Below are 112,997 nucleotides of genomic sequence, written 5' to 3' on the forward strand. Positions count from 1 at the left end.
ACAGGCCGGACGTGGCCACGGTGGCCGCCTCCGCACCGAACACGGTGGCGGGCAACGCTCGTACGGCACCGCGCTGTACCCGCCCCGTACCGCCCGTTGCTGCTGCTCCGGCGTCGGCGGTCGTCACGGTGATATCGAGCGGAATGCTCTGACCGCCGCCCCCGGGGTCAGAGGCGGGATCGGCCGAAGGTGCTGTAGTCGTCGTGCTGTTGTCAGACACTGTGGGTGCTCCTCATCTGGGGTGCGCAGGGCGCCTCCGGCCCGCTTTCTCAGGGCCTGGCCGGAGGCGCGGCACACCCCGGGCAGGGATGTCAGCAGTTGACGCGCAGGTACTTCAGTCGCACGGTTCGACCAGCGGGACGGGGCGAGAGGCCCAGGGCTGGCCGCAGGAACGGCAGTTCTCGGCGTCCGGGGGGTTCTCGGTGGGGCAGTGCTGGCAGTCCCAGTCCATGGCGTCCTTCCAGGTCAAGGGCGGGGTGTGAGGGTGTGGGCGGGGTGTGAGGCGGCGGCTTCCTGCCACCGGCGACTCTCGCCCGGGTCGCTGGTCCGTATCCGCACCCGGAAGTCACAGCCGTCGACACGGCACCGGTGCGTGGTCGCGGTGGCCGCCTCGAACAGGTGGTGCACCGCCGCGGTGACCGTGGCAAAGAGCGCCAGGACGCAGGCGGCGATGTCCATGGCGGGGACCTTGCAGGCGTGGAGGCGGACCGCGTAGGAGACGGCGACACCCGCACCGACGGTCGCGGCAGCGGGAAAGAGGAGGCGGTGGAGCTTCAACGTGCGTTCCTCTCAGAGCTGGTTGGGCTCCAGGGCGAAGAACATCGTGTTGGCTCCGGCCAGGTCCGGGTTGGCCGACGTGATGTGGTTCTTGATGGCCGTGAAGACGTCGCAGCGGGTCGCTCCGGTCGGCGGGGTCCACGTGCCGTAGAGGCTGGAGGTCAGACGGCCCGGCAGCTCCAGGGTCATGATCCAGTGGTGGGACCCCTGCATCTGCGCGGGAACCGCCGGGATGCTGCTCTGCTCGGTCTGGGTGGTCACAGCGGAACTCCTTGAACGGTTGCGGGTGGTCAGACGGCGCGCTGTTCTTCGGGGTTGGCGCAGGTGGCGCCTTGTGCCTGGTGGATGGCGGTTGTCACAGCCCTAGGAGGCGGTAGGGGAAGGGCTCGTGCTCCATGCGGACGCCGAAGTTCTTGATCCAGTACCAGTGGAAGGCGAACGATTCGATGCCCAGCTCCATCAGGGCTACGGCGCGGTGGTGACCGTCGCCGACGTACACGTCCGGGTACCGGTCGGAGACACCGAGGATGATCGGCTTCTGGAGTCCTCGTTCCGAGATCGACCGCTTGAGCTCGTCGACCTTCTTCCGGTCCTTGTCGTGCCGTTCGAAGTGCCGAACGGCGTCGGCCCACTTGCGGTACTCGATCGGGTGGATCTGCTTGTCGTTGAGGAACGAGGTTTTCATCTGTCCGCAGTACGTCATCGGCTGTCGGTTCCTTCCGGGTAGGCGCAGGTCACGCACATCCCGAGCGAGATCGGGATGCAGTAACCGGCGTCGGTAAGGCAGTTGGGGCAGGTGCGGCGGGCCGTCATGGCCCGATCGAGGGCGGCCCGCCGGCCGGGTGTCATTGGCCGGACGGGCTTCGCTCCGGTGAGCGGGTAGAGGTAGGCGACCTGCACCCCGCCCCGGCGGCAGTTGCGGCGCATGATCTGCGCCGCAACCGGCTGGCCTCCGGGGCGTAGGCCCTGGGCGCGGAGCTGGCGGCGGGTGGCCAGGCCGTCCGGCGCCAGGCGCCACGGGTACGTCGGTATCCCGTACCGGGCGCCGGTGGGGTCGTAGCACTTGCCGAAGGTCGGCGACATCAGCGGAGGTGGTGGTAGGCGGCCCGGCACTGTGAGGCGTGTGCATTGGCCCTGCCACGGTGCAGAGCCAGGACATCGCAGCCCGATGTGAAGCCGCAGCCGTGACAGGCCCAGCGGGAATTTTCGCCATAAACGCGGCCGGTGACGTCGACCGCGGCACCGACTAGGTTGTGCATCCGGATGAGCAAGTCCGCTGGTTCAAGCGGGGTGGTGTTCGGCGAGAGCTTCACGAGGTTGCTCCTTCGAGAATCCGGGGCGCCGGGGTGGGGTTGTCGCGCAGCTCCTGGTAGCGGGAGGAGACCCAGCCGGTAGACCAGCCGGTCAGCTCTGCCGCGGTACGCACGGGGAGGCCCGCTTCGAAGGCGGCGCGGGCAGTGGCGCGGGCCCGCTCCTCCGGCTGCTTCTCCGTGGCCGGCCCGGCGGCCAGCAGTGCGGCGCGGTCACGCTCAGCCCGCTCGGTGCGCTCCTGCCGTTCACGGCGCTCACGCTCGATGCGCTGCCGGCGTTCGTGTTCACGGCGTTCGGCAGCTTCGCGTTCACGGCGTTCATGCTCGCGCTGCTGCTGTTCACGCTCCTGTTCACGGCGTTCACGCTCAGCCCGCTCCTGACGCTCCCGGGCCTCCGCGTGCTCCCGTTCCTCCCGCCGTGCGCGCTCTTCCCGCTCGGCCTGTTCGCGGGCGAGACAGGCCTCATGTTCACGCTGTTCACGGGCCACCTGGGCTTCGTGGTCGCGCTGTTCACGGGCCCGCCGGTCGGCTGCTTCCACGCGTTCGGCAGCGGCCTTCCGTGCCGCTTCGCGGTCGTCCCGCTGCCGGGCCTCCAGGGCCGTCACGGCGGCGGCGATGGCCCGCCGGTAGGCCAGGCCGGTCTCCGCGGTCACGATCAGCAGCAACGGCGCCACCCCGTGCACGGCCACGCCCACCATGTCCTTGAGCAGCGCGGAGTCGCCCACGTTCAGGGCCAGCGTCATACCGCCGGTCATCCACCTCAGGACGATGGGCCACCGGCCACCACGCCCGCCCAGGCGGGCGAGGGCGGAGTCGAGGCGGACCACGATCACTACGGCGGCATCCACGACGAGCGGCAGGATCGGCGCTGTCCAGTCCCACGCGTCCGGGGTGTGGGCCGCCATGAGCGGGGTGACGGTGAGGACCGAGTAGAGCATGGCCCCGAAGACGATCAGCCACATGCCCACCGACAGAGCACGCTCGGCTGAACGGATCTGACCATCGTTCACCGACCCGCCTCCTGCCGTGAACGCGCCCCGTCGCCGCCGGGCATTTGAGCGAAGCCGATCAGGTGTACCCGGGCGCCTCCGTAGTCGGTCTCTGCCGTCAGGACGCGGGTGCGGCCGCCGCTGTGCTCGTGATAGCTCACCGACGAAGGGAGGATTTGGAGGGCGTCGCGCCATGCCTCGAACCCGGCAAAATCGCCGTGGAAGGACAGCTCCAGCCGGTCCGGGAAGATCGTGGACACCCCCAGGGCGGGGGCGGGAAGGTGCGCGAACTCCGCGCTGAACAGCCGCAGGACGAGCAGCGGAGCGCTCAGCGCCGACAGGGCCGGGGCGCTCATGCCGCATCTCCGGGGAGGCTTGCCGCGGCCTGGTTCGTCAGATCCTGGCGGGCGGCCGTGGCCCGGTTGCGGGCCCGGGGGTAGTCGGCGGGCACCGGCCGCGAGTCGGTGTCGAGGAACTGATGACGCTGTTCCGCGAGTTGCCCGGCCCGGTACTGGCGCGGGTGCAGACGACGGTAGAGACGGTGCCGTAGTGCGGTCATCGGGATCCTCCTGACCGGGGGTTGGTACCGGGGCGGCCGGTACGCCGGCCGTTGGTGGTCGTCATCACGGGGATCGGTCCGTCGGCGACGTGCCAGCCGCCACCGCCCCGCTTCGCGGCGTACATCGCCTCATCCGCCCGCCGAAGCGCCGGGCCCAGGACCGGCTCAGGGAGCCCGGCCACGGCGAACGCGCCGATGGACGCCCCCACGTCCAGCTCAGCGCCCCGGAAGGGGACGGGGGAGGTCAGGGCGTCGTGGAGGGCGTCCAGCTCGAATGGCAGGTCCGACGGTGCCGGGCAGGTGATGGTGGCGGCGAACTCGTCGCCACCCAACCGGCCCGCGCACCCGCCGCGCGTCTCCGACCAGACCGCGAGCCGCTTGGCGGCAGAGGCCAGGACCTCGTCACCGGCAGCATGACCGTGCGCGTCGTTCACCTGCTTGAACCCGTCCAGGTCCACCAGGACCACCACCCCGCCCGGGGCGCGTAACCGGCGGCGGGCGGTGGTGGTGAAGGCGTCGCGGCCGGGCAGGCCAGTCAGCGGGTCACGCCGGGCCCTCTCGACCCGGCGGCGGAGAAGCAGAGTGTGGAGCGACCAGCCTGCCGCGAGCGGCCCGGCCGCTGCGGACGCGGTGAGCAGGGCGTTCATCACGCCGCCGCCTTACCCGACGCCCGGCCCCGGCCCGAGCGCGGCCGGTCGAAGGTCGTGACGTTGAGCAGCGCGGGGGCGTGGGTGCCCAGGACGTCCACGGCGAGCTGGGTGACGGCGTCGAAGAGACCCGGGTCGTCGGCGAGGATGTCCCGCGCCGCATCCAGCCGCGCGGCCCGCTCCTCCGGGCTCTCGTCCGGCTCACCGAGCCAGAGTTCAAGCGGCGTGCCGAGGGCTAACTCGATGAACTCGGCAGCAGTGGCGGCCCGCTGGCCACCGACATAGGTCTTCATGGCGGATCTCCTGATCCTTCGGGGACGGGGCAGGGACCCCGGGCGGCCAAACGTCTTTGGCGAGAGGCAGCCGCCCCGGGTGAAGCCGCTCTTCCGGCTCCCCTCAACCCCGCCCGTACAGCGTGAAAGCGGCTGGACGGACGGAGGAGGCAACCGGCCGCAGCGCTAGGCGCTGCGGAGGGCTGATCAAGTGCAGTGTCTCCTTCCGGGAGCGCGCTCCCGTTGGTAGGCAGAGACGTGACCTTTCGGTCTGTGCCATCCGGTTGCCAAGGGATCCGGTGCCCTCAGCCCGGCTACCCGGGCCTCTTTGCCGTGCGTTACATGCAATGCATGTATTACATGTCTCTCACGGTGGCAGATCAGTTCGGCCCCCGTCAACCCTTGGGTTCTCGATGCCGAAACTGCCGCTCCCGATCAGCGACATGACCAGCTTGGCAACTAGCGGCTGGACGTTGGACTCCGCGCATGTACGACTTACTCCCGACTCGCTAGAGTCGAACTCGTCCTAGGACGTCCCAGACGGGAGAGTCGTATGGCGAACGAGAGGCTCCGCGGCGCGATCGTCGAGAGCGGCCTCAAGCTGGAGCAGGTAGCGGAACGTCTCGGCGTGTCCCCGAAGACCGTTGAGCGCTGGATCTCCGAACCAAACCGGAAGCCCTACAGGCGCTTTCAGTACGCAGCGTCCTCGATGCTTCGGCGGGAGGTCTCCTATCTCTGGCCAGACGAACGGACCTCAGAAGAGGTCACCGCGTCCAGCGACTCGGAGGTGATGAAGCTCTACCCACATCGTTCCGTCGTCCCACAGGACACGTGGACGAAGCTGTACGCCGCCGCTACCGAGCACTTCGACGTGTTGGTGTACTCGGGCTTCTGGCTGACGGAGGACCCCTGCTTTCACAGGCTCGTACGAGAGAAGTCGTCCGCCGGGGTACCTGTGCGCTTCTTACTTGGCGACCCCAATAGTCCAGCCGTCGCTGTCCGTGGCGACGACGAAGGTATCGGACCATCCATGGCCGCCAAGATCCGCAATGCGCTGATGAACTACGCACCGCTCTTCCGGCTCCCAAGCGTGGAGTTCAGGCTCCATGCCACGACGCTCTACAACTCGATCTACCGCGCCGACAGCGAGCTGCTGGCGAACGGCCACGTCTACGGCGTTGGGGCATACATGGCGCCCGTTCTGCACCTCCAGCGCGTGCCTGGGGGCGAACTGTTCGACACGTACGTGGAGAGCCTGGAGCGTGTATGGGAGAGCGGTCGACGGATCACATCACCCACTGACTACGAAGGCGCCGCAACATGAGCCGTACCGACTACTTCCGCGATCCGGACGCTCCCCCGGCCAACTCGGTTGTACCGTCCGTCACCGCGGTTGTCCGGGATGAGCGAGGCAATATCCTTCTCATCCACAAGACCGACAACGACCTTTGGGCCTTGCCCGGTGGAGGGCACGACGTAGGAGAAAGCATCGCGGACACGGTCGTTCGGGAGGTAGAGGAGGAGACCGGTGTCGCGGTAGTCGTGGAGGACATCGTGGGTCTCTACACCGACCCACAGCACGTCATGGCGTACGACGACGGCGAAGTGCGCCAGCAGTTCTCTATCTGCTTCCGTGCCCGGCCGACCGGTGGCACCCTACGCACCAGCTCCGAGTCGAAAGAGGTCCGCTGGGTCTCCCCAACGGACCTCGAAAAGCTGGACATCCATCCGTCGATGCGGCTGCGAATCACCCATGGGCTCGACGATTCACGCGCCGCTCCCTACATCGGCTGACCAGCCGCTTCCGCCGCACTGAGCCGACTCTCGACGCGCTGCACGGCTGCATGGATCTCCGGTGCGGCCCGCTGAATGAAGCGCCCCACGATCGTCTCTGGTCCATACCGGTCGACGATCTCAGCGACTCGGGCGTCTGACGTCGTCGGCTCACCGTCGGGAGTGGTCGTCATGTCGGAGAACAACAGGGCGTCGACGAGCGCCGGCCGCTCCAGCGCGAACTCACTCTCCAGCTCCTCGCGGAGTCCCCGCTCCTCAGCCTCCAGTAGGGCGCAGGAGTGGTGCGCGACGAGGCGAACCACGCGCTCGTCCATGCCCTCCTGGTCCCGTAGGAACCGAGCGCCGTCGAGGGGGTGGAAACCCGTAGAGGCAATCCGCGGCGAGTAGCCGACATCGTGAAGCACAGCCGCAGCCTCCATCAAGTAAGCGTCTTCCCCCAGGATCTCCCGGAGCGAGCGGGCCCGCCCGGCCACCCCCAAGGAATGCGACCAGCGTCGCGGCAGTGGCTCGGCCAGCAGCGATTCGGCAAGGCTGTAGGCCCGGTTGGTGAGGTCCATGGCACCCAAGGCTACGAGGCCCCCTTCTCAGCGGGGAGGGCGCGAACCTTCCGTCGACGGTTCGGGCCCATTTCGATGAGCCCCCGTCCTTCCATCTGTGCGATGGCAGAACGAACCGCCGTACGCGATACGCCGAAGTGAGCGCACAGCTCACTCTCGGACGGGAAGGTGTCACCCACCCCCACGCCTTCAGTGCCCAGGAGATCCGTCACCTGGTCGACAAGCGGGCGCCGGTCACCTGTGCCGGCCACGAACCATCCCGCCCCCTGTACAGACTCGATGACCCCGTCAGACTTCAACGCCTTGAGCGCCCGCCCGATCGTGCTGCGCCCCACACCGAAGGTGCCCATCAGCTCCGCCTCGGACGGGAGCGCCTCGCTGATCTGCCCCTTCTCGATCTTCTGGCGTAGAGTCTCCGAGATCTGCAAGTAGGTGCCTCGCGGACTGGCCTGCGGCACGTGGCCTCCCATTTCTTCACCCTCCCCGGCGTCCGCCCGGCGGCGCCCTCCTCGCCCCAGCTTCGCACGTCGCGCCAGGGCAGTGACGCCCGTGCGCACGGCGGGCCGCACACACCCATGACCAGGCCCTGCGGTCAGAAATTCCCTACCCCATCAAGGCTCGCTGCGCTCGCTCGGCCGACGGCCAACGGCGCTTGTCGATCATCGCCAACCCGGCCGCCGCACACTCCGCCCAAGCGCATCAACGGCCGCTCCCGGCCCGCATGCCACCGCCACCACGATCCGGCCTCAGGAGGGAAAGACGCAACAGCGGTCGGACCTCAACGCCCCGCTTCCGGGGCCACCACGCACCCTTTCCACCCGGTTGCCTAACACTGTTAGGTCGGATCAAACCGAGGGCCGCGCCAAGCGCGGCGGCGCCGGCCGGTCGCCGCCGCGCCGCCTCCATGTCTTCGCCACCGGCGCACGTCGCCGCCCGCCCGTCGCCGCACGCAGCGGCCACATTCCAACACGGGCACGGGGACGAACGGTGATCCCCAACGATGCAGGTAAAAGACGCTTTGTGTCACCGAAAGAGGCCGGATCGCGGTGACGGTGACACGCGGACCGACACTGCCAAATGCGCGGGCGTACGTACGGCCCGCTGATCCCGCACCAGGCCACCGGCCGGCGGACGCGGCCATGAGTGGGGGGAGAACCCCGTCGTGGCTGGGGCGGTCGGCTCCACGACTTTAGCCAGCCACTTTGGTGCGAGCCTCGAAGATCATGGCCCCAACGTCGTGCTTTAACGGGCAGGTCCACAGACTGCCCGACTCGCCGGAAGCTTACGGGGCCATGATCACTCGCGCCAAAGCAGCTCCCGGCCAAAGTCGCTCCACCGACCGCTCTCACCATAGGCCGAGAGCCAGCAGGACGTTCTCAACGTCCGTGGCACACCAGTGCCCGCCCTGCTCCGTCACCCGCATGACACCCCGAAGAAGCGAAATGGCCTGCATCGTGAGTGACTGGCTGCGGAGCAAAGGAAAAGGAGGCACCTGTGGACGCACGGGCAAGCGTCGATGGCATCTTCCCCGAACGGTTCTGGACGTACCTGACCTCAGAGGTCATGCCGAAGGCACGCGACATCGTGCACCCCTTCGAATCGGCCCACACGAAGGAAATTTCGGTCGAAATCACGACGCCCACTACTGATGCCGCAACCCTTGGGCGCCTACTTGATTACATTGACTTCCAATTTCGATGGGCACTGTCGATTGAGCCGCTACTGGGTGAGGACGCTGCTTACGCGAGGGCAATCGGATTTCCATTTCGCATTTGCCCCGCCAACTTCAAAGACGGGATGTTTCAGGTCGTAAGCATCGAGGTCGGCTCCCTCAGGGCGAAACTGATGGCGACCTCGGAGGCCACAACAGTGCTCATGGGCGCGCTGGCGAGCGTCGCGGTGACCTTCACAGCTGTCACGGGGATGTCCCCGTACGAGTTCTTTGTCGAGCGCCCTAGCCAGTCCACTAGCGTGCAGGCGCCGGCTCCGCCTGAACCAGGAAAAGATCAGGTGGACCCATTCTGCTTTAGTCCTGCACCGTTTGAAATCACGGTCGACATTAATTTGTCAGACGGTGAAAGCGTGAGGGTTATTGCAAAGGTCCCCGCAGGCAATCCAGTGAATTCTGACAGCATCTATGCCGAGTCAATGCGAACGGCTGCTATTGCGCGTGCGGACTGAATTGCCCGAACCATTAGCGCACTCACGTCCTCGCAGGTGCCATCACCGCCAACGCCGCGCGGCAGTAGGGGACGATCCCCGGACCACCCAGCATGCATCAACAACTGCACTGCCCGTAGTTCGCATCAAGGCACAGAGCGCCACAGGGAAGCCAGAGCCGCCAGCCCCTGACACACCGCTTGAGGCCCCGGCGTACTCGTTGTTAACCAGAGCCTCGACCTACTCTTCCAGAAAGCTCAAGGAGTGCATGGTCAAATAGACCTCACCGTCGACATACTCTGGATCAATATCAGATTCTTCTTCGCTTCCCTCGATGAGCTGCGTCTCTTCCGGGAGCCAATCCTCCAACATAATTGCCGCGTTCGGCCACCTGTGCTGCCAGAGGTCGCCGTGTCGCAGTATGTACTGAAGCCCGTGATCGATCAGATCCGGGTCCGCATCGTCAGGGTCGCGAGAGTATCGATCCAGCAGGTCATCAAACATCTCATCAGCCTGCCGACACAGGTCTACCCGAATCTTGTCTTCCACGTATTCAGCTAGGTCCATGGCGTGGCTAGCCGCCGCGAAGAGACCGCAGTCACCACGATCCCTATTAAACAACGACGTGAGACCTTCCAGCCGCACCGACTCGTGAAGATTCTTAATTCTCCGATTGGCAGATCCATAGGTGGTTCGAATCAGCGCAATTACGTCGCCAATTGAAGCCCGGTAGACGAAACCCGGCGAGTTCAGCCTACGCACTGCCCAATCCTCAACCTTCGGGACGTGCATTGAACCAGCAAGAGCCAGGCAAACCGCAACTCTCCCAGCTCTAGAGTGCGTGGACGTCCCATCACGTTCCAATGTGGCCAACGCGGCTTTCTCGATCTCTACCTGAAATGGCGCAAGATTCAACCGAGCCGGCAGTCCCGAATCCACTGGCGCATCATGATAGGACCAAAGCAGAGCCATCTGATCAAAAGAGTACGGATTCTTCAACACCCTAACGACCAGGTCATGCTCTTCAGAGAACTTCATCAACATGAAGTCATTTACGGAAGGGTTACTAAATTCAACGTAACCTTTAGAGTAATCTCCAAATAGGCGAACAAGCGTGCCATCCAGAACTCGCAAACTGGACTTAAATTGCGACAAGCCTCGGTTCGAGAACGCTAGATAAGCATCCCCTAGGGTTGAAAAGGTTGCCTTCCCGCCCATGGTGAAGAGGACGTAGAGGACGTCTCGATCACTGTCCTTCAACTGGTGGTCAAAAATATGCCTCCACAACCCCATGGGGTCGTTTAGGGCTGCTTCAACTTGAGCGCCAGGTTCGCCCCGATCAGGGTCGAACGGCAAAGACAGGAGGTCAGCGATGGCCCTGGGGTTAAAGCTTCTATGCCTAATAATTGGGCGATACACATCCGGCCGCGAGAACTCCCCCTTTGTAGACGTCGGCCACTCCGACCAGTAGACATGATTGTAGAGTATCTGCGCCTTTTCTTCCCGTCCTAAAACATCTAGATCGACGGTGAACGTGAGGGGGTCGAGATCCCCTCGATCCATGCGCTCATACCTTTGCCGTGCCTGCTGAAGGACATATTCGCGCGTCGTGCAGATAAATCTCTTCGTAGAATCTTTACGGATTCGACGAATCAACGAGAGAAGCCTACTGTCTTCATTCTTATGCAACTTGTCATCTAGCGAGGTTTGGCCAAGGAAGTCGTCGTAAATAAATATCTGCGGCTCTCCGTCATGCCAGACCCGGTAGACATCCTCTACGTTTTCGGATACCTCGACAACCTCAAATCCGCGATCTGCATAGTGCGCACACATTACCTGCGCCAATGTCGTCTTGCCAGCCCCCGGCGGTCCCGATACCAAAACCACGTGATTCTTCTCCACGAGGTTCATCGCTTTTCGCAAATTAGCGCTCGGTACATACGTGCGCAGTGTGTCCTTGATGTCATCAGCGAGATGCAGCGACCTTTGGATCACATTCTTTGAGATCATGGCCTCAAGGATCGTGGCATCGTTGAGCCACAGCCTCATGTTCTTGCGAACCACTTCGGGGTTGTTTTGCAAGAACGACGTGATCTCGGAGATTCCATAGATATCTCCGGTGCTTTGAATGTAGGGCCGGAACCCGTCGAGAATCTTCTCTTTGGCGGACGGCGTCATCTCGACCGAAGTGGCCAGGATGTAGCGCATCGGCGTTGGCCGGATTCGATCCAACTTAGGGAGCTCACTATCCAACAAATGCCCAATAAGTTTGGCGCGCCCACTCTTCATCCAGTGCTTACATTGAATGACAATCTTCTGGTTGGGTCCAAAGTAACGTAGATCGATTCCACCGTCTGGTCCGCTTGAAAAAATCTCAAGCCTCACACCTAGTAGGCGCTCAAAAATGTCTTTGCATAGACTCTCGAAGTCCAGGTCAGACAGCTTTCGCAGATCGAGCAAGTCCACGCCTCACCACCCCCAAGGTGTCCCACGCCGTGCAGGAAGATCGTAGTCTTCGGCAACTGCTCCGAGCCGAAGAACAGACACAACCGGCCCACCGGGGTCAAGCAGGTTATCTGCGCCACTGAAGGCCGTCAGTGATGTTGCCCCATGGGCGGCGAGGCATACCGTCGCCCGTCAGGGATCCGACGGACACAACTCAGCTTGCACGGTTCGTGAGAGCAGGCGCTGCTCCGGCAGGGCGTCGTGGACCATGCGTGGACAGGCCCGGCTCAGCCGGTCGCACACGTGGTCCTGACCAGCAGCGTTGCTTAGGACCGAAGCGCCCTCCGGAGCCGTGTGCGCTCGTACGCCGCCGCTTTTCCCGTCGTGAGCCTTACCGCCAGCCGCTGGCGGCGGAAGGCTGGACACCCGCGCCCGTCATCCGGGCGTGGCGCGGTGCTTCGGAGGGGAGGCGGATGGCAGTGGCTGGGGCGCAGCAGAAGTGTGGAGCCCGGACCAAGTCGACCGGCAGGCCGTGCAAGAACGCGGTCATGAAGGGGACTTCGCGCTGTCGTAAGCACCAGGGGGAATGGTCGCCGCAGGGCGTCCTCGACCGCCGGCAGCGCGAGTTGGACGACGCCAAGAGGAAGCTCGCCAAGGCGCGTCGGAAGTAAGGAACGCCGCGGCTTCCCGGGGAGCCAAACCGGGAGCCAAAGCCAGCGACAGCAGAGGGCCGTCCGTGGACAACCACGGACGGCCGTATCAGGTATCCCAAGGCCGAGGCGCTCATCCTTGCTGCTGCGACGACGCCTCGCTTTACACAGCACGTCTAAGAGCGGGCATGATCCGGCCCGGACAAAGCCTGCACAAGGGGGGAAATCAGCCGGCGGGACCCGGCAGATCCACCAACCGCGCCAGTGTCTCCCGGTGCCGGCCGGGCGTGCCCAGCGCGATCTGGTCGCTCTTGGCGCGCTTGAGGTACAGGTGCGCCGGGTGTTCCCAGGTCATGCCGATGCCGCCGTGCAGCTGTACGCACTCCTGGGCCGCGCGCACCGCGACCTCGCCGCAGTGGGCCTGGGCGACGGCGACCGCCACGGCCGTGTCCGGTGAGCCGGTCGCGAGCGCGTCGGCGGCGTTGCGGGCCGTCGCGCGGGCCGAGACGATGTCCAGCCACAGGGCCGCGAGCCGGTGCTTGAGGGCCTGGAACGAGCCGACGGGACGGCCGAACTGGTGCCGTCCGCCGGTGTAGCGCACCGTTTCCGCCAGGCACCACTCGGCGAGTCCGAGCTGCTCGGAGGCGAGCAGTCCGGCGCCGGTGAGCAGCGCGTCGGCGACGGCGGTACGGGCGCGGGCCGGCTCGGCGAGCAGCGTCGCGGTAGCCCCGGTGAGGGTGACCCGAGCGAGCGGCCGGGTGAGGTCCAGCGGGGTGACGGGGGTGACGGTCACGCCCGGTGCCGTGGCGTCCACGGCGTAGAGCCCGCTGTCGGCGGGGACGAGGAGCACATCGGCGCCGGCCGCTCCGGCCACGGAGGTGATCTCACCGCTGAGCCCTGCCCCGCCGCGTACGGTCCCGTGCGGCGCCCCGCCCGGGGCGGTCGGCAGCGGGACGGCGAGCGCCCCGACCCGGGTGCCGTCGGCGAGTGCGGCGAGCGGACCGGCCACCTCGGGGCGTGCGGTGTCACATCCGAGCAGCGTCCGTACGGCCAGTACGGCGCTGGTGAGGTAGGGCACGGCGGCGACGGACCGGCCCAGTTCCTCCAGCACGACGGCGGCCTCCCGGGCCGTGGCGCCCTGCCCGCCGAGCCGCTCGGGCACCAGCAGCCCGGCGGTTCCCATGCCGGTGGCCAGCGACCGCCAGAGGTCGGGGTCGTAGGGGCGGCCCGTCTCGGCTTCCGCGAGCGCGGCGGTGGGGCCGCCGCGGTCGGTGAGCAAGGACCGTACGGCCGCTCGCAGGTCGTCCTCGGTCTCGGAGTAGAGCAGGTCGGGCGGCGCGGGAGTGGTCATCGGGGCAGGTCCTTCCACGCGGCGTCCTTGTCGGTGCGGGGCTCGGGCGGCAGGCCGAGGACACGCTCGGCGATGATGTTGAGCAGGACTTCCGAGGTGCCGCCCTCGATGGAGTTCCCCTTGGCGCGCAGATAGCGGTATCCCGCGTCACGGCCCGTGAAGTCGACGAGTTCGGGCCTGGTCAGGGTCCAGTCGTCGTAGCCGAGTCCCTCCTCGGCCAGCAGTTCCACTTCCAGCCCGCTGATCTCCTGGTTGAGGCGGGCGAAGGCCAGCTTCATGCCCGAGCCCTCGGGTCCCGGCTGGCCGAGGGCGAGTTGCCGGCCGAGGCGCTCGGCGGTCAGCCGGGCGGCCTCGGCGTCCACCCACAGCTTCAGCAGCCGCTGGTGGAGGTCGTGGGTGCGCAGTTCGGGCTGGCGGCGCCACGTGTCGGCGACGAGGCCGATCATGCCGCTCTCGCGGGGCACCCGGGCGCCCCCGATGGCCACCCGCTCGTTCATGAGGGTGGTCCGGGCGACCTGCCACCCTTCGCCGACCCCGCCGAGGCGGTGGGTGTCGGGGATCCGCACCCCGGTCAGGAACACCTCGTTGAACTCGGCCTCGCCGGTGATCTGGCGCAGCGGCCGCACGTCCACGCCGGGGTCGGTCATGTCGCAGACGAAGTAGGTGATGCCACGGTGTTTGGGCAGGTCCGGATCGGTCCGGGCGAGGAGGATGCCCCAGCGGGCGAGGTGCGCCTGGGACGTCCACACCTTCTGGCCGTCGACGATCCAGCCGTCCCCCTCGCCGTCCCGGGTGGCGCGGGTCGCGAGGGCGGCGAGGTCGGATCCGGCGCCGGGTTCGCTGAACAGCTGGCACCACACCTCCTCGCCGGTCCACAACGGGCGGAGGAACCGCCGGCGTTGTGCGTCGGTGCCGTGGCGCAGGAGGGTGGGCGCGGCCATGCCGAGGCCGATGCCGATCCGGCGGGGGGCGTTGTCGGGCGCTCCCCCGGCCTCCAGGGCCTGGTCCACGACCTGCTGGAGGGCGCGCGGTGCGCCGAGCCCGCCGAGGCCTTCGGGGAAGTGGATCCAGGCGAGCCCGGCGTCGAAGCGGGCGCGGAGGAAGTCGAGGCGGTCGGTGGTGGCGGGGTCGTGCGTGGTGAGCAGGTCCGCGACCCGGCGGCGCAGCGCGTCGGCGTCGAGGGCGGTCGCGTCCGTCCCTCCGCTCCGCGCGGCGGCCGCTCCGTCCTTCGGTGACGTCGTCGGGCCGCTCATCGGACGGCCTCCGGGACGACGACGACCCGGCCGGTGGTCGTGCCGTCGGCGACGCGCTGGACGGCGTCGGCGGCCGCGTCGAGGGGGACCCGTTCGCTGACGAGCGGCTTGATCGCGCCCCGCGCGGCGAGTGTGCCCAGCTCCTCGTGGCAGGAGCGGACGGCGTCGGGGGCCTTGGCGTTGTACAGGCCCCAGTGCAGGCCGAGGATCGTGTAGTTCTTGACCAGGGCGTGGCTCAGCGCCGGGGTGGGGATCGTGCCGCTCGCGAAGCCGACGACCACGATGCGTCCCTCGAAGGCGACGCACTTGGTGGACTGGGCGAAGGCGCCGCCGCCGACCGGGTCGTAGACGACGTCCGCTCCCCGCCCGCCGGTGGCCTCCTTGACGGCCGCGACCACGTCGTCCGCCCGGCGGTCGAGGACGAGGTCGCAGCCGAGTTCGCGGGCGACGCGTGCCTTCTCCGGTCCGCCGGTGACGCCGATGACGGTGGCTCCGGCGGCCTTGCCGAGCTGGACGGCCGCGCTGCCGACGCCGCCCGCCGCCGCGTGCACGAGGAGGGTCTCGCCGCTGCGGAGCCGGGCGCGGCGGTGCAGGCCGAACCAGCCGGTCTGGTAGCCGATGTGCAGGGCGGCGGCCTCGGCGTCGTCCAGCGCCTCGGGGGCGGGCAGTACGCCTCGTGCCGACACGACCGTCCTTTCCGCGAACCCGCCGTCCGGCAGGGTGGGTTGGGCGAGGACGCGGGCCCCGATCTCGCCCTCGGCGCCGTCACCGAGGGCGAGGATCTCGGCGCACACCTCGACTCCGGGGGTGAAGGGCAGCGGGGGCCGGACCTGGTACTGCCCCCGGCACAGCAGCGCGTCGGGGAAGTTGACGTTCGCCGCCCGGATCCGCACGAGCAGCTCACCGGGGCCGGGCGAGGGTTCCGGCACGTCGCCGAGGCGCATCACCTCGCGCGGTTCGCCGTTCTCGTGCACTCGCCATGCCTTCACCGGGACCTCCACGAGGGGTAGGGGGCAGCGTCACGCCGCTCGCATACTAAGCGGTCGCTAAGGATTGGAACAGGGTGCCGTCACCCGCCCCGGCGGGCCGGGGAGTCGGGGGCGTCCGGCGAACGGGTGGGGTGCGGCAGTGGCGGCGCGGTGGACTCCCGGGCGGCGAGCCGTGGCGCCACGTCCCGCACCCGTCGGGCCGGGCCCCCGTCGAGCAGTGCGATCAGCTGCTCGGCCGCTCGTCTCCCGAAGCCCGCCGTGTCCCGGGCCAGCGCGGTCAGCGGGGGGTGGGTGTTGCGGCAGAGCACCGAGTCGTCCCAGGCGACGATGGAGAGTCGGCGCGGTACGGACACTCCGCGCTCGGCGGCCACGGCGAGGCCGGCGACGGCCATCACGTCGTTGTCGTAGACGATCGCGGTGGGCGGGTGCGGGGCCGCCAGGACGCGCCGGGTGGCGGCGGCGCCCTGGGCGTCGGAGTAGTCGGTCGTCACCGACACGACGTCCGGCAGGGCACGGCGGTCCGCCTCGGCGCGCAGGGAGTCGATCCGGCGCCGGGTGTGGGCGAGTTCGGGCAGCCCGGCGATGTGCACGATGCGGCGGTGCCCCAGGTCGCACAGGTGGCCGACGATGGAAGTCATCCCTCCGGCGTCGTCGGCCCAGAGGTTGGAGATCGCACCGTGCGGGCCTTCACCTGCGCCGTCCAGGGCGCCGATGACCACGGCGGGCAGGCCGAGTTCGTCGAGGAGCGCCGGGCGGGGGTCGTCGTCGCGGGGGTCGACGACGAGCAGACCGTCCACCCGGCGCTCGGCCCACCAGCGGCGGTAGACCGCGCACTCGGCGTCGAGGTCCTCGACGACCTGGAAGAGCAGGCCGAGCCGGCGCACCGCGAGCGCTTCCTGCACCCCGGAGACGAGTTGGAGGAAGAACGACTCGACGCCGAGCGTGCGCGCGGGCCTCGCCAGGACGAGCCCGACCGTGGCCGCCCCCTCCCCCGACAGCGCGCGGGCGGCGGTGCTGGGCTGCCAGCCGAGCTCCTCGGCGACGCGCCGGACCCGGTCGCGGGTGGCCGCGGAGACACCGGGCCGGTCGTTGAGCGCGAAGGACACCGCGCTCTCCGAGACGCCCGCGCGGCGCGCGATGTCCTTCATCGTCGGGCGGCGGGCGGGTGTACGGCGCATGGTTCTCCCTCTGCCCCGCCCGCACCGGCGGGGCCGTTACCTAAAGCGCTTGAGCGGCACCACACTAAAGCGCATTAGGTCGCGGCGTAAGTATTGACGCAACTCCCTTGCCGGGTGCAGGTTTTGATCTGCCTCCTCCCGGACTCAAGGCCCCTTGCGGCCCGATCGAAGGAGCTCATCCGGCCATGCCCATGTCCCGTAGAGCAGCCGTCACCACCGCGCCTCTCCTCGCCGCCGCCCTGGCTCTCACCGCCTGCGGATCGGGTACGGACACCGACGGCGGGTCCCGCGCCGACGGAAAGATCGCAGGTGACATCACCTTTCAGACGTGGAACTTGCGGGCGAATTTCAAGGACTACTTCAACGGCCTGGTCCGGGAGTTCGAGAAGCAGAATCCGGACGTCAAGGTCAAATGGCTCGACCAGCCCGCGGAGAACTACGCGGAAAAGCTCAGCGCCGACGCCGGAGCCGGCACCCTGCCCGACGTCGTCAACGTCTCGCCGGACCTGTCCTATCCGCTGGCCAAGGCCGGGTTGCTGATGAACCTGGACAAGGAGAAGGCCACCGCGAAGTTCAAGGGTGAATACACCCCGGAGGCATGGCAGGGCAACACCCTGCCCGGGCTGGGGGGTTCGTACGCCTTTCCCTGGTACCTCAACACCGGCCCGCTCTTCTACAACAAGGCCCTGTTCCGGCAGGCCGGGCTCGACCCCGAGAAGCCGCCGAAGAGCTACGAGGAGCTGTTCACCGCCGCCGGGACGATGGCTCGGCGGTCCGGCGGGAAGACCGCGACGCTGGCGGGGACCCCGTCCATCGAGGACTTCGGTCGCTACGGCGTCAGGCTGATGAACGACGACGCCACCCGGTTCACCTACAACGAGCCCAAGGGTGTGGAGCTGCTGACCAAGTACAAGCAGCTCTACGAACACGGCGCACTCGACGCGCAGGCACTCACCAACACCCCGGAGAAGTCCGGCCAGAAGTTCCTGGAACAGAAGGTCGCCATGAATCCGGGCGGCGCCCACGACCTGGAGACCTTCAAGAAGAACGCCCCGAGCCTGTACAAGAACCTCGGGATCACCGACGCGCCCAACAACACCGGCAAGCCGAACATGTACGTCATGGGCCTGGCCGTCAACAACCGGAGCGACCACAAGGCGGCGGCGATCGCCTTCGCCCATTTCGTCACCGACCGGAAGAACCAGGAGGCGTTCGCCCACAAGGTCGCCATCTTCCCCAGCACCAAGGACTCGCTGCGGGATCCGTACTGGACCGAGGACGACGGGACCGACGAGGGCCGCGTCCGGGTCGCATCGGCGAAACTGCTGAAGGGCGCGGTCAATTACACGCCCGTCGTGATGAGCGACGAGATGAAGGTCGTCCTCAAGAACGAAGTGGCCAAGGCCCTCCAGGGCAAGAAGTCACCCCAGCAGGCACTCGACGCCGCCGCGGCACGGAGCGACAAGCTCCTCGAGCAGAGCTGACGGGCTCGTGGACCGGCACCTCAGGCGATCGACCCCCTCCCCGCGCACCCACCGGGCGGTCAGCCCCTGGCTCTTCCTGCTGCCGGGCCTCGGGGTCGTCGCAGCGTTCAATCTGTACCCCTTCCTCACCACCGTCCACAAGGCGTTCACCGACGCCCGCACCCTCACCCCCGGCACCTGGGTCGGGCTGCGGAACTTCCAGGACATGCTGGACGACGAACAGTTCTGGGTGGCCCTGCGCAACAGCGGTCTGTACGTGCTGCTCGTCGTGCCCTTCACGGTGCTGCTGCCGCTGCTGCTCGCCCTGCTGGTCCACAAACAGCTCCCCGGCGTCACCTTCTTCCGGTCCGCCTTCTACACCCCGGTCGTCGCCTCCGTCGTCGTGGTGTCCCTGATCTGGGGCTGGATGCTGGACGACCGCGGCCTGCTCAACGGCATCCTGCGCTTCCTCGGCGCGGGTCCGGTCGCCTTCCTCGGCGACGAATGGCTGCTGCTGTTCAGCGCCATGGCCCTGACGGTGTGGCGGGGCCTCGGCTACTACATGATCATTTACCTGGCCGCGCTCGCGAACGTCCCCCGTGAGCTGCACGAGGCCGCCGCCGTCGACGGAGCGGGGGCGCTGCGCCGCTTCGTCAGCGTCACGGTCCCGGCCGTGCGCTCCACGATGGTGCTGGTCGGCGCCCTGTCGTCGGTGTCCGCCTTCAAGGTGTTCGCCGAGGTCTATCTGCTGGCCGGGCCCACCGGCGGGCCGGCCGGGCAGGACACCACGCTCGTCATGCTCGTCCAGCGGACGGGCACGGGCCTGAACGGGCGCGTCGGCTACGCCTCCGCCCTCTCGCTCGTCGTCTTCACCATCGCGCTGCTGCTGATGCTGCTGGTGCTGCGCGCCGACCGCAAGGAGGACCGGTGACGACCCGGACGAGCGCCTGGGAGAAGGCGCTGCGCTATCTGCTGATGCTCGGCGTCCTGGCGGTGACCGTCGGCCCGTTCCTCTGGCAGCTGTCGACCTCGCTCAAGAGCACCACCGAGGACATCTACGCCTACCCGCCGGGCTTTCTGCCCGAGCGGCCGACCCTGGACAACTACGCCGGCGTCGCGGACATCATCCCGGTCTGGCGCTACGCCCTGAACTCGCTCCAGGTCGCGGTGGCCAACGTCCTCACCAATCTCGTCGGCGCCTCGCTCGCCGGGTACGCGCTGGCCCGGCTGCGTTTCCGCGGCCGTGGGCTCGCGGGGCTCGCCTTCGTGGCGGCGCTGCTGGTGCCCCTGGAGTCCATCGTCATCGCGCAGTTCACGATGATGCGCGACCTCCAGCTCAACAACACGCTGATCGCCGTCGTGCTGCCCGGTGCAGTCGGTGCGCTCAATGTGCTGCTGATGCGCAACGCCTTCGCCAACCTTCCGTACGAGATCGAGGAGGCGGCCGTCATCGACGGAGCGAACGTCTGGCAGCGGTTCGTCCGGGTCGCGCTGCCGTCGGTCCGCGGCACCCTCGCCGTCGTCGCGATCTTCGCCTTCATGGGGGCGTGGGACGACTTCCTGTGGCCCCTGATCGTCCTCTCCGACTCGGACAACTTCACGCTGACCGTCGGCCTGAACTTCCTGCACGGCACGTTCCAGCAGAATCCGCGGCTGGTCGCCGCCGGCACCGTCATCGCGGTCGCCCCGCTCCTCGTGATGTTCGCCTGTCTCCAGCGGTACTTCTTCCGCGGGGTCGGCGAAGGCGCCGTCAAGGGCTGACCCCCGCCTCCCGCAGCTTCCCGCCGGCTCCCGCCGTCTTTTCACCGCCTTCTCACCGCCTTCCCGCCCGAAGGGACATCCGTATGCGCTTCGGCGTCAACTACACGCCCACCCGCGGCTGGTTCCACCACTGGCTCGACTTCGACCTCGACGACATCCGGGCCGACCTGGACCAGATCGCCGCCCTCGGCCTGGACCACATCCGGGTCTTCCCGCTCTGGCCGGTCTTCCAGCCCAACCGCACCCTGATCCGGCCGAAGGCGGTCGAGCAGCTGATCCGGCTCGTGGACGCGGCGGGCGAGCGCGGGCTCGACGTCAACGTCGACGGGTTGCAGGGCCATCTCTCCAGCTTCGACTTCCTGCCCGCCTGGACCACGACCTGGCACCGCCGGAACCTGTTCACCGACCCGGACGTGGTCGAGGCGCAGGCGGAGTACCTGCGCGTGCTCGCCGCCGCACTCGCCGACCGCCCCCACTTCCTGGGGATGACGGTCGGCAACGAGATCAACCAGTTCTCCGGTGACCCGCACCCGGACCCCGACCGGGTCGACCCGGTCCAGGCGGGCCACTGGCTGCGGCGGATGCTCGACGCCTGCGAGAAGGGCGCGCCCGGCCGGCCACATCTGCACGCCTCGTACGACGCCGCCTGGTACGACGGCGCGCACCCCTTCACGCCCGCCCACTCGGCCCGGCTCGGCGCGATGACCGCCGTGCACTCCTGGGTCTTCGACGGCACCGCCCAGCGCCACGGCCACGCCGGGACGGCCACCGAGCAGCACGCCGCGTATCTCATCGAGCTGTCCAAGGCCTGGGCGGTGGACCCCGCCCGGCCGGTCTGGCTCCAGGAGGTCGGCGCGCCCGCACCGCACATCCCGCCCGGCCACGCGGCCGCGTTCACCGAGGCGACCGTCCGCAACGCGCTGGACTGCCCGGACGTATGGGGCGTCACCTGGTGGTGCTCCCACGATGTGGACCGCGCGCTGGCGGACTTCCCCGAGCTGGAATACGGCCTCGGACTGTTCACCAACGACCGCCGGATCAAACCCGCCGGTGAGGTGATCGCCAGGATCATCCGCACCTGGCTCGAGAGCGGCCGCCCCGCGGAGCCGCGCCGGACCGCCCTGGTCGTGGACGCGGGTGCGGAGGAGGAAGCGCCCTACCGCTCGGTGTGTTCGCCGGGGGGCGCGTATTTCGAGGCGTGGATGCGGCTTGCCTCCCGCGGGGTGCGGGCGGCTTCGGTGCTCTCGCAGCGGGCGGGGGATGCGGAGTACCTGGCCGGTCGGGGGGTCACGGAGGTGCTCACGGTGGATCAGGTGCGGTAGCCGGTCGCCGTCCGGTGGATTTCTTCCCCGGCCCCGCCCCTTCCCGTAACCGGGGCTCCGCCCCGGACCCCGGTCCTCAAACGCCGGACGGGCTGGTTGTTGCCCGGACGGGCTGGTTGTGGCCGTCCCCCGCCCCTGACAGGAGCAGTCATGAGACTCACGCGTCGTGGCCTTCTCACCGCAGGCGTCGCCGCCTTGGCCGTACCCGCCGTACCCGCCGTACCCGCCGCTCGGGCCGCGCCCGCCGCGGACCTCCAGCCGTACGCCTCGTACTGGTATCCCGACAGCCTGCCGACGGGCTCTCCCGCCCCCGGGGTCACCTGGCGCAGCCTCCGTTCCTGGGCGCCCGAGAGCGACGTCGACCTGCCCTTCAACAGGGCCACCGTGCCCCTCGCCGCCCGCTTCGCTTCCCCGCCCGTCAACGCGACCGCGCGCACGGGGCAGGCCCGCGTCTGTGCCCTCGCGGCCTTCGCGCACACCGCCGGGAATCCGTCGCAGGGCTCCCCCACCGCCGACTACTACGCCCTCACCCACTGGGCCTACCTGGACGAGCTGGTCTTCTGGGGCGGTTCCTCGGGCGAGGGGCTGATCCTCGCGCCGAACGCGCCGGTCGTGGACGCCGCGCATCGCAACGGCGTGCCCGTCCTCGGAACGGTGTTCCTGCCTCCGGCCGCGTACGGCGGGCAGCTGCGCTGGACGCGGGAGCTGGTGTGCAGAGGCGCGGACGGCGGGTTCCCGCTGGCCGACCAGCTGATCCGGGTGGCCCGCGCGTACGGATTCGACGGCTGGTTCGTCAACGCCGAGACCGGCGGCGGCGACGCCGCCCTGGGCGCGGACATGCGGGACTTCCTGGCCCATCTACGGGCCCACGGCAAGGGCCTGCGCGTCACCTGGTACGACGCGCTGGCCGTCTCGGGGGACGTCTCCTGGCAGAACGAGCTGAACGACCACAACTCCCCCTTCTTCCGCGCCGCCGACTCGATGTTCCTCAACTTCAACTGGAGCCGGGCCGGCCTCGCGTCGTCCGGCGCGCTCGCCGAGCGCCTGGGGCGCGGGCGGTACGAGCTGTGGGCGGGCATCGACGTGGAGGCGAACGGCTGGGACACCCGGGTCGACTGGGACGCGATCGTCCCCGCCGACCGGCCGCACGCCACCTCGTACGGCTTCTACCGGCCCGAGTGGACGTGGACCAGCCTGCCCGCCGGCGGGCGCACGCCCGCCGCCTTCCACGCGCGGGACGACCGGTTCTGGTCCGGGCCGGCCGTGGATCCGTCCGCCCCGGCCGCCGGGCCGTGGCGGGCTCCGGCCGCCTCCGTCGCGGACCGTTCGACCCTGACCGCGCTGCCGTTCGCGACGACCTTCAACACCGGGCACGGCCTGGGCTGGTACGAGCACGGAAAGGTCCTGTCCGAATCGCCCTGGAACCATCTGGGTCTCCAGGACCGGCTGCCCGGGCGGCGCTGGGTGATCCGTACGACCGGTGCCCGGCCGGTGGTGGGCTTCGACTTCGCCGACGCCTGGCGCGGCGGCACCAGCCTGCTCGTGGAGGGCCCGCTCGCCGCGCCGACGACCGTCGAGCTGTTCACCGCGCGGCTGCCACTGCCCCGGACGGCGGTGGTGGAGCTGGCGCACCGCACCGACCCCGGGTCGGCGGGTGTCCGCGTGGAACTCCTGGTCTCCCCGGAGCCCGGCCGCTTCGTCCCCGTACCGGCGTGCACGCTGCCCGCGGGCGGGCGCGGCTGGACCACGGCCCGGCTGCGCGTCGGGGCGCTGCTGCCCGGCCGCACCGGCCGGACGATCCACGCGCTGGGCATCCGGCTCACCGCGCCCGACGGCGGGGTGGTCCGCTGGCGGCTGGGGCACCTCGCGGTGCGCGACACCGCGGCGCCCGGCCCGGCCGCACCCGCCCGCCCGGCGACGGTGACCCTCGCCGCGGCGCGGCCGAACGGCGACGGTACGGCCGCGCTGCGGCTCCTGTGGAGCCCGGGCGCGCGCCGGGCACGGCCCGTGCGCCATTACGAGCTGCATCAGGTGCTGCCGGGCGGTGGCCGTCGCTTCCTCGGCGGCACCTGTGGGCATGCCTACTACGTTCCGGCGCTGCGTCGTACGGGCGGCGAGGCGGTCACCCGCGTCGACGTGCGCGCCGTGGACGAGCTGTACGTCTCCTCGGCACCCGCACGCGTTTCCTTCCGCTGGTCCATCCCGTCTTCGTGAGGACACCGACGCCCATGCACAACGACCGCACCGTCACCGAAGCCCGTCTCAAGCGGGTGCTGGACGAGCGCATCCGGCCCGCCGTGTACCCCGAGTCGGTGCCGCTGACCGTCTCCGTATGGAACGCGCCCGGCGAGCCCGTGCCCGTGGCCGAGGGCCTCGCCGCCGCGCGCGAGCCGATCGAGGTGGGCGCGCAGTGGGGCCCGCCGTGGGGCACCAGCTGGTTCACGGTCACCGGGGCCGTGCCCGAGGAGTGGGCGGGCCGGACCGTCGAGGCACTGCTGGACCTCGGCTTCGACGAGAACATGCCGGGCTTCCAGTGCGAGGGGCTCGTCTACCGGCCGGACGGCTCGCCCGTGAAGGGCCTCAACCCCCGCAACCAGTGGGTGCGGATCGGCGAGTCGGTCGCGGGCGGCGAGGAGGTGCTGCTGCACATCGAGGCCTCGTCCAACCCCGTGATCATGGACTACCGGCCGTTCGTGCCGACCGAGCTGGGGGACCGGGAGACGGCGGACGACGCGCCGCGCTACCGGCTGGCCCGGATGGATCTGGCGGTCCTCGACCGGGTGGTGTGGGAGCTGGTCCAGGACCTGGAGGTGCTGGGTGAGCTGATGGCCGAGCTGTCGGTGGACTCGCCGCGCCGCTGGGAGATCCTGCGGGCGGTCGAGCGGGCGCTGGACGCCGTCGATCTCCAGGACGTGGGCGGGAGCGCGGAGCGGGCCCGCGAGCAGCTCACGGGCGTACTGTCCGCGCCCGCGCACGCCTCCGCGCACCGGATCAGCGCGGTCGGGCACGCGCACATCGACTCGGCGTGGCTGTGGCCGCTGCGCGAGACCGTGCGGAAGGTCGCCCGTACCACCGCCAACATGACCGCTCTGCTGGAGGACGAGCCGGACTTCGTCTACGCCATGTCGCAGGCGCAGCAGTTCGCGTGGATCAAGGAGCACCGGCCGGAGGTGTACGCGCGCGTGAAGAAGGCCGTCGCGGAGGGCCGGTTCGTTCCGGTGGGCGGCATGTGGGTGGAGTCCGATACGAACATGCCGGGATCGGAGGCGCTGGCACGGCAGTTCGTGCACGGCAAGCGCTTCTTCCTGGAGGAGTTCGGGATCGAGTCGGAGGAGGTGTGGCTGCCGGACACCTTCGGCTACTCGGCGGCGCTGCCGCAGCTGGTGAGGCTGGCGGGTGCGAAGTGGTTCCTGACGCAGAAGATCTCGTGGAGCCAAACCAACAAGTTCCCCCATCACACGTTCTGGTGGGAGGGGCTGGACGGCACCCGGGTGTTCACGCACTTCCCGCCGATCGACACCTACAACTCGCGGCTGTCGGGGCAGGAGGTGGCGCACGCGGTCCGCAACTTCCAGGAGAAGGGCGGTGCGACCCGCTCCCTCGCGCCGACCGGCTGGGGCGACGGCGGCGGGGGGACGACGCGCGAGATGGTGGCGCGGGCGAAGCGGCTGGCGGATCTGGAGGGTTCGGCGAGGGTCGCCTTCGAGCGGCCGTCGGCGTTCTTCGAGAAGGCCCACGCGGAGTACGGGCACGCGCCGGTGTGGGTGGGCGAGCTGTATCTGGAGCTGCACCGGGCGACGCTCACCAGTCAGGCGAAGACCAAGCAGGGCAACCGCCGCTCGGAGCACCTGCTGCGCGAGGCGGAGCTGTGGGCCGCGACGGCGGCCGTACGGGCCGGGTTCCGCTATCCGTACGAGGCGCTGGACCGGCTGTGGAAGACGGTGCTGCTGCACCAGTTCCACGACATCCTGCCGGGCACCTCGATCGCGTGGGTGCACCGGGAGGCGGCGGCGACCTACGCGGCGGTCGCGGCGGAGCTGGAGTCGATCGTCGGGGACGCGCTGGCCGCGCTCGCGGGTGACGCCTCGGCCGGGGGGACCGTGGTCTTCAACGCGGCCCCGCACGGGCGGGGCGGCACGGCGGCCCACGGCGGCGCCCTGGTCGACTCCCCCGCCCCCGACCCGACGGCGGTCCGGGCGCGCGAGGGCGGCGGCTTCACGCTCGACAACGGCCTGTTGCGGGTCGAGGTCGACGGGCGCGGGCTCGTGGTCTCCGTGTACGACCCGGAGGCGGACCGGGAGACGATCGCTCCGGGCACGGCGGCCAATCTGCTGCAACTGCACCCGGACTTCCCGAACATGTGGGACGCGTGGGACGTGGACCACTTCTACCGGAACACCGTCACGGATCTGACGGCCGTCGAAGCGCTGGAGCCGACGGACGAGGGGGCGGTGCGGGTCGTCCGGGCCTTCGGGGCCTCCCGCGTCGAGCAGCTGCTCTCGCTCCCGGCGGGGGTGCGGCGGCTGGACGTCGAGACGGAGGTCGACTGGCACGAGACGGAGAAGTTCCTCAAGGCCGCCTTCCCCCTCGACCTGCACGCCGACCGCACGGCGGCCGAGACCCAGTTCGGCCATCTCTACCGTCCCACGCACACCAACACCAGCTGGGACGCGGCCAAGTTCGAGGCGTGCGCGCACCGGTTCGTGCATCTGGAGGAGCCGGGGTGGGGGGTGGCGGTGGTCAACGACTCGACGTACGGCTACGACGTCACGCGCGCCGTGCGCGATGCCGACACCGGAACCACGACCACGGTCCGGCTCTCACTGCTGCGGGCGCCGCGCTTCCCCGACCCGCGCACCGACCAGGGCACGCACCGGTTCCGGTACGCGCTGGTGCCGGGTGCGTCGTTGGGGGACGCGGTGCGTGAGGGGTACCGGATCAATCTGCCGGAGCGAAGGGTGCCCGGGGCCACCGGGGTACGCCCCTTGGCGCACGTCGACAACGACGCGGTCGTCATCTCCGCGATCAAGCTCGCGGACGACGGCAGCGGGGACGTGGTGGTGCGGTTGTACGAGTCGCTCGGCGGACGGGCCCGCGCGCGGCTGGAGGCGGGCTTCCCGCTGGGCTCGGCCTCCGTGTGCGATCTGCTGGAGCGGGCGCTCACCGCGGCGGCCACGGACGGTGACGCCGTGCCGCTGTCGCTGCGGCCGTTCGAGATCGTCACGCTGCGGCTGGCGCGGCGCTGAGCTTCCAGGGTGGGAGCCCCGGTCCCGCCCCTTCACCGTCTCTTGTCCTCGATCGCCGGACGGGCTGAGCTGGGCCCGTCCGGCCGTTGAGGACACAGCGAGGACGCTTCAGGCCCCGATGGCCTTCATCAGCATCGGGAACGACGCCACCAGCTCACGCTCCCAATAGGGCCAGGTGTGCCCGCCGGTCGACGCGCACACCGTGGCCGGGACGCCGAGCTGCGCGAGCTTGGCGCGCAGCTGCTGGTTCATGCCGAAGACGGCGCGCTCGATCTGGTCGTCCGTGCCGTGCGCGGCCGGGTTCGTGCAGCGCGCGGCGGACGGCCGCGGGTCGCCCCACTTCCAGCCCACGCCCTTCTCGGCGCCGTTGCCGTAGGAGAGGTAGAGCGGGGTGCCGGCGAGCTCGGCGGCATGCTCCAGTGGGCTGTTGCGCTTCCACAGCCACTGCTGGCGCAGGTCGGCCGGGTCGTCGGTGTCGAAGGGGTAGCCGGGCTCGCCCCACACGCGCCGCCAGTCGGTCAGACACGCGATGCCGCCGGCCTTCACCGCGTCGGGGCCGTTGAAACCGCCGTCGGGTGATCGGTAGAGAGGGTTGACGGCGCCGCTGTACGAGGCGGCCGCGCTGAACAGGCCGGGGTGCGCGGCCGTGAACTTCAGCGCCCCCTGGCCGCCCATGGACAGGCCAGCGACGGCCCGCCGCGTGCCGGCGCGGTAGTCCCGCTCCAGCAGCGGCCGGACCTGGTCGAGCAGATACGTCTCCCAGGCCGGGGCACCCCACTTGCCGCCGTTGTACCAATTGCTGTAGCCGCTGCACCCGCTGGTCTCCGGCATGACGACGATCGCGTCCCGGTCGGCGGTGAGCTCCTCGACGTGCGTGTTGGCGGTCCAGTCCAGGTGGTTGCCCGTGCCGCCGTGCAGCAGCCACAAGGTGGGCCAGGTCCGCGACGCGTCCTTGGACCAGTGCTCGGGCAGCAGCAGGCGCACCCATTTGATCAGCGCCTCGGTGTCGGGCGAGGAGACCGCCAGATCGAGCGTCCGGTCGTCGACCCGTACCTCTTTGACCACCCGGGCCGGATGGTCCGCCGCGCGGGCCTCCGCGGGCTCCGCCCGGGCCGTCTGCGCCACCACCACCGGCAGCAGCAGTGCGAGCGCCGCCAGCGCCCGTGCGGCCCGCGCCCCGAATCCCCCGTGCCCAGCCCTGTGCACCATGCGATCGCCCCTCACATGCCGCTCACGTCAGTGATGCGCGTCATATTACGGTGAGGGGGTGACAACGTACGTGGCTCTCCTGCGCGGCATCAACGTGGGCACCAAACAGCGCGTCCCCATGCAGACCTTGCGCGATCTGCTCTCCGGTCTGGGCTGCGGGTCGGTGCGCACCCACCTCAACAGCGGCAACGCGGTGTTCACCCATCCGGGCTCCGACCCGGACGCGCTGGCCGCCGGGCTCGAGGAGGCCCTCGCGCGCGAGCTGGGCCTGTCCGTACGCTGCTTCGTGCGCGAGGGAGTGGACCTGCGTCGCGTCGTTGACGCCAATCCGTTCGCCGACCGCGCGGTCGATCCGGCGCGGTTCCTGGTGGTCTTCCTCTCCGGCCTCTCCGGCACCGCCCGCCCGGAGGCGTTCGCGGACCTCGATCCGGGGGCGTACGCGCCCGACGAGTTCGTCCTCGGGGAACGCGAGGTGTATCTGCTCTGCCCGGACGGCATCCGCGACTCCAAGCTGGCGAAGCTGTTGACGGGCCGGCGCCTGGGCGAGGACGGCACCGCCCGCAACTGGAACACCGTCACCCGGCTCGCGGACATGGCGGACGCGGTGGAGGGCTGATCGGGCCGGCCTGCCGCACCGAGGGAAGCCGTACCGCGCCCGCGGTACGGGCGCCGGGGGTTGTACGCCGCACGGAGGGGAGGCCACTCGTCCTGCCGGCGACACAGGTGGACGACGGCTCCGCTTAGCATTCGGGCATGAAGCTGCGTTTCCCCCGGCGCCCTCGGTCCGGACGCGATCGGCTGCTGGCCGCCACGGCCGCCGGCGCCGTACTCGTCGGTGCCGGTACCTGGACCGTGGCATCGGCCACCGGGTCGGGCGCCGCCGTGCACCGCGAGGACCGGTTCCTGACGATGCCCGACGCCCCGGGGGCCGAGCGCTCGGGGCCGGTCCGCATCGACACCTCGTACTTCACCTCCGGTGACACGGACACCCGCAGGCCGGCCGTGCTGCTCGCGCACGGCTTCGGGGGCAGCAAGGCCGATCTGCGCGAGAGGGCGGAGGAATTGGCGCGCGACGGCTACGCGGTGCTGACCTGGTCCGCGCGCGGCTTCGGCCGGTCCACGGGCCGTATCGGCCTCAACGACCCGGGGCGTGAGGTCGCCGATGTGAGCCGGCTGATCGACTGGCTGGCGCGGCGGCCGGAGGTGCGGCTCGACAAGGCGGGCGACCCCAGGGTCGGCATCGCGGGCGCCTCCTACGGCGGCGGCGCCGCCCTCCTGGCGGCCGGGCACGACAAGCGCGTCGACGCCATCGCCCCGCAGATCACCTACTGGAACCTCGCCGACTCGCTCTTCCCGAACGACGTCTTCAAGAAGCTCTGGTCCGGGATCTTCTTCACCACCGGCACCACGTCGGCCGGCGCCGCGCCGAACGCCCCCGCGCCGGCCGTCGGTGACGGCCCGGCCCGCGGGGCGGTGGCCACCGCCCGGGTCTCCGGCTGCGGCCGGTTCGAGAAGGCCCTGTGCGAGATGTACGAGCGGGTGGCCGTCGACGGGAAGCCGGACGCGCGGGCGCGGGAGCTGCTGGAGAGCCGCAGCCCCTCCGCCGTCGCCGACCGGATCAAGGTGCCCACCCTCCTCGTCCAGGGGCAGACCGACTCGCTCTTCCCCCTCGACCAGTCCGACGCGGCGGCCAAGGCCATCGCCCGCAACGGCGCACCCGTCTCCGTCGACTGGATCGCGGGCGGCCACGACGGCGGGGCGGACGAGAGCGACCGGATCGCGCGGCGCACGCGCGCGTGGTTCGACCGCTACCTCAAGGGCGACGAGAGCACGGGCAGGGGGCCCGCGTTCCGCGTCAGCAGGACCGGCGGAATCGACACCACCGACGGCAAGGCGCAGTTGCGCGGTGCGAGCGGCGAGCGCTACCCGGGGCTGCGCGGCGACCCGCGCACGATCCCGCTGACAGGGCGCGCGCAGTCGTTCGGCAACCCGGCGGGGGCGGCACCGCCCGCGATCTCCGCGGTGCCGGGCATCGGTTCGCTGACCCAGCTGTCGGGCCTCGGCGTCGGCGTCTCCCTCGACTTCCCCGGCCAGCACGCGCGCTTCGACTCGGCCCGGCTCGCCGAGGGCGTCCGCGTCACCGGCTCCCCGACCGTGAAGGCGAGGATCTCCTCGGACACCGGCGAGGCCGTCCTCTTCGCCAAGGTCTACGACGTCGGGCCGAACGGGCAGCAGGTGCTGCCCGGACAGCTCGTCACGCCCGTCCGCGTCACCGACGCCAAGGGGGGCCGCACCGTCGAACTCAAACTGCCCGCCATCGACCACACCTTCGAGTCCGGGCACCGGATGCGGCTCGTCCTCGCCGCCACCGACCTGGGCTACGCCTCCCCGGCCCGGCCCGCCGCGTACACCGTCGCACTCGCGGGCGGGGCCTTGAGCGTGCCGACCGCGCCCGGCGTACGGACCGGCTCCTCCGCCCTCCCCTGGTGGACGTGGGGACTGCCGCTCGGCGGCGCGGCCGTCGCGGCGGCCCTGCTGCTGACCGGTCGCCGCCGCACCGCACCGCCCGCGCCCGACCCGGCGCTCGCCGAGGTGCCGTTGCAGATCACCGGCCTGAGCAAGCGGTACGCCAAGCCCGCGGACCGGTACGCCGTACGGGACCTGTCCTTCCGCGTCGAGCGCGGTCAGGTGCTGGGGCTCCTCGGCCCGAACGGTGCGGGCAAGACCACCACGCTGCGCATGCTCATGGGCCTCATCCGCCCCGACGACGGCGAGGTCCGCGTCTTCGGGCACGCGATCCGGCCGGGTGCGCCGGTGCTGTCGCGGGTCGGGGCGTTCGTGGAGGGCGCGGGGTTCCTGCCGCACCTGTCCGGCCGGGCCAACCTCGATCTGTACTGGCAGGCGACGGGCCGCCCGGCCGAGGACGCGCACCTGGAGGAGGCCTTGGAGATCGCCGGCCTCGGCTCCGCGCTGGAGCGGGCGGTACGGACGTACTCCCAGGGCATGCGCCAACGTCTCGCGATCGCGCAGGCCATGCTCGGGCTGCCGGACCTGCTGATCCTGGACGAGCCGACCAACGGGCTCGACCCGCCGCAGATCCGGGAGATGCGCGAGGTGATGATCCGGTACGCGGCCGCCGGCCGTACCGTCATCGTCTCCAGCCATCTCCTGGCCGAGGTCGAACAGAGCTGTACGCACCTGGTCGTGATGGACCGCGGGCAGCTCGTGAGCGCGGGTCCGGTCGCGGAGATCGTCGGCTCGGGCGACACGCTGCTGATCGGCGTCGAGGGCGAGCTGCCCGACGTCACCGCGGAGAAGGTGGCGGCCCTGCCCGGTGTGGCCTCGGCCGTGCGGAGTGACGAAGGGCTGCTGGTGCGGCTCGACGGCATCGGCGCGCCGGAGCTGCTGGTGGAGCTGGTGCGGTTGGAGATCCCGGTGGCGCGCGTCGGCCCGCACCGCCGCCTGGAGGACGCGTTCTTGACCCTGATCGGAGGTTCGGCATGAGCACCGCGGTGACCACGGTCCCGGAGTCCGCGCCCGGATACCGGGCGCGGCACACCCTGCCGTTCCGGGTGGAGGCGATGCGGCAACTGCGACGGCGGCGCACGCTCGTGGTGGGGGCGGTGCTGGCGGTGCTGCCGTTCGTCCTGATCGCGGCCTTCGCCATCGGCGGGGAGCCGAGCGGGCGCGACGGGCGGGTGACGCTGATCGATACCGCCACGGCTTCCGGCGCGAACTTCGCGGCGACCTGTCTGTTCGTCTCGGCGGGCTTTCTGCTGGTGGTGCCGGTGGCGCTGTTCTGCGGTGACACGGTGGCCTCCGAGGCGAGCTGGTCCTCGCTGCGTTATCTGCTCGCGGCGCCGGTGCCGCGCGCCCGGCTGCTGCTGAGCAAGCTGGCCGTGGCGCTGGCGTTCAGCGCGGCCGCGATGGTGCTGCTGCCGGTGGTGGCCTTGGCCGCGGGCACGGCGGCGTACGGCTGGGACGGTCTGCAGATCCCCACCGGCGGTGCGCTCCCCGCCGGGACGGCCGTCGGCCGGCTCGCGATCGTGGTGGCGTACGTCTTCGTCGGGCAGTTGGTCACGGCGGCGCTGGCGTTCTGGTTGTCGACGGTCACGGACGCGCCGCTGGGCGCGGTGGGCGGCGCGGTCGGGCTGACCATCGTCGGCAATGTGCTGGACGCGGTGACCGCCCTCGGGCACTGGCGGGACTTCCTGCCGGCGCACTGGCAGTACGCGTGGGCGGACGCGCTGCAACCGCAGCTGGAGTGGGGCGGAATGATCAAGGGGACGGCGGTGTCGGTGGCGTACGCGCTGGTGCTCTTCGCTCTCGCGTTCCGGCACTTCCGGGCGAAGGACGTCGTGTCCTGAAGGCCCCCGGCCCGCTGTCGTCCTCAATCGCCGGACGGGGCCCCGTACACCGGTGCCGGCTCCCGTAGCCCCGGCAGCAGGTCCCGTACCGCCCCGCCCGCCTCGGCCGGTGTCCAGCGGTGCCCCTTGTCGGCCGTGGGGCCGGGGTGCCAGCCCTCCATCACGGTGATGCGGCCGCCCTCCACTTCGAAGACCTCGCCGCTGACGCCGGCGGAGTCCGCCGAGGCGAGCCACACCACCAGCGGGGAGACGTTCTCGGGGGCCATGGCGTCGAATCCGGTCGTCGGCACGGCCATGGCGTCGGGAAACGTCCGCTCGGTCATGCGGGTGCGGGCGGCGGGGGCGACGGCGTTGACCTGGACGCCGTAGCGGGCCAGTTCGGCGGCGGCGACGAGGGTCAGGGCCACGATTCCGGCCTTCGCGGCGGCGTAGTTCCCCTGCCCGACGCTGCCCAGCAGCCCCGCCCCTGAGGTGGTGTTGACGACGCGTGCCCGGCGGGCGCGGCCCGCCTTGGACTCGGCGCGCCAGTACCCGGCCGCGTGCTTGAGCGGGAGGAAGTGGCCCTTGAGGTGGACGCGCAGGACCGCGTCCCAGTCGTCCTCGTCGAGGTTGACGAGCATCCGGTCGCGCAGGAACCCGGCGTTGTTGACGAGCGTGTCGAGCCGGCCGTAGGCGTCGAGGGCCGTGGCGACGAGGGCGGCGGCGCCCTCGGTGGTGGCGATGTCGCCGCTGTGCGCGACGGCTTCGCCGCCGAGGGCGCGGATCTCGTCGGCGACCCGCCGGGCCGGGTCCGCCGAGCCGCCCTCCCCGCCGGGCCCGACGCCGAGGTCGTTGACGACGACCCGCGCGCCTTCGGCGGCGAGCGCGAGGGCGTGCGCCCGGCCGAGACCGCGGCCGGCGCCGGTGACGGCGGCGACGCGGCCCGCGCAGATTCCGGTCATCTCAGGACTCCTCGAAGGACGGGGCCGATGGGTTGGCACGCGCCGCGGCCAGGAACGCCGGCCGTTCGCCGCCGCCGTGGACGACCAGGCTCGCGCCGGTGATGTAGGACGCGCGGTCGGAGGCGAGGAAGACCACGGCGTCGCCGATCTCGTCGGGTTCGGCGAGGCGGCCCGCCGGGACCGTGCGGGCGACGGCGGCGACGCCCGCCGCGTCGCCGTAGTGCAGGTGGGCCGACTCCGTGCGCACCATGCCGAGCACGAGGGTGTTGACGCGTACGGCCGGTGCCCATTCCACCGCCATCGTGCGGGCGAGGTGTTCCAGCCCGGCCTTGGCGGCGCCGTAGGCCGCCGTGCCCGGTGACGGGCGGGTGCCGCTCACGCTCCCGATCATCAGGACGCAGCCGCCGGCCGGTTGCCGGCGCATCACCCGGTGGGCGGCGAGCGAGACGGTCAGCGGCGCGGTGAGGTTGAGTTCGAGGACGCGCGCGTGGCGCTCGGCGTCGGCGTCGTCGAGCATCCGGAAGGGTGCGCCACCGGCGTTGTTGACCAGCAGGTCCAGGCGGCCGTAGGCCGTCGCCAGCTCGTCGAACAGGGCCTGCACGGCGGCCGGCCGACGCACGTCCACCGGCCTGAAGGAGGCGGTCCGCCCGTCGGCGATGACCGGCTCGTCCGGGGGGCGGCGGGCGCAGACCACGACCCGTGCCCCGGCGCGCAGCAGCGCCCGCGCGATGCCCGCGCCGACACCGCGCGTACCGCCGGTGACGACCGCGACGCGTCCGTCCAGACCGAGCTCCGCACTCATGCCGTACCACCTCCCGCGCCGGACGATCCGCTGCTACCTTCGCCCCTAACAAACGTTTGGTGGAAAGGTAGCTGATCCACTGATGGGTGTCTCCACCTCCCGCCCCGAAGCGGGCATCGCCGTCGTCACCGTGGACTTCCCGCCCGTCAACGCCGTTCCCGTGCGGGGGTGGTACGAACTGGCGGAGGCCGTGCGCGCGGCGGGCGCCGACCCCGCCGTCCGCTGCGCGGTCCTGGCCGCCGCCGGGCGCGGCTTCAACGCGGGGGTCGATCTCAAGGAGATCCAGCGCGGTCCGGGTCACCGGGCCCTGATCGGCGCCAACCAGGGCTGCGCCGCCGCGTTCGCCGCCGTGTACGACTGCGAGGTGCCGGTCGTCGCCGCCGTGCGGGGCTTCTGCCTCGGCGGCGGGATCGGGCTCGTCGGCAACGCCGACGCCGTCGTCGCCGCCGAGGACGCCACCTTCGGCCTGCCCGAGCTGGACCGGGGCGCGCTCGGCGCCGCCACCCACCTCGCCCGGCTCGTGCCCCAGCATCTGCTGCGCACCCTGTACTACACCTCGCGCACCGTCACCGCGTGGGAGCTGCACCGGCACGGCTCCGTGTGGCGGGTCGTGCCGCCCGACGAACTCCTTCCGGCCGCCCTGGAGCTGGCGCGAGAGATCGCGGCCAAGGACGGCTCGCTGATCCGGCTCGCCAAGGCCGCCCTCAACGGCATCGACCCGGTCGACGTCCGCCGCGGCTACCGCTTCGAGCAGGGCTTCACCTTCGAGGCCGCGCTCAGCGGCGTGGCCGACCGGCACCGCGAGGCCTTCGTCTCCCGGACATCCCGGCCGTCCGGGCCATCCGGGCCGTCCGGGCCGTCCCGGAAATCCGCGACGGACCACGAGGAGGAGCCGTGACGGGCGGGAAACTGATGACCGCCGACGAGGCCGTCGGCCGGCTGGAGAGCGGCATGACCGTCGGCATCGGCGGCTGGGGCTCGCGGCGCAAGCCGATGGCGCTCGTACGGGCGCTGCTGCGTTCGGATCTGACGGACCTCACCGTGGTCTCCTACGGCGGCCCCGACGTGGGCCTGCTGGCGGCGGCGGGGCGGATCGCCAAGCTCGTGACCGCCTTCGTCACCCTCGACTCCGTCCCCCTCGAACCGCACTTCCGGGCCGCCCGGCAGCGCGGCCGCCTGGAGCTGACGGAGCTGGACGAGGCGATGCTGATGTGGGGGCTGACCGCCGCCGCGCACCGGCTGCCCTTCCTGCCCGTCCGGGCCGGTCTCGGCTCCGACGTCATGACGGTCAACCCCCACCTGCGGACGGTCACCTCGCCGTACGCGGACGGGGAGGAGCTCGTCGCCGTACCCGCGCTGACCCTGGACGCGGCCCTCGTCCACCTCAACCGGGCGGACGCGCGGGGCAACGCGCAGTACCTGGGCCCTGATCCGTACTTCGACGATCTCTTCTGCGAGGCCGCCCGTGAGGCGTACGTCTCGTGTGAACGGGTCGTGGACAGCGCCGAGTTCGCATCCGCGGGCGGCCCGCAGACCCTGCTGATCGCGCGGACGTGCGTCACCGGGGTCGTGGAGGCGCCGGGCGGTGCGCACTTCACCTCCTGTGCCCCGGACTACGACCGCGACGAGGCGTTCCAGGCCGCGTACGCCAAGGCCGCGGCCGACCCCGCGGCGTGGCGCGAGTTCGCGAGCCGCTTCCTGTCCGGGGACGAGGACGACTACCGGGCCGCCGTCGCGGCCTTCGCCGGGGAGGGCGCGTGAGCGAGGACGCGGCGAAGGGCGTGACCCGTGCCGAGTACTGCGTGGTCGCCTGCGCGGAGGCGTGGCGCGACGCCGGGGAGGTCCTGGTCGCCCCGATGGGGCTCGTCCCGACGGCCGGCGCGCGGCTCGCGAAGCTCACCTTCTCCCCCGACCTGCTGCTGACCGACGGCGAGGCGATGCTGATGGGTGACGTGCCCGCGCTGGGGGCGGCGTCGAAGGTGAGCGAGGGGTGGCTGCCCTACCGCCGGCACCTGGCGCTGGTCACCGGCGGCAGACGGCACGTGATGATGGGCGCGAGCCAACTGGACCGCCACGGCAACCAGAACATCTCCTGCATCGGCGACTGGAAGCGGCCGGGCCGTCAGCTCCTCGGAGTGCGCGGCGCTCCCGTCAACACCCTCAACAACCCCACCAGTTACTGGATCCCCCGGCACTCCCCGCGGGTGCTGGTCGCGCGGGTCGACATGGTGTGCGGCGTCGGCTACGACCGGGTGGCCGCCGCCGGGCCCTCCGCGACCCGCTTCCACCACGTCCGCCGCGTGGTCACCGATCTGGCCGTGCTCGACTTCGAGACCCCGGACCGCACGATGCGCGTGCGGTCCCTGCACCCGGGGGTCACCCCCGCCGAGCTGCGGGAGGCGACCGGCTTCCCCCTCGCCGTCCCCGACGACGTGCCGCACACCCGCGAGCCGACCCCCCGTGAACTGCGGCTGATCCGCGAGGTCGTCGACCCGGCCGGGCTGCGCGAGCGGGAGGTACCCCGATGAGGACCGCGCTCACCGAGCTGACCGGTGTCCGCCACCCGCTCGTGCAGACCGGCATGGGCTGGGTCGCGGGCCCGCGCCTCGTCGCGGCGACGGCGAACGCGGGGGCGCTCGGCATCCTGGGCTCCGCGACCATGACGCCCGACCGGCTCAGGGCGGCGGTCCGCGAGGTGCGCCTGCGCACGGACCGCCCGTTCGGGGTCAATCTGCGCGCGGACGCGGGGGACGCGGAGGAACGGGTGCGGATCATCGTCGACGAGGGCGTGAAGGTCGCCTCCTTCGCGCTCGCCCCCTCACGCGATCTGATCGCCCGCCTCAAGGACGCCGGGGTCGTCGTCATGCCGTCCGTGGGCGCGCGGCGGCACGCGGAGAAGGTCGCGGCGTGGGGCGCGGACGCAGTCGTCGTGCAAGGCGGTGAGGGCGGCGGTCACACCGGGGGCGTCGCGACCACGGTCCTGCTGCCCCAGGTGGTCGACGCGGTGGACATCCCGGTCGTCGCGGCGGGCGGCTTCCACGACGGCCGGGGCTTGGTCGCCGCCCTCGCCTTCGGGGCGGCGGGCGTGGCGATGGGGACCCGGTTCCTGCTCACGGCCGACAGCACGGTCCCGGCGGCGGTGAAGGCCGCCTACCTCGCCGCGTCCGTCGGGGACGCCATCGTCACCACGAAGGTCGACGGCCTCCCCCACCGCATGCTGCGCACGCCCTTCGTCGACGCCCTGGAGCGCTCGGGCCGGGCCAGGGCCCTGCTGCGGGCGGTGCGGCACGCCGCCTCCTTCCGCGCGGTCTCCGGGCTGACCTGGCGCCGGATGGTGCGCGACGGGCTGGCGATGCGGCACGGCAGGGACCTCACGTGGAGCCAGGTGCTGCTGGCCGCGAACACCCCGATGCTGCTCAAGGCCGCCATGGTGGACGGCCGGACGGACCTCGGGGTGATGGCCTCGGGGCAGGTCGCGGGCCTCGTCGAGGACCTGCCGTCCTGCGCGGAGCTGGTGGACCGCGTGATGCGGGAGGCCCACGAGACGCTCGCGGGCCTCCCGCCGGTCACAACCGCTCGATGATCGTCACGTTCGCCTGACCGCCGCCCTCGCACATCACCTGGAGGCCGTAGCGCCCGCCCGTGCGCTCCAGTTCGTGCAGCAGGGTGGTCATCAGCTTGACGCCGGTGGCGCCCAGGGGGTGACCGAGGGCGATCGCGCCGCCGTTGACGTTGACCCGGTCCGGGTCGGCGCCCGTCTCGTGCTGCCAGGCCAGGACCACGGGGGCGAACGCCTCGTTGATCTCGACCAGGTCGAGGTCGGCCATCGCCAGACCGGTCTTCTTGAGGGCGTGCGCCGTGGCGGGGATGGGTGCGGACAGCATGCGGATGGGGTCCTCGCCCCGGACCGAGAGATGGTGGATCCGGGCACGCGGGGTCAGCCCGTGGTCGCGCACGGCGCGTTCGCTCGCGAGGAGCATGGCCGCCGCACCGTCCGAGACCTGCGAGGAGAGGGCCGCGGTCAGCCGCCCGCCGGGCATCACGGGCGCGAGGGCCGCCATCTTCTCCCGCGTGGTGTCGCGGCGCGGGCCCTCGTCGGTGCGCACCTCGCCGTACGCGACGAGTTCGCGGTCGAAGCGGCCCTCGTCGATGGCCCGCAGCGCCCGCCGGTGCGAGCGGAGGGCGAACTCCTCCATGGCCGGGCGGGTGATGCCCCACCGCTCGGCGATCAGCTCGGCGCCGTGGAATTGGCTGACGGGCCGGTCCCCGTAGCGCTCCCGCCAGCCGCGCGACCCGGCGAACGGTCCCTCGGTCAGTCCCAGGGGCTCGGTGGCCCGGCGGGTGGCGTAGCCGATGGGTATCTGCGACATGTTCTGGGTGCCGCCCGCGACGACCAGGTCCTGGGTGCCGGAGAGCACGGCCTGGGCGGCGAAGTGGACGGCCTGCTGGGAGGAGCCGCACTGCCGGTCGACGGTGACGCCGGGCACCTCCTCCGGGAGCCCGGCGGCCAGCCAGCTGGTCCGGGCGATGTCACCGGCCTGCGGCCCGACCGCGTCGAGACAGCCGAAGACGACGTCCTCGACGGCGCCCGGGTCCACGCCCGTACGCTCCATCAGCGCCGTGAGCACGTGCGCTCCGAGGTCGGCGGGGTGGACGGACGCGAGGGCGCCGTTCCGTTTGCCGACGGGGGTGCGTACCGCTCCGACGATGTACGCCTCGGCCATGGCTGCTCCTTCGACAGATGATGTCCGTGCGGGCCCTATGCGGCGGCCGGGTCCCTCCCGGCGATGCCGTCCAGCACCATCGACAGGTACTGGCGGGCGATCTCCTCCGGGCTGTGCGCCCCGCCCGGCCGGTACCAGGACGCGGCGACCCACACGGTGTCGCGCACGAAGCGGTAGACGAGCCGGATGTCGAGGTCGGCGCGGAAGGACCCGTCGGCCACGCCGCGCTCGAGCGTGCCCAGCCAGGCCTTCTCGAACTTCCGCTGGGAGTCCACGAGATAGCCGAAGCGGGGCTGGGCGACCAGGTGCCGGGACTCCTTCTGGTAGATGGCGACGGCGGCGCGGTGCCGGTCGATCTCCCGGAAGGACTCCGTGACGAGGGCCTCGATGGTCTCCCGGGGGCCGAGACCGGCGCCCAGCACGGCGTCGTAGCCGGTCCACAGCTCGTCCAGGAAGCCGGAGAGGATCTCGTCGAGCATCGACTCCTTGGAGTCGAAGTGGTAGTAGAGGCTGCCCGCGAGCAGTCCCGCCTCGTCGGCGATCCGGCGGACGGTGGTGGCGTTGTAGCCCTGCGCTGCGAATACCTCGGCGGCGGTCGCGAGGAGCTCGCGGCGCCGCTCGGGGGCGGGGTTCGCGGTGGTCTTCTTGCTGTTCGTCGGCACTCTCTCATTGTCGGTCACGCACGCTGGCTGCTGACGGAGACCGTCTCGCCGGTCATGTACGAGGAGTAGCCGCTGGCGAGGAAGACGATCACGTTGGCGATCTCCCAGGGCTCGGCGTAGCGCCCGAACGCCTCGCGCCCGGTCAGCTCGGTGAGCAGCTCGGGCGTGGTGACCTTCGCCAGGTGCGGGTGCATGGCCAGGCTCGGGGAGACGGCGTTGACGCGCACCCCGTAGGCCGCGGCTTCCACGGCGGCGCAACGGGTGAGGGCCATGACGCCGGCCTTGGCGGCGGCGTAGTGGGCCTGGCCGCGCTGGGCCCGCCAGCCGACGACGGAGGCGTTGTTGACGACGACCCCGCCGCCGGTGCCGCGGCGCAGCCGGCGCAGGGCGGCGCGGGTGCAGCGGAAGGTGCCCGTCAAGGTGGTGTCGACGACCTTGTCCCACTGCTCGTCGGTCATGTCCACCAGATCGGCGGTGCCGCCGAGGCCGGCGTTGTTGACGACGACGTCGAGGCCGCCGTGCCGCTCCTCGGCGAGGTCGAACAGGGCGGCGACCTGCGTCTCGTCGGTGACGTCGCAGGTCAGCCCGGCGACGGACCGGGCGCCGAACTCGTCGGCGAGCGTCGCGACGCACCCCCGCAGACGCCGCGCGTGGACGTCGCCGAGCACGACGCGGGCACCCTCCTCGAGGAAGCGGCGGGCGGTGGCGCCGCCGATCCCGGCGCCGGCTGCGGCGGTGATGACGGCGGTGCGGCCGGCCAGCAGATCGTGACCGGGGGGACAGGGCGGCGGGCCCGCGGGGCGAGCGCTGGGTGCCACGGGCTCCTCGACGCTGCTCATGGCCGTACGTTAACCTACCAAACACTTGTTAGGGAAGGAGTGGCGGATGGCCCCCGACCATGACCCCGATCACGGCTCGGACCACGACGCGGAGCACGACCCGGACCACGACGGGGCATCGCGGGATCCGGTGGTGCGCTACGAGCGGCGGGGCCCGGTCGCGACCGTCACCATGAACCGGCCGGAGTACCGCAACGCCCAGAATTCCGCGATGACCTACGCCCTGGACGACGCGTTCCGCGCCGCCGCCGACGACGACGAGGTCAAGGTCGTCGTCCTCGCCGGGGCGGGTGGGCACTTCTCCGCGGGCCACGACATCGGCTCCCCGGGGCGCGACGCCGATGTCCCCTTCGCCCGCCGGGCGGGGCTGTGGTGGGACCACTGCGACAAGGCGGGCGCGGAGCGCCGCTTCGCCCGCGAGTCCGAGGTCTACCTGGGCATGTGCCGCCGCTGGCGCGAGCTGCCGAAGCCGATGATCGCGTCCGTCCAAGGGGCCTGTGTGGCGGGCGGGTTGATGCTGGCGTGGGTGTGCGATCTGATCGTGGCGAGCGAGGACGCCTTCTTCGCCGATCCGGTCGTCCGGATGGGCATTCCCGGCGTCGAGTACTTCGCCCATCCGTGGGTGATGCCGCCCCGGGTGGCGAAGGAGTTCCTCTTCACCGGCGACCGGATGAGCGCGCGGCGGGCGCACGAGGTCGGGATGGTCAACCGCGTGGTGGCCCGCGATCGACTCGCCTCACATACGGAAGAGTTGGCCGACCGGGTGGCACAGATGCCGCGCATGGGTCTCGCCCTCGCCAAACGGGCCGTCAACCAGGCCGAGGACCTCCAGGGGCTGCACAGCGGCCTGGACTCGGTGTTCGGCCTCCATCACCTCGCGCACGCGCACAACGCGGAGACCGCCGCCGATCCGCTCGGCGGGATGGACGTCGCCGCGATGAAGGCGCGGGCGGCGGGGCGAGGGGGGACGCACCGCTGATGGACCTCGACTTCACGGCCGCCGAGGACGCCTTCCGCCACGAGGCCCGCACCTGGCTGGCGGCCCACGTGCCGCGTACGCCCCTGCGCTCGCTGGAGACCGCGGAGGGGTTCGCCGAGCACCGGGCGTGGGAGCGGACGCTGTCCGCCGACCGCTGGTCGGTGGTGTCCTGGCCGTCCGCGTACGGCGGCCGGGACCGCTCGCTGCTGGAGTGGCTGGTCTTCGAGGAGGAGTACTACGCGGCCGGCGCGCCCGCCCGGGTCGCCCAGAACGGCATCCACCTCCTCGCCCCCACCCTCTTCGAGCACGGCAGTGCCGAGCAGTGTGCCCGCGTCCTGCCCGCCATGGCGAGCGGTGCGACGATCTGGGCGCAGGCCTGGTCCGAGCCGGAGGCGGGTTCCGACCTCGCCTCCTTGCGGTCCGTCGGGGTGCGCACGGCGGGTGGCTGGCTGCTCAGGGGGCAGAAGACCTGGTCCTCGCGGGCCGCCTTCGCCGACCGCGCGTTCGGACTGTTCCGTACCCACCCCGACGCGGACCGGCCGCACCGGGGGCTCACGTATGTGATGTTCCCGCTCGACGCGGACGGGGTGACCGTACGTCCCGTACGGCGCCTCGACGGCAAGCCCGCCTTCGCGGAGCTCTTCCTCGACGACGTCTTCGTCCCCGACGCGGACGTCGTCGGCGAGCCCGGGCGGGGCTGGTCCGTCGCCATGAGCACGGCGGGCAACGAACGCGGGCCGACCCTGCGCAGCCCCGGCCGCTTCACCTCCGCCGCGCGCCGGCTCGTCGGACTGTGGCACGCCCACGCCGACCGGGACGACACGGGCCTGCGGGACCGGGTCGCCGACGCCGTGATCCGGGCCCGCGCCTACCAGCTGTCCGCCTACGAGGACGCCACGCGCCTGGCCGAAGGCGGTGCGCCGGGCGCGAAGTCCAGCCTCACCAAGGTGTTCTGGTCCGAACTGGACCTCGCCCTCCACGAGACGGCCCTCGACGTGCTCGGCCCGTACGGCGAACTCGCCGACGGCGCGGGGGACGCCCCCGCGCGGGGCGCCTGGGCGGAGGGCTACACGTTCTCCCTGGCCGGGCCGATCTACGCGGGCACCAACGAGATCCAGCGGGACATCATCGCCGAGCGGCTGCTCGGGCTGCCGAGGGGGACGCGCCGCGCATGAGGTTCCTGTTGGACACCGAGCAGACCGCCTTCGGCCACACGCTCGACCGGATGCTGTCCGCCGCCGACACCCCGGCGGTCGTACGGGCCTGGGCGGCCGGAAACCACGGACCGGGGCTCGCGGTGTGGGAGCGGCTCGCGGACGCCGGGGTCTTCGCCGTCGCCGTGCCCCGGGCGTACGGCGGCATGGGGCCACTGCCCGTCGAACTGTGCGTCGCCTTCGTCGCGTTGGGGCGGCACGCCGTGCCCGGACCACTGGTCGAGACGGTCACCGCCGTGGCCCTCCTGTCCCGGCTCGCCGAGCGCGGCGAGCCGGCGCCCGCCGAGGAGTGGCTGCCCCGCCTCGGTGCCGGGAAGGCTCGGGTGACGGTGGCCCTGGCGGACGGCGGCCCGTACGCGCTGGACGCGGACGCCGCCGACGCGACCTTCGTGGTGACGGGCGGCCACCACGCGCTGCGGCTCGCCACCGGCCACGGTCCGGTGCAGCCCTCGCTCGACCCGGCGCGGCGGCTGTCGCGCCCGCTCACCGGCGGAGAGCCGCTCGCGGGCGGCCCCGCCGTGCGGGACGCGGCCTCGTACGCCACCGGCTGGGCCGCGTTCACGACCGCCGCGCAGGCGCTCGGGGTCGGGCTGGCGCTGCTGGAGCGCACGGTCGCGTACGCCAGGACGCGCACCCAGTTCGGGGCGGCCATCGGCTCGTTCCAGGCGGTCAAGCACCGGCTGGCGGACGCGCTGCTCGGGCTGGAGTTCGCCCGGCCGCTGCTCCACGGCGCCGCCGTGGCCCTCGCGTCCGGGGCGCCGGGCGCCGGGGCGGAGATCGCCGCGGCCAAGGTCGCCGCCTGCGACGCGGCGTACGCGGCCGCCCGTACGGCCCTCCAGGTGCACGGCGCGATCGGCTACACCGCCGAGTGCGACGTGTCCCTGTGGCTCGGCAAGGCCCGGGCGTTGCGGTCGGCGTGGGGCACCCCGGCGGCCTGCCGGGCCCGCGCGCTGGAACTGTTCGACCAGTAGACGGGTCAGTGGGGAGGGGCGTCGGCCGGACGGCTTCCGGTCCGGGTGCGCGGGCGCGTGCGGACGGGTCGGCCCGGCGTGTGAACCGCGCGCGTCGTGGCCTCCTTCGGCGCGTCGTCCGGGAGGCGGCAGAATCACTCTCCAGTGCACCGACCGGAGAGGATCGACACCGTGGGCCATGACGCCGGGGACGCCGGGAGCTCCAGGGACGACGGGGGCGCCGAGGACATCGTCGCGCGCGTGCTGCGCCAGTGGCAGCAGGTCCACCCCGGGCTCGACACCGCGCCGATGGCCGTGATCGGCAGGCTGAACCGCTGTGCCGCACTGCTCCAGCAGGCCACCGACGCCCCGCTGGCGAGCGAGGGGCTGACGCGTGGGGAGTTCGACATCCTCGGCACGCTGCGGCGCACCGGCCGGGAGCTGACGCCGGGGCAGATCGCCCGGGAGACCTTCGCCTCGGGGGCCGCGGTCACCAAGCGGCTGCGGGTGCTCGAAGGGCGCGGGCTCGTCGCCCGCCGCCCCGACGAACGGGACCGGCGGGTCGCCCATCTGTCGCTCACCGCGCCCGGCGGCGCGCTCATCGACCGGCTGGTCCCGCATCAGGTCGCCTACGAGGGCGCCCTGCTGGCCGGGCTCGGCGAGGAGCGCCAGGGCCGGCTCGCGGACATCCTCGCCGAGCTCCTCGTCCTTCTCGAAGGGCGGATCGGCGGGCTCCAGCCCTGAGCCGCGCACCGTCGCGGCGGCGAGAGGTCAGCACAGGAGGAGCGACATGATCAGCCGGTCCTCGCGGGGGCCGAAGTAGTCGTCCCGCCGCCCGGCCTCGGTGAAGCCGAAGGAGCCGTAGAGCCGTATCGCGGCGTGGTTGGCCGGCTCGACGCTCAGCCGCACCTCGCCGACGCCGTGGTCGGTGAGTCTGGCGAGTCCCGCCCGCAGCAGCCGTCGGCCGTGCCCGTGGCCGCGCTCGGCCGGGTCCACGCCGAGGCCGAGTATCCAGGCGTCCTTGCCGCCGGGTACGACACCGGCCAGCACATAGCCGAGGAGCCGGGGACCGCCGGGCTCGGGCCGCTGTCCGGGGCGCTCCTGAGCGGTGCCTTCCAGGACGAGTAAGTGCTCGCGGTGCACGTCGAAGAGCTGACGCATGACGAAGAACGGATAGGCGGCGCCCTGGAATACCGCGCGGTCCAGCCGCAGCAGTTGCGGAAGGTCACCTTCCGAAACTTCCCGGACTTCGTGGGCGGCCTGGGCTTCCCGAGCCTCTCGAATTTCTCGACATTCCCGGACTCCGGGGGCATAACGTTCGCCGGTGCCGGGCGCCGCGGTGCGGCACGACCTCCGGCCGCGGTCGTCGGACAGGGGATTCATCGCGCTCCCTTCGTGGGCCGATGCCACGACTATTGATCCTTTCGGGTGAAGAGCGAGATCCCCCGTCATTCGATCACAGGTCCGGGCCCATCACGCTCAATGGCGTAAGCCCCACCCCTACCCAACCCCGGCTGCCGGTGTACCCGGCGGTGCGGGTTCTGTCCAGTACGCGCCCGCTCCCATCGGGGTGTCACCGCACCCCCCAAGCGCTACCATCGACAGATGGATCTCACGTCCGCGGGATACACCCAGGGGCTCAATCGAGAAGCCCCCTGGGACTCATTCGACTCCCGGGCTTACCACCAGCACAACTACGCCTTCCTCCGGAAGGAAGACCAAGAGATCATCGAGGCCGTTCGCGACTACTTCTGCGAGCATTTCCGGAAGCATCCCGACCGCCCCGATTCCGGTATCGACGTCGGGGCCGGCACCAATCTCTATCCCGCGTTGTCCCTCTTGCCGTGGTGTTCGAATATTACGTTGTATGAGCACTCCGTGGAGAATGTGCTCTGGCTGGAGCGGGAGGTCGCCGCGTTCTCCGCCAACTGGGGCGCCTTCTGGGACGTGTTCACCGAGCGCCCGGAGTACCGGGCCGTCAGCGACCCCCGGGGGGCCGTCGCGTCGGCGGCCGCCGTCGGCAAGGGGGACCTGTTCGACCTGCCCCGCGCGCGGTGGGGCATCGGCACGATGTTCTTCGTGGCCGAGTCGATGTCCACCGCCTACCGCGAGTTCGAGGGAGCGGTGGCCGCCTTCGCCCGGGCGCTCACCCCGCGCGCGCCCTTCGCCGCCGCGTTCATGGAGAACTCACAGGGGTACCAGGTCGGCGATCTCCTCTTCCCGGCGTGCGGCGTCGACGCGGAGGACGTCCGCGGTGCCCTCGCGCCGTTCGCCGAAGATCTGCGGATCAGCCGGGTGCGACTGCCCGAAGATCCCATTCGCTCGGGTTACACGGGAATGATTCTGGCGTGCGGAAGGCGCGTATAGAACCGGCAGGTCAACATCCGGTTCCACCACGACGGGGCAGCGGGGAAAAGGGGCAGGGGTACGGGGGATGCGCATACAACCACGCCAGCACATGCTGGAGATCTGGCGGGCCGTGGCCCGCCAGTCGTTCACCCAAGGCGTGTGGCGCCCGGGCGATACCGAAGGCGAATCGAGCAGCGTGGAGGATGCCGAGCGGCTGCTCTGTCTCATGTATCCGGCGACGGAATTACCCGCGTTCAGACTGGACGCGCCGGACGAAACGGCGGCGGACGTCCTGGCCGCTCTCCAGCGGGTCGGCAACAACATCGACATTCCGCAGAAGCTGATCGGCGCCATAACGGATTTCACGCGGACGCACACGGACGAGGCGTCGGTTCCGAGTTTCGCCGGCGGCCGGTATTTCTCCGCCGTCGATCCCACCGCCGAACTCACCCCTGAGCAGCGTGCCCTCGGAGTCGTCGATTCCTATTCCATGTCGATCACTCTGTCGCTGGCGACGCTGGGCTTCCTGAAGGTCCTGACCCGGAAGGTGCACCGCAAGGACGTCCAGGAAATGGCCGAAAAGCTGGAGGCCGCCACCCGCACCCGGCTCTCGGCCGCCATGGTGAGCCTGCTGCGCAGCTTCACGGTGAACCTCTTCGACGCCGACTCCCCGCAGGGCCGCGCGGTGTGCGCGCTGGTGAACCAGGACGGGCTGTCCAACCGCCTGGTCGTGCACCAGCTCCAGCAGCGGCTCAAGCCGCTGCGCGCCTCCATCCGGGAGTACATCACCCTGGGACTCAACGTGGTGGGCGATCTGGACAACGACAACCTCCTCCTGGAGTGCGGCTGGTCGTGGGGACTCGTGCAGGACGCGCCGCCGGTCGACACCACCGAGCCGGTCGGGGCGCAGCCCAAGGGGCTGGCGCACCAGGTGCCGTATCTGTATTTCACGGTCGTGGCCCTCGACGGCATCGCCGACCTGTTCTCCGAGCGCACCCTCACCCTCGGGCTGCTCAACGACGAGCAGCAGCGGCTGGCGGAGGCGTTGCGGCTGCGCTGGGAGATCACCCAGCAGTACTGGTCGATGGTGGCCCGGTTCGGTGAGGAGCGCTGGCCGCTGGAGGACATCCCCTGGCGGGCGACGGCGCGGGTGCAGGAATCGGAGTACTTCAGTCTCTCGGTCGCCGCCATCCTCGTGCAGGACCTGGTGCGCCGGCGGGCCACGGACGACGACCTGACCCGCACCGTCGCCGTGATGGAGGAGCTCGCGGTCCGCGCCAAGATCACCCGGCGGATGACCGACGGCGATCCGGCCATCGCCCTGCATCACCCCGGGGTACGGCTGCCGCTGCTGGGCAGCGAGAGCATCGGGCCGCCCATGCAGTGGACCATGACGGATTTCTCGGCCCAGTTGCTCAAGCGCACCATCCAACTGTGCGCCCTGTCACGGAACATAGAGTCCCACGACCGGCTGCTGCGGCTCGCCGAGCAGATTCTGGACCACCTCTGGAAGCGCCGTATCCCGTCGGGCCCGGGCGCCAATCTCTGGGACAACATCCGCGCGGTCTATCCGCAGTCGTCACAAGCCGGCACCCCGCTGTCGTGGAGCATGACCGAGCGCACGGTGGAGTGCATGGTGGCGGCCGCGGGGCTGTACGAACAGCCGCCGATCCGCAGCCGCACGCTCAACGACATCGCCACGGCGCTGCTCAGCGAGGCGTCCCATCTCTTCGGCAAGGAGATGATGGAACCCGCGCCCGCCCTGGAGGAGTCCGTGCGCAACGACCTCGGCGACCAATTGACGGTCGCCGAGGGGAAGCTCCGGCGCGCCCGTCAGATCGTCGACGACCGGCCCGGCACCGCCTGCACGCTGGCGCTGCAGGTCCTCGGCCAGCTGGACGAGATCGCGCTCGGCCGGCGCGCGGCTTCGAGGGGGGTGTAGGGGGGTGCTGGTCTTCGCCGCCTCGGACAAGGGCGGCACCGGGCGCTCGGTGACGAGCGCGAACATCGCCTATCGCCGTGCGCTCGGCGGTGACGACGTGTGCTACCTCGACTTCGACTTCGGCTCGCCCACGGCCGCCGCCGTCTTCGACGTGCCGGGGTCGCTGCGGGGCGTCGAGACGGGCGGTCTGCACTCCTATCTGCAAGGGACGACGGTCGAGCCGCACCGGGTGGACGTGTGGGCCGAGTCCGAGCACGACGTGCTGCGCTCACGCCCCACCGGCGCCGGCCAGCTGGTGCTGGTCCCGGGCGACCGCAGCGGTGGCGAGTTCACCACGAACCCGGCCACCGTGCGCCGTTGCGCGGAGCTCTTCCTGCGGCTGGAGGAGGAATTCGACATCATCCTGGTCGACCTCAGCGCGGGCCGCTCCTACGCCGTCGACATGGTGCTGGAGGCGACCGCGCGGGAGGAGTTCGACGCGCTGCGGGTGCGCTGGCTGGTCTTCCACCGGTGGACGCGACAGCACATCATCGCCGCCCACGGCCTGGTGTTCGGCGAGCGCGGGGTGGTGGCCGGAGGCGTCGCGCGGGGGCACGAGGCGGACCGGCTGCGCAGCGCCATCCGGTTCGTGCGGGCGGCCGTGCCCGACCCGGAGTCGGCGCTGTTCGCCCATGTGCCGCCGCCCCAGGCGGCGTGGCTGCGCAGGTGCGACCAGGATCTCAAGGAGCTGGCGGCCCAGTTGGACATCGGGGTGACGAAGGTCCTGGGCAGTGTGCCGCTGGAGCCGGTGCTCCAGTGGCGTGAGCAGCTGATCACCGACGAGGACGCGCTCACCAGCCGGGTGGCGAACGTCCGCACGCGGGACGCGCTGAAGCGGCTGGCGGAGGCGCTGTCCGGCGAGAAGGCATGGGAGCCGCTGTGATGGAGACGACCTTCCGGGAGGAGAGCGCGGATCCGCGTACCCAGTCCGTACCGCTGTCCCATCTGTCCTTGGAGCTGGGCCATCTCTACATGGAGGACTTCGCGGCGGGGGCCGGGCGGCTGCGGGAGCAGTTCACGCGGGTGAAGCCGTGGGCGGACGCGGCGCGGCTGTCCGTGGCGGGTGCGGCCGGGGCCCGGCGTCCCCGGGTGAGTACGTGCTTTCTGGTCGACGACTACTTCACCCGTTTCTCCTCGCCCGCCGAGCTGGTGCCGATGCTGCTGGCGGAGGCGGAGGCGTGCGGTCTGACCATCGACTATCTGGCGCGTGAGTCGGGGTGTGCGACGGCCGACGGCGTGGAGCCGGCGTCGCTGGTGGAGGGCAGGCTGGTCGAGTCGCCGCCGGTGGGGAGCAACGGCTCCCGCCCCGCGGTGCGGGAGATCGGCTGGCTGTGCAACGGCGAACGGAGCCCGGCCGCCGGCGGCGGGGAGGCGATGAGCGGCGCCACGGCCTGGGCCGCGCCGGCCGAGACCGGGGCCCGTCGGCATTCGGTGTTCATGGACGTGGAGTTGTGGGACGACGGGGACCGGGGCCGTACGTGGTCGTGCCCGTTCCTGGCCGCCGTCTGGCAGCTGTTACGGCTGGGGTTGTTACGACGCGAGGGACGGCCGGTGTTACAGGCCGTCCCTTGGGGCGGTGAGCGCGGTGCCTTCCCCCGCAGTTGGGACGATCTGCCGCCGCTGGTCCAGCTCAACCCCTCGGCGGCCCCCTTCGCCGCCTACGGCACGTTCTCCGTGCTTCCCTCGCGGTTCCTGCCGGTGGAGCACGCGGTACGGCTCGTCCTCGGCCAAGTGGCCCTGGAAGAAGCGGTACTGCGCCAGACCGCCGAGCGGGCGGACCGCGAGGGCTTCGCCGTTCCCCCCGCCGTCACCGACCGCGCCGCCTACGCCTTCTACGCCGAGCCATGACGGGCGGCGCGGGAGAAGGGCCCCAGGCGTTCGTCTGCGGCGAGGTGCGCACGTGCCTGCTGCAGACGTCGGCGTCGCTGCCGCGCGCCGAGGCCGTGCGGCTGCTCCAGCTCCGGTCCGACGAGGCGGTGCGCTTCTCGGAGCGGCCGAACATGTACGCCGTCTCCCCCGAGGTGCTCACCGGCGTCGACTGCGCGCTGCCCGCCGCCACGGGCAGCCGGGTACGGGCGGTCGGCACGGTACGGGCGCGGGCGGTGCTCACCGAGGGCCGGGTGCTCCAGGCGACGGCCCGGCTGTCCTCGCCCGTCTCGGGCGCCGACCGGCGGTTGCCGTGGGGGCACTATCTCGTGCGCCCCGGTGTCGTCCAGCCGCTCGGGCGGCTTTCGGTGCCCGATGTGGCGGCGGGCTTCCTCGGTGCCCGGCCGGCCGGGCCGGACCGGCACGCGGCCGCCACGGTCGATCTGGGGGCGATCGCCGAGCGGCTGCTCGCGCGCGTCCTCGGGCAGCCGCTGCTGGACCGGCGCGCACCCTTCAAGTCCCGCCGCACCAGGCTGCGGTGGTTCGCGGTCCACGCGGCCGACGGGCAGGGCCCGCCGGCCGCGGAGTTCACCGTCGCCGCCGACGGGCTACGGACGCTGTGGATCTCCGCAGCGGGTCTCGACGCGGCGGAGATCGCCGGTTTCTGCGAGGAACTGGCCCTGCACGACTGGCTGCTGACGACGTTGATACGAATGGTCGACCGCAGTCGGCTGGGGTCGACCGCGGGGCCCGAAGCGGTGCTCGCCCTGCGACCCGCCGTGGACCATCTCCTGCACCTGTGGATGCCCGGTGCCCGTACGGGAGCCCGGCTGGCCCCGCTGTGGGACGGCCTGGAACGGCACCCGGGCTTCACCCGCCAGTGGCAGACGCTGGTCCAGCGCATCCGCGATCAACTGGCCTTGCAGGCCATCCCGTTCAGGTGCGAGGCGTGAGGAGCACCTGAACGGCCCACTCACCGACAAGAACACCCGACGGGGGAAGACATGGAACGTACGACGAGAATCCCGCCGTTCCTTCAGAAGGCCGCGATCACCGTGATCCTCGGGTGCGCCGCGTATCTGACGACCACGGTCACCGGGCAGCCGGAGATATGGCGGCTGACCATCTCGATATTCATCGGCGGCGCGTCCCTGATCGTGCAGTTCATGACGGACTTCGACCGCCGTCTGGGGGTGGTCGAGTCCTCGCTGACGTCGCACAGCGAGGACATGAAGAAGCTCGTGGACGGCGGCTTCTCCCGGATCAACGAGGCGACCCGGCTGTTCGGCCTGGTGGAGGGGTCGGCGCTGCGCACCGACGCGGTCACCCAGCTGGTGCGCAACGCCACGGAGATCGGCGTGGGCGGCCCCGACATCATCTACGGCTTCGCGCAGGCCGAGATCAGCCGGCTGGCCCAGCTGATGAAGGACCTGCACGGCGGCCAGGCCGCCTACGACGGCGAGGACCACGACTGGCTGCTGACGCTGACCGGGAGCGCGGCGGTCAGCATCGACGCCACGAGCACCGCGATGGACACCGACTTCTGGCCCACCGAGCTGGGGCGTCGCTATCTGCGGGCGCAGCGCGAGGCGATCAAGCGCGGGGTGCGGGTGCGCAGGCTGTTCATCGTGGCCCACCCCGAGCTGCTCCAGGACGAGCGGATCAAGGCCGTCTGCCGCAGCCACGAGGACCTCGGGGTCGAGGTGCGGGTCGCGGCGATGTGCACGCTGCCGCCGGCGGCCATGCTGGACCCGGTCTTCGACTTCATCGTCTTCGACGGGGGTGTGAGTTACGAGGTCAGCCCGGCGCTGGGCAGTGAGCACACGCCGCGCCCCGTCGTCGCCAAGACGACTCTGGACGTGCGCGAGGGCCTGGTGAGGGACCGGGTCCACCGCTTCAACGACCTCTGGGAGGCGGGCCAGTGACGTGGGCCCCGCCGCACGGCTCGTACCGCGCGTGAGCTGACCCCCCTTCCGGCTCTCGCCACACCATACCCCTGGGGGGTGTCCGGGAAAGCGGCTTCGGCCGCTTGCTTCCGCATACACCCCAGGGGTATACATGGGCTCAATGGATACCCCCCAGGGGTATCTCCGGCCCTCCCCAGTGGAGCAGTGATGACCACGACGACCACCGACACCGCCCGGCACTCCCGGGTCGAACTCGCCATCGGCGGCATGACCTGCGCCTCGTGCGCCGCCCGTGTCGAGAAGAAGCTCAACCGCATGGACGGAGTGACCGCCACGGTCAACTACGCCACCGAGAAGGCGCAGATCACCCATCGCGAGGACATCGCGGTGGCCGAGCTGATCGCCACGGTGGAGGCCACGGGCTACACCGCCGCGCCGCCCGCGCCCGTACGGGCCGCCGGGGCGGGCGGCGGGCACGGCGAGGCCGGCGCGGGCGAGGGGGCCGAGGGTGACGAGGAACTGCGGCCGCTGCGGCAGCGGCTGGTGACGGCCGTGCTGCTGGCCGTGCCGGTGGTCCTGCTCGCGATGGTGCCGGCCTGGCAGTTCACGTACTGGCAGTGGCTGTCCCTGACGCTGACCGCGCCCGTCGTCACGTACGCGGCGTGGCCCTTCCACCGGGCCGCCTGGACCAACGCCCGGCACGGCGCGGCCACCATGGACACCCTGATCTCGGTCGGTACCTCGGCGGCGTTCGCGTGGTCGGTGTGGGCGCTGTTCTTCGGCAGCGCCGGCATGCCCGGCATGACCCACGGCTTCGAGCTGACCATCGCGCGCGGCGACGGCGCGGGGAACCTCTATCTGGAGGCGGCCGCGGGGGTCACCGCGTTCGTCCTGGCGGGGCGCTACTTCGAGGCCCGGTCCAAGCGCCGGGCCGGCGCCGCGCTCAAGGCGCTGCTGGAGCTGGGCGCCAAGGAGGTGACCGTCCTGCGGGACGGGCGCGAGGAGTCGATCCGCACCGAGGACCTGGTGGTCGGCGACCGGTTCGTGGTCCGGCCCGGTGAGAAGATCGCCACGGACGGCACGGTCGTCGAGGGCGGTTCCGCCGTGGACGCCTCGATGCTGACCGGCGAGTCGGTGCCGGTCGAGGTCGGGGTGGGCGACACCGTGACGGGTGCGACGCTCAACGCGGGCGGCCGGCTCGTCGTGGCGGCCACCCGGGTCGGCGCCGACACCCAACTGGCCCGGATGGCCCGGCTGGTGGAGGACGCCCAGAACGGCAAGGCGGCGGCCCAGCGGCTGGCCGACCGGATCTCCGCGGTCTTCGTGCCCGTCGTCATCGCCCTGGCGCTCGGCACGCTCGGCTTCTGGCTGATCAGCGGCGCGGGCTTGACGGCCGCGTTCACCGCCGCGGTGGCCGTACTGATCATCGCCTGCCCGTGCGCGCTGGGCCTGGCCACGCCGACGGCCCTCATGGTGGGCACGGGCCGGGGTGCGCAGCTGGGCATCCTCATCAAGGGGCCCGAGGTGCTGGAGACCACGCGGAAGGTCGACACGATCGTCCTGGACAAGACCGGCACGGTCACCACCGGCCGGATGGCGCTGCGCCACGTCCACACGGCCCAGGGCACGTCGGAGGCCGAGGCACTGCGGCTGGCGGGGGCGTTGGAGCACGCGTCCGAGCACCCGATCGCGCGGGCCGTCGCGGCGGGCGCCGCGACGAGGACGGGCACGCTGCCCGTGCCGGAGGACTTCGTGAACCTGCCGGGGCGGGGCGTGCAGGGTGTCGTCGAGGGCCACGCCGTGCTCGTCGGCCGGGAGAAGCTGCTGGCCGAGTGGGCCATCGCGCTGCCGGCGGGGCTGGAGCGGGCGAAGACCGCCGCCGAGGCGGCGGGGCGCACGGCCGTCGTGGTGGCCTGGGACGGCGAGGCGCGGGCCGTGCTGGAGGTCGCGGACGCGGTGAAGGAGACCAGCGCCGAGGCCGTCGACCGGCTGCGGGCACTGGGGTTGACCCCGATCCTGCTCACCGGCGACAACCGGGCCGTGGCCGAGGCGGTCGCCGCCGAGGTCGGCATCGACGAGGTGATCGCCGAGGTCCTGCCGCAGGACAAGGTCGACGTCGTCAAGCGGCTCCAGGGCGAGGGTCGGGTCGTCGCGATGGTCGGCGACGGCGTCAACGACGCGGCCGCGCTGGCCCAGGCGGATCTGGGCCTGGCGATGGGCACCGGCACCGACGCGGCCATCGAGGCGGGCGATCTCACGCTCGTCCGGGGTGATCTGCGGGTCGCGGCGGACGCGATCCGGCTGGCGCGCCGGACGCTGGGGACCATCAGGTCCAACCTCTTCTGGGCCTTCGCCTACAACGTGGCCGCGCTGCCGCTGGCGGCCTCGGGGCTGCTCAACCCCATGATCGCGGGCGCCGCGATGGCCTTCTCGTCGGTCTTCGTCGTGGGCAACAGCCTGCGCCTGCGCCGGTTCCGCGCCATGGGCGGGTAGGGCTCATGGCGCGGAACCGAGCGGAGTGCGCGCGAAATCCGCCGTCAGGGACGCGGGGACACGGACGGGCCGGTCCGGCCGGCCTGGGGGAAGAGGGAGGCGCAGACCTGGTCGGTGACGGCCTTCCCGCCGCCGACCAGGCTCACCTTCACCTCGTCGGCGGGCAGCTTGCCCGGCACCCCGTTGTGGGCCGCGGTGCACACCAGCTGGTTGCGCGCGGTCCGGGTGAGCCGGGAGACGTCCGTCGCCAGCCGGATGACGACGCGGTCGGTGCTGGTGACGACGTCCACGCCGCCGACCTTCGGCAGCTCGGAGTAGTAGCCGCGCAGCCGCTCGGGCTCGTTGGGCCCCTTCAGCAGCAGCGGTACCGCGTCCTCGGCGCTCACCGCGTCACCGGCCGGGCGGCTCACCGGCACCACGCCCCCCGGGTAGGCGAAGTAGAGCACGGCCTGCGTCGCCGGAACGCCCGGCCGCTTGGCGCCGGTGGCCGGATAGCCCACGTCGATGACCTCGGTCGGTTCGATACCGCAGCCGGCCAGCGTGGTGAGCAGACCGAGCAGGGTCACGACGGCCGCCGCGCTTCGGATCCTCATGCTTGCCCCTCCTCGAATTCCCCGCACTCCCCGCGCCGCAGCGGGAGGTCCACGGTGAACACCGCGCCCCCTGCACGGCCGTTGGCGGCTCGTACGGTCCCGTCGTGCAGACGGACGTTCTCCAGGGTGATGGCGAGCCCGAGCCCGCTGCCCTCGGAGCGGGCCCGAGCGGAGTCCGCCTTGAAGAACCGCTCGAAGACGTGCGGCAGCACCTCGGGATCGATGCCCTCGCCCCGGTCCGCGATCTCGATCAGCAGGCGCTGTCCTTCGGCCCCGGCCCCTTCCGTCGCCCGGACCGCGACACTCACCGGTTCGCCGCCGTGCTTCAGGGCGTTGCCGACGAGGTTGGCGACCACGACGTCGATGCGGCGCGGATCCAGCCGGGCCCGTACCCCCTCGGGCAGGTCGGCGGCGACCTTGTCCTGCCAGCCGCGGGCCTGGAGGGTCTTGCGCACGGTCTCGGAGACGTCGACCTCGTCCAGGTGCAGGGCGGCGGCACCCGCGTCGAAGCGGGAGATCTCCATGAGGTCCTCGACCATGCGGGCGAGTTTGCCGGTCTCCTCACTGATGAGCCGGACGGCGTAGGCGGTGTCGGGGTCGAGCGTGGCGGCGTCCTCGTCCAGGACGTCGACGACGGCGGTCATCGCGGCCAGCGGGGTGCGCAGCTCGTGCGAGACGTCGGCCGCGAAGCGCCGGGAGTTGGCCTCCATGCGGCGCAGCTCGGCGACGTTCTCCTCCAGCGCCGCCGCCATGTCGTTGAACGTCCGGGAGAGGTCGGCGAGCTCGTCGCGGCCCGTCACCTTGAGCCGGGTGTCCAGCTCGCCGGCGGTGATCTGCTGGGTGGCGCGCCGCAGCTCCCGTACGGGCCGCAGCACCCCGCGCGCGGCGATCAGGGCGGGGACCACGGCCAGTGCGATGGCGGGCATCGCCCCGTTCTGGGCCGCCTGGACCAGCGCCTGCACATTGAGCTCGTCCTCGCGCAGCGGCAGTTTCGCGTACACCTCGAGGCCCGAGATCTCCCCGCCGTCACCGCTGTAGGTGACGGGCAGTCCGATCGCGAGCCACGGCTTGCCGTCGAGCTCGATGCGCTGGAACGCCGCGATGCCCTTGTGGACCTTGCCCTGCACGCCGGCCGGGATGCCCCGGCTCCCGTTCGGGCCGGTGGGTGGGACGAGCGGTCCGTCCTTGTAGCGGGTGTGGACCATCCAGCGCTGGGCCACCCCGGCGCGGTTGAGGCCCTCGGAGAGCCTCACGAGGTCGTCGTTCCCCGGCGGGAAGGTCACTTCGGGCACCTGCGAGTTGACCTGCGCGCGCAGGGTCTCCACGGCCGTGTCCTGGGTGCGCTTGAGGATCTTGGTGCGGGCCTCGCGGAACGTGAGCCCCGCCGTGGTGAGCGCGCTCAACGCGGCCACCAGCAGGAACGCCACCACGAGGCGCGCCCGTAGCCCCCGGGCGAAGGTGCCCAGCGCCGGGCGTCGTCCGATCCGGAGGCCCCGGAGCCGCGCGTGCCACGGGGCCGGGGGCTTCTCGGGGGTCGCCGGGGTCACAGGGGCCCGAACCGGTACCCGAAGCCCCGCACGGTCTGGATGTACTTCGGTGACCGCGAGGAGTCCTCGACCTTGGTGCGCAGCCGCATCACACAGGCGTCCACCAGCCGGGCGTCACCGTGGTAGCTGTGCTCCCAGACGTGCTCCAGGAGCTGCTGACGGCTGAAGACCCGGCCGGGGGTGGCGGAGAGGTACAGCAGCAGCTTCATCTCGGAGGGGGCGAGGGCCAGGTCCTGGCCGTTCTTGGAGACGAGCAGGCCCGCGCGGTCGACGGTCAGGTCGCCGTGGGTCTCGGCCGGCTGGGTGACGGCCGGGTCCGGGCCGCCGTCGCTCGGGGCGGCCCGGCGCAGCACGGCCCGGATGCGCGCTTCGAGGACCTCGCCCCGGGCGGGCTTGACGATGTAGTCGTCCGCGCCGGCCTCCAGGCCGAGGACGACGTCTATGTCGTCGCCGCGCGCGGTGAGCATGATGATCGGGATCTGCTGGGTGGCGCGGATGCGGCGGCACACCTCGAAGCCGCTCTTGTCGGGCAGCATCAGATCGAGCAGGACCAGGTCGGGGCGGAAGGACTCCAGGGCGACGAGACCGGCCTCGCCGGTCGGTGCGGCCTCGACCTCGTGGCCGCGGCGGCGCAGGGTGAGAGTGACCCCTTCCCGTACGGCCCGGTCGTCCTCGATCAGAAGCACGCGTGACATGCGGACAGTATCGTTCCCATCAGCACATTCGTGCGCCGCGCGGGCCTGTGAACGGCACAACTGTCACCGACTGCTCATATTCCCCGCACCCGGCGTGGGCGCCGCGGCGAGGACCGGCCACAGCCCGGGCTCCTCGAAGTCCAGCGCCCACAGTGCGGTCCCGGTGACCCCGTACCGGGCCAGTACGGGCAGGTGGGCGGCGATGCCACGGGCGTCCTGGTACCAGACCTCGCGCTGTCGGCCGCCCTCGGTGTAGGTGAAGTGCGGTGTCCGGGAGACGGGGTCGAGGGCGTAGGGGGCGCCGACGCGGCGGCGCAGTGCCTCGGCCTCGCGCGAGGTGCGGTGGGTGGCGCGGGCGGGGTCCGCCACCTTGTGGTCCCAGCCGTAGGCCGGGATCCCCATCTCGATCTTCCGGGCCGGGACCCGCGCGGTGGCGTACCGCAGGACGTCCGCGTACCAGGCGGGGCTGGAGAGCGGTCCGGGGGCGTCGAGGGCGTTGTGCAGGTTGTAGCCCATGATCCGCAGCCGGTCGAGGGTGCGGCCCAGATGCGCGTAGTCGTGGACGGGGCCGTCGTCGCGGGTGGCGGAGCGGGGGAAGACGGCGGCCACGCACTCCTTGCGCAGGGCGTGCAGACGGTCGCACAGCTCGGTGGTCAGGGTGTTGAAGCCGGTGCGGACGCGCTCGACGAGGGCCGGGTCGGCGGCGGGCTCGTTCATCCGCTCGTAGTCGAGGTCGAGGCCGTCGTAGGGGTGGGCGGTGGCGAGGCGGACCAGGGTGTCGACGTGGGTGGCGCGGGTCTTCGGGTCGCCCATCAGGCGCGCCATCGCGGCCGCGTCGAGGCTTTCGGTGACGGTCGGCACGACCTTGATCCCGGCCCGGTGCAGCCCGTCGATCACGGCCCGGTCACCGGCGCCCGGGTGTGCCGTGACGCGGTCGGCGGCGGTGGTCTCGTACCAGAAGGGGCTGACCGTGTGGAGCTGGTCGGCGTGGGCGAGGGCGTCCCGGTAGGCGCCGGGCTCCCAGTAGGGCAGCCAGGCCGACACGGTGCGCTTGGCGGGTACCCGCGGCTCGGCGGCCGTGGCGGCGGGCAGGAGCGAGCCGGCGAGGGCGAGGGCCGTGGCCAGGACGGCCACACGTCTGCTGATCACGGTCTCAGCCTCGTACGGGGTGGCTTGCGCCGCACCCGGGCACCTGCTGCGGGCCGCCTGCGGCGGCGGGCGCCCTGCGGGCGCGTCCTCGAACGCCGGACAGGCCCTAGCCCCCGATATGCCGCAGCAGCAGGCCTCGGAAGTCACGGTCAGTGCTTTCGTAGCGGCCGCGCAGCCGGTCGCCGGGCCAGTCCTCGGGGAGCAGGGCGGCGGGGAGCACCGGGTCGGCGAGGAGGTGGCGCAGGACCGCCGCCGAGACCATGAAGCGGCTCGCGAGGTTCTCGGTGCGCTCCTCCCGCAGCGCCTCCTCCAGCACGTGGGCCCGCGCCGCCCAGCCGTCGAGGTCCCACAGGGTCGCGGCGAGCGTGGCCGGATCGCCCTCGGGGACGCCGGTGAGCCGGGTGCACTGCTCGTCGACGACGTCGGGGCGGGCGCGCACGAGGTTGGCCGGGCGCAGCCAGCAGCCCTCGCGCAGCTCGGCCAGGCGCAGGGCGGCCATGGCCTGGCGGAGGGCGGCGCGGTCGCTGGCGGAGCGGCGCTCGGTGGTGACGACGGCGATCTCCCAGCCGCCGTCCCAGGGGCGGGTGCGCGGGGCCCGGCTGTCGTCCTGCCGGGCCTGGCGGGCGAGGAGGCGGTCGGTGAGCCGGTAGGTGCCGTCGCGTTGTTCCAGGTCACCGGCGGCGACCATCCGGGTGAGGGCGGTGCGGACGGTGCCTTCGGCGGTGCCGAAGAGTTCGCCGACGCGGACGAGGGCGCGGGCGGGCAGCGCGGGCGGGTGGTGGCCGAGGAGGGTGGAGAGCACGATCGAGCGGGCGGTCAGCGGCGGCAGGGTGAGGGATCCGGTGTCGTCCATGATTGCCGAAACCCTATCCATTACAGTCCTGGATCACGCATCATGAAAATGTAATACCGGGCCGTACGCACTCTCGGAGGTCGCTGTGAGCGCCACGCACGAAGTCCTCAACCAGGCTCCGCCCCTGACCGGCTTCAGCACGGCCGACGATCCGGCGTTGCTGGAGGCGCTGCGCCGCGACGGCGGCGGCTGGGGCGAGGCGGAGGTGCGCGAGCTGGGCGCACGGGCCGGGTCCCAGGAGACGCAGGAGCAGTCGCGGCTGGCCGAGGCGAACCCGCCGGTGCTGCGCACCCACGACCGCTTCGGCCACCGCGTCGACGAGGTGGAGTTCCACCCCGCCTGGCATCAGTTGATGGCGGCGGCGGTGGAGAGCGGCCAGCACGCCGCGCCCTGGGCGGAGGCCCGGCCCGGGGCGCATCTGGTGCGCGCCGCGAAGTTCTACGTCTGGGCGCAGGCCGAGCCGGGTCACGGCTGCCCGATCTCCATGACGTACGCGGCGGTCCCCGCGCTGCGCGCCCAGCCCGAGCTGGCCGCCCTCTACGAGCCGTTGCTCGCGTCGCGCGCTTACGACTACGGGCTGCGGCCCCCGTTGGGCAAGCGGGGCCTGATCGCCGGCATGTCGATGACGGAGAAGCAGGGCGGCTCGGACGTGCGGGCCAATACGACGACGGCCGTGCCGGCGGGCGACGGCTCGTATGTGATCACCGGGCACAAGTGGTTCACGTCGGCGCCCATGAGCGATGTGTTCCTGGTGCTGGCACAGACGCAAGAGGGCCTCACCTGCTTCCTCATGCCGCGCGTGCTGCCGGACGGCACCCGCAACGCGATGCGGCTCCAGCGGCTGAAGGACAAGCTGGGCAACCGCTCCAACGCCTCGGCGGAGATCGAGTACGAGCGGGCCGTGGCCTGGCCGGTGGGCGAACCGGGCCGCGGGGTGCGGACGATCGTCGAGATGGTCAACATGACCCGCCTCGACTGCGTCATCGGCTCGGCGGCCGGCATGCGCGCGGGTCTGCGGCAGGCCCTGCACCACACGGCGCACCGGCGGGCGTTCGGGGCCGAGCTGATCGACCAGCCACTGATGCGCAACGTCCTGGCGGACCTCGCCGTCGAGTCCGAGGCGGCGACGCTGCTGGCGATGCGGCTCGCGGCGGCGCTGGACGCCTCCGAGGCGGGCGACGCCTCCGAGGTGGCCCTGCGACGGCTCGCCCTGGCGGCGGGCAAGTACTGGGTCTGCAAGCGCGGCAGCGCGCACGCCGCCGAGGCGCTCGAGTGCCTCGGCGGCAACGGCTACGTCGAGGAGTCCGGCATGCCGCGGCTGTACCGGGAGGCGCCGCTGCTCTCCATCTGGGAGGGCTCGGGCAATGTGGCGGCCCTGGACGTGCTGCGCGCCCTGGCGAAGGAACCGGCGGGGCTGGACGCCTACTTCGCGGAGGTCGACGCGGCGGCCGGGGCGGACGCCCGCCTGGACGCGGCGGCGGCGCGGCTGCGCGAGCTGCTCGGTGCGCTGTCGGACCCGCACCGGGCCCAACTGCTCGCCCGTCGGGTGGCGGAGCAGCTCACGCTGGTCCTCCAGGGCAGCCTGCTCGTACGGCACAGCACCCCGGCCGTCGCGGACGCCTTCTGCGCGTCCCGGCTGGGCGGGGAGTGGGGGCACGCGTTCGGCACCCTGCCGACGGGCACGGACCTGGGTCCGATCATCGACCGCGCGGTGGCGAAGGACTCCCTGTGACGGACGGCTGGGACCGGGCGGCCGCGCCGGCCGTCCGTACCGAGCGCCGCGGGGCCGTGACCACCGTCGTCCTGTCCCGGCCCGCGGTCCGCAACGCCGTGGACGGGCCGACGGCCCGGGAACTCGGCTACGCCTTCCGGGCGTTCGAGGCCGACGACGGCGCGCGGGTCGCTGTGCTGTGGGGCGAGGGCGGTACGTTCTGCGCGGGTGCGGACCTCAAGGCGCTCGGCACCGCGCGGGGCAACCGGGTCGCGCCCGACGGCGACGGCCCGATGGGCCCCACCCGGCTGCGGCTGTCGAAGCCGGTGATCGCCGCGGTGAGCGGCCACGCGGTGGCGGGCGGGCTGGAGCTGGCCCTGTGGTGCGATCTGCGGGTGGCGGAGGAGGACGCGGTCTTCGGCGTCTTCTGCCGCCGCTGGGGCGTGCCGCTGATCGACGGCGGTACGGTCCGGCTGCCCCGGCTCATCGGCACGAGCCGGGCCATGGACATGATCCTGACGGGCCGCCCGGTGCCGGCGCCCGAGGCCCACGCCATCGGGCTCGCCAACCGCCTCGCCCCGCCGGGCGGGGCCCGGGCGGCGGCGGAGGAGCTGGCGGCGGAGATCGCCCGCTTCCCGCAGACGTGCCTGCGCGGCGACCGGGCCTCCGTCCTGGACCAGGAGGGCCTGACGGAGGAGGCCGCGCTGGCCGCCGAACTCTCCCACGGCCGAGCGGCGTTGGCGAAGGCGCCGGAGGGCGCGGCCCGCTTCGCGGCGGGCGCGGGCCGGCACGGGGACTTCTCGGGGCTGTGAGGAGGGGCGCGCGGCGGCCGGCCGGGCTTCGCACGCCGGGCCCGTCGGAGTGAATTCCCGCTGAACTCCCCGTCGTTACGCCCGCATTGCCCGGCATGGTGCACACACAACGCACACAGTTGTTCATCCCATAGGAGGGATTTGGTCCAAGGTGCGACCAAGGGGAGCGCGGGCACCGGAAGATCTCCGTCGTGAACGGACGGGCGCCGACAGGGCGAGCGGGAATCGTGGCCTTCGTGGCCGTACTGGCGACAGCGGGGGCCGGGCCCGCGTGGGGCGGTGAGGCCGACGGCCGACCGGCCGCAAAGACGCCGGCCACCGCGGCGCCCGGCGACACCGCGAGCGGCACCGACCGCCGCCCCCGCCCGCCGGCCGACGCCTTCGACGCCGCGTCGGCCGTCCGCCGCTCCCACGGAGTGAACGTCACTGCACACGAGGGTTCGTCCTCCGTCGTCATCCACCAGGGGAGCCGTCGCACCGGGGTGTCGGGCGACCGGCGGGCCCGTACCGTGACCGCCGTCTCGGGCGACGGTCTGTCCTCCGCCGTGGTCCGGGACGGGGACGGGTGCCTTGCCGTCAGCGCACACACCACGGGGAGTTCGGCCGTGGTGCGGATCTGCGGCCCACGGGCGCCCCGCCCGGAGCCCGCGGTCGTCCCCCGCCCCGCACCGGTCCCGCCGGTCGCGAAACCGGCCCCCGCTCCCCCGGCTCCCGCGGCCCCCGCACCGCCCCCGCGCCCCGTCCCGGTCCTGGCCCGGGGCGGCGACGTACCGGCACCGCCGCCTCCCGCGGCCCGGCCCACTCCCCCGCCGCCCTCGCCCGCACCACGACCGAAGCCCGCCCGGATCGCGCCACGCGCCTACCACCGGGTCATCGCCAAAACACCCGACGGCGGGCCCTCGATGGTCACGCTCATGCTGCTGCTCACGGCCCCCGCCGTGCTCGCGGCGGCGCTGCTGCGGCCACGCGGCGGCAGCGGGCGGCGCTGACCCGTCGCCACCGCGCCGCCGCGCCCCCCGAATTTCCCCCTCTGCCCCCGAAACCCCTTGTCCGATCCCGGAGGTTCCCCTTGTCCGAATGGCTGGTCCTGGCCATCGCGATGGCCGCCGCGTGCGCCGTCGTCCTGACCATCACCGTCGTCAGAGAACGCAGGCTCGGAGCGGACGACGACCCGAGCCAGACCCCCGACGTCATCGAGTACATGACGATGATGGTCGGCGTGGTCTACGCCATCGTGCTGGGCCTCGCCATCGCCGGTGTCTGGGAGGCACGCAACAGCGCGCAGCAGGCGGTCACGGCCGAAGCGCAGGCCCTGCACGAGGTCAGTGAGCGGGTGGTGGCCTACGCACCGGCCGCCCGGGACCGTACGCGCGAGGACGTCGAGGCGTACGTGACGTACGTCGTGCACACCGAGTGGCGGCACATGCTGGACGAGGGCGAACTCACCGACCGGGGTGGGGAGCTGCTGGCCAAGGTGCGCAAGGACGTGACCTCGTACGTGCCGCGCAACGACCAGGAGGGGCAGCACTACCAGCCACTGCTGGACCAGGTCTCGGCGGCGGACGCCGCGCGCGGCGCGCGGGCGCAGAACGCGGAGTCGACGATGCCGGGCGTGGTGTGGTTCGGCCTGATCGTGGGGGCGCTGGTGGCCGTGGGGCTCATCTTCACGCTGCAGATCCGGCGCTCGCCCCGCGAGCTGCTGCTGGCGGGTCTCTACAGCGCGCTGATCGCCTTCCTCCTCTTCCTCGTCTGGGACTTCAACTCCCCGTTCGGCCACAGCGTCGCGGACGCGACGGACCCGTTCACCGATCTGTTCGCCATCTGACCGGCAGGCGCTTGAGGCCGTTCTGGAAGTTGGACGCCAGCCGGACGGCCTCACCCGCCCGATCCAGGCCGGGCAGCCGGTCGATCGTGACCCGCAGCATGGTCCGCAGTTGCACGCGGGCGAGGTGGGCGCCCAGGCAGAAGTGCGGGCCGAAGCCGAAACTGACGTGGTCGTTGGGGGTGCGGGTGATGTCGAAGCGGTCGGGGTCGGTGAAGACGCGCTCGTCGCGATTGGCGGAGGCGTGGAAGACGACGACCTTCTCGCCGCGCCGGATGCGCCGCCCGCCGAGCTCGGTGTCCCGGGTGGCGGTGCGCCGGAAGTCCATGACGGGCGGCCAGTAGCGCAGCACCTCCTCCACCGCGGAATGCGTCAGGTCCTCGCGCTCCAGGAGGAGTTCGTACTGGTCCGGGTGGTCGAGGAGCGACTTGAGGCCCCCGGGGATCCCGTTGCGCAGCGTCTCGTTCCCGGCCGTCGCGAAGAGCAGGAACATGGTCTCGAACTCGTCCCGGGTCAGGCCGCCTTCGCGCATCTGCGCCATGATGCTGCCGGGCCGGGCGTGGTCCGCCAGGGCGTGGGCGTAGACGAACATGTCGGCGAGGGCCTCGTGGGTGCGGGGGGCGGCCACGGTCCCGTCGGGGCGGGCGAGCGTGGCCGGCCGGTGCGCGAGGGCCGCGCGGCCCATCGGGCTCAGCGCCTCGGGGTCGGCGGTGCTCGAGTCGGCGCGGTCGGTGTCCTGGTAGCCGATCACCCGGTTGGACCAGTCGTACAGCAGCCGCCGGTCCTCCTCGGGTACGCCCATGATGTGGGCGAGGGTCCAGACGGGCAGGTCCGCGGCCAGCTCCACGTAGTCCGTGGCGCCCACGTCCGCGACGGAGTCGACGAGGGCATGCGCCCGCGCGTCGATGACGGCCTCCAGCTCCCGCACCGCGCGGGGGGTGAAGGCGGCGGAGACGATGCGCCGCAGCCGGGCGTGGGCGGGCGGGTCCTGGTTGAGCATCATGGTCCGCAGGAACACGAGGTCGCGCTCGGTGTCCGGGTCGGCGATCTGGGTGGCGCCCGTGTACGAGGAGAAGACCTCGGGGGTGCGCAGCACGTGTTTGACGTCGGCGTGCCGGAAGACCGCCCAGAAGCCGGGGCCGGCGGGCCAGGGTCCGACGGCCGGTTCCCCGATCCGGCACACCGGGGCGGTGTCCCGCAGTTCCCGGTACCGGGCGTAGGGCACGCCGCGCGCGTAGGTCTCGGAAAGGAAGACGTCGGCGGTCACCTCGTGTGAAGTCACCTCACGGACGGTATGTCCTCCCCTGGCGGGCGCGTCAAGGGGTGGCGACAATGTCCTGGTGGCGCGGCGCCGCCCGGCCGGGCCGGGGCCGTGACGGCTGGTTCGCGCCCCCATGCACTCTTGAAGCAGCGGGCATGCAGTGGCTTAGGTGGTACGGACCGAACGTACGGGAGGTACGGACCGTGACCGACAGCAAGGACCTCAGGGAGGACCGCGACCGGCTCGTCGACCCGGCCGACGCGGACGCCTATGTGCGGGGCATCTGTTTCAAGACCGGGCCGCCCCGGCTGCTCGGTGTCGAACTGGAGTGGCTCGTCCACGACGTGCGTGACCCCGTCCGCCCGGTCGCCCCGCCCCGGCTCGCGGCCGCCGCCGACCGGTTGCGCGCGCTGCCGCTGAAATCGCTGCTGACCGTCGAGCCCGGCGGCCAGCTGGAATTCTCCTCGCAGCCCGCGAGCTCCCTCGCCTCCTGCGTCACGGAGGTCTCCGCGGATCTCGCCCTCGCCCGTGCCGAGCTGCGCGACCTCGGGCTCGTCCTCGCCGGGTACGGCAAGGCCCCCTGGCACGAACCGCCCCGGGTCCTGCACGATCCCCGCTACGACGCGATGGAGAACTACTACGGCCGGTGGAACGACGCCGGGTACACGATCATGTGCCGGACGGCGTCCGTCCAGGTCTGTGTGGACGCGGGGTACGAGGAGCCCGGCCCGCTCGGCTACGGTCGCCGCTGGGCGCTGGCGCATCTGCTGGGCGCGGTCCTGGTCGCCTCGTTCGCCAATTCCCCGCTGCACATGGGCCGCCCCACGGGCTGGCGTTCGACGCGGCAGGCCTGTTACGGGCGGATGGACCCCGGGCGCACCCTGGCCCCGTCCGACCGTCTCGATCCGCGGGCGGCCTACGCGGCGTACGCGCTCGACGCGCCGGTGATGGTGCTGCGCTCCGACGGCGCGCCCTGGGACCCTCCCGAGGGGCTGAACCTGCGCCGCTGGACCCGCACCCGGCGGCCCCGGCCGCCGACGGTCGACGATGTCGCGTACCACCTGACCACGCTGTTCCCGCCGATACGGCCGCGGGGGCACCTGGAGCTGCGCATGATCGACGCGCAGCCCGGGGAGGACGGCTGGCTGGTGCCGCTCGCCGTCACCGCCGCGCTGTTCGACGACCCGGTGGCCACCGAGACGGCCTACCGCACGGTCAAGGCGCTCGCGGACACGGCGGGCACGGACCCGGCGCCCCGCAATCAGCTGTGGCGCAACGCCGCCCGGTTCGGGCTGGCCGACCCGGAGCTGCACGCCGCCGCGGGGATCTGCTTCGCCGCGGCCCGTGAGGCGCTCCCCCGGCTCGGTGCCCCGCCGCACGTCCTCGACGCCGTCGACGCCTTCACGGCCCGCTATGTGGACCGTCACCGATGTCCCGCCGACGATCTGCTCGACCATGTGAACGGCAAGGAGATCCGCCCATGAGCGCCCCCGGCCCGGATCCCGACCTGTTCCGCCGGCGGGCCGTGGACGCCCTGCTCGCCGCGCGCGAGCGGACCCGTGTCCTCACCGCTTGCGTGGACGAGCGGGAACTGACCGCCCAGCACTCGCCGTTGATGTCCCCGCTGGTCTGGGACCTCGCCCACATCGGCAATCAGGAGGAGCAGTGGCTGCTGCGCACCGTGGGCGGCCACGACGCGCTGCGGCCCGAGATCGACTCGGTGTACGACGCGTTCGAGCACCCGCGTGCCGAGCGGCCGGCGCTGCCGCTGCTGGCCCCCGCCGAGGCCCGGGGCTATGTCGCGGACGTCCGCGAGCGGGTCCTGGACGTGCTGCACGGTGCCCCGCTGCGCGGCGGGCCGCTGCTGGAGGCGGGCTTCGCCTTCGGCATGATCGCGCAGCACGAGCAGCAGCACGACGAGACCATGCTCATCACCCATCAGCTGCGCCGCGGCCCGGCCGCGCTCACAGGCCCACAGCCGCCGCCGGCCGCGCCGGACGCGGCGCTGCTGCCGCCGGAGGTGCGGGTCGAGGGCGGCCCGTTCACGATGGGCACCTCCACCGAGCCGTGGGCCCTGGACAACGAACGGCCCGCGCACCACCGCTTCGTGCCGTCGTTCTTCATCGACACGCTGCCGGTGAGCAACGGCGCGTATCTGCGCTTCATCGACGACGGGGGCTACACCGACCCGCGCTGGTGGCATCCCGAGGGCTGGGAGCAGGTCCGCCGGCACGGGCTGGGCGCGCCGCTGTTCTGGCGGCGCGAGGGCACCGGCTGGGTGCGGCGGCGGTTCGGGGTGGTCGAGCCCGTACCGCCGGACGAGCCGGTGCTGCACGTCGGCTGGTACGAGGCGGCGGCGTACGCGGCGTGGGCGGGGCGGCGGCTGCCCACGGAGGCGGAGTGGGAGAAGGCGGCCCGCCACGACCCCGTCTCCGGCCGCTCGCTGCGCTACCCGTGGGGCGACGCCGACCCCACCCCCGAGCGGGCCAATCTCGGTCAGCGCCATCTGCGGCCGGCGCCGGTCGGGGCCTATGCCGCGGGTGACTCGCCGCTGGGTGTGCGGCAGCTGATCGGTGACGTGTGGGAGTGGACGTCGAGCGATTTCCTGCCGTACCCCGGTTTCCGGGCGTTCCCCTACCGCGAGTACTCCGAGGTGTTCTTCGGCGACTCCCACAAGGTGCTGCGCGGCGGCTCCTTCGCCGTCGACGCCGTCGCCTGCCGGGGGACGTTCCGCAACTGGGACCTGCCGGTGCGCCGGCAGATCTTCGCGGGCTTCCGTACCGCCCGTGATGCGGAACCCGTCTGATGTGCCGCCACCTGGCCGTCGTGGGGCCCGAGGCACCCCTCGGCGAGAGCGTCCTCGCGCCCCCGCACTCGCTGTTCCGGCAGTCGTGGGCGCCCCGGCGGCAGCTGCACGGGACGGTCAACGCCGACGGGTTCGGCGTCGGCTGGTACGCGGCGGGCGACCCGGTGCCGGCGCGCTACCGGCGGGCCGGGCCGATCTGGGCGGACGGCTCGTTCCTCGATCTCGCCCGCGTCGTCCGCACCGGGGCACTGCTCGCCTCGGTGCGGGACGCGACCGTCGCGGACCCGGACGGGGAGGCCGCCGCGGCCCCGTTCACGGCCGGGCCGTGGCTGTTCAGCCACAACGGCGCGGTGGTCGGGTGGCCGGACACCGCGGCGCCGCTCGCGGCGCTGCTGCCCCCGGGGGCGCTGCTGCGGCTGGCCGCGCGCTGTGACTCCGCGTTCGTCTGGGCCCTCGTGGAACACCGGTTGCGGGAGGGCGAGGCGATGGGGCAGGCGCTGGCCGGGACGGTCCGGGCGCTGGCCGACGCCGCCCCCGGCTCCCGGCTCAACTTCCTGCTCACCGACGGCACCGCGATAGCCGCCACCGCCTGGGGGGACACCCTCTGGCACCTCACCGGGCCGGACGGCCGGACGGCCGTGGCCTCCGAGCCGTACGACGACGATCCGCGCTGGGTGGAGGTCCCCGACCGCACCCTTCTCACCGCGACCCCCACCGACATCACGCTGCACACGCTCAAGGAGCCCTGTCTGTGAGCCCGTTCGCCCTGACCCGCACCCTCCCCCTCGACGCGACCGCCGCGGCCCTGCGCGCGGACGTCGCCACGGGGCTCACCCGAACCCCCAAGGAACTGCCGCCCAAGTGGTTCTACGACGCCCGGGGCAGTGAACTGTTCGACGAGATCACCCTGCTGCCCGAGTACTACCCGACGCGCGCCGAGCGGGAGATCCTCATCGACCGCGCCACGGAGATCGCCGAGGCCACCGGCGCCCGTACGCTCGTGGAGCTGGGCTCGGGCTCCTCCGACAAGACCCGCCACCTCATCCGGGCCCTGCCCGCCCTCGACCACTACGTGCCCGTCGACGTCAGCGAGAGTGCCCTGCGGGGCGCGGCCGGCACACTGCTCGCCGAGCACCCGGCGCTGACCGTGCACGCCCTCGTCGCCGACTTCCAGTACGGCCTGGCCCTGCCCGGGACCCCCGGCCCGCGCCTGGTCGCCTTCCTCGGCGGCACCATCGGCAATCTGCTGCCCGCCGAGCGGGTGGCGTTCCTCACGGCCGTACGGTCCGAACTCGCCCCCGGCGACGCCCTGCTGCTCGGCACGGACCTCGTGAAGGACGAGCGGACGCTGGTCGCCGCGTACGACGACGCGGCCGGGGTGACGGCCGCCTTCAACAAGAACGTCCTCGCCGTCGTCAACCGCGAACTCGGCGCGGACTTCGATCCGGACGACTTCGCGCACGTGGCCCTGTGGGACGCGCGGCAGGAGTGGATCGAGATGCGGCTGCGGGCCCGTACGGCGCTCGTGGCGAAGATCCCCGCGCTGGACCTCGCGGTCCACTTCGCGGCGGGCGAGGAGCTGCGCACGGAGGTGTCGGCGAAGTTCCGCCGGGCCGGGGTCGCCGGCGAGCTGGCGGAGGCCGGGCTGCGCATGAGCCACTGGTGGACGGACGAAGAGGGCCGCTTCGCCCTGTCGTTGTCGGTGCCGGACGGGCCCGCGGGCGGGCAGGACTAGCCTCGGGGGTGTGAACAAGGGGAACAGCGAAGAGAACACCTCGAACGCCGCCGACCGGCCGGCCGGCTTCGAGCGGGGCACGGACGGCCCGAAGGTGATCGTCGTCGGCGTGGACGGCTCCGACTCGTCGTGGCGCGCCGCGGCCTACGCGGCGGGCCTGGCCCGTCGGCAGAACGCGCTGCTCGCGGTCGTCTACGTCCAGCCGGTGCTCGCGGGCGGCGCGGCGCTGGGCGTGTCCGTCGTGGAGGCGACGGAGGAGATCGCCGAGGAGCTGATGGCGGAGATCCGCACCCAGGCGGAGCGGCTGCGGGGCGTCTTCGAGGTGCGCTGGCAGTTCCACACCTTCCGCGGCGACCCCTACAGCGGCCTGGTGCGGGCGGCCGACGACCTCACGGCGGACGCGGTCGTCGTGGGCGCCTCCGAGCGGGCCGGGCACCGCATCGTCGGCTCGGTGGCGGTCCGCCTGGTCAAGGCGGGGCGCTGGCCGGTCACGGTGGTGCCGTAGGCCTGCCGGCCTTGGGTCACCCGATCGGAACGGTACCGCCGCCGACGCCCGGCGGCGGCCTCCCGCGCCCACCCCGGCCCTGCGGGGCACCGACAACGGCGCTCGCCCCGCGCACCGCCGCACGTAGCGCCGCCGGGCGCCACGGGTCACCCGGCCGGAACGGTCACGCCGCCGACGCCCAGCGGGCGGGCCCGGGGGGCTTCACCCCGCCCGTCCCGGTCCGGCGGGCCACGCCAACAGCGGCGCTCGCCTCGCGCGCCGTCGGCGGGTGCACGACGGTGGAGGTGTTCACGGCCGCCCAGTCGCCTGGAGAGCACCCATGACGCACCACAGCCACACCTACCGCGTGACCGAGATCGTCGGTTCCTCCCCGGACAGCGTGGACGCAGCCGTCCGCAACGGCCTCGCGCGCGCCTCGCAGACACTCCGAAACCTCGATTGGTTCGAGGTCACGCAGATCAGGGGGCACTTCGACCAAGGCGAGGTCGGTCACTACCAGGTGGGCCTGAAAGTCGGCTTCCGGCTGGAGGACAGCGCCTGATCCCGGCTGCGCGCCCGCGGCCGGCACCCCGGACGGTCAGCCGCGGGGGACCACCGTGGCGAGGACCTTCGGAAGGGGGTGCCAGTCGGCGGTCGCGAAGCTGGCGTGGGTCTTGGCCATGAGGGCGACGCGGGCGCGTGCCTGGGCCTCGGTCGGCTTGGTGCCGTCGATGACGGGCGGCACCTTGTGCGCGTCGGTCATGACCACGAGGTAGTGCCGGTCGTCGTACCAGGCGGTGTCGATGCCGCCCTTGGCGTAGGTGGCGGCGTCACCGTCGAAGACCACGAACCACGGGCGGATGGTGGTGTCGGCGTAGCGCGTGCGCGGGTCGCCGGCCACCGCGCCGTGCACGGCGGGGAAGGCCCCGGCCTGCCGGAGCCGGCCGGCGGCGGCGAGGTCGCGCAGGTGGGTGGCGTACTCCCGGTCCGTCCACAGCCGGTCGGCGGGGTTGCCCTCCTCCACCGTGCCGGGGATCAGCTCGACGACGAACTTGCCCGCGAGCGCCGACCGGCTGGGCCAGCCGCCGGCCCGTACGGCCTCGTCGAGGTTCGCGTGGCCGGCCGCGAGGTCGGCGGGCCGGTAGAGGGCGTCGCCGAGCTTCTCGGTGAGCAGGGCGTCCAGCTCGGCGGGGCCGCGTCCGCTGTCCGCGTTGAACCCGTCCTTCATCTCCACCTTGAGGAAGACGGGCCGGTGGCCGGGGTTGGCGTCGTGCCAGGCCCGGATGTCGGCGAGGCAACCGGAGAGGGGCTGGTTGCGGGACTTGGTGCGCAGCTCGGCGGGGGACGTGGCGCCCTCGCAGTTGTTGGCGTTGCGCACCGGGTTGGCGTGCGAGACGCGGAAGGCGCGTCCGCCGAAGCCGTTCGTCCAGACGTCGAGTTCGAGGAGCGAGGCCCCGGAGTCGAGGGCGTCGGCGAAGTAGGGGTACTTGTCCTGGAGGTAGGCGTTGTGGAGGCCGACGGACGTCGTCGCGGAGTAGGGCGCGGCGGGGGTGCCCGCCGCGCCCGTGGTCCGCGCCCCCGCCGGGGCCACCGTCGTGGCCACCGCCGCCGCTGCCGCCACCGCGACCATTCCCGTACGCGTGACTGCGCGCATGTCCCCCACCGCTTTCGTTCTGTTGTCGCTGTGCCGGATCTTGCTGTTACGAACGAGGAGCAGGGTACGGGAGTTGATCGAGTGACGGGATCAGGGGTGGCTCAGCCCGCCCCGTAGACGTCCTCCACGTAGCGGCCCGCTTCGGTCAGCTCGCGCAGCCAGGCATCGCAGGCGGTGGCGTCCGCGCCCGTCCGGCGGGCGTACAGCTCGCGCAGGGCCGCGCGGACGCCCGGCGCCATCCGGGCACCGTCGCCGCACACGTAGACGTGCGCCCCGGACTCCAGCGGGGACCGGACTGGCGGGCGGCGAACGACTCGAAGTCTTGACGATGCTCCCCCGGGCGAAAGCCGGGAGATTCCCTTCGGCTACCCGCGGGTAGCCGGTTGGGCTTCACGCATCCGCATCCGCCCGTGGGCGGGACTCGGCACCGTGCGGCGCCTGCGCGTGCTGTTGATAACCGAGCCACCCGTCCGGCGGGCTCGGGCCTCAATCTCCACTGAGGCATTATGGTCCGCGTCATCCTCGTGCCCGCAGTGCGCACACGCGAACAACCTGCCGCAGCCCTGACGCGAGGCTGGGTCGACTCTCCCGCAGGCCGCGCAGGTCTAAGAAGTGTGAAAGGGCGACACCGGGCGAAGTTGCGAGCCGTACAGGCGGCACTTGTACTCCAGTTGGCGCCTGCGTTCACCGGGACAGTTGTCGAGAATTGAGCGGTTCAATCCGGCTTTGGCGCGCACGTTGCGGCCTGGCCGTTGAAGGGTGCCTTTGGCGCTGGCGGTCATGCTGGTCACGCGCAGGTCCTCGATGCCCACGAAGCCGTGGTTCTTGGCCAGGTAGGTGGTGAGACGGTGCGTGAAATCCTGGCGCCGGCTGGTTTCCCGGCCTTTCATTTTCGCGATCTGCGCGCTGGTGCGGCGCAGCCGGTTGCTGTACTTTCCTCCGTTGTGTCGCTTAGCGTGGACAAGCTGGCGGGCTTTGCGCTGTTCCAGATAACGCAGTCGGGCCCGCTCGCGCTTGTCCAGGCCCGGGGGTTTGATGCGCGGCGCGGTCTCGGTCGACACGTAGGCGGATGCAGACACCCCAAAATCGACGCCGCAGCCCGGCTTTCCGTTCAGCGCAGCTGCTTTGATCCCTGTTGCGACGCCGAAGGCAATGTGCCAGCCCACCCTGTCCCGGGAGATGGTGGCATTGCGGATGGCACCGCCGAGCGCCCGGGAGAGGCGAAAGCGCACCCAGCCCAGTTTCGGCAGACGCACCTCGGCCCAGTGCCGGTTCAGCTTGCGTATCTGGACCGCCTGCCCAGGCAGCGGGACGGACAGCCGATGCCCACGCTTCTTGAATACCGGGAACGCAGCAGGGTGTTTCGGATTGAAGAAGTTGTCGTACGCTGCGTCCAGGTGTCGCAACACCTGCTGACCGGCCTGCGCGGGCAGCTCTGCCAACCAAGCCAGCTCACTCTCAGCGCGAGCCTCTGTGAGGTACCGGCACTGCTCCATAGCCCGTAGAGTCCGACGGTGCTGCTCATAGACATGCACGCGCTGCTCAAGAGCCACATTCCACAAGGCGCGCACGGTATGCCCCCACGCGGCCAGGACCTGCTCCTGATCCACCGTGGGATACAACCGGTATCGGCGTCCCGCGTCTGCCTTCACACCCCGCAAACTACTCTCGCAGCCGGATCAGTGAAGACTGAATTTCCCTGATGAGCGTCCACTTGGCCTTCCGGACCAGTACCGATTCAATGTGTTCACCAATGTTCGCCGCACGGCAAAAAAGAGATCGCACGGGCCATGTGCTCGGACCTCAAGCAGCCCAGCGAACAGCGGACCCGGCCTGCGCGGAGGAAGGAGACGTCCAACGTGATGCGGCAGCGCTCCGCTCCCCTGTTGCCAAGCGAGCGATGCGCTTCGCCTCCGCATTGAAGGGCGGTGATGAGCGACGGGCGATCCGCAGCATGGCCGGAGTGGTGGCGCGCGCCGGCCCGAGGGCGAGGCGGGCATCAGGGGAACGGACGGTGAGATCACGGTCGCGAACCCGGCCATGGCCGCCGAGTGGGGCGCGGTCCCCGGGCGGCTGCGGGGCCGCAATGTGCTGGACCTCTTCCGGCCCCGCGCCACCGCCCAGCTCGACCGGCTCGGTGAGGCGCTGCGGCTGGGCCACCGCTCCCGCTACCGCGTCGAGGTGTGCTGGCTCCCGGTGGGCGCGGACGGGGCCGAGCGCGAGGGCGAGCTGCTGGTGGACCCGGTCGGCGAGCCGTCCCCGACGTATCCGATGCTGCTGGTGGTGCTGCGGGTGCGGGCGGCCGGGCCGACGCCGCCCGTGGCGCCGCCGGTGGCGGAGGTGAGCGAGGTGGAGGCCCGGATCCTCGCGCTGGCGGCGACGGGGGCCACGACGGCCGCCGTGGGCAAGGCGGTCGGGCTGACCGTGGACGGGGTCAATTACCACCTGGCCCGGCTCACCCGGCGCTGGCGGGTGCCGAACCGTACCGCGCTGGTGGCCAAGGCGTATGTGCTCGGCGTGCTTTCCCCCGGTCGGTGGCCGCCGGAGCCGGCCGGTCAGCGGGTGCGCAGCACGCAGTCGCCGCACATGCCGCCGGAGGGCACCCGGTAGTACAGGCAGCAGCTGCGGCGCCGGAAGGACGGCCCGCCGCGCGTGGTGAGCGTGCCGGTGTCGCGCAGCAGCGGGTCCTCGAAGAGGGCCCGGGTGACGGTGATCGCCCGGGCCGCGTCCTCGGGCCGGCCCTGTGCGAGGCACCAGGTGTGCAGGACGCGCAGGGAGCCGGCGAGGGAGGAGGCCGCGTTGCCCCACAACAGCCGGCCGGAGATCGGGACGACCGCGCGGGTGAGGTGGTGGAGGGAGGCCAGCCGGTCGTGCAGGACGCTCGTGGCGATCGGCGGCACCGGGTCGGTGCCGTGCGGCAGGGCGGCCGGGCGGGGCAGCCAGAGGTCGTCGGGGGCGGTCCGGGCGGGGTGCCACCACAGCGCCGGGCCCGAGAGGTCGGGGACGTGGCCGGTGAGCACGGCGGAGCCGAGGGCGATCGAGAGCAGCCGGCCGGCGATGCCCTGGAAGGCGATGGACGCGGCCACCCGGCGGTCCGCCGTGCCGAGCCGCTCGGCGACGGTCGCCACCCGGGCCCGCACCGCCGGTTCGGCGAGGGGCAGATAGCCGGGTCCGGGCGGCCCGTCGGGGCCACCGGCGCCGGCGTCGGTGCGCAGGGCGAAGAACGGCCCTACGGAGGCGAGGTCGCCGAGATGCATGGACGGGTGCGCCTTCCTCAGTCGATCGTGCGGCTGCCGAGGCCCATAGGTATCAGAAGGCCGCCAGGGCCTGTCCGGTGGATCTCCGTGGATCGGCGAGCGGCGCCCGGTTCGTGCGATCGCAAGACGGAGGGCCACCCCCTCGTACCGGGCGTACTCGGGCGAGCCCGACAACGCAGTGAGCTCCCCCGGCTACCGCCGGGAGGTGCCCCCGGTGACAGGCGTCAGGAGCCCGCGAAGATCCGCCGGACAGGCCCTGGGCATCAGAACACGGCCCGGAGGCCACCGGCGGGGTGACGGCCCGTCAACCCCGCTGCGGGCCGCTCGAGGACGTGGCCCGGACACCACGCCCACCATCCGACGCATCCTTGACAGCCTTCCCGCCCCCCACGAGCCTCGACCTGACAACGATGTCATCGGAACATGTGAGGGACGTGGACGATGAGATGGACCGGACACCCGCGGCCGCGCACCCTGGCGGCCGTGCTCGCCCTCGCGGCGATGCTGGGCGGTACCGCACTCGTGCCCGCACCGGCGGCCCCGAAGGCCGAGCGCCTCACCGACCTGGTGAACCCGTTCATCGGCACCCAGAACGAGGGCAACACCTTCCCCGGCGCCTCGGTGCCGTTCGGCATGGTGCAGCTCTCCCCCGACACCGGGCACAACACCGGCTACGACTACAAGGACGACCGCATCCGCGGCTTCAGCTCCGTGCATCTGTCCGGGGTCGGCTGCGACCTCGGCGGCGACCTGCCCGTCCTGCCCACCACGGGTGAGGTGACGGAGACCGACTACGCGCGCTACGCCGCGAAGTTCGCCCACGAGGACGAGAAGGCCCGCCCCGGCTACTACCGGGTCGCTCTGAAGACCGGCATCACCGCCGAGCTGACGGCGGGGACCCGCACCGGTCACCAGCGCTACACCTTCCCCGCGACGGACAAGGCCAACGTCCTGCTCAACACGGGACAGTCGCTGCACAAGACGGTCTCCACCACCGTCGAGGTCCTGGACTCCCGTACCGTCCGCACCACCATCACCGGCCGGGGCTTCTGCCGGGACACCCGCCCGTACACCCTCCACACCCTCACCCGCTTCGACCGCCCCTTCACCACCTACGGCACCTGGAACGGCGGGGCGGTCACCGACCGGTCCAAGCGCTCCACCTCCAGCGGCCGCAACGGCGCCTGGGTCCGCTTCGACACCACCGACGACCGGGACGTCGAGGCCACCACCGCCGTCAGCTACGTCGACGCGGAGGGGGCGGCGGGCAACCTGCGGGCGGAGCCGGGCGACTTCGACAGCACGGCCCAGGCGGCCCGCACCTCCTGGGAGGAGCGGCTGCGCTCGGTGCGGGCCGTGGGCGGCGGCGAGACCCTGCGGCGCACCTTCTACTCCTCGCTCTACCGCTCCTTCCTCACCCCCAGCATCGGCAGCGACGCCGACGGCCGCTACACCGGCTGGGACCAGCGCACGCACCGCGCCGAGGGTTTCACCTACTACCAGAACTGGTCCCTGTGGGACACCTACCGCACCCAGGCGCAGCTGCTGGCGCTGCTCGCGCCGGGTGAGGCGCGGGACATGGCGCTGTCGGTGCTGCGCATCGACACCGACAGCGGCTGGCTGCCCAAATGGGGCTACGCCACGGTCGAGACGAACATCATGACCGGTGACCCCGTGACGCCCTACCTCACCAACGCCTATCAGCACGGGCTGCTGACGGGCCACGAGGAGGAGGTCTACCGGGCGCTGCGCAAGAACGCCGACGGGGTGCCCCCGGCGGAGTCCATGCAGGTGGGCCGGGAGGGCAACGCCGAGTACGTACGGAACGGTTTCGTCCCCTTCCGGCCGGACGCACCCGAGAGCAAGCCCGGCGACTCCGACTACCAGCACGCCGCGTCGGCCACTTTGGAGTACGCGCTCTCCGACGCCGTGCTCGCGAAGATGGCCCGGGGCCTCGGCCACCAGGAGGACGCCGAGCGCTACGCGGACCGGTCCCGGAACTACCGGAAGCTGCACGACCCGGCCACCGGCTTCTTCCGCCCCCGGGACGCGGGCGGCGCGTTCACCGGGTCCGCCGACCCGGCGCGGAGCCCCGGCTTCCACGAGGGCACGGCCTGGCAGTACCAGTGGCTGGTGCCGCAGGACGTGCCCGGCATGCTGGAGCTGATCGGCGGCAAGGACGCGGCGGACGAGCGGCTGGACGCGTTCTTCGCGTACGACAGGCTGCTCGCGGACCCGGCGCGGACGGCGCGCGAGGTGTGGGTCAACGGCCCGTACGACTACTACAACGCCGACAAGTACAACCCGCAGAACGAGCCGGACCTCATCGCCCCGTACACCTACCTCTCCACCGGCAGGCCGTGGAAGACGACGGACGTGGTGCACGCCGCGCTGACGCTCTTCACCGACACGCCGACCGGGATGACGGGCAACGACGACCTCGGCACGATGTCGGCGTGGATGGTGCTCTCGGCCATCGGGGTGTACCCGGTGCAGCCGGGCGGTGACGTCTGGGGGCTGAGCACCCCGGTCTTCGACCGCGTCGACCTGCTGCTGGACCGGCGCTGGTACCCGGAAGGCGGCTTCACGGTCACCGCGCCGGGCACCTCGGGCACCGACCGGTACATCCGGTCCGCGCGGCTGGACGGGGACCCGCTGGACCGTACGTATCTGACGACCCGGGAGATCCGGGAGGGCCGGCGGCTGGACTTCCGTGTGGGCGACACCCCCTCCCGCTGGGGCACGGCGCGCGCGGCCACGGCGCCCGCCATCGGATGAACCCTCGGCCGGGCGCGGGGCGGCACCTTCCTTCGCCGCCCTCGCTCGGCCATGATGACCCGCCGTCAGCGTCGACGAGAGGACACGAGATGGCCGGGCTCCGGCAAGGCGTACTGCGCCGCAAACCGATCGAGCACATCGAGGAGGCGGAGACGGCCGAGGGCGGCGGGCCCTCCCAACGGCTGACCCGGACACTGGGCCTGTGGCAGCTCACGGCGATCGGCGTCGGCGGCATCATCGGCGCCGGCATCTTCAGCCTGGCGGGCACCGTCGCGAACGGCACGGCGGGCCCGGCCGTGCTCATCTCCTTCCTGATCGCGGGCGTGGCGAGCGCGGCCGCCGCGTTCTCGTACGCGGAGTTCGCGGGCCTGATCCCGCGCGCCGGGTCCGCCTACACGTACGGCTATGTGGTGCTCGGCGAGATCGGCGGCTGGTTCATCGGCTGGGACCTGCTGCTGGAGTACACGGCGATCGTCGCGGTCGTGGCGATCGGCATCTCCGGGTACATCAACTTCCTGCTCGGGGAGGCGAACGCGGAGCTGCCCGCGTGGATGCTGGGCGCCCCGGGCACCGGGGACGGCCACCGGGTGGACCTGTTCGCGGCGGTGCTGTGCCTGCTGATCGCGTATCTGCTGACCATGGGCATCAAGAACGCGGCCCGCTTCGAGACCGTGGTCGTGGGGCTGAAGATCCTGGTGGTGCTGCTGGTCGTCGTGGTGGGCTTCTTCCACGTCAAGTCCGACAACTACACCCCGTTCTTCCCTTACGGCGTCAGTGGCGCGTTCACGGGAGCGGCCACGGTCTTCTTCGCGGTGTTCGGGTACGACGCGATGTCCACGGCGGCCGAGGAGTCGAAGGACGCGCAGCGGCACATGCCGAAGGCGATCATGTACTCGCTCGCGGTCTCGATGGTCCTCTACGTCCTGGCGTGCCTGGTGCTCACCGGCATGCAGCCCTACCAGGAGATCGACAAGGAGGCCGGCTTCTCCACCGCGTTCAAGTCGGTGGGGCTGACCGGCATCGCGGACGTCATCGCGGTCGGCGCGATCATCGGCATCCTGACGGTGATGTTCACCTTCATGCTCGGCGTGACCCGCGTGTGGTACGCGATGAGCCGTGACGGACTGCTGCCGAAGTGGTTCGCGAAGACGCATCCGACCCGGCACGTGCCGACGCGGGTGACGTGGATCGTCGGTGTCGCGTCGGCGGCGATCGCGGGCTTCGTGCCGATCGGCGAGGCGGCGGAGCTGACCAACATCGGCATTCTGCTGGCCTTCGCGGTGGTGTGCACGGCGGTCATCGTGCTGCGCTACAAGCGGCCGGAGCTGCCGCGCAGCTTCCGCTGCCCGTGGGTGCCGTTCGTCCCGGCGGTCGGGGTCGCCGCGTCGATCTGGCTGATCACGTATCTGGCCTGGCAGACGTGGGTGCGGTTCGCGATCTGGTTCGTCGTCGGGCTGGTCGTGTACTTCGCGTACTCCTACCGCAATTCGGAGCTGGCCAAGGCGGAGCGGGCGGCCGGCCGCCAGGGCTGACCCGTCCTATTTCAGCAGGCGGGAAAGCCTCCGGTCCGCGAGAGGCTTCCCGCCCGTCTGGCAGGTGGGGCAGTACTGGAGGGAGGAGTCGCGGTAGGACACCTCACGGATCGTGTCCCCGCAGACCGGGCACGGCTGCCCGGTCCTGCCGTGCACCCGCAGCCCGCTCTTCTTCTCGGCCTTCAGCTCCCCGGCGGCCGTCCCGCGCGAGCGTTCCAGGGCGTCGCGCAGCGTCGCGCCGAGGGCCGTGTAGAGCGCGGCGGTCTCCTCCTCCGTGAGGCTCGCGGCGAGCTTGAAGGGGGACATGCGCGCGGCGTGCAGGATCTCGTCGGAGTAGGCGTTGCCGATGCCGGCGATCACGCTCTGGTCCCGCAGGACGCCCTTGAGCTGCCGGCGCTCGTCGCGCAGCAGCCCCGCGAAGACCTCCAGGGTGAACTCCGGTGCCAGGGGGTCCGGGCCGAGCCGGGCGATGCCCGGCACCTCCGCGACGTCGCGGACGCAGTACACGGCGAGCCGCTTCTGGGTGCCGGCCTCGGTGAGGTCGAAGCCGTCCCCGCCGGGCCCCGCGAGGCGCACGCGGAGGGCGAGCGGCCCCTTGCCGGGCCGCGGCGGGGTGTCCGGCAGCGGGTCCCGCCAGCGCAGCCACCCGGCGCGGGCGAGGTGGAAGACGAGATGGGGGCCGTCGGTGACGACATCGAGGAATTTGCCGTGCCGGCGCACCTGGAGGACCGTGCGGCCCTCGAGGTCGGTCAGCGGCGGGTCGTAGGTCTTCAGGACGCTGACCGCCAGCGGCAGCACGCGCTCGACCTCCCGGCCGACGAGGTGCTCGGTGAGGAAGGCGGCCAGCGCTTCGACCTCGGGCAGCTCCGGCATGCCTCCAGTCTGCCGCAGCGGGTCGGGGCGGCAAGTCAGCGCACGGTCGCCGCCCAGTCGACGCGGTAGTCGGTGAGCCAGTCGGCGCTGCCGTCGTTCTTCTCCGCGACCTGGCGGGCCACCTCGGCGTCGCGGGCCCGCCGCTCCTCGAAGGTGGGTGACAGGCGGCCCGCCATGTCGGCGCTGAGCGCGACGGCCCGTTCGACGCGCTCGCGGCGCAGTCGCTCGTAGGCGGCGAAGGCCCGCTCCGCGTCGGGCAGGTCGCGCAGACAGCGGGCGAGGACGACGGCGTCCTCGATGGCCAGGGAGGCGCCCTGCGCGGCGTTGGGCGCGGTGGCGTGGGCGGCGTCGCCCATGAGGACGGTGCGCCGGCCGTGCCAGACGGGGGTGGTGGGGATGTCGTAGGCGTTCATGCCGACGATGGCGTCGCCGGTGGCCGCGGCGATGGCGGCGGCGGGGGTGCGGTCGTCGGCGAAGGTGTCGACGACGCGGCGGCGCCAGTGGTCCGGGCCGGCGGCGAGATCGGCGGCGGGCAGCTCGGCGCCGGGGATGTTCGCGAACCAGTAGGTCGTGCCGTCCGGTGCGGTGGTGCAGCCGAAGAACCCCCGCCGTCCGTAGATCATGCGGTAGGTGTGCGGCGGGGCGGGGTCGGCGGTGTCCCGGGTGCGGCCGCAGACGGTGAGCTGGCCGGTGTGGCGGGGCGGCGGCGCGTCGGGGTCGAGGAGCGTGCGGGTGCGGGAGTGGATGCCGTCGGCGCCGACGAGCAGATCGCCCTCGGCGCGGGTGCCGTCCGCGAAGAACGCCACCACCCGGCCGCCGGGGGTGGTCGTGGCGTCCACGAGGCGTTTGCCGTACTCGACGCGGACGCCGCGGCGGACGGCCTCGTCGCGCAGGGCGCGGTAGAGGGCGGCGCGCTGGAGGGTGCGGGGGCTCAGGGCCGCCTCCCTCGTGCCGGCGAGGGGCCGGGCGCCGAGCGGCACGCCGGTGTCGGAGAGGAACTCGGCCGTCTCGGCGGGGAAGGAGTGCTCGCGCACGGGCAGATCGGCGCCGATGCTCCGCAGCGCGGCCAGTCCGTTGGCGAAGAGGACGAGGAACGCCCCGAGTGTGTCGGCACCGGTGGGATACGCCTCGTGGACGGTCGCGTCGAAGCCGGCTTTCCGCAGGGCCATCGCGGCCACGGGCCCGGCGATGCCGCCGCCGATGATCAGAGCATGCGTCATGGTGCTCCGTTCCGACGCCTCGCGTGCGGTCGAACGCTTGACCATGAGCTTAGCGGGCCGGGGGTGCGGTGCTCCAGAGTGCGTGCCGCCGGGTTCGGGGCCGCTCAGCCGCCCGTCCGCAGCGCCTCGGCGAGGTAGGGCGCGGTCACGCTCGCGGCGGCCGCCGCCACGTCCCGTGGGGGACCGGCGGCGACGATCCGCCCGCCGTCGGCCCCGCCGCCGGGCCCGAGGTCGACGACGTGGTCGGCGCCGGCGGCCACGGCCATGTCGTGCTCGACGACCACCACCGTGTTGCCCGCGTCGACCAGTCCGTGCAGCTGACGCAGCAGCAGTTCGGTGTCGGCGGGGTGCAGTCCGGTGGTGGGCTCGTCCAGGAGGTACAGGGTGTGCCCGCGGTGGGTGCGCTGGAGTTCGGTGGCGAGCTTGATGCGCTGCGCCTCCCCGCCGGACAGCTCGGTGGCGGGCTGCCCCAGGCGCAGATAGCCGAGGCCGACGTCCTGGAGCGTCCGCAGGCCGCGCAGCGCGGCCGGCACGTCGGCGAGGAAGCCGACGGCCGCGTCGACGGTCATGTCGAGGACGTCGGCGATGGTCGCGCCCCGGTAGGTGATCTCCAGCGTCTCGGGGTTGTACCGCGCGCCCCGGCAGGCGGTGCAGGGCGCGTACGTACCGGGCAGGAAGAGGAGTTCGACGGCGACGAAGCCCTCGCCCTGGCAGACCTCGCAGCGCCCGGCGGCGACGTTGAAGGAGAAGCGGCCGACGGTGTACCCGCGGGCGCGGGCGTCGTCCGTCGCCGCGAAGACCTTGCGCACGGCGTCGAACAGGCCGGTGTAGGTGGCGAGGTTGGAGCGCGGCGTGCGGCCGATCGGCCGCTGGTCGACCCGGACCAGCCGGTCGATCGCCGCGAGCCCTTCGGCGGCCGCGGCGGCGGGCCCGCGCTCGCCGGGCTCACCGTCCTCCTCGTCGGGGCCCGCGCCGACGTGGGCGCCGACGACCTCCGCGAGCACCTGGCTGACCAGCGTCGACTTGCCCGATCCGGAGACGCCGGTGACGGCGGTGAAGACCCCGAGCGGGAACTCTGCGTCGAGGTCGCGGAGGTTGTGCCGGGTGACGCCGCGCAGCCGCAGCGCGCCGGAGGGGGTGCGGGGCGCGCGAGGGGCCGGCGCCGCCGCGTCCGGGAAGACGAACCGCCGGGTCGCCGATTCCGCCACGTCCGCGAGCCCCGCGACCGGGCCGCTGTGCAGCACCCGCCCGCCGTGTTCCCCGGCGTGCGGCCCGACGTCGACGATCCAGTCCGCGCGGCGCACGACGTCCATGTGGTGCTCGACGACGAACAGCGAATTGCCCGCGGCCTTGAGCCGGTCCAGGACGGTCAGCAGGGCGGCGCTGTCGGCGGGGTGCAGCCCCGCCGACGGCTCGTCCAGGACGTACACGACGCCGAACAGCCCCGAGCGCAGCTGGGTGGCGAGCCGGAGCCGCTGGAGCTCACCGGCGGAGAGGGTGGGGGTGGGCCGGTCCATGCCGAGGTAGCCGAGGCCGAGTTCGGTCAGCACTTCGATGCGGGCGACGAGGTCCTTGGCGAGCGTGGCGGCGACGCCGTCGCGGTCGCCGTCGTCCGTGGCGGCGGGTCGCAGCACCTCCGCGAGGCCGGACAGGGGCAGCGCGGCGAGTGCGGCGATGTCCCGCCCGGCGAAGGTGACGGCGAGCGCCTCGGGCCGCAGCCTTCGCCCGCCGCACTCCGGGCACGGCCCGCTCACCAGGTGCCGTTCGGCGCGCGCCCGCAGCGCGGCGCTCTTGGAGTCCGCGAAGGTGTGCAGCACGTAGCGCTGCGCGCTCATGTACGTGCCCTTGTACGGGCGTTGGATGCGCTCCGCGTCCCGCACCGGGTGCACGGTGACGACCGGCTGCTCGTCGGTGAACAGGATCCACTCGCGGTCGGCGGGCGGCAGCTCGCGCCACGGCCGGTCGACGTCGTGGCCGAGCGCGGCCAGGATGTCGCGCAGGTTCTTGCCCTGCCAGGCCCCCGGCCAGGCGGCGATCGCCCCGTCCCGGATCGACAGCGACGGATCGGGCACCAGCGACTCCTGTGTCACCCGGTGCACCCGCCCGAGCCCGTGACACTCGGGGCACGCCCCGGCGGCCGTGTTGGGCGAGAAGGCGTCGGAGTCGAGCCGCGCGGCCCCTGCGGGGTACGTACCGGCCCGGGAGAACAGCATCCGCAGCGAGTTGGACAGCGTCGTCACCGTCCCGACGGACGACCGTGACGTCGGCGCGGACCGCCGCTGCTCCAGTGCCACGGCGGGCGGCAGCCCGGTGATCTCCTCCACCTTCGGCGCGCCGACCTGGTGGATCAGCCGCCGCGCGTAAGGGGCGACGGACTCGAAGTAGCGCCGCTGGGCCTCGGCGTAGACGGTCCCGAAAGCGAGCGAACTCTTGCCCGAGCCGGAGACCCCGGTGAAGACGACGAGGGCGTCCCGGGGGATGTCCACGTCGACGCCCCGCAGGTTGTGCACCCGGGCACCCCGGACGCGTACGTACGGATCGTGAGCACCGTGCGGTCGGCTCACGCCCGCCGCCGGCTCGGCGGGGAGGGCCGGGTCGTTCATCGGGGTCATCTCCGCGGGTCGGCGCTGCGCGTTGCGTTTCGCGCCGATTTTAGTGGTTACGGGGCGCCTGGCGGTGGGCGGGCCGGGTCGGGCGCGCCCGGCGCGGGTCGCTTGCCTCGCGACCGCACGGTCATCATGGGCTCGCACATCGAGGTGTAGGCGCGGCGAGGATCACCTGGCCTTGCTCAGCCCCGCGGCGGCCATCAGGCGGTCCGGGGAACGGGGGTCGGTGACGACGCGTACCCGCTCGAGTTCCCCGAGCACCCCCGCCAGCCTGGGCAGGAGGCGCACGGTGAGCCGGTCGCCGGGGGCTATCAGTCCGTCGAGCACGCCCTCGGCCAGCGTGTGGTTGAGGTGCACCAGCGCGTCGGCGACAGTGCAGTCGGCCGCGGCCAGATACAGCACCCGACGTACGGGCGGACGGTGTGCCGGATGCGGTGCCGGGCGGTGTGCGGTGGGGATCTCCACGGTGATCCCGGAATGTCCGGAGAGAGGGGCGGAGCCGGTGAACAGCCTGAGGAGCCTGCGGAGGCCCGTCGTCGCGGCCGCGGGGCCCGGTGGTGTCCAGGCCGCGGACGCGTCGTCGGCGACCGAGGCGAAGGAGAACCGGTCCCGCAGGTGAAGCGGGTTGCCCGCCAGGAAGACGGTGCGGGTGAACGACCGCCGCCAGGCATCGGCCCGCACGGGGTCGAGCCCCAGGGCGAAGCCGCAGGTCGAGCGGATCCACCGGTCCAGGTCGAAGCGGTGGACGACCGCGGCGACCAGGACCGTCTCCTCGCCGTCGGCCGCCGCGACGTCGGCACGCGCGGCCAGCAGCCCGTCGAGGGTGGCCAGGTCGTGCCGGCCCGCGAGATCGGGGCGTACGGCGGTGAGCCGGGCCGCCGCGGCCTCGCGCAGGTGGTGCTGGACCGGGTTCACAGGAACACCCCCGAGAGCAGGTCGAGGCCGGGTGCCGGGCGCCGGGTGCCCAGCAGGCTCGACGTCAGCCGGTAGGGATTGACGTGGAGGTGATCACCGCGGTGGCGCGCCAGCGGCTCGGTGCCGGTCCCGTCCACGGCCGGGCCCGCGGAGGCGATCATCCGCTCGGCCCGGCGCAGGCACTGCCGGAGCAGGTCGGCGCGGAAGGACTGCTGCTGTCCCGGGCCGAGCACGGCGATGAAGTACAGCCGCATGCCCAGCCGGACGGCGGCCTCGCCGTGGTCGGCGCGCGCACGGTCCAGGAGGGCCCGGGCGTGGGTGTCGTGCCAGCCGCCGTGGCGGGCCGAGCGGATCCGGCCGTCGATGGGTACCCGCCCGATGGGCACGCGGCGGACGCTCGGCCCCAGGGCGGTCAGGACGCGCGCCAGTTGCTGGTAGTCGGAGTCGAGTTCGGTGTCGTAGAGCAGCACCACCTCGTCGAATTCCGGCGCCAGCGGCATGAGCTCACGCAGGGCGCAGGCCAGGTAGTTGGGACGTCCGTCGGTGGTCACCAGTTGCCGCAGCGGCAGACCGAAGCGGGTGAGGTCGAGGTGGACGGGACCGCCGAGCGTCCGCTGGTCCAGGCACATCCCCAGGGCGTCGAGCCGTTCGAGGGCCGTGTCGAGGTCGTACCCGGGTGGCTGGTGGCGCAGCAGTCCCGGGTCGTGCAGGCCGAGCTCCGCGTACTGCCCGGTCCACAGCCGCAGGACGCGTTCGCCCGCGGGGTGCACCCATCCGTCCTCGACGGCGGCCGCGTAGTACCGCAGGTCCTCGGCCGGTGCCCGGCCCTCCTCGGCGCGGAAGGCGACGTAGAGCCGGCCGATGTCCTCCTCGGTGGCGTCGCCGTAGCCGCGGTCGCCCTGGGTCCGGTCGAGGAACTCCCAGAAGGCCAGGGTCTGTTCGCAGAGGTGATAGGTGGTGTGGCTGCAACGGTAGGTGACGTCGGCGAGTCGCCGGGTGGCCCGGAACATCACGTCCGTCCACAGCAGCCCCTTGAGGTGGCTGGGGGTCAGCGGCTTGGACGGGGTGATGGTGACGGGCGCCAGGAGGACCCGGGGCCGACCGGCGGGCGCCCCCGCCTCCGGCGCCCGGGTCATGGGAGAGACGCGCATGTCAGCGCTTCCGGCCGTGGACGAAGAACACCCGGCTGACCCCGGGCTCCGACCGCGGGACCACCCGGTCGGGCCAGCGCCCGAAGTCGGCTCCCTCCTCGCCCGGCTGCACCGCCCGCACCTCGTAGCCGTGGCGTGCGAAGAGCGCCTCGGGATCGTCCGTGCCGGAGATCCAGGGGCAGCCCCAGCCGGCGAAGACGTCGAGGAGACCCTTCATATGGGGCTGGGTGAGGGCGGCTTCGTTGACGAGGTCGGCGGCGATGGTGCTGCCCGGCGCCGAGATCGCGGCGATACGCCCCAGCACCCGGTCGACCTCGTTCCCGGGCAGGTAGTAGAGCAGCCCCTCGACCAGCCAGACCGAGGGGACGGCCGGGTCGTACCCGGCCTCCCGCAGATCCCGCTCCCAGTCGGGCGAGGTGAGGTCGACGGCGACCTCGCGCCGGTCGACGCGCGGCGTCTCGGCCCCCAGCAGCCGCCTCTTGTGGCCGAGCACCGCCGGGCGGTCGAGCTCGAACCACCGGACGTGGCCGGGCCAGTCGAGGCGGTGGGCGCGCGAGTCCAGGCCGGCGGGGGCGAGCACGATCTGGGTCGTCCCCGGGGCGGCCGCGGCCCGCTGGAGGAGGTCGTCGAGGAACCGGGTGCGGATGGCGTTGTAGTCGGGGGTGCTCGGCAGCGTGCCGTCCTCACCGGGCGTCACGGCCGCGGCGCGCACCTCGCCGAGCAGGGCCATGCCGGTGTCGCCGCACAGGGTCGCGGCGTAGGGGTCCTCGTAGAGCCGGTCCTCCCGTCGGGTCTCCACGGCGCGGAGGGCGGCGGTGAGGAGCGCGGTGCGCTCGACGGGGTCGTGCAGTGCGGTCACGGTTCGTTTCTCCCCAAAGGTTCGTTGGACGTGGGCGTGCCTTCGGTCAGCCGGGCCCACTGCTCCGGGTCCTGCCGGAACAGCCGGTCCTTGACCTGGGTGGGCCGGGTGCCGACGGCGACGGTCCGCTGCCAGTCGCGCAGGAAGGCGTCCGCGTCGAGGCACAGCAGGGACGGCGCCCCGAGCCGGTTCCCGTCCCGCGCCTGCCGGTATCCGGCGGACTCGCCGCGCAGGGCGTCGTCGAGGCGTGCGGTGAAGCGTTCGCGTTCCTCGTCGTTCCAGGGGGTGCGCGGGGCGACCGCGAACTCGTAGCGCGACCGGTCGACGCGGCAGGCGACGTTGTGCAGTTCGAGGCCGCCCGCGCGCAGGGCGGTCTCGACGGCCCGGACGACCTGGGCGTCGCGCAGCCGCTCTCCCGCGTGGTCGGAGCGGTTGCCGCGGCCGGTGTACTCCAGGCGGGGCACTCCCCCGTCGTGGTCCACGACACGGACCACGTCGCCGACGGCGTAGCGGTAGAGCCCGCCGACGTGGCTGAAGACGACGTGGTAGTCGCGGCCCGGTTCCAGCTCGTGCGGCCCGAGGGTCGCCGTGTCCGGGGCGAGGTCCTCGTCGGCGTCGGCGAACTCGTACACCGAGGCGGTGACGACCAGGCTGCCGGCGGAGGGGTGCCGGTCCAGGGCCACGCCGACGGGTCCCTCGGAGGCGGCCACGGGCGCGGGCAGCACGGTCACGCCGGGGCCGAACTGTTCGCGGAGCCTGGGCAGATAAAGCCTGGCCAGGCCGGTGGTCCAGCAGAAGATGGCGCGCATCCGGGGCCAGATGTGCGACGGGCGGACGGTGCCGTGGCGCTCGGCGAGCCGGTCGAGCGCTGCCGCGCGCTCCGGGTCGGGCGCGCCGTGGGGATGCCCGCCCAGGGTGCCGTCGCGGATCTCCTTGACGATCCGCGGCCACCACAGGTTCAGCTGGTACGGCAGGGCGGCGACCATGGCCGGGTTGATGCCGATCACGCAGCGGACGTCGTTCTCCACGGCGAGGCGGAGCCGCAGATACATCTTCTCCAGGTGCTCGCCCGCTTCGACGGGGACCGGCAAGGTCGCCCAGGGGGCGCCGGTACCGGGTTCGGCGGAAAGCGGCTCACCGAACCTCTCGCCGAAGTCCACCTGGCTCGCGCCCACGTGAGGGCGGCCGGAGGCGGTGGTGGGCGGGGCCGCCAGCGGGTCGTGCTTGAGGTTGAGAACGGCGCCGGGGTGCTGGAGGACGTCCGGGAAATGCTCGATGAGCGGCGCCCACGCCGCGTAATAGAAGGGGAAGAACGTGGTGCGCATGAAGCGCGGCGTGACCGGGATCTTCTTGTGGGCACCGGTGCTGCCGCTGCTGGTGAAGAACACGGCGGGCTGATCGGCCGTGAGGACACCGGTCTCGCCTGCCGCGGCGCGCTCGATCCAGGGCTCCAGGTCCGCGTACGTCTGCACCGGGACGGCTTTGCGGTAGTCGTCCAGGGTGCGGATGGCGCCGAAGCCGTGCCGTTTCCCGTATTCGGTGCCGGAATTGAATTCCAGGAGGTCGGCCAGGACAGCGCGCTGGTGGCCTTCGGGGTCGGCGAAGGCGGAGCGCAGCCGGGCGCGTTCGGTGAGGACCCGCTCTCGATAGCGGCGCACCCGGCCCGGGTCCGCCCAGGATTCAGCCAAGCTCATCGACAAGCACTCTCCGTATGGATTCGGCGGTGTGCACGGGGTCGTTCTGTTCCTCGACGACGGTCACCGGCAGGTCCCGGATTTCGTCCCACATGGCCTTGGCGAGGTCCGTCTGGTACCGGTGGAACTCGTCCCGGCGGGGCTGCGGGCCGTAGTACTCCAGCGGGTTGAGGTCGGCGCCCTCACGGCAGCGCTGCCAGGCCGTCTCGGGCGTCACATCCAGGTAGATCACATGACGTGGCCGGGGAAAAGAACGCCACCAGGCGAACATGGGGTTGTGGTCCGCCGCCCCGGCCAGCCGGCATTTGGCGAGGTACTTGTAGTAGTACGAGTCGACGACGGCGGGCACCCGGGGATCGGAGCGCAGCAGCTCGTCGCGGAGATGGACGACGGCCGTCTGCACCATGGTGGTGAGAAAATCCGCCGACCATGCCTGCCCGTTGGGCGCGACCTCCCGGACGAGCTCCCGTCGCAGCCGGTTGAGCAAGGCGTGCTCGGGGGCCAGCAGCGTTCCGTCGACGGACAGCGTCCGCCATGCCGGAGCCTCCCGGCCCAATTCGGCCAGCACCGTGGACTTTCCGGCATGGTCGGGGCCCAGCAGGACGCAGAACGGCGGCTGTCCGCCGTCCGTACCACGATGGGGCCCGGCGACGGTGTCGGTCGTCATAACAGTCCCCATGCTTTGTCCAGGAGGTCGGGCACCTCGTCGTCGGACGCTCCGGTGGTCAACGCGCGCGTGGACATCCGCTCCCCTTTCTCGACGGCGCAGAGAAGGGGCGTCGACGCCTCACCGGCGCTGGTCACGATCCCCCCTCGGAACAGCAACAGCCAGCGAAACACGAACGGAACTAAGGAATTTGCGAGACTTCGGCCCCTTCGAACCGTTCGGGCCCTTCGGGTGGTCCGCCCGGCGCCGGCGCGGATGGTGCGCCGATACGCCTGTACGCCGTCGGGGGCGGCGGACACGAGCCCGCCGCAGGCGGCCTCCGTCTCCGGCGCGGGAACGACGGCGGCCGGGCGCGGGGCGGGCAGCACGGCCCGGGCCGCCGGCGCGCGCCAGGCCATCGCCGCGGGCTGACCTCGCACCGGGCTCTTTCTCGATGATCGGCTGAGCAATCGCTTGGCCGGTCCTCGGAGGAGAGATCATCATGTGGGGATGTCTCACAACCAATCCTTTGCAGCACCGGCTGTAGTGCGGCTCCCTCGGTACACGAAGACGGAGCAGGACGAGATCCTCGGCGACGGCGACGATCCCTTCGGTGTTGCCGCGGCGGGTCTGACCTGGCTGCCCAAAGAAGAACACTTCGGCATCAGACACGGCGACCGGCTGGTGGCACACGCCGGCCTCCTACGGCTGCCTGTTGCGATCGGCGACACCCGGACCGAGGTGGTGGGCGTCGGCGGGGTGGCCGTCGCACCCGACATGCAAGGCCAGGGGCTGGCTCGGCTCGTCGTCACAGCAGCACTCGACCACGCTCGCACGATGGGTCCTCAGCACGCACTCCTGTTCTGCCGGCCTCCCCTCGTGCCGCTGTACCAGCGCCTCGGATGGCACCCGCTCGACAAGGACGTGCTCGTCGAACAACCGGAAACCCGCTTGGTGACCATGCCGCTGCGGACCATGGTGACGCCCCTGCGCGACAAGGCGCACTGGCCTTCGGGGCCAGTGCGCCTGCTCTCCCTCCCGATGTGACGGGCCCCTGCCGCACCGGTGTCAGCACTCGCGGGGTTGGCCAAGGTCGGCGACGCTGTCATGGGCGCGGCCGTGGCGGAGCGACGCGTGGTTCCCAGGTGCCATAGGAGGGTGAGGGCAGTTACGCCGGCGGCCACCAGCCCCAGTTCGGCCGGGGCAAGCCCGAACCCCTCCTGCGCCGGCGGGGCTGAGGGAGATGAGCCGGTGCTGCTGGGGGACGACGATGACGCCGACGGTCACACCCCAGACCACGGCCCAGACCAGGGCGGCGGCGAGGGCTCGGGTCGCCGGCGGGGTCAGCAGCAGAGCGAGAGCCCCGAGTGCGAGGGCGCCGGTGAGGACGCGCGCGGAGTCGTGGCGGTCGACCAGGCGCCCGGCGGCGATGTTCCCGGCCAAGACGCCGACGCCCCAGGCCAGCAGAATCAGGGTCGGGAGCGATTCATGGTGGAGGTGCTACGTGCGCTCGCTGATCCGGTGCGGCTGGAGATCGTCCAACGACTCGCCGGGACCGGCGAGGAGAGCTGCAACGCCATCGGCAGCGACCTGGACGTTCACCAGACAACGCTGTCCCACCACTACCGGGTGCTGCGCGAGGCGGGCGTCACCTGGACCACCGTCAAGGGCCGGTCCAGGCTGGTGCGGCTTCGCCGCGACGACCTGGACGTCCTGTTCCCCGGCCTGCTCGACTCCGTACTGAACGGAGCTCGCCCCGTACGTCCAGCCGCAGAAGGCTGACGCCCGCACCGTCGCCGCACTCGCTGTGGCCTCGCCGAATCCCTCCTGCCGACCTGCGAGGGAAGCGGCTTCCCCGTACTCGCCGAGTGCTGCCTCTGCCGAGCGGACTTCGCTGATCGCGCCCGGTCGGGCCCGGGGGCCCCTTGCGGGCGCTCTACGGATAGCGACCGGGCCATGACGCCGGGGCAGGCAGTGGGAGAGGATCCGACGATGGTCAATGCCGGCACGTACCCGTTGGAGTGTCCCCCGCCAAGGCTGCGGACTCCATGTGAGGCCTGGTGTCGCCGACGGCCGGGGACGGTGATGTCGGGCAGGACCCGGACCGTGCAGAGGCAGCCCGCAGTCGCGGGCTGCTCAGGAGAGGGCGGTCGGTTTGCGAGGCGGCGGGAGGGCTCGGAGCAGTTCCCATAAGGAGTGCGAGCCGGATGCCCACACGGCGAGGGTGTGGCGGTCGACCACATGGAGGCGTTGCTGCTTGGCGAAGGCCACGGCGGGCGCGGTCACCCGGCCGTTCGTCACCATCACCGCGACGTCGGCGCCGTGGACCTGACGGGCGGTGCCGTTGAGGACCTGGAGATCCGGCGTGCCGACCGCGGAGCCGGCGAGACCGTTGCGGCGGTGTTTGCACTGGATCACCCAGCGCCGCCCGTAGGGGTCGGTGGCCTTCACATCAGCGCCCAGGTCCCCGCCGCCCCCGACCCGGACCGCGTCCGGGCAACCGTCACGGCGCATCAGGTCCCGCACCGCGTCCTCGAACCTGGAATGGTGCAGGGCGTCCAGCTGAGGCAGGCCGTACCGCAGGCCCTGCGCGCGTACCGCCTCCCACCGGGCCCTCTGCTGCTTCTGGTAGAGCCGGCCGCCGCCGGTCATCACCGCGAGCGCGCCGACGACGATCAGGATCCACCAGTGGGCCAGCAGCCAGCCGACGACCGCCACCACCAGGCCAACGGCCAAGGCCGCGGCCACGAGGAGACCGATCAGCCGGTCGCCCGCGTGTTGCCGCCGCTTGCCCGGCCTCCGGGTACGCCGCCGCGCCGGCGGGCGCCTGGTCGTCGCCGCCCGCCCTTTACGGGCGCGGGGGCTCATCGGCTGGCCTGCGTGACGCCGCTGGCGAGCTGACCCAGGATCTCCAGGATTCCCTGACCGACCGGGGTGGGAGCGAGCAGGACGCCCAGCGCCAGGACGATGACGACGGTCATCTTCTCGTCGAAGCGGCTACGGGCCTCCGTACGCCGGCGCAGCCGGAAGAAGACGATGACCGCGAGCAGCACAGCCACGTTGATGGTCAGCAACTGCCTACGCCCCCCCTGCACACCTGACCGACATTCCAGTGTGGGTGGCAAGGCGCCACCCCAGCCTTCTTGTGTACCGGGGCCCCAATGATGTTGTAAGCGGGTTGTCAGCGAATGGCACAAAGCCATCGGACCTGGCCGAATACCGTGCGGCCGGGCGTGCCCCACTGCCTGGGGTGTCAGCCGGAGCGCCGCGCGGGTAGGCCGCGATGGCCACGGTCGGCGCGGAGAGCCGGTCGGGCACCGGGCGCCTTGGGCGCCGCTACGGGCGCGCCGCGCCCGAGCCCGTGCGGGCCGACGAGTCCGCTTCCGTCAACGCGCGAGTGAACCCGTGGCGAGGAGCCGCCAGCACCCGCGTCGCGTCGCCCTGTTCGACGATCTCGCCGCCGTCCAGGACCGCGATGCGGGTCGCGAGGGCCGCCGTGTCCAGGTCGTGGGTGACGAGGACGAGCGCCGGGCCGTCCGCCTCGCGGGTCAGGTCGGTCAGCAGCCGGAGGATGCCGCGGCGGGTGACCGTGTCGAGGCCGGAGGTGATCTCGTCGCAGATCAGCACCCGGGGCCGGGCGAGCAGTGCCCGTGCGAGTGCGGCGCGCTGGAGTTCGCCCCCGGAGAGCCGGCCGGGCGGCCGCCGGGCGTGTTCCTCGCTCAGCCCCACCCTGGCGAGGAGCGCGCGGGCCTCCTCCTCGGCCGCGCGCGGCCCGATGCCGCGCAGCCGTACGGCCGTACGGGCCACCTGGTCCAGCACGGGCCGGTACTCGTCGAAGGCGGCCCGCGCGTCCTGGAAGACGTACTGCACCGCCGCCAGTTGGGCCCGGCTGCGGCGCCGCAGGCTGCGGGGCAGGGGGGAGCCGTCGAGGCTCACGACCCCGTCGTACGTGGAGTGGAGCCCGGCGAGGCACCGGGCCAGGGTGGTCTTGCCGCTGCCGGAGCGGCCCACGACGGCCAGGCACTCGCCCGCGCGGAGCGTCAGGGAGGCGCCGCGGAGCAGATCACCGGTGCCGCGGTGGCGCGCGGTGACGCCTGACGCGGCGAGCAGCGGAGGCCCCGACGACACAGGCGGCGGCGTACCGGCGGCGTCCCGAGGCGCCGACGCCGCCTTCTCCTCCCCGTACAAGAGCTCACGCGTCCATGGATGCCGGGGCGCGGCCCACACGTCCTCCACCGCCCCCGACTCGATCACCCGCCCCTCCCTCATCACCAGCACCTCGTCGGCCAGCTCGCGCACCACGGCCAGGTCGTGGCTGAGCAGCACGACCGCGATGCCCTGCCCGGCGACCGCGGCCAGCTCGGCGACGATCCGGCGCTTGGTGAGGGCGTCCTGGCCCGTGGTCGGTTCGTCCGCGACCACCACGCGGGCGCCCAGCAGGAGGGCCTGGGCCAGCACCACGCGCTGTTGCTGGCCGCCCGAGAGCTGGTGCGGGTAGCGCGCCAGGACCGACCGGCCGTCGGGGAGTTGTGCCGACGCGAGGGCCGCCAGCACGCGCTCGCGCGCCGCCGCGCCGCGTGCCCGGCGGGGCAGGGAGCGGACGCGGTCACGGGCGATGTCGCGCAGGAGGGCGCCGACGCGGCGGGCCGGGTTCAGGACGGACGCCGGGTGCTGGGGTACGTACCCCACGAGCCCCTCGGCGACCCGTACGTCACCCGTGACCCGCGCACCCGCCGGGTACTCGCCGAGCAGCGCGAGGCCCGTCGTCGTCTTTCCGCTGCCGGACGCCCCGACGAGCGCCGTGACCCGGCCGGGCCGGGCCGTCAGGTCCACGCCGTCGACGACGGCGCGGCCGTCGATCTCGACCCGGAGTCCTCGGATCTCCGCCCCGGGACCGGGTCCGTTCGCCGCCTTGCTCATGACCGTCCTCTCCTTTTGGCCAGCCCCGCGTCGAACAGCAGATTCGTTCCGACGGACAGGGCCACGATCAGCGTTGCGGGGACCACCACCGCCCACGGCGCCACGAACAGTCCGGTGCGGTTGCGGTCGACCATCACCGCCCAGTCGGCGGTGTCCGCTTCGACGCCCACCCCCAGGAACGCGGCCGTCGCGACCAGGTACAGCGCGCCCGTCAGCCGGACGCCCGCGTCGGCGGCGAGCGTGCGCGCCATCGAGCGCCCGACGTACCCGGCGGCCATCCGCCACCAGGTCTCGCCCTGCATGCGCAGGGCCTCGACGGCGGGGCGGGACGCGGCCTCGGCGGCCTGCGCCCGGACGATCCGTGCCGCGTCGGGCACGGTGACGAGTGCCACGAGCAACGCGAGCCCGGTGGTCCCCGGTTGCAGGGCCGTCGCGACCAGGAGCACGAGAAGCAGTGAGGGGACGGCCAGCAGCACATCCAGGGGGCGCATCAGGGCCTCCTCCAGCCACGGCCGGTGGGTGAGCGCGGCCGTGAGACCCACCGGCAGGGCCACCGCGTACGCCAGTGCCGTCGCCGTGAGCGACACGAGAACGACGGACCGGCCGCCGAGCAGCACCTGGCGCCACACGTCCCGGCCCACGAAGTCCGTGCCGAGCCGGTGCCCGTCGCCGAGGGTGAAGGACGTGCCGCGCGCGCCCGCCTCGCCCGCGAACCAGGGGCCCAGCAGGGCGAGGAGCAGCGGGATCCCCACGATGACCGCGCCGGACAGAAAGCGGTGGTGCCTCACGCCGCCACCCCCGACCGGGGGGCGAAGCGGCGCGCGACCAGGTCGGCCGCCAGGTTGAGCACGACGGCGACGAGGCCGAAGACCACCGCGAGGCCCTGCACCACGGGGACGTCGCGGGCCGCGACCGCGTCCATGAGGACCGTGCCGAGGCCGGGGACGACGAACAGCGCCTCGACGACGATCACACCGCTGAGCAGCCAGTCGACGGTCCGGGCGAGTTGCTGGGCGGCGGGGGCGACGGCGTTGGGCAGGGCGTGGGCGTAGCGGACGCGGGCGCCGGAGACGCCGTACCGGCGGGCCTGGGCGGTGTACGGCGCGGCCAGCGCGTCGATCATGCCGGCCCGTACGAGCCGGCTGAGGGAGCACACCGGGCGGGCCAGCAGCACCAGGACGGGCAGGACCAGCACCGCCGGGTGGGCGAGCAGGTCGGTGCCGTAGCCGACGGCGGTCGGCGGCAGCCAGCCCAGGCGCAGCGCGAAGACGGTCACCAGCAGTACCCCGAAGGCGAATTCGGGCACCGCGTACACCGCGAGCGTCAGCGAGCTGACGGCCCGGTCCACGGGCCCGCCCTCGCGCCGGGCACCCAGCACACCGAGGCCGACGCCGAGGGGTACCAGCAGCGTCACGGTGAGCGCGGCCAGCAGCAGCGTGGGCCCGAAGCCGTCGGCGAGGGCGGAGGTGACGGGGCGTCCGGAGGCGAGCGAGACCCCGAGGTCCCCGTGGAGCAGGCCGGTGGTCCAGTCCGCGAGGCGTTCGTGGGCGGGCCGGTCCAGGTGCAGCGCCTCACGGATCGCGGCGATCCGGGCCGGGTCGGGGTCGTCGCCCGCCAGCGCCACGGCCGCGTCGCCCGGCAGTGCCTCGGTGAGCACGAAGACGAGCAGCACCACGGCCGCGGTCTGTGCGAGGCCGAGCAGCAGCCGCCGGGCGGCCCAGGAGCGCCACGGGGACGCCCCCGCGGGCCCGGGCGGGGCAGCGGTCACGCCAGCCACACGGTGTCGAAGCGGGCCCAGTCCAGCGTGTTGGCCGGGGCGTCGCCGGCGACGCCCCGCACCCTGCGGGCGGTGCCGACGATCCAGTCGGCGAACCCCCACACGAGGAACCCGCCCTCGGCGTGCAGCCTGCGCTGCATCCGCTCGTAGAGGGCGTTGCGCTCGGAGGTGTTCTTCGTCGACTGGAGGCGCTGGTAGAGGGCGTCGAAGTCCTTGTGCCGCCAGTGCGTGGCGTTGGTGGTGGAGTCGGTGAGCAGCCGCTGGGAGATGTGCGACTCGATGGGCATGGCGCCGGAGCGGTAGCTGGACAGGGTGCCGGAGTCGAGGATGTCCTTCCAGTAGCTGTCCTTGTTGCCGGTCTTCACCTCGATCGTGACGCCCGCCTTCTCGGCCTGGTCGCGGAAGATCCCGGCGGCCTCGACGAAGCCGGCGGCGACCGGCGAGGTGTCGAGGGTGACCCGCAGGTCCTCCGCCCCCGCCCGCTTGAGCAGATGACGGGCGCGGTCGAGGTCCTGGGTGCGCTGCGGCAGCCCGGCCGCGTAGTGGGTGTAGCCCTTGCCGAAGAGGTCGTTGCCGACCTCCCCGGCCCCGGACAGCGCCCCCTTGACGAGTTCCGCCCGGTCGGCGATGAGGAAGAACGCCTCCCGCACCTGCGGGTCGTCGAACGGTGCCCGGTCGGTCTTCATCGCGAAGCCCTGCATGGCGCTGTTGCGCAACCGTACGATCTCGACCTGCCCCTTCCCTTCGTGGGCACGGGCGGTGGTCGGATTCAGTTCGTGCGCGTACTCGACCTGGCCGCCGAGCAGGGCGTTCACCCGCGCGGATTCCTCACCCGCGACGACGAACTCGATTTCGTCCAGGTGGGGGGCGCCCTCCCAGTAGGCGTCGTTGCGGCGGAAGACCGCGGAGCGGCCGGGTGCGAAGGACACGAAGCGGAACGGGCCCGAGCCGACCGGCTTGTCGAAGCGCTCGGTGCCCTTGGGGACGATGTACGCGCCGAACGCGGCCAGCACATTGGGGAATTCGGCCGTCGGCCGCTTCAGCCGGAACTCGACGGTACGGGCGTCGACCGCGCGGCTCTCGGCGAGGTCGACGGGTTCCAGGGACGCCTTGGCCCGGTACGCCTTCTTGGGGTCGGCGATGCGGCGGTAGCTGTAGAGCACGTCCTCGGCGGTGACGGGCTTGCCGTCGTGGAAGACCGCCTCGCGCAGGGTGACCGTCCAGCGGTCGAGCCCGGAGTTCGGCTCCCAGCGGGTGGCGAGGCGCGGCCGGGCGGACATGTCGGAGCCGTAGTCGGCGAGCTTGTCGAACAGCGCCTTGGCGCGGGCGGCGTCGACGAAGAGGTTGCTGAGGTGCGGGTCGAGCGTCTCGGCGGCGCCACCACCGGCGAAGGCGGCCCGGAGGCGGCCGCCGCGCCTGGGCTTGCCGCCCTGGTCCTTGCCGGACTTGAGGGCGGGTCCGCCGCCGCACCCGGCGAGGGTGAGCGCTGCGGCTGCGCCGCCGGTCGCGGCGAGGAAGCCGCGGCGGTGGAGGCCTGGGTAATCGTGCATGGGTGCTCCTGGTGGTGGGTGACTGTGGGTGTCCTCAATCGCCGGACGGGCTGGATTTCACCGCCGGTCCGGGCGACACATGAGCCCGTCCGGCGATTGAGGACCGGGGGTCCGGGGGCGGAGCCCCCGGTCAGGTCCGGCGGGCCACCACGTGCAGGCGGTCGCCGTCCGCACCGCCCGTCGGGGCCGGGCCGCCGGACCGCCACGCCGGCTCCGTCCGCGGCCCGGGGCCGTCGTGCAGCTCCAGCACCGTGAAGCCGTGCGCGGCCAGCGCGTACCGCAGTTCCTGGGGGAACAGCAGCCGCCAGGCGGAGCGTTGCTCCACCGGTGGCGCCCCGTCGTCGGTCGTCCAGACGCGGCGCCGGCACAACAGCTGCGCGGCCCGGTCGACGCGCAGCCTCGTGACGTGGCGGTACGTCGTGCCCTGCCACGTGAACGAACCGGTCGCCGGCGCGTCCAGCAGCTCCGTACCGCCCAGGAAGAACGCCCCGTTGCGCATCTCCGCGACGAGCAGCCCGCCCGGCGCCAGCGCCCGCCGGCACGAGGCCAGCAGCCCGTCGAGGTCGTCGTTGGTGTGGCAGTACAGCAGGGCGCTGTCCAGGCAGACCACGGCGTCGAACGCCTTCGCGCCGAGGTCGAAGCCGCGCAGGTCGGCGCGGACGTACTCCGGGCCCGGGTGGTGGGCGCGGGCGTGGGCGAGCATCGCGTCGGACAGGTCCGCGCCGGTGACGTCGTACCCGGCCCGGTGCAACCATGCCGCGTCACGGCCCGTACCGCAGCCGAGGTCCAGGACGCGGGGCCCGGCGGTGTGGGAGCGCAGGCAGTGCGCGGCCCAGCGCGCGGCCAGGTGGCCGGGGTCGGGGAATCTGGCCTCGTACAGCGCGGGGTGGTCGGTGAGGAGGTTCGCGTCGGTCATCGTGTGGCTCCCACGGGCCGCGGCGGCAGGGCGCGCAGCCGGTGCAGCCAGGCGACACCGCCCGCCGACGCGAGTCCGAGGGCGAGGCAGCAGGCCCACGGCAGCCACGCGGCCCCGCCGCGCCCGCCCGCGTCCATCGCCCAGCCGACGACGGTGTTGCCCACGGCCGCGGCGATGCCGGAGACGACGTAGAAGATCCCGAAGTAGGTGCCGGTCAGCTCGGGGCGGCCGAACGCGGGGATCAGTTCCATCACGAACGGCTGCGCCACCATCACCCCGAGGTACAGCAGCAGTGCCCCGCCCAGCACCGGCAGCAGTCCGAGGGCCGCCCGGGCCGCGCCGCCTGGCTCCGCGGCTCCCGCCACGGCCATGGGCGGCAGGAACGCGAGTCCCATGAGGGCGAGCCCCGCGCCGATCCATGCCGCCCGGCTGCCCCGGTCCTTGAGCGCGCGGGTGACGCGCAGTTGCAGGCCCAGGTTGGTGAGGGTGCCGACGAGGAAGACGATCCCGGCCGCGCCGTCCCAGCCGGTGGCCCGGCGGGCGCCGTCGGGCAGCAGGAGGTAGAGCTGGTTCTCCATGGTGAACATGCCGACCATGGCGAGCGAGAACGCCAGGAAGGCACGGTTGGAGAGGACTTCACGCCAGTCGGCGAGCACACTGCCGCCGGTGGGCGTCACCTCGCGGGCGGGCAGGACGAGTGCCTGGGCGACGGTCAGCAGGGCGAAGATGCCGGCGGCCGTGAGCGCCGAGGCACGGAAGTCGACGAGCAGCAGGGCGCTGCCGAGCAGGGGGCCGACGAGGGCCCCGGTCGTCGCGAAGACGTTGAACAGGGCGAACGCCTCCGCCTTGCGCTCCCCCGCCTCCTGCGCGAGATAGGCCCGCACGGCCGGGTTGAACAGGGCCCCCGCGAGTCCGCTGAGGACGGATGCGGCGAGCAGCACCGGCAGTCCGTCGCCGAGCGCGAAGAGGGCGAAGCCGACGGTGCGCAGCGCGCATCCGGTGATGATGACGCCGCGCGCCCCGAGCCGGTCGGCGGCCGAGCCGCCGACGATGAACAGGCCCTGCTGGCTGAGGTTGCGGACACCGAGGACGATGCCGACGACGGCCGCGGACATGCCGAGGTCCTGGCCGAGGTGGGTGGCGAGATAGGGGATGAGCAGATAGAAGCCGGTGTTGACGCCGAGCTGGTTGACCAGCAGAAGGCGGATCGCGAGCGGGAAGCCGCGTATCTCATGCCACGTGCGCACGGTGCGGTGTCTCCTTGGAGGGGCCGGGTATGCCGGGGGCGGGCGTGCCCGTGGTGGTCGTGGCTTCGGACTCGGGGGCGGGGCCGGGCTCGGCCCGGCGCACGCCGAGCCCGGCGCGGTCGGCCGCCCGTACGGTCCCGTCGGTGCCGCCGATGCCCTGCCAGGGGTCGTGGGCGAGCAGCAGGTGGCCGTCGAGGTCGACCCAGCGGGCCCGGTCGGCGAGGTGGACGGCGGGGGCGATGCCGAGCGAACTCGCCGTCAGACAGCCGAGCATGAGGTCGGTGCCGCTGCCCTCCAGCGCCTCGGCGATGCGCAGCGCGGCGTGGGGGCCGCCGCACTTGGCGAGCTTGACGTTGACGCCGTGCACCCGTCCGGCGAGGCGGCGCGCGTCGTCGAGGCCGACGGCGTCCTCGTCGGCGATGAGGGGCAGCGGTGAGGTCCGCGCGAGGCGGGCGAGCGCCTCGGGGTCGCCGGGGGCGGTGGGTTGCTCCACGGCCTCGACGCCGAGTTCGGCGAAGCGCGGCAGCAGTCGCTCCGCTTCGGCGGTGGTCCAGGCGCCGTTGGGGTCGAGGAGGAGCCGCGCGTGGGGGGCTCCCTCGCGTACGGCCCGCACCCGCGCGAGGTCGTCGGCGGGGTCCGGCGAGCCGCCCTTGACCTTGATGACGGTGAAGCCGCTGTCCGCCAGGCAGCGGGCCCGCAGGGCGGCCCGTACCGGCGAGGTGATCCCGATGGTGCGGGCGGTCGCGGCGGCGGGCGGGGCCTGGGCGCCGAGCAGTCGGTGGACGGGGGTGCCCGCGCGCTTGCCGACGAGGTCGAGCAGGGCCGAGTCGACGGCGGCGCGTACCGCGGGCGGGGTGTCGTGGGGCAGCAGTCCGCCGTCCCGGGACGCCTCCAGCGCGCTCTCCGGCTCGGCGAACCGCCCGAGTTCCACCGCCGCCTCGCGCAGCAGCCGCCCGAGGGTGTCGGTGTCCAGCCCGTAGTACACGCTGGCCACGGCCTCGCCGTGGCCGCGCGCCCCGCCGTGCTCGACGGACAGCCACACGGCGTCCCGGGCGTCCATGACGGACCGGGAGATGCGCAGCGGCTCGGCGAGCGTCAGGCGCGTGGTGTGCAGGGTGCTCTTCACGGGGTGCCTCCGCAGGGGGTGCCGGGTGCCGGGTCGGTCACCGTCGCGCACCGCGCCCAGCCCGTGGCCTCCGCCGCGCGGGGGTGCGGGATCTGCACGGGGCGGGTGACGGCGGCGGCGAGGTCGAGGCCGTGGGCGGTGGTGAAGTCGTCGTCGTAGAGCGTGCCGAGGTAGCGGTGCGGGCCGTCGGGGAAGACCGTGGCGACGACGGCGCCGGGGTGGACGCGGGCCGCCCAGGCCGCGACGAGTGCGACGGCGCCGGTGCTCCAGCCGCCGCTGACGAAGTTGGCGCGGGCCAGGCGCCGGCAGGCGCCGGCCGCCTCGGCGGGGCCGACCCAGTGGACCTCGTCGAAGGCGTCGTAGGCGACGTTGCGCGGGTGGATGCTGCTGCCGAGGCCGCGCATGAGGCGGGTCCGGGCGGGCTGGCCGAAGATGGTCGAGCCGGTGGCGTCGACGCCGATGAGCCGCAGCGCCGGCCAGTGGCGGCGCAGTGGTGCGGCGACACCGGCGCTGTGTCCGCCCGTGCCGACGCTGCAGACGAGTATGTCGAGGTGGTCGAGCGCCCCGGCCAGCTCGGCGGCGAGCGAGGCGTAGCCGGCGACGTTGTCGGGGTTGTTGTACTGGTCGGGCCAGTACGCGCCGGGGTGCGCCGCGAGTACCTGGCGCAGCCGGGCGAGCCGGGCGGCCTGCCAGCCGCCCTCGGGGGCCGGCCGGTCGACGAGTTCGAGGCGGGCGCCGTAGGCGCGCAGCAGCTGCCGCATCGAGGGTTCCAGCTCGGTGTCGCCGATGAGGACGACGGGGTGGCCGAGGGCCTGTCCGGCGAAGGCGAGGCCGATGCCGAGCGTCCCGGAGGTGGACTCGACGACGGGTGCGCCGGGGAGGAGCTCACCGCGCTCCCGGGCGCCCATGAGCATGGACACGGCGGCGCGGGCCTTCATGCCCCCGGCGCCGAGCCCTTCGAGCTTGGCCCAGAACCCGGGGTGGGGGAAGGGGAGTTCGGCGGTGACGCGGGCGAGCGGGGTGCGGCCGAGGAGGGCGAGGAGGTCACGGTTGGCCGGTGGTGCGGCCAGCAGCGCGGGGGTCATCGGGTGCCTCCGTAGCGGTGGATCACGCCGGGTCCGCCGTCGAGCCAGAAGAAGGGGTAGGGCTCGGCGCACACCGCGCCGACGCCCGCGCCGAGCAGTCGCGGCAGGACGGCGCTGCCCGTCTGCGCGAACATCACGAGCGGCGTGCCGTGCCGGGCGGCGTGCTCGCGCAGCGCCTCGAAGGTGCCGTTGCCGAGGGTCATCCCGGAGGCGAGCACGGCGTCGCAGCCCGGGAGTTCGGCGAGCGCGTCGGTACGGACGCGCTCGCCCCACTCGGTGGTGCCGCCCTTGAGGTCGCAGGGCACGTAGTCGACGCCCCGCGCCCGCAGGGCCTCCAGCAGGGAGTTGACGACGCCGACCACGAGGACGCGGCCGGGGGCGTCGCCCAGCAGGTCGACGACACCGCGGGCCCGGGCCCGCGACTTGCGCAGCGAGCTGCCGGCGGGCAGCGGCCAGGGGCTCGCGCCGTTGGCGGGGGTGTGCGGGGCGACGTGCATCAGATAGGCGTCCAGGGCGGCCACCCGGACGGCCTGGACGGGGTGGGCGAGGAGGGTGGCGACGCTCGCGCCGACGCATTCCTCGATGGCGGCGGCGGGCAGCGCGCCCGGCTCGACCGCGCACGAGCCGACGGCTTCGCCGAGGCGCAGGCTGAGCACCTCGTTGCGGTAGCCGCCGCTGCGCCCGTCGTGGCGGACCGCCTGGCTGGTGGTGAAGGCGACGCTGATCCGAGCGTCGTGCGGGGGCGGGCCGAACTCGCCCGCCCGTACGCGCTGTTCGAGGTCGGGAAGGGAGGTGGCGAGCGGGATGTCGGGCACGGTCACGGCTGCACCATCCGGGGGCCGAGGCCGGCCAGGAGCCGCTCGACGTGACCGCGCGCGCCGGGCCCGTCGGGGTCGGCGGCCATGACGTGGCCGAGGTAGTCGTTGTTGCTGCCGCTCGCCTTCACGGTGGCGCCGGGGTGGGCGAGGTGGGTTTCCAGCACGCCGGGTTCGTCGTCGAGGCCGTCGGCTCCGTCGATGCCCGCCAGCGTGCCGGGGGCCTCGGGGACGAGGAAGCCGATGGCGGCGCTGCGCAGCCCGGTGGCGCGGACGGTCAGGTCGGGCCTGAGACCGAGGGCGACGTCCACGCAGGCGGCGGTGAGGTCGATGCCGGTGACGTGGCGGACGAGTTCGGTGATGCGGTTGCCGGCCGGGCGGGGATTGACCTCGACGACGCGGGGGCCGTCCTCGGTGAGCTTGATCTCGGTGTGGGCGACGAGGCCGTCGAGCCCGAGGGCGTCGAGGGCGCGCAGCGCGGTGTCCGCGGCGGCGCGGGCGGCCTCCTCGGGGAGGTCGGCGGGGAACATGTGGCCCGTCTCGATGAACGCGGGCGCACCGCCGACGCTCTTGTCGGTGACGCCGACGACGTGCGCGGTGCCGGCGAACGAGACGGTCTCGACGCTGACTTCGGGGCCATCGAGCAGCTCCTCGAGCAGGACGACGGGGTCGCGTCGCTGGCCGCGGGCGTTGACGGGGAAGTCGGCGAGGGCGCGGTAGGCCCCGGCCAGCTCCGTCTCGTCGGCGACCATGCGTACGTACATCCCGGCGCACAGGTCCACGGGCTTGAACACGAGGGGGTAGCCGAGGTCGCGGGCCGCCCCGGCGGCGGCCGCCCAGTCCGGGCAGAGCGCGAAGCGCGGGCCGGGCAGGCCGGCGTCGGCGAGGGCGCGGCGGGTGGCGTCCTTGCGGCAGGCGGCGGCGACGGCCCGCTCGGCGGGGCCGGGCAGGCCGAGGTGGGCGGCGATCCCGGCGGCGGTGGGGAGGTAGTAGTCGCAGGAGGTGACGACGCCGTCGAAGCGCAGCGCGGAGTGCAGCCGCTCGATGTGCGGGAGCAGCGCGTCCGGATCGTTGGTGTCGGCGGTGACGACGTTGCGGGCGGCGAGCAGCGGGTGGGCCGTGCCCTCGGGGGCGGTCCGCAGGTAGTGGTGGAGGTCGCGGGTGAGGAAGGTGAACTCGTGGCCGCCTTCGCGGATCGCCCGTGGCAGGAGTCTGCTCATCGATCCGACCCAGCTCTCGACCATCAGCAGATGTCCCACAACTCTCCCTTGGGGTGGCGCTGTCCGGGGGTGGGGCATGCCGAGGAGAGCCCTCGGGGCCCGGGTCCCGTCTTGACTGAGCCCACACGTTATCGATAATCGTTTTCATTGTCATCTGTCGTTCCATCAGCCACCCGCGCCCCACCCACCTCGATTGCGAGCCACGTGAACCGCCCCACCCGCCTGCCCGGTCTCCTCTGCGCCCTCGCCGTGACGAGCGCCGTCCTCTCCCCCACCGCCCCGGCACGGGCCGCCGACGCACCCGCCGCCACCCGCTCCCCGCACTCCGGCATCCGCTTCGGCGCCTGCCCGGCGTCGGTACCGGCCCCGCCCGCCCCCGCCCGCGTCGAGTGCGGCTCCCTGAGCGTGCCGCTGGACCACCACCACCCCGACGGCCCCCGTCTGCGCATCGCCGTCTCCCGGGTCCGCGCCACCGGCACCCCCGCCGAACGCCGGGGCGTCCTGCTCGTCAATCCCGGCGGGCCGGGCGGCTCGGGCCTCCCCTACGCCGTGACCAAGCGCGCCAAGCTGCCCGAACGGGTCCGCCGCGCCTACGACGTCATCGGCTTCGACCCGCGCGGCGTCGGCGGCAGCGCACCCGCCGACTGCGGTGCCATGGGCGGCCTGTTCCGCACCCCCGCCGCCGATCCCCTCCCGCGCGGCCGGGCGGGGATGCGGGACCACCTGAACGCGCTGCGCCGCCTCGCCGACGACTGCGCGGCCGGCGCGGGCCCGGCCCTGCCCCATCTGTCGACCGGGGCCACGGCCCGGGACATGGACGCGATACGGGCGGCGCTCGGCGAAGCGCGCATCGGCTTCCTCGGCGTCTCCTACGGCAGCTACCTCGGCGCGGCCTACGCGGCGCGCTTCCCCCACCGGACCGGACCGATGGTGCTCGACAGCGTCGTCGGGCCCGAGAGCTGGTACGACTTCGACCTGCGCCAGGCCCGCGCGATGCTCCGGCAGCGCGACACCCTGCTGGAATGGCTGGCCGCCCATGACGACCGGTTCGCACTCGGCAGGAGCGCGCGCGAGGTCCGCGCGGCCTACGAGCGGGTGCGGGCGTCCCTGGCCGCCCACCCGGCCGACGGCTTCGGCCCGGCCGAGTTCGACCGCGCGGTGTACCGGGCCCTCGGCCGCACCGAGCGCTGGGCACCGCTCGGCGACGGGCTGCGCGCCCGTCTGCGGGACGGCGGGGTCGACGGGCTGCGCCCCAAGGCGCCCTTCGGTAGCCCGGAGTCCCGCAACTACGAGGCCGCGAACCGCATCGTGAAGTGCGCGGACGGCCCCGGACCCACGCCCGCCCGGGTCACCGCGGACCTCCGCGCACTGCGCCGGCTCGACCCGCTCCCCGTCGTCACCGGCATCGAGGCGTCGGCCTGCGCGTACTGGCACCACCGCCCGCAGAGCCGCACCCCGCTCGGCGGCCCGGCGACGCCACCCGTCCTGCTGGTCGCCTCCGCGCACGACCCGGTCACCCCGATCGAGGGCGCCCGGCGGCTGCGGCGCGAACTGCCCGGCTCCCGTCTGGTGACCCTGGCGGACGACTACTCGCACGGCGTCTTCGCCAGCCGGGGCAACGCCTGCGTGGACGACACGGTCGCCGCCTACCTCGTCGACGGCTCCGTACCGGCCGGGGACGTCCGCTGCGCGGGGCCGGGCCTGCCGCAGGCCTGACCGGCGGGCGATCGCCCCGGGCCCCGGTTCTCACGGCCCCCGGTTCTTACGAAAGGAGGACGTCTGCCCTGGTGGGACCCACCCCGTCGGGCATGCGCCGCCCGACGGTGCGACCCTTGCGGCATGCAGACCCCACCCCCCGCCCGCGTCCTCGTCGTGGACGACGATCCGACCGTCGCCGAGATCGTGACGGGATATCTCGACCGGGCCGGTTTCGACGTCGACCGGGCCGCGGACGGCCCCGCCGCGCTGGAGCGGGCCGACGCGGCCCGGCCCGACCTCGTGGTGCTGGACCTGATGCTGCCGGGCATGGACGGCCTGGAGGTGTGCCGCCGGTTGCGCGAGCGCGGGCCGGTGGCGGTCATCATGCTGACGGCGCGCGGCGACGAGGACGACCGCATCCTCGGGCTGGAGGTCGGTGCCGACGACTACGTGACCAAGCCGTTCAGCCCCCGGGAGCTGGTCCTGCGGGTGGAGTCCGTGCTGCGCCGCGCCCGCGCGGGGCGCTCCGGGCCCCCGTCCGCGCCGCCGCTGCGCGCCGCCGGGCTGGAACTCGACCCGGTGGGCCGCCGCGCCACCAAGGACGGCACCGAACTCGCCCTCACGCTCCGCGAGTTCGACCTGCTGTCCTATCTGCTGCGCCACCCGGGGAAGGCCTGCGGCCGCGAGGAGCTGATGCGCGAGGTGTGGGGGTGGGAGTTCGGCGACCTGTCGACGGTCACCGTGCACGTACGGCGCCTGCGCGGCAAGGTCGAGGACGACCCGGCGCGCCCGCTGCTGATCCGGACCGTGTGGGGCGTCGGCTACCGCTTCGAGCCGGCGGCGGAGCTCCGGGAGAGCGGGGGCGGCCGTGCGTGACGTCCTGCTGATCGCCCTCTTCGCCTTCCTGGGCGCGGCCGCCGCGGGACTGCTGGGAGCCCTCGCGCTGCGGGCCCTGCGCCACCGCTCGGTCGCGGTGTCCCTGACCGTGGTGGCCGTGGTCTCGGTGGCTGCCATGCTCGCCGGGACGCTCGCCGTGGCCCGGGCGATGTTCCTGTCGCCCCACGATCTGACGGTCGTGACGACGGTGTGCGCGATGGCCGCCGTGGTCTCGCTCGCGACGGCGCTGCTGCTGGGCCGGTGGGTGGTGGCGCGCAGCAACGCCCTGACCCTGGCGGCCCGTTCCTTCGGCGAAGGCGGCAGCTTCGCCGCCCCGGGCGGCGGTGCCACGGCCGAACTGGCCGGACTCGGGCGCGAGCTGGCCGCGACGAGCGAGAAACTCGCGCGGTCACGGGAGCGGGAGCGGGCGCTGGACGCCTCCCGCCGGGAACTCGTCGCCTGGATCTCGCACGACCTGCGGACCCCGCTGGCCGGGCTGCGGGCCATGGCGGAGGCGCTGGAGGACGGCGTGGCCGAGGACCCGCAGCGCTACTTCCGACAGATCCGCACCGAGGTGGACCGGCTCAACTCCATGGTCGGCGACCTCTTCGAGCTCTCCCGCATCCACGCGGGCGCGCTCCCGCTGAGCCCGAGCCGGATGTCGGTGTACGACCTGGTGGGCGACGCGCTCGCCGGGGCGGGCCCGTTGGCCCGCGAACACGGGGTCCACCTGGTCGGCGACACGGTGGCCGAGGTCCCGGTGGAGGTCGACGGCAAGGAGATGACGCGCGTCCTCGGCAACCTCCTCGTCAACGCGATCCGCCACACCCCGGCCGACGGCACGGTCGCGGTGGCCGCGCGGCGGGGCACGGACGAGGAAAGGGACACCGTCGTGCTGTCCGTCACGGACGGCTGCGGCGGCATTTCCGAGGAGGACCTCCCCCGCGTCTTCGACACGGGCTGGCGCGGCTCCGAGGCCCGCACGCCGCCGGCGGGCGCGGGCCTGGGCCTGGCCATCGTCCGCGGCATCGTCGAGGCCCACGCGGGCCACGCCGCGGTCCGCAACGTCCCCGGCGGCTGCCGCTTCGACGTCGTCCTGCCGGCGGCGCGGTAGCGCTGCGGCTCGCGTGGGCCGTACGGTCCGGCCCACGGCCGGGCCGTCCGGCGCCGCGACGTCCACCCCCGCGCTTCGGCTCAGACTCCACCCGCGGGCACACCACACCGAACCCCGGCGAGCCGGCCGCCCGACGGGGGTGGCCCTGCCGACGCCGACGCAACGCTGCGACCGGGGAGCCGGACAGTCCGGCCCGCGTCCTTAGCCCCGGGGCGGGCACCATGCGACGGCCGTGACACGCCGAACATCGCCGAGCCGTCCACCGCCCACCGTCCGCCGGACGGAGCCGTGACCGCCGCGCGAGCGCCATCGCACTGCCGGCCCAGAAACTGCCGGGGCGGTGGAGCAGGCCCGTGGGCGCGCTTCCAGCGCCGGGGGACGGCGAAGGGACCGTTGCCGCCTCACGGCCGGCTCACCCGCCGCGCCAAGGCCGTCGATCCGCGCGTCCCGCGAAACGGTACGGCCCCCGTCGACGTGGCAACCGGCCCCAGGTCAGCGGCGCGGACCCGGCATCGCCTGGCCGCCGAAGCCGCGGCCGCCGTCGGCCGCCTCCCGCCACCAGGCGTCGATCGCGTCCGGGTCCATCGCCGGCCAATCCGGCGTCCGCTGGACCTGTGCCCGGCCCAGCCGACGGGCGAGTTCGACCGCCGCGCGGCCGGAGGGGGTGCGCTCGGCGTCGTACGTGGCGACGGCCTCGTCCCAGGTGGCGGCCGAGCGCAGGGAGCGCTCCAGCACCGAGGCGTCCTGGAGCGCCTTGACCGCGCCGCCGCCGGCGTGCGGGCGGGCGACGGCGGCCGCGTCGCCGACGAGGACGAGCCGGTCCTCCCCGAAGTGCGGGACGATGAGGTCGTAGATGGGCTGGACCTGGGTCTCGGCCTCGGGGGTGCGCCTGATGACTTCCTGCCAGAAGGGCGGGAAGTACTTCTCGATCACCTCGGTGTGACCGGCGATCAGCTCCTGGGGCACCGCGCCCGGCGGCAGGCTGGTGGGGTCCTCCAGCGTGAGCCCCGCCGCGGCCGGCGGGGCGGCGTAGAACACCCAGTTGGCGGAGACGCCCCGGCCGCCGCGGCCGGGGATGCGGTAGGCCATCAGATGACCACCGGGGAAGCCGACGGACGTGGCGGCCTCCTCGGGCCAGGCCGTGTCCGGGCCGGGCAGCAGTTCGGCGGGCAGGGCGCCGCGCCAGGCCAGATACCCCGCGTAAACGGGCACGGTGGCCGCGTGGGTCGCCGCCCGGACGACCGAGCGGTAGCCGTCCGCGCCGACGACGAGGTCGAAGCGCTCCTCGCTCCCGTCAGCGAACCGCAGCGTGGCGCCGTCGGGCTCCGACAGGACCCGCTCGACGACCGCGCCCTGGTGGTAGGTGACGGACGCGGGTATCCGGGCCCGTAACTCCTGCCAGAGCGATCCCCAGTTGTACGAGCGGAACGGGAAGGGCACCGCGCCCACCGTCCGCCCGGCCCGCTCCTCGCCGTCCCTGACCACCCAGGGCCGGTGGGTGAGGCGCACCCAGGGGATGTCCGCGTCGATGTAACCGGCGGCCTCCATCTCGGCGTACCGGTCGTCGTGGACGGCGAGGCCGACTCCCCGGTCCTCGAGCCGGCCGGCCGCCCGTTCGTACACCACGACCTCGTCGGCCCCGGCCCGTGTCGCGGCGAGCGCGGCGGCACAGCCCGCCACGCTCCCGCCGACGACGGCCACACGTCCTCCGTGCATTGACGATCCCGTTCCTTTCCCGACCCGGGACGTCACGCGCTCTCCCGGATCTTCGACCTGTGCCCGGATCACCGACGTGATCCGTAGAGTGCTGAGCGGGCTCCCCCGTTCGATAGCGAGTCTGCTCAACTTCGCTCCCGCACGCTCCTCTTTTCACCGTGACCTGCGACTCGTTGTGCGCCGAACGGGCGGTGGCGCCGAGTCCGCTTCGTGCAGCGGCGTCCATGTGGTGGACGCGTCGGGCGGCCCGGTGCTACGCACACCCTGAGCGCGTCGCGCGGACCGCAGGCACCCGGCACGAGAAAGGGCTGACCGCCATGGCAGACACGGAAGACGAGCCGGGCCGACGGGTCGGATTCGTACGTCGCATCGGGCTGTTCCAGGCCACCGCCCTCAACATGAGTCAGATGTGCGGCATCGGGCCCTTCGTCACCATCCCGCTGATGGTCGCGGCGTTCGGCGGGCCGCAGGCCGTCATCGGGTTCGTGGCGGGGGCGGTCCTCGCGCTGGCGGACGGGCTGATCTGGGCCGAGCTGGGCGCCGCGATGCCGGGGGCGGGCGGCAGTTACGTCTATCTGCGGCAGGCGTTCCAGTACCGCACCGGAAAGCTGATGCCGTTCCTGTTCGTCTGGACGGCGATGCTCTTCATCCCGCTCGGCATGTCCACGGGCGTCATCGGCTTCGTGCAGTATCTCGGCTATCTGTGGCCGGACATGGGGCAGACGCAGGGGGATCTCGTCGGGCTGGCCGTCGTCGCACTGATCATCGCGGCGCTGTGGCGGCGGGTCGAGAACATCGCGAAGATCACCGTCGTGCTGTGGTGCGTGATGATCGCCTCCGTCGTCCTCGTCATCGTCGCAGCCTTCACCCACTTCAGCCCCGACCGGGCCTTCACCTACCCGGCCCACGCCTTCGAGCTGACGACCAATCACTTCTGGATCGGCTTCGCGGCGGGTCTGACCATCGGCATCTACGACTACCTCGGCTACAACACCGCCGCCTACATGGGCGCCGAGATCAAGAACCCCGGACGCACCCTGCCGCGCGCCATCGTCTACTCCATCCTCGGCATCATGGGCATCTATCTGCTGCTCCAGATCGGCACCCTGGGCATCATCGACTGGAAGCAGATGCTCGACCCCGACTCGACGGCCTCGAGCTCCGTCGCCTCCGCCGTCCTGGAGAAGGCGTGGGGGAAGACGGCGGCCAACACGGTGACCGTACTGATCCTGATCACGGCGGTCGCCTCGGTCTTCGCCGGGCTGCTCGGCGGCTCCCGCGTCCCGTACGACGCCGCGCGGGACAAGGTCTTCTTCCGCCCGTTCGGCAAGCTCCACCCCCGTCATCGCTTCCCGGTGCTGGGGCTGGCGACGATGGGCGTACTGACCGCCGTCGGCTTCCTGATCGGCCGCCACACCAATCTGGCGACGCTCATCCAGCTGCTGACCGCCGTCATGGTGATCGTGCAGGCGCTGGCCCAGGTGGCCGCCGTGACCGTGCTGCGCCGCCGTCAGCCGACGCTGCGGCGCCCGTACCGCATGTGGCTCTACCCGCTGCCGAGCATCGTCGCGCTCGTCGGCTGGCTGGTGATCTACGGCTACGCGGACGAGAACTCCCCCGGCCGGCACCCCATCGAATGGTCCCTGGCCTGGGTCGCGGCGGGCTGTGTGGCCTTCGTGCTGTGGGCGCGCTACGAGAAGGCGTGGCCGTTCGGGCCCCGGGAGATCAACGAGGAGTATCTGCGGGGCGCCGACCCGGACACCGACCCCGACGCCGACCCGGACACGAAGGAGCCGGTGGCGCTCTGACCCCCGCGCGGTCGGCCCGCGCGCCGCTCCCCCGGCCGGCCGGCCGCCGCCTGGGCACCGGCGGCCGGGCCGAACGGTGATAAAACGGCACCCATGCCTGTGACCACCGCTGCTCCCCCGTCCGCCACCACCGCCCCGCGGCGCAAGCTGTTCTGGCACCGCCTCATATTCGGGCTCTGGTACCGCCCCGTCGAAGTACTCGACGAGGCACGGGACCGGAGCGTCTGGGGGGCTGCCGCGTTTCTGTGCCTGCTGTGCGGAGCACTCGGAACGCTGGCGAAGGACTCGTTCTGGGGGCAGTGGCGGGTCGACCGCACGCTCGCGCTGGAGGCCATGGGCATCGCCGCGGTCGTGGTGCTCTTCGCCAGCCTGCTGCTGGGGGTCGTCACCCACGCCATCGCGCGGCGCCTCGGCGGCAACGGCAAGTTCGGACCGACCGTCGGGCTGTTCGTCGTCCTCTTCTGGGCGACGGATCTGCCGCGTCTGCTCCTCGACACCTGGCTGGCGGGCGACACCGTCCCGGTACGGGCCGCCGCCTGGATCACCTCGGCCTTCGGCTACGCGCTCGCGGCCCTGCTGATCCGCGGCCAGCACCATCTGCCCACCCACAAGGCGGTGGCGGCGGTGAGCATCCAGATGCTGGCGGCCGTGGCCCTGCTCAAGTTTCCCTACGGGAGCGGCGGCTGAGGCCGGTCCCGGTGGCCGGGCCGACGCCGCGCCGGTGCCGTACTGGTGCCGTACCGGTGCCGGGAAGTCGAAGGCCCGCCCGGTGCGACGGGGGATGCACACCGGGCGGGCTCGAGGACAGTTCTACCTCATCAAGGATGGGTTATGCACCAAAAATCTGTTCGGCTTGTCGATTACCAGCGAACGGGGAGCGAAATCAGGCCACGCGCGCGAACCGTCGGACGCCACCTCAGTTCCTCGCGCGGCACATCGAGCGCCAGCCCCGGAAAGCGCTCCAGCAGCACGGCCAGCGCGGTCTCGGTCTCCATCCGGGCCAGCGGCGCACCCAGGCAGTAGTGGATTCCATGGCCCAGCGTGAGCTGCCCGGACCGGTCCCGTTGCAGGTCAAGGCGGTCGGGGTCGGAGAATTGCCCGGGGTCGCGGTTGGCGGAGGCCAGCGAGAGCAGCACGGTCTCACCGGCCGGCACGATCACTCCACCGATTTCGACGTCCTCCAGGGGGAAGCGCCGGATCGCCAGCGGAGCGGGCCCTTCCCAGCGTCCCAGCTCCTCCACGGCCCTTCCGAGACCGTCCGGATTCTTTCGTAGCTCGCGCAGCTGTTCGGGATGGTCGAGCAGGGCCAGAACCGCGTTGGCGATGAGATGGACGGTGTTCTCGTATCCGGCGAAGAGGATGAGGAACGCCAAGGACGTCAGCTCGTCCTCGGAGAGCCGGTCGCCGTCGGCACCGCCCTCCTCGTCCCGGGCGGCGATCAGGTCGGAGAGCAGATCGTCGGCGGGGTCGGCGCGCTTGCTCGCGATGAGCCCGGCGAAGAAGCGCATCATGCTGCCGACGGCCTGCTTGGCCAGCTCGGGCCGCGCGCGGTCCGGGGTGATCAGGGCATCGGTCCAGGCCCGGAAGTCGTGCCGGTCCTCCTTCGGGACGCCGAGGAGATCGCAGATGACGGTGATGGGCAAGGGGCCCGCGTAGGCGGCGAGCAGATCCGCGCGCCCGTCGGCCTCGACGGCGTCGAGGAGTTCCCCGGCGAGCTCGCGGACCGGCTCGCGGAGCTTGTCGACCCGGCCGGTGGTGAACGCCTTCACCACCAGGCGGCGCACCCGGGTGTGGTCGGGCGGGTCCATGTTGAGCAGGTTGGCGTCCAGCGCCGGGGGCAGCGCGAAGCCGCCGTAGTTGCCGGGCAGGGCGTTGCGCTTGTCCAGCGAGAACCGGGGATCGGCGAGCGCCCGGCGCACGTCGTCATACCGGGTCACCAGCCAGGCGGGCCGGCCGTCGTGGCCGACGATCCGGTGGGCGGGAGCCGCTTCGCGGAGTTCGGCGTTGGCGCCGTGCGGGTCGGAGATCAGCCGGGCGGTGACGTCGGCGGGCGTGGAGGCGCCGGGCGGGGCGGAGTTCTGCATGGCATCCGACTCTAGACGGGGGCGTCGCCACCCCGGGGCGGTGATGCGCACCGGCGGCGCTGGATCCGTACTGTCGTACGGATCCAGCGCCGGCCTGTGTCGCAGGCGGCCTTGACCCCCGTCCATGGCCGCCTCGTCTGTGGGCCCCGCCGTCATAGCAGGCGTGCCGAGCAGGACTCGCGCAGTTCGGTGAGCACCTCGTCGACCATGGGGTCGTGGTAGACGTCGGCGACGCGCGCCAAGTGCTCGTGTTCCTCGGCCGGATCGGCGCTGACGGTGACCACCACGCTGTCGGCGTGCGGTGTCGGCACGTGTCCGGTGATCTGGTTCGCCAGGCCCCGGCGCAGGGCCGCGGCCTCCACCACCGCGGCGAGCCGGCGCTCGTC

104 protein-coding genes and 2 pseudogenes (1 of these 106 running past the window's edge) are annotated in these 112,997 nt (G+C 72.5%); 48 read left to right on the forward strand and 58 right to left on the reverse strand.

Translation table 11 applies throughout. The annotated features are described in order from the left end of the window. Positions 1–334: 334 nt before the first annotated feature. From FHS38_RS35665 to FHS38_RS26555, 10 genes are all read right to left on the reverse strand, one after another. The gene (locus tag FHS38_RS35665; protein ID WP_260420958.1) at positions 335–469 is read right to left on the reverse strand and encodes a hypothetical protein; all 135 of its coding nucleotides are present in this window, start codon (positions 467–469) and stop codon (positions 335–337) included. Continuing rightward, on the reverse strand, positions 466–777 hold the full coding sequence (locus FHS38_RS26515) for a hypothetical protein (RefSeq protein WP_184737641.1): 312 nt from the start codon (positions 775–777) through the stop codon (positions 466–468). Before FHS38_RS26515 ends, FHS38_RS35665 begins: the two co-directional genes overlap by 4 nt. Positions 778–789: 12 nt before the next feature. Then, positions 790–1,038, reverse strand: coding sequence for a hypothetical protein (locus tag FHS38_RS26520; protein WP_184737642.1), 249 nt, complete (start codon positions 1,036–1,038; stop codon positions 790–792). A 94-nt stretch (positions 1,039–1,132) separates the two neighbouring features. Next, on the reverse strand, positions 1,133–1,462 hold the full coding sequence (locus FHS38_RS26525) for a ParB/RepB/Spo0J family partition protein (protein WP_184737644.1): 330 nt from the start codon (positions 1,460–1,462) through the stop codon (positions 1,133–1,135). A 14-nt stretch (positions 1,463–1,476) separates the two neighbouring features. Continuing rightward, positions 1,477–1,860, reverse strand: a complete 384-nt coding sequence (locus FHS38_RS26530; protein ID WP_184737646.1) for an RRQRL motif-containing zinc-binding protein — start codon at positions 1,858–1,860, stop codon at positions 1,477–1,479. A 226-nt stretch (positions 1,861–2,086) separates the two neighbouring features. Continuing rightward, on the reverse strand, positions 2,087–3,097 hold the full coding sequence (locus tag FHS38_RS26535; protein WP_184737648.1) for a DUF2637 domain-containing protein: 1,011 nt from the start codon (positions 3,095–3,097) through the stop codon (positions 2,087–2,089). Beyond that, positions 3,094–3,432, reverse strand: a complete 339-nt coding sequence (locus tag FHS38_RS26540; RefSeq protein WP_184737650.1) for a hypothetical protein — start codon at positions 3,430–3,432, stop codon at positions 3,094–3,096. Before FHS38_RS26540 ends, FHS38_RS26535 begins: the two co-directional genes overlap by 4 nt. After that, on the reverse strand, positions 3,429–3,635 hold the full coding sequence (locus FHS38_RS26545; RefSeq protein ID WP_184737652.1) for a hypothetical protein: 207 nt from the start codon (positions 3,633–3,635) through the stop codon (positions 3,429–3,431). Before FHS38_RS26545 ends, FHS38_RS26540 begins: the two co-directional genes overlap by 4 nt. Next, positions 3,632–4,282 (reverse strand): GGDEF domain-containing protein, encoded by a 651-nt coding sequence (locus tag FHS38_RS26550; protein WP_184737654.1) that lies wholly within the window; start codon positions 4,280–4,282, stop codon positions 3,632–3,634. The genes FHS38_RS26545 and FHS38_RS26550 overlap by 4 nt, the downstream gene beginning before the upstream one ends. Further along, the gene (locus FHS38_RS26555) at positions 4,282–4,575 is read right to left on the reverse strand and encodes a hypothetical protein (protein WP_184737656.1); all 294 of its coding nucleotides are present in this window, start codon (positions 4,573–4,575) and stop codon (positions 4,282–4,284) included. The genes FHS38_RS26550 and FHS38_RS26555 overlap by 1 nt, the downstream gene beginning before the upstream one ends. A gap of 532 nt (positions 4,576–5,107) precedes the next feature. On the opposite strand from FHS38_RS26555, the gene FHS38_RS26560 reads away from it, so the two are divergent. Next, the gene (locus FHS38_RS26560; protein ID WP_184737659.1) at positions 5,108–5,878 is read left to right on the forward strand and encodes a helix-turn-helix transcriptional regulator; all 771 of its coding nucleotides are present in this window, start codon (positions 5,108–5,110) and stop codon (positions 5,876–5,878) included. Next, positions 5,875–6,348: an NUDIX domain-containing protein gene (locus FHS38_RS26565; RefSeq protein WP_184737661.1), complete on the forward strand. Its 474-nt coding sequence runs from the start codon at positions 5,875–5,877 to the stop codon at positions 6,346–6,348. The genes FHS38_RS26560 and FHS38_RS26565 overlap by 4 nt, the downstream gene beginning before the upstream one ends. Here FHS38_RS26565 and FHS38_RS26570 read toward each other — a convergent pair. Both FHS38_RS26570 and FHS38_RS26575 read right to left on the reverse strand, forming a co-directional pair. Further along, complete coding sequence (locus FHS38_RS26570; protein ID WP_184737663.1) at positions 6,336–6,905, reverse strand: HD domain-containing protein; 570 nt, start codon at positions 6,903–6,905, stop codon at positions 6,336–6,338. The genes FHS38_RS26565 and FHS38_RS26570 overlap by 13 nt on opposite strands. 11 nt (positions 6,906–6,916) lie before the next feature. Continuing rightward, positions 6,917–7,363: a GntR family transcriptional regulator gene (locus tag FHS38_RS26575; protein WP_184737665.1), complete on the reverse strand. Its 447-nt coding sequence runs from the start codon at positions 7,361–7,363 to the stop codon at positions 6,917–6,919. Positions 7,364–8,399: 1,036 nt separating this feature from the next. Here FHS38_RS26575 and FHS38_RS26580 point away from each other — a divergent pair. Beyond that, positions 8,400–9,086: a hypothetical protein gene (locus FHS38_RS26580; protein WP_184737667.1), complete on the forward strand. Its 687-nt coding sequence runs from the start codon at positions 8,400–8,402 to the stop codon at positions 9,084–9,086. 219 nt (positions 9,087–9,305) lie between these two features. Here the strand turns inward: FHS38_RS26580 and FHS38_RS26585 are convergent, their stop codons facing one another. After that, positions 9,306–11,531 (reverse strand): nSTAND3 domain-containing NTPase, encoded by a 2,226-nt coding sequence (locus tag FHS38_RS26585; RefSeq protein WP_184737669.1) that lies wholly within the window; start codon positions 11,529–11,531, stop codon positions 9,306–9,308. A gap of 527 nt (positions 11,532–12,058) precedes the next feature. On the opposite strand from FHS38_RS26585, the gene FHS38_RS35670 reads away from it, so the two are divergent. Next, entirely contained in the window at positions 12,059–12,181 is a 123-nt protein-coding gene (locus tag FHS38_RS35670; RefSeq protein ID WP_260420959.1) for a hypothetical protein, read from the forward strand. A gap of 205 nt (positions 12,182–12,386) precedes the next feature. On the opposite strand, the gene FHS38_RS26595 is transcribed toward FHS38_RS35670, so the two are convergent. The 4 genes from FHS38_RS26595 to FHS38_RS26610 form a co-directional block, all read right to left on the reverse strand. Next, the gene (locus FHS38_RS26595; protein ID WP_184737673.1) at positions 12,387–13,511 is read right to left on the reverse strand and encodes an acyl-CoA dehydrogenase family protein; all 1,125 of its coding nucleotides are present in this window, start codon (positions 13,509–13,511) and stop codon (positions 12,387–12,389) included. Further along, positions 13,508–14,764, reverse strand: a complete 1,257-nt coding sequence (locus FHS38_RS26600) for an acyl-CoA dehydrogenase family protein (RefSeq protein ID WP_184737675.1) — start codon at positions 14,762–14,764, stop codon at positions 13,508–13,510. The genes FHS38_RS26595 and FHS38_RS26600 overlap by 4 nt, the downstream gene beginning before the upstream one ends. Continuing rightward, positions 14,761–15,753: an NADPH:quinone oxidoreductase family protein gene (locus tag FHS38_RS26605; RefSeq protein WP_184737677.1), complete on the reverse strand. Its 993-nt coding sequence runs from the start codon at positions 15,751–15,753 to the stop codon at positions 14,761–14,763. Before FHS38_RS26605 ends, FHS38_RS26600 begins: the two co-directional genes overlap by 4 nt. 80 nt (positions 15,754–15,833) lie before the next feature. Continuing rightward, the gene (locus tag FHS38_RS26610; protein WP_184737678.1) at positions 15,834–16,931 is read right to left on the reverse strand and encodes a LacI family DNA-binding transcriptional regulator; all 1,098 of its coding nucleotides are present in this window, start codon (positions 16,929–16,931) and stop codon (positions 15,834–15,836) included. A gap of 185 nt (positions 16,932–17,116) precedes the next feature. Between FHS38_RS26610 and FHS38_RS26615 the strand changes: the two genes are divergently transcribed. The 6 genes from FHS38_RS26615 to FHS38_RS26640 all read left to right on the forward strand — a co-directional run bounded on the left by FHS38_RS26615 (position 17,117) and on the right by FHS38_RS26640 (position 26,723). Further along, entirely contained in the window at positions 17,117–18,415 is a 1,299-nt protein-coding gene (locus tag FHS38_RS26615; protein ID WP_184737680.1) for an ABC transporter substrate-binding protein, read from the forward strand. A 7-nt stretch (positions 18,416–18,422) separates the two neighbouring features. After that, on the forward strand, positions 18,423–19,325 hold the full coding sequence (locus FHS38_RS26620) for a carbohydrate ABC transporter permease (protein ID WP_184737682.1): 903 nt from the start codon (positions 18,423–18,425) through the stop codon (positions 19,323–19,325). A 44-nt stretch (positions 19,326–19,369) separates the two neighbouring features. Then, the gene (locus FHS38_RS26625) at positions 19,370–20,155 is read left to right on the forward strand and encodes a carbohydrate ABC transporter permease (RefSeq protein ID WP_184738057.1); all 786 of its coding nucleotides are present in this window, start codon (positions 19,370–19,372) and stop codon (positions 20,153–20,155) included. Positions 20,156–20,238: 83 nt separating this feature from the next. Beyond that, complete coding sequence (locus FHS38_RS26630; RefSeq protein WP_184737684.1) at positions 20,239–21,477, forward strand: glycoside hydrolase 5 family protein; 1,239 nt, start codon at positions 20,239–20,241, stop codon at positions 21,475–21,477. 150 nt (positions 21,478–21,627) lie between these two features. Then, positions 21,628–23,691 carry an endo-beta-N-acetylglucosaminidase gene (locus FHS38_RS26635; RefSeq protein WP_184737685.1) on the forward strand — a complete coding sequence of 688 codons (2,064 nt, stop codon included), beginning with the start codon at positions 21,628–21,630 and terminating at the stop codon, positions 23,689–23,691. A 14-nt stretch (positions 23,692–23,705) separates the two neighbouring features. Then, complete coding sequence (locus tag FHS38_RS26640; protein ID WP_184737687.1) at positions 23,706–26,723, forward strand: alpha-mannosidase; 3,018 nt, start codon at positions 23,706–23,708, stop codon at positions 26,721–26,723. 108 nt (positions 26,724–26,831) lie between these two features. Here the strand turns inward: FHS38_RS26640 and FHS38_RS26645 are convergent, their stop codons facing one another. Beyond that, positions 26,832–27,932: an alpha/beta hydrolase gene (locus FHS38_RS26645; protein ID WP_184737689.1), complete on the reverse strand. Its 1,101-nt coding sequence runs from the start codon at positions 27,930–27,932 to the stop codon at positions 26,832–26,834. Positions 27,933–27,990: 58 nt separating this feature from the next. Between FHS38_RS26645 and FHS38_RS26650 the strand changes: the two genes are divergently transcribed. The 3 genes from FHS38_RS26650 to FHS38_RS26660 all read left to right on the forward strand — a co-directional run bounded on the left by FHS38_RS26650 (position 27,991) and on the right by FHS38_RS26660 (position 32,299). Further along, the gene (locus tag FHS38_RS26650; protein ID WP_184737691.1) at positions 27,991–28,548 is read left to right on the forward strand and encodes a DUF1697 domain-containing protein; all 558 of its coding nucleotides are present in this window, start codon (positions 27,991–27,993) and stop codon (positions 28,546–28,548) included. A gap of 137 nt (positions 28,549–28,685) precedes the next feature. After that, positions 28,686–31,436, forward strand: coding sequence for an alpha/beta fold hydrolase (locus FHS38_RS26655; RefSeq protein WP_184737693.1), 2,751 nt, complete (start codon positions 28,686–28,688; stop codon positions 31,434–31,436). Beyond that, entirely contained in the window at positions 31,433–32,299 is an 867-nt protein-coding gene (locus tag FHS38_RS26660) for an ABC transporter permease (RefSeq protein WP_184737695.1), read from the forward strand. The genes FHS38_RS26655 and FHS38_RS26660 overlap by 4 nt, the downstream gene beginning before the upstream one ends. A gap of 23 nt (positions 32,300–32,322) precedes the next feature. Here FHS38_RS26660 and FHS38_RS26665 read toward each other — a convergent pair whose 3' ends face one another. Together FHS38_RS26665 and FHS38_RS26670 are read right to left on the reverse strand one after the other, a co-directional pair. After that, a complete protein-coding gene (locus tag FHS38_RS26665) occupies positions 32,323–33,240 on the reverse strand; it encodes an SDR family oxidoreductase (protein ID WP_184737697.1) in 918 nt (305 codons plus the stop codon). 1 nt (position 33,241) lies between these two features. Further along, positions 33,242–34,042, reverse strand: coding sequence for an SDR family oxidoreductase (locus tag FHS38_RS26670; protein WP_184737699.1), 801 nt, complete (start codon positions 34,040–34,042; stop codon positions 33,242–33,244). Positions 34,043–34,124: 82 nt separating this feature from the next. Here FHS38_RS26670 and FHS38_RS26675 point away from each other — a divergent pair, with 82 nt between their 5' ends. The 4 genes from FHS38_RS26675 to FHS38_RS26690 are packed head-to-tail and all read left to right on the forward strand — an operon-like array spanning position 34,125 to position 37,625. Next, on the forward strand, positions 34,125–34,940 hold the full coding sequence (locus FHS38_RS26675; protein WP_184737701.1) for an enoyl-CoA hydratase family protein: 816 nt from the start codon (positions 34,125–34,127) through the stop codon (positions 34,938–34,940). Between the two features lie 14 nt (positions 34,941–34,954). Next, on the forward strand, positions 34,955–35,803 hold the full coding sequence (locus tag FHS38_RS26680) for a CoA transferase subunit A (protein WP_184738059.1): 849 nt from the start codon (positions 34,955–34,957) through the stop codon (positions 35,801–35,803). Next, positions 35,800–36,570: a CoA-transferase subunit beta gene (locus tag FHS38_RS26685; protein WP_184737703.1), complete on the forward strand. Its 771-nt coding sequence runs from the start codon at positions 35,800–35,802 to the stop codon at positions 36,568–36,570. The genes FHS38_RS26680 and FHS38_RS26685 overlap by 4 nt, the downstream gene beginning before the upstream one ends. Continuing rightward, positions 36,567–37,625 (forward strand): NAD(P)H-dependent flavin oxidoreductase, encoded by a 1,059-nt coding sequence (locus FHS38_RS26690; RefSeq protein WP_184737705.1) that lies wholly within the window; start codon positions 36,567–36,569, stop codon positions 37,623–37,625. Before FHS38_RS26685 ends, FHS38_RS26690 begins: the two co-directional genes overlap by 4 nt. Here the strand turns inward: FHS38_RS26690 and FHS38_RS26695 are convergent. From FHS38_RS26695 to FHS38_RS26705, 3 genes are read right to left on the reverse strand one after another with little or no spacing between them, the layout of a single operon-like run. Further along, entirely contained in the window at positions 37,609–38,766 is a 1,158-nt protein-coding gene (locus FHS38_RS26695) for an acetyl-CoA C-acetyltransferase (protein ID WP_184737707.1), read from the reverse strand. The two genes, FHS38_RS26690 and FHS38_RS26695, sit on opposite strands and share 17 nt — an antisense overlap. Positions 38,767–38,801: 35 nt before the next feature. Then, on the reverse strand, positions 38,802–39,428 hold the full coding sequence (locus FHS38_RS26700; RefSeq protein ID WP_184737709.1) for a TetR/AcrR family transcriptional regulator: 627 nt from the start codon (positions 39,426–39,428) through the stop codon (positions 38,802–38,804). A 14-nt stretch (positions 39,429–39,442) separates the two neighbouring features. Then, positions 39,443–40,267 (reverse strand): SDR family oxidoreductase, encoded by an 825-nt coding sequence (locus FHS38_RS26705; protein WP_184737711.1) that lies wholly within the window; start codon positions 40,265–40,267, stop codon positions 39,443–39,445. A 46-nt stretch (positions 40,268–40,313) separates the two neighbouring features. Here FHS38_RS26705 and FHS38_RS26710 point away from each other — a divergent pair, with 46 nt between their 5' ends. The 4 genes from FHS38_RS26710 to FHS38_RS26725 all read left to right on the forward strand — a co-directional run bounded on the left by FHS38_RS26710 (position 40,314) and on the right by FHS38_RS26725 (position 44,154). After that, a complete protein-coding gene (locus tag FHS38_RS26710; RefSeq protein WP_184737713.1) occupies positions 40,314–41,246 on the forward strand; it encodes an enoyl-CoA hydratase in 933 nt (310 codons plus the stop codon). Further along, the gene (locus FHS38_RS26715; RefSeq protein ID WP_184737716.1) at positions 41,246–42,421 is read left to right on the forward strand and encodes an acyl-CoA dehydrogenase family protein; all 1,176 of its coding nucleotides are present in this window, start codon (positions 41,246–41,248) and stop codon (positions 42,419–42,421) included. Before FHS38_RS26710 ends, FHS38_RS26715 begins: the two co-directional genes overlap by 1 nt. After that, positions 42,418–43,431 (forward strand): acyl-CoA dehydrogenase family protein, encoded by a 1,014-nt coding sequence (locus tag FHS38_RS26720; protein WP_184737718.1) that lies wholly within the window; start codon positions 42,418–42,420, stop codon positions 43,429–43,431. The genes FHS38_RS26715 and FHS38_RS26720 overlap by 4 nt, the downstream gene beginning before the upstream one ends. Positions 43,432–43,602: 171 nt before the next feature. After that, positions 43,603–44,154, forward strand: a complete 552-nt coding sequence (locus FHS38_RS26725; protein ID WP_184737720.1) for a MarR family winged helix-turn-helix transcriptional regulator — start codon at positions 43,603–43,605, stop codon at positions 44,152–44,154. Between the two features lie 27 nt (positions 44,155–44,181). On the opposite strand, the gene FHS38_RS35675 is transcribed toward FHS38_RS26725, so the two are convergent. After that, positions 44,182–44,571 carry a GNAT family N-acetyltransferase gene (locus FHS38_RS35675; RefSeq protein ID WP_229822769.1) on the reverse strand — a complete coding sequence of 130 codons (390 nt, stop codon included), beginning with the start codon at positions 44,569–44,571 and terminating at the stop codon, positions 44,182–44,184. A 444-nt stretch (positions 44,572–45,015) separates the two neighbouring features. On the opposite strand from FHS38_RS35675, the gene FHS38_RS26735 reads away from it, so the two are divergent. From FHS38_RS26735 to FHS38_RS26765, 7 genes are all read left to right on the forward strand, one after another. Then, positions 45,016–45,777 (forward strand): SCO2525 family SAM-dependent methyltransferase, encoded by a 762-nt coding sequence (locus tag FHS38_RS26735; RefSeq protein WP_184737722.1) that lies wholly within the window; start codon positions 45,016–45,018, stop codon positions 45,775–45,777. Between the two features lie 67 nt (positions 45,778–45,844). Next, on the forward strand, positions 45,845–47,701 hold the full coding sequence (locus FHS38_RS26740) for an SCO2524 family protein (RefSeq protein WP_184737724.1): 1,857 nt from the start codon (positions 45,845–45,847) through the stop codon (positions 47,699–47,701). 4 nt (positions 47,702–47,705) lie between these two features. Continuing rightward, positions 47,706–48,623: an SCO2523 family variant P-loop protein gene (locus tag FHS38_RS26745; RefSeq protein WP_184737725.1), complete on the forward strand. Its 918-nt coding sequence runs from the start codon at positions 47,706–47,708 to the stop codon at positions 48,621–48,623. Beyond that, positions 48,620–49,588: an SCO2522 family protein gene (locus FHS38_RS26750; RefSeq protein ID WP_184738063.1), complete on the forward strand. Its 969-nt coding sequence runs from the start codon at positions 48,620–48,622 to the stop codon at positions 49,586–49,588. Before FHS38_RS26745 ends, FHS38_RS26750 begins: the two co-directional genes overlap by 4 nt. Next, entirely contained in the window at positions 49,585–50,559 is a 975-nt protein-coding gene (locus tag FHS38_RS26755) for an SCO2521 family protein (protein ID WP_184737727.1), read from the forward strand. Before FHS38_RS26750 ends, FHS38_RS26755 begins: the two co-directional genes overlap by 4 nt. Before the next feature lie 51 nt (positions 50,560–50,610). Further along, the gene (locus tag FHS38_RS26760; protein WP_184737729.1) at positions 50,611–51,531 is read left to right on the forward strand and encodes a PDDEXK family nuclease; all 921 of its coding nucleotides are present in this window, start codon (positions 50,611–50,613) and stop codon (positions 51,529–51,531) included. A gap of 189 nt (positions 51,532–51,720) precedes the next feature. Then, positions 51,721–54,006, forward strand: a complete 2,286-nt coding sequence (locus FHS38_RS26765; RefSeq protein WP_184737731.1) for a heavy metal translocating P-type ATPase — start codon at positions 51,721–51,723, stop codon at positions 54,004–54,006. A gap of 44 nt (positions 54,007–54,050) precedes the next feature. Here FHS38_RS26765 and FHS38_RS26770 read toward each other — a convergent pair whose 3' ends face one another. The 5 genes from FHS38_RS26770 to FHS38_RS26790 form a co-directional block, all read right to left on the reverse strand. Further along, on the reverse strand, positions 54,051–54,599 hold the full coding sequence (locus tag FHS38_RS26770) for a hypothetical protein (RefSeq protein ID WP_184737733.1): 549 nt from the start codon (positions 54,597–54,599) through the stop codon (positions 54,051–54,053). After that, positions 54,596–56,083 carry an ATP-binding protein gene (locus FHS38_RS26775; protein WP_229822785.1) on the reverse strand — a complete coding sequence of 496 codons (1,488 nt, stop codon included), beginning with the start codon at positions 56,081–56,083 and terminating at the stop codon, positions 54,596–54,598. Before FHS38_RS26775 ends, FHS38_RS26770 begins: the two co-directional genes overlap by 4 nt. Before the next feature lie 59 nt (positions 56,084–56,142). Continuing rightward, complete coding sequence (locus FHS38_RS26780; RefSeq protein ID WP_184737735.1) at positions 56,143–56,841, reverse strand: response regulator; 699 nt, start codon at positions 56,839–56,841, stop codon at positions 56,143–56,145. A gap of 63 nt (positions 56,842–56,904) precedes the next feature. Further along, entirely contained in the window at positions 56,905–57,990 is a 1,086-nt protein-coding gene (locus FHS38_RS26785) for a glycosyl hydrolase family 18 protein (RefSeq protein ID WP_229822770.1), read from the reverse strand. Positions 57,991–58,096: 106 nt separating this feature from the next. Then, positions 58,097–58,843 carry a PaaX family transcriptional regulator C-terminal domain-containing protein gene (locus tag FHS38_RS26790; protein WP_184737737.1) on the reverse strand — a complete coding sequence of 249 codons (747 nt, stop codon included), beginning with the start codon at positions 58,841–58,843 and terminating at the stop codon, positions 58,097–58,099. 85 nt (positions 58,844–58,928) lie between these two features. On the opposite strand from FHS38_RS26790, the gene FHS38_RS26795 reads away from it, so the two are divergent. The 4 genes from FHS38_RS26795 (at position 58,929) to FHS38_RS26810 (ending at position 63,191) form a co-directional block, all read left to right on the forward strand. Continuing rightward, positions 58,929–60,575, forward strand: coding sequence for an acyl-CoA dehydrogenase family protein (locus FHS38_RS26795; protein ID WP_184737739.1), 1,647 nt, complete (start codon positions 58,929–58,931; stop codon positions 60,573–60,575). Beyond that, positions 60,572–61,366, forward strand: a complete 795-nt coding sequence (locus tag FHS38_RS26800) for a crotonase/enoyl-CoA hydratase family protein (protein WP_184737741.1) — start codon at positions 60,572–60,574, stop codon at positions 61,364–61,366. The genes FHS38_RS26795 and FHS38_RS26800 overlap by 4 nt, the downstream gene beginning before the upstream one ends. Before the next feature lie 236 nt (positions 61,367–61,602). Beyond that, positions 61,603–62,355, forward strand: a complete 753-nt coding sequence (locus FHS38_RS26805) for a hypothetical protein (RefSeq protein WP_184737743.1) — start codon at positions 61,603–61,605, stop codon at positions 62,353–62,355. A gap of 80 nt (positions 62,356–62,435) precedes the next feature. Beyond that, positions 62,436–63,191, forward strand: coding sequence for a bestrophin-like domain (locus FHS38_RS26810; protein WP_184737745.1), 756 nt, complete (start codon positions 62,436–62,438; stop codon positions 63,189–63,191). Here the strand turns inward: FHS38_RS26810 and FHS38_RS26815 are convergent. After that, a complete protein-coding gene (locus FHS38_RS26815; protein ID WP_229822771.1) occupies positions 63,169–64,470 on the reverse strand; it encodes a cytochrome P450 in 1,302 nt (433 codons plus the stop codon). The genes FHS38_RS26810 and FHS38_RS26815 overlap by 23 nt on opposite strands. Positions 64,471–64,652: 182 nt before the next feature. Here FHS38_RS26815 and egtA point away from each other — a divergent pair, with 182 nt between their 5' ends. The 6 genes from egtA to FHS38_RS26845 all read left to right on the forward strand — a co-directional run bounded on the left by egtA (position 64,653) and on the right by FHS38_RS26845 (position 70,036). Further along, on the forward strand, positions 64,653–65,933 hold the full coding sequence (gene egtA / locus FHS38_RS26820; protein WP_229822772.1) for an ergothioneine biosynthesis glutamate--cysteine ligase EgtA: 1,281 nt from the start codon (positions 64,653–64,655) through the stop codon (positions 65,931–65,933). Further along, positions 65,930–67,255 carry an ergothioneine biosynthesis protein EgtB gene (gene egtB / locus FHS38_RS26825; RefSeq protein WP_184737750.1) on the forward strand — a complete coding sequence of 442 codons (1,326 nt, stop codon included), beginning with the start codon at positions 65,930–65,932 and terminating at the stop codon, positions 67,253–67,255. The genes egtA and egtB overlap by 4 nt, the downstream gene beginning before the upstream one ends. Then, entirely contained in the window at positions 67,255–68,010 is a 756-nt protein-coding gene (egtC, locus tag FHS38_RS26830; RefSeq protein ID WP_184737752.1) for an ergothioneine biosynthesis protein EgtC, read from the forward strand. The genes egtB and egtC overlap by 1 nt, the downstream gene beginning before the upstream one ends. Further along, positions 68,007–68,990 (forward strand): L-histidine N(alpha)-methyltransferase, encoded by a 984-nt coding sequence (gene egtD, locus FHS38_RS26835; protein WP_184737754.1) that lies wholly within the window; start codon positions 68,007–68,009, stop codon positions 68,988–68,990. The genes egtC and egtD overlap by 4 nt, the downstream gene beginning before the upstream one ends. Before the next feature lie 10 nt (positions 68,991–69,000). After that, complete coding sequence (locus tag FHS38_RS26840) at positions 69,001–69,495, forward strand: universal stress protein (RefSeq protein WP_184737756.1); 495 nt, start codon at positions 69,001–69,003, stop codon at positions 69,493–69,495. A 319-nt stretch (positions 69,496–69,814) separates the two neighbouring features. Next, positions 69,815–70,036 carry a dodecin gene (locus FHS38_RS26845; protein WP_184737758.1) on the forward strand — a complete coding sequence of 74 codons (222 nt, stop codon included), beginning with the start codon at positions 69,815–69,817 and terminating at the stop codon, positions 70,034–70,036. A gap of 36 nt (positions 70,037–70,072) precedes the next feature. Here the strand turns inward: FHS38_RS26845 and FHS38_RS26850 are convergent, their stop codons facing one another. The 4 genes and pseudogenes from FHS38_RS26850 to FHS38_RS26860 all read right to left on the reverse strand — a co-directional run bounded on the left by FHS38_RS26850 (position 70,073) and on the right by FHS38_RS26860 (position 72,780). After that, positions 70,073–71,128, reverse strand: a complete 1,056-nt coding sequence (locus FHS38_RS26850) for a phosphatidylinositol-specific phospholipase C domain-containing protein (protein WP_184737760.1) — start codon at positions 71,126–71,128, stop codon at positions 70,073–70,075. Between the two features lie 101 nt (positions 71,129–71,229). After that, positions 71,230–71,412 (reverse strand): annotated as a pseudogene (locus FHS38_RS26855) (hypothetical protein); the annotation flags it as partial. Between the two features lie 81 nt (positions 71,413–71,493). Next, positions 71,494–71,721 (reverse strand): annotated as a pseudogene (locus tag FHS38_RS35680) (RNA-guided endonuclease InsQ/TnpB family protein); the annotation flags it as partial. A gap of 12 nt (positions 71,722–71,733) precedes the next feature. Beyond that, positions 71,734–72,780: an RNA-guided endonuclease InsQ/TnpB family protein gene (locus FHS38_RS26860; protein WP_268246229.1), complete on the reverse strand. Its 1,047-nt coding sequence runs from the start codon at positions 72,778–72,780 to the stop codon at positions 71,734–71,736. Positions 72,781–73,168: 388 nt separating this feature from the next. Between FHS38_RS26860 and FHS38_RS26865 the strand changes: the two genes are divergently transcribed. Then, positions 73,169–73,738 carry a LuxR C-terminal-related transcriptional regulator gene (locus tag FHS38_RS26865; protein ID WP_184737762.1) on the forward strand — a complete coding sequence of 190 codons (570 nt, stop codon included), beginning with the start codon at positions 73,169–73,171 and terminating at the stop codon, positions 73,736–73,738. Here the strand turns inward: FHS38_RS26865 and FHS38_RS26870 are convergent. Then, positions 73,684–74,385, reverse strand: coding sequence for a (2Fe-2S)-binding protein (locus tag FHS38_RS26870; RefSeq protein ID WP_184737764.1), 702 nt, complete (start codon positions 74,383–74,385; stop codon positions 73,684–73,686). The genes FHS38_RS26865 and FHS38_RS26870 overlap by 55 nt on opposite strands. Positions 74,386–74,826: 441 nt before the next feature. Between FHS38_RS26870 and FHS38_RS26875 the strand changes: the two genes are divergently transcribed. Both FHS38_RS26875 and FHS38_RS26880 read left to right on the forward strand, forming a co-directional pair. Further along, positions 74,827–77,163, forward strand: a complete 2,337-nt coding sequence (locus FHS38_RS26875) for a GH92 family glycosyl hydrolase (RefSeq protein WP_184737766.1) — start codon at positions 74,827–74,829, stop codon at positions 77,161–77,163. A gap of 89 nt (positions 77,164–77,252) precedes the next feature. Beyond that, positions 77,253–78,695 (forward strand): amino acid permease, encoded by a 1,443-nt coding sequence (locus FHS38_RS26880; protein WP_184737768.1) that lies wholly within the window; start codon positions 77,253–77,255, stop codon positions 78,693–78,695. Between the two features lie 6 nt (positions 78,696–78,701). On the opposite strand, the gene FHS38_RS26885 is transcribed toward FHS38_RS26880, so the two are convergent. The 8 genes from FHS38_RS26885 to FHS38_RS26920 all read right to left on the reverse strand — a co-directional run bounded on the left by FHS38_RS26885 (position 78,702) and on the right by FHS38_RS26920 (position 88,680). Next, entirely contained in the window at positions 78,702–79,568 is an 867-nt protein-coding gene (locus FHS38_RS26885) for an Fpg/Nei family DNA glycosylase (protein WP_184737770.1), read from the reverse strand. Positions 79,569–79,603: 35 nt separating this feature from the next. After that, positions 79,604–80,788, reverse strand: coding sequence for an FAD-dependent monooxygenase (locus FHS38_RS26890; protein ID WP_184737772.1), 1,185 nt, complete (start codon positions 80,786–80,788; stop codon positions 79,604–79,606). Positions 80,789–80,892: 104 nt separating this feature from the next. Continuing rightward, positions 80,893–83,391 carry an excinuclease ABC subunit UvrA gene (locus tag FHS38_RS26895; RefSeq protein ID WP_184737774.1) on the reverse strand — a complete coding sequence of 833 codons (2,499 nt, stop codon included), beginning with the start codon at positions 83,389–83,391 and terminating at the stop codon, positions 80,893–80,895. A 171-nt stretch (positions 83,392–83,562) separates the two neighbouring features. After that, a complete protein-coding gene (locus FHS38_RS26900) occupies positions 83,563–84,309 on the reverse strand; it encodes a DUF6182 family protein (protein WP_184737776.1) in 747 nt (248 codons plus the stop codon). Next, complete coding sequence (locus tag FHS38_RS26905; protein WP_229822775.1) at positions 84,306–85,460, reverse strand: hypothetical protein; 1,155 nt, start codon at positions 85,458–85,460, stop codon at positions 84,306–84,308. Before FHS38_RS26905 ends, FHS38_RS26900 begins: the two co-directional genes overlap by 4 nt. A 1-nt stretch (position 85,461) precedes the next feature. After that, entirely contained in the window at positions 85,462–86,319 is an 858-nt protein-coding gene (locus FHS38_RS26910) for a class I SAM-dependent methyltransferase (protein WP_184737778.1), read from the reverse strand. Next, complete coding sequence (locus FHS38_RS26915; protein ID WP_184737780.1) at positions 86,316–88,013, reverse strand: GH3 auxin-responsive promoter family protein; 1,698 nt, start codon at positions 88,011–88,013, stop codon at positions 86,316–86,318. The genes FHS38_RS26910 and FHS38_RS26915 overlap by 4 nt, the downstream gene beginning before the upstream one ends. Next, complete coding sequence (locus tag FHS38_RS26920) at positions 88,000–88,680, reverse strand: ATP-binding protein (RefSeq protein ID WP_184737782.1); 681 nt, start codon at positions 88,678–88,680, stop codon at positions 88,000–88,002. The genes FHS38_RS26915 and FHS38_RS26920 overlap by 14 nt, the downstream gene beginning before the upstream one ends. A gap of 489 nt (positions 88,681–89,169) precedes the next feature. On the opposite strand from FHS38_RS26920, the gene FHS38_RS26925 reads away from it, so the two are divergent. After that, positions 89,170–89,706 carry a GNAT family N-acetyltransferase gene (locus FHS38_RS26925; RefSeq protein ID WP_184737784.1) on the forward strand — a complete coding sequence of 179 codons (537 nt, stop codon included), beginning with the start codon at positions 89,170–89,172 and terminating at the stop codon, positions 89,704–89,706. Positions 89,707–90,147: 441 nt separating this feature from the next. Further along, complete coding sequence (locus FHS38_RS26930; protein ID WP_184737786.1) at positions 90,148–90,441, forward strand: ArsR/SmtB family transcription factor; 294 nt, start codon at positions 90,148–90,150, stop codon at positions 90,439–90,441. A 354-nt stretch (positions 90,442–90,795) separates the two neighbouring features. On the opposite strand, the gene FHS38_RS26935 is transcribed toward FHS38_RS26930, so the two are convergent. The 12 genes from FHS38_RS26935 to FHS38_RS26990 form a co-directional block, all read right to left on the reverse strand. Next, entirely contained in the window at positions 90,796–91,527 is a 732-nt protein-coding gene (locus FHS38_RS26935) for a restriction endonuclease (protein ID WP_184737788.1), read from the reverse strand. Then, positions 91,524–91,733, reverse strand: a complete 210-nt coding sequence (locus FHS38_RS26940) for a hypothetical protein (protein WP_184737790.1) — start codon at positions 91,731–91,733, stop codon at positions 91,524–91,526. Before FHS38_RS26940 ends, FHS38_RS26935 begins: the two co-directional genes overlap by 4 nt. 262 nt (positions 91,734–91,995) lie before the next feature. After that, positions 91,996–93,579: an ABC transporter ATP-binding protein gene (locus FHS38_RS26945; RefSeq protein WP_184737792.1), complete on the reverse strand. Its 1,584-nt coding sequence runs from the start codon at positions 93,577–93,579 to the stop codon at positions 91,996–91,998. Next, positions 93,576–94,367: an ABC transporter permease gene (locus FHS38_RS26950; protein ID WP_184737794.1), complete on the reverse strand. Its 792-nt coding sequence runs from the start codon at positions 94,365–94,367 to the stop codon at positions 93,576–93,578. The genes FHS38_RS26945 and FHS38_RS26950 overlap by 4 nt, the downstream gene beginning before the upstream one ends. Next, on the reverse strand, positions 94,364–95,347 hold the full coding sequence (locus FHS38_RS26955) for an ABC transporter permease (RefSeq protein ID WP_184737796.1): 984 nt from the start codon (positions 95,345–95,347) through the stop codon (positions 94,364–94,366). Before FHS38_RS26955 ends, FHS38_RS26950 begins: the two co-directional genes overlap by 4 nt. After that, entirely contained in the window at positions 95,344–96,906 is a 1,563-nt protein-coding gene (locus FHS38_RS26960) for an ABC transporter substrate-binding protein (RefSeq protein WP_184737798.1), read from the reverse strand. Before FHS38_RS26960 ends, FHS38_RS26955 begins: the two co-directional genes overlap by 4 nt. A gap of 130 nt (positions 96,907–97,036) precedes the next feature. Further along, a complete protein-coding gene (locus FHS38_RS26965) occupies positions 97,037–97,822 on the reverse strand; it encodes a class I SAM-dependent methyltransferase (RefSeq protein ID WP_184737800.1) in 786 nt (261 codons plus the stop codon). Next, entirely contained in the window at positions 97,819–99,069 is a 1,251-nt protein-coding gene (locus FHS38_RS26970) for an MFS transporter (RefSeq protein WP_184737802.1), read from the reverse strand. The genes FHS38_RS26965 and FHS38_RS26970 overlap by 4 nt, the downstream gene beginning before the upstream one ends. Then, positions 99,053–100,195, reverse strand: a complete 1,143-nt coding sequence (locus tag FHS38_RS26975; protein WP_184737804.1) for a dipeptide epimerase — start codon at positions 100,193–100,195, stop codon at positions 99,053–99,055. Before FHS38_RS26975 ends, FHS38_RS26970 begins: the two co-directional genes overlap by 17 nt. After that, the gene (locus FHS38_RS26980; RefSeq protein WP_184737806.1) at positions 100,192–101,280 is read right to left on the reverse strand and encodes a PLP-dependent cysteine synthase family protein; all 1,089 of its coding nucleotides are present in this window, start codon (positions 101,278–101,280) and stop codon (positions 100,192–100,194) included. The genes FHS38_RS26975 and FHS38_RS26980 overlap by 4 nt, the downstream gene beginning before the upstream one ends. Continuing rightward, positions 101,277–102,101 (reverse strand): Rossmann-like domain-containing protein, encoded by an 825-nt coding sequence (locus FHS38_RS26985; protein ID WP_184737808.1) that lies wholly within the window; start codon positions 102,099–102,101, stop codon positions 101,277–101,279. The genes FHS38_RS26980 and FHS38_RS26985 overlap by 4 nt, the downstream gene beginning before the upstream one ends. Then, positions 102,098–103,354 carry an ATP-grasp domain-containing protein gene (locus tag FHS38_RS26990; RefSeq protein ID WP_184737810.1) on the reverse strand — a complete coding sequence of 419 codons (1,257 nt, stop codon included), beginning with the start codon at positions 103,352–103,354 and terminating at the stop codon, positions 102,098–102,100. Before FHS38_RS26990 ends, FHS38_RS26985 begins: the two co-directional genes overlap by 4 nt. A gap of 165 nt (positions 103,355–103,519) precedes the next feature. On the opposite strand from FHS38_RS26990, the gene FHS38_RS26995 reads away from it, so the two are divergent. The 3 genes from FHS38_RS26995 (at position 103,520) to FHS38_RS27005 (ending at position 107,003) form a co-directional block, all read left to right on the forward strand. Then, complete coding sequence (locus FHS38_RS26995) at positions 103,520–105,031, forward strand: alpha/beta hydrolase (protein ID WP_184737812.1); 1,512 nt, start codon at positions 103,520–103,522, stop codon at positions 105,029–105,031. 123 nt (positions 105,032–105,154) lie between these two features. Continuing rightward, positions 105,155–105,889: a response regulator transcription factor gene (locus FHS38_RS27000; RefSeq protein WP_184737814.1), complete on the forward strand. Its 735-nt coding sequence runs from the start codon at positions 105,155–105,157 to the stop codon at positions 105,887–105,889. Continuing rightward, the gene (locus FHS38_RS27005; RefSeq protein ID WP_184737816.1) at positions 105,882–107,003 is read left to right on the forward strand and encodes a sensor histidine kinase; all 1,122 of its coding nucleotides are present in this window, start codon (positions 105,882–105,884) and stop codon (positions 107,001–107,003) included. Before FHS38_RS27000 ends, FHS38_RS27005 begins: the two co-directional genes overlap by 8 nt. A 492-nt stretch (positions 107,004–107,495) precedes the next feature. Here the strand turns inward: FHS38_RS27005 and FHS38_RS27010 are convergent, their stop codons facing one another. Then, complete coding sequence (locus FHS38_RS27010; protein ID WP_184737818.1) at positions 107,496–108,719, reverse strand: FAD-dependent monooxygenase; 1,224 nt, start codon at positions 108,717–108,719, stop codon at positions 107,496–107,498. Positions 108,720–109,036: 317 nt separating this feature from the next. Here FHS38_RS27010 and FHS38_RS27015 point away from each other — a divergent pair, with 317 nt between their 5' ends. Beyond that, positions 109,037–110,527: an APC family permease gene (locus tag FHS38_RS27015; protein ID WP_184737820.1), complete on the forward strand. Its 1,491-nt coding sequence runs from the start codon at positions 109,037–109,039 to the stop codon at positions 110,525–110,527. 93 nt (positions 110,528–110,620) lie between these two features. Further along, a complete protein-coding gene (locus tag FHS38_RS27020) occupies positions 110,621–111,214 on the forward strand; it encodes a YIP1 family protein (RefSeq protein ID WP_184737822.1) in 594 nt (197 codons plus the stop codon). Between the two features lie 173 nt (positions 111,215–111,387). Here the strand turns inward: FHS38_RS27020 and FHS38_RS27025 are convergent, their stop codons facing one another. Beyond that, on the reverse strand, positions 111,388–112,611 hold the full coding sequence (locus FHS38_RS27025; RefSeq protein ID WP_184737824.1) for a cytochrome P450 family protein: 1,224 nt from the start codon (positions 112,609–112,611) through the stop codon (positions 111,388–111,390). A gap of 152 nt (positions 112,612–112,763) precedes the next feature. After that, positions 112,764–112,997: the 3' portion of an MAB_1171c family putative transporter gene (locus FHS38_RS27030; RefSeq protein ID WP_184737826.1), read on the reverse strand. 978 nt of this gene lie beyond the right edge of the window; only the last 234 of its 1,212 coding nucleotides appear in the window; its start codon lies off the right edge, out of view; its stop codon occupies positions 112,764–112,766.

This window comes from Streptomyces netropsis (genome assembly GCF_014203545.1).
GTDB lineage: Bacteria > Actinomycetota > Actinomycetes > Streptomycetales > Streptomycetaceae > Streptomyces > Streptomyces netropsis.

Excerpts from the sequence above, each read along its gene's own strand:
- FHS38_RS26935 (WP_184737788.1), bottom strand. The coding sequence starts at position 91,527 with ATGAGCCCCCGCGCCCGTAAAGGGCGGGCGGCGACGACCAGGCGCCCG.
- FHS38_RS26755 (WP_184737727.1), top strand. The coding sequence starts at position 49,585 with ATGACGGGCGGCGCGGGAGAAGGGCCCCAGGCGTTCGTCTGCGGCGAG.
- FHS38_RS26610 (WP_184737678.1), bottom strand. The coding sequence starts at position 16,931 with ATGCGCCGTACACCCGCCCGCCGCCCGACGATGAAGGACATCGCGCGC.
- FHS38_RS26915 (WP_184737780.1), bottom strand. The coding sequence starts at position 88,013 with ATGAGCTTGGCTGAATCCTGGGCGGACCCGGGCCGGGTGCGCCGCTAT.
- FHS38_RS26555 (WP_184737656.1), bottom strand. The coding sequence starts at position 4,575 with ATGAAGACCTATGTCGGTGGCCAGCGGGCCGCCACTGCTGCCGAGTTC.
- FHS38_RS26945 (WP_184737792.1), bottom strand. The coding sequence starts at position 93,579 with ATGAGCAAGGCGGCGAACGGACCCGGTCCCGGGGCGGAGATCCGAGGA.
- FHS38_RS27015 (WP_184737820.1), top strand. The coding sequence starts at position 109,037 with ATGGCAGACACGGAAGACGAGCCGGGCCGACGGGTCGGATTCGTACGT.
- FHS38_RS26890 (WP_184737772.1), bottom strand. The coding sequence starts at position 80,788 with ATGACGCATGCTCTGATCATCGGCGGCGGCATCGCCGGGCCCGTGGCC.
- egtB (WP_184737750.1), top strand. The coding sequence starts at position 65,930 with ATGAGCGCCCCCGGCCCGGATCCCGACCTGTTCCGCCGGCGGGCCGTG.
- FHS38_RS35675 (WP_229822769.1), bottom strand. The coding sequence starts at position 44,571 with ATGCGTCAGCTCTTCGACGTGCACCGCGAGCACTTACTCGTCCTGGAA.
- FHS38_RS26660 (WP_184737695.1), top strand. The coding sequence starts at position 31,433 with ATGAGCACCGCGGTGACCACGGTCCCGGAGTCCGCGCCCGGATACCGG.
- FHS38_RS26615 (WP_184737680.1), top strand. The coding sequence starts at position 17,117 with ATGCCCATGTCCCGTAGAGCAGCCGTCACCACCGCGCCTCTCCTCGCC.
- FHS38_RS27010 (WP_184737818.1), bottom strand. The coding sequence starts at position 108,719 with ATGCACGGAGGACGTGTGGCCGTCGTCGGCGGGAGCGTGGCGGGCTGT.
- egtC (WP_184737752.1), top strand. The coding sequence starts at position 67,255 with ATGTGCCGCCACCTGGCCGTCGTGGGGCCCGAGGCACCCCTCGGCGAG.
- FHS38_RS26705 (WP_184737711.1), bottom strand. The coding sequence starts at position 40,267 with ATGAGCAGCGTCGAGGAGCCCGTGGCACCCAGCGCTCGCCCCGCGGGC.
- FHS38_RS26560 (WP_184737659.1), top strand. The coding sequence starts at position 5,108 with ATGGCGAACGAGAGGCTCCGCGGCGCGATCGTCGAGAGCGGCCTCAAG.
- FHS38_RS26720 (WP_184737718.1), top strand. The coding sequence starts at position 42,418 with ATGAGGTTCCTGTTGGACACCGAGCAGACCGCCTTCGGCCACACGCTC.
- FHS38_RS26790 (WP_184737737.1), bottom strand. The coding sequence starts at position 58,843 with ATGGACGACACCGGATCCCTCACCCTGCCGCCGCTGACCGCCCGCTCG.
- FHS38_RS26850 (WP_184737760.1), bottom strand. The coding sequence starts at position 71,128 with ATGCGCGCAGTCACGCGTACGGGAATGGTCGCGGTGGCGGCAGCGGCG.
- FHS38_RS26960 (WP_184737798.1), bottom strand. The coding sequence starts at position 96,906 with ATGCACGATTACCCAGGCCTCCACCGCCGCGGCTTCCTCGCCGCGACC.
- FHS38_RS26675 (WP_184737701.1), top strand. The coding sequence starts at position 34,125 with ATGGGTGTCTCCACCTCCCGCCCCGAAGCGGGCATCGCCGTCGTCACC.
- FHS38_RS35670 (WP_260420959.1), top strand. The coding sequence starts at position 12,059 with ATGAAGGGGACTTCGCGCTGTCGTAAGCACCAGGGGGAATGGTCGCCG.
- FHS38_RS26525 (WP_184737644.1), bottom strand. The coding sequence starts at position 1,462 with ATGAAAACCTCGTTCCTCAACGACAAGCAGATCCACCCGATCGAGTAC.
- FHS38_RS26630 (WP_184737684.1), top strand. The coding sequence starts at position 20,239 with ATGCGCTTCGGCGTCAACTACACGCCCACCCGCGGCTGGTTCCACCAC.
- FHS38_RS27025 (WP_184737824.1), bottom strand. The coding sequence starts at position 112,611 with ATGCAGAACTCCGCCCCGCCCGGCGCCTCCACGCCCGCCGACGTCACC.
- FHS38_RS26695 (WP_184737707.1), bottom strand. The coding sequence starts at position 38,766 with ATGGCCGAGGCGTACATCGTCGGAGCGGTACGCACCCCCGTCGGCAAA.
- FHS38_RS26925 (WP_184737784.1), top strand. The coding sequence starts at position 89,170 with ATGTCTCACAACCAATCCTTTGCAGCACCGGCTGTAGTGCGGCTCCCT.
- FHS38_RS26690 (WP_184737705.1), top strand. The coding sequence starts at position 36,567 with ATGAGGACCGCGCTCACCGAGCTGACCGGTGTCCGCCACCCGCTCGTG.
- FHS38_RS26880 (WP_184737768.1), top strand. The coding sequence starts at position 77,253 with ATGGCCGGGCTCCGGCAAGGCGTACTGCGCCGCAAACCGATCGAGCAC.
- FHS38_RS26530 (WP_184737646.1), bottom strand. The coding sequence starts at position 1,860 with ATGTCGCCGACCTTCGGCAAGTGCTACGACCCCACCGGCGCCCGGTAC.
- FHS38_RS26640 (WP_184737687.1), top strand. The coding sequence starts at position 23,706 with ATGCACAACGACCGCACCGTCACCGAAGCCCGTCTCAAGCGGGTGCTG.
- FHS38_RS26920 (WP_184737782.1), bottom strand. The coding sequence starts at position 88,680 with ATGACGACCGACACCGTCGCCGGGCCCCATCGTGGTACGGACGGCGGA.
- FHS38_RS26760 (WP_184737729.1), top strand. The coding sequence starts at position 50,611 with ATGGAACGTACGACGAGAATCCCGCCGTTCCTTCAGAAGGCCGCGATC.
- FHS38_RS26870 (WP_184737764.1), bottom strand. The coding sequence starts at position 74,385 with ATGCATCTCGGCGACCTCGCCTCCGTAGGGCCGTTCTTCGCCCTGCGC.
- FHS38_RS26600 (WP_184737675.1), bottom strand. The coding sequence starts at position 14,764 with ATGAGCGGCCCGACGACGTCACCGAAGGACGGAGCGGCCGCCGCGCGG.
- FHS38_RS26905 (WP_229822775.1), bottom strand. The coding sequence starts at position 85,460 with ATGCGCGTCTCTCCCATGACCCGGGCGCCGGAGGCGGGGGCGCCCGCC.
- FHS38_RS26545 (WP_184737652.1), bottom strand. The coding sequence starts at position 3,635 with ATGACCGCACTACGGCACCGTCTCTACCGTCGTCTGCACCCGCGCCAG.
- FHS38_RS26680 (WP_184738059.1), top strand. The coding sequence starts at position 34,955 with ATGACCGCCGACGAGGCCGTCGGCCGGCTGGAGAGCGGCATGACCGTC.
- FHS38_RS26670 (WP_184737699.1), bottom strand. The coding sequence starts at position 34,042 with ATGAGTGCGGAGCTCGGTCTGGACGGACGCGTCGCGGTCGTCACCGGC.
- FHS38_RS26765 (WP_184737731.1), top strand. The coding sequence starts at position 51,721 with ATGACCACGACGACCACCGACACCGCCCGGCACTCCCGGGTCGAACTC.
- FHS38_RS27000 (WP_184737814.1), top strand. The coding sequence starts at position 105,155 with ATGCAGACCCCACCCCCCGCCCGCGTCCTCGTCGTGGACGACGATCCG.
- FHS38_RS26570 (WP_184737663.1), bottom strand. The coding sequence starts at position 6,905 with ATGGACCTCACCAACCGGGCCTACAGCCTTGCCGAATCGCTGCTGGCC.
- FHS38_RS26780 (WP_184737735.1), bottom strand. The coding sequence starts at position 56,841 with ATGTCACGCGTGCTTCTGATCGAGGACGACCGGGCCGTACGGGAAGGG.
- FHS38_RS26715 (WP_184737716.1), top strand. The coding sequence starts at position 41,246 with ATGGACCTCGACTTCACGGCCGCCGAGGACGCCTTCCGCCACGAGGCC.
- FHS38_RS26770 (WP_184737733.1), bottom strand. The coding sequence starts at position 54,599 with ATGAGGATCCGAAGCGCGGCGGCCGTCGTGACCCTGCTCGGTCTGCTC.
- FHS38_RS26865 (WP_184737762.1), top strand. The coding sequence starts at position 73,169 with ATGGCCGCCGAGTGGGGCGCGGTCCCCGGGCGGCTGCGGGGCCGCAAT.
- FHS38_RS26595 (WP_184737673.1), bottom strand. The coding sequence starts at position 13,511 with ATGACCACTCCCGCGCCGCCCGACCTGCTCTACTCCGAGACCGAGGAC.
- FHS38_RS26550 (WP_184737654.1), bottom strand. The coding sequence starts at position 4,282 with ATGAACGCCCTGCTCACCGCGTCCGCAGCGGCCGGGCCGCTCGCGGCA.
- FHS38_RS26735 (WP_184737722.1), top strand. The coding sequence starts at position 45,016 with ATGGATCTCACGTCCGCGGGATACACCCAGGGGCTCAATCGAGAAGCC.
- FHS38_RS26710 (WP_184737713.1), top strand. The coding sequence starts at position 40,314 with ATGGCCCCCGACCATGACCCCGATCACGGCTCGGACCACGACGCGGAG.
- FHS38_RS26845 (WP_184737758.1), top strand. The coding sequence starts at position 69,815 with ATGACGCACCACAGCCACACCTACCGCGTGACCGAGATCGTCGGTTCC.
- FHS38_RS26980 (WP_184737806.1), bottom strand. The coding sequence starts at position 101,280 with ATGACCCCCGCGCTGCTGGCCGCACCACCGGCCAACCGTGACCTCCTC.
- FHS38_RS26665 (WP_184737697.1), bottom strand. The coding sequence starts at position 33,240 with ATGACCGGAATCTGCGCGGGCCGCGTCGCCGCCGTCACCGGCGCCGGC.
- FHS38_RS26635 (WP_184737685.1), top strand. The coding sequence starts at position 21,628 with ATGAGACTCACGCGTCGTGGCCTTCTCACCGCAGGCGTCGCCGCCTTG.
- FHS38_RS26965 (WP_184737800.1), bottom strand. The coding sequence starts at position 97,822 with ATGACCGACGCGAACCTCCTCACCGACCACCCCGCGCTGTACGAGGCC.
- FHS38_RS27020 (WP_184737822.1), top strand. The coding sequence starts at position 110,621 with ATGCCTGTGACCACCGCTGCTCCCCCGTCCGCCACCACCGCCCCGCGG.
- FHS38_RS26740 (WP_184737724.1), top strand. The coding sequence starts at position 45,845 with ATGCGCATACAACCACGCCAGCACATGCTGGAGATCTGGCGGGCCGTG.
- FHS38_RS26645 (WP_184737689.1), bottom strand. The coding sequence starts at position 27,932 with ATGGTGCACAGGGCTGGGCACGGGGGATTCGGGGCGCGGGCCGCACGG.
- FHS38_RS26540 (WP_184737650.1), bottom strand. The coding sequence starts at position 3,432 with ATGAGCGCCCCGGCCCTGTCGGCGCTGAGCGCTCCGCTGCTCGTCCTG.
- FHS38_RS26565 (WP_184737661.1), top strand. The coding sequence starts at position 5,875 with ATGAGCCGTACCGACTACTTCCGCGATCCGGACGCTCCCCCGGCCAAC.
- FHS38_RS26930 (WP_184737786.1), top strand. The coding sequence starts at position 90,148 with ATGGTGGAGGTGCTACGTGCGCTCGCTGATCCGGTGCGGCTGGAGATC.
- FHS38_RS26655 (WP_184737693.1), top strand. The coding sequence starts at position 28,686 with ATGAAGCTGCGTTTCCCCCGGCGCCCTCGGTCCGGACGCGATCGGCTG.
- FHS38_RS26885 (WP_184737770.1), bottom strand. The coding sequence starts at position 79,568 with ATGCCGGAGCTGCCCGAGGTCGAAGCGCTGGCCGCCTTCCTCACCGAG.
- FHS38_RS26625 (WP_184738057.1), top strand. The coding sequence starts at position 19,370 with ATGCTCGGCGTCCTGGCGGTGACCGTCGGCCCGTTCCTCTGGCAGCTG.
- FHS38_RS26875 (WP_184737766.1), top strand. The coding sequence starts at position 74,827 with ATGAGATGGACCGGACACCCGCGGCCGCGCACCCTGGCGGCCGTGCTC.
- FHS38_RS26895 (WP_184737774.1), bottom strand. The coding sequence starts at position 83,391 with ATGAACGACCCGGCCCTCCCCGCCGAGCCGGCGGCGGGCGTGAGCCGA.